Raw genomic sequence first — 115,343 nt, 5'->3', positions numbered from 1 at the left:
AGATGCGGCAGGCCTACGAGCTGCTCGCCGATGCCGCCGACTGGGCCCGCGACGACGCCGTGAACTCCGTTCTGGTGGCCAACCCGGCACTGCAGGAGTACATCGCCTACATGATCGGCGGTTCCTCCGGGTACTCCCCGTCAGCGCCCTACACCGCGGAGGCGGAGGGCTGGCGTCAGCTGGAGAACGGACTGGTCGGCCGCTTCAGCCGGTTCTGATCCCACCACGACGACGAAGGCCCCATCCCGGTACCGGGATGGGGCCTTCCCGCATCCGGGTGACGGTCCCGGTTCAGCCGCGGGGCCGCAGATCATCCGGATCGATGCCCAGCTCGGCGAGGAGCTGCGGGTCGATCCCGGCGAGATCCTCCTCCGGAAGTTCGAACGACGCACCCGGATCCCGGTCCCCGTCCACGGTCACTGGGCCGGTGGTTCCGCCGGTTCCGTTCTCCGCGAGTTCGTCCCAGCCCGGCACGATCAGCGTGGACATGATCTCCCTGCGCTCCGGCTCGGGGATGAACGCCCCACCGATCGCGGTCGCTGTGAGCTCGAACAACTCGCCGACCCCGTAGCCGAACGTGTCGACGAGCAGCATCATCTCGTCGGTCATCGTGGTCCCGGACATCAGACGGTTGTCGGTGTTCACGGTGCAGGCGAACCCGAGCTGCTGGAGCAGCGGCAGGGGATGGTCGACGAGGTCGTCCACCACGCCCGTCTGCAGGTTGGAGCTGGGGGCGAGTTCGAGAACGATCTGCCGGTCGCGAACGAAGGCCGACACCCGGCCGGGTTCGATGCCGGTGTCGAGGTCGGCGGTGAAGTCCTCGTACAGCCGCGCACCGTGACCGATCCGCCAGGTCCCCTCCCTCACGGCGCCCTCGAGCGAGTCGATACCGGCGGCTTCACCGGCGTGGATGGTGAATGGGACGAGTTCGCGGCGCAGTGTCTCGAACGCCCCCGTGCAGCAGCTCGGCGGGAATCCGTCCTCCGCCCCGGCGATGTCGAAACCGACGACGTACCCGCGGTGTTCCCGGTCCCCGTCGTTCCGGTATCCGACCAGCAGATCGGCGATCTCCTGCGCCCGGTCGGCGTGCCGCATCGCGCAGAGGATGACCCGCGCCCGGATGGTGCGGCCGGCCAGAGCCGCGGTCTTCTCCCCCTCGATGATCCCCTCGACGACGGCGTCCACGACGGCCCCGAGCTCCAGTCCCCGCTCCCGGTGCTGCTCCGGTGCGAAACGCAGCTCGGCGTACACGACCCCGTCCTCGGCGAGGTCCTCGACCGCCTCCCGCGCCACCCGGTGGAGCGCCGGGATGGTCTGCATGACCGCACAGGTGTGAGCGAAGGTCTCCAGGTACTTCTCGAGCGATCCCGAATCGGCGGCGTCGACGAACCATCCGCGCAGTGCATCGGGGCCCGTGGCGGGGAGCGCACCGTAGCCGCACTCGGTCGCCAGTTCGATCACCGTACGGGGACGGAGCCCGCCGTCGAGGTGGTCGTGGAGGACGACCTTCGGCAGGGTGGCCACGGTCTCCCGGGTGAGGCTCTTGTGTTCCGGGGTGTAGTTCGGTGTCTGCCTGCTGCTGATGTCCATGGCCCACAATCTACCTTCGGTTCCCCTCCGGGGAGATCGTGGTTCCGGTCTCCGGCCACGGTGGGTCACCGCGCCCGGACACCGCACCCGAAGTAGTCTGGGCAACCATGCGAAGACGTCTCCTAGGTGCAGTCACAGCGACGGCACTACTCTCAACCTCCCCGTTCACCGCGACCGCGGAACAACCGGACACCGCCACCCTGACGGTCACGACCACACCACCCCAGACCGCGCTCTCGGGGCGGCCCGCCGCCCCGCTGACCGACGGCTGCCCCTGGGCCACCACACCCGTGGAGCCGGTCGACGCCTCGGAGACACCGACCGACGGACGACCTGTGCCGCCACCGCTGCCCGTCGCGGCGAGGCCGGCTGGCGGTCCGGCGATGGCCGAATGCGGTGTGACCGCGGCACCCGGGTTCCTCGTTCCGGAGGAACAGACGGCGACCGCCTGGATCGTCTTCGACCTCGACGACGGCGACGTGATCGCAGCCAAGGATCCGCACGGCAGATACCGGCCCGCGTCGATCATCAAGGCTCTGCTCGCGCTGGTGACACTCGAGCATCTGCCCCTCGACAGGGCGGTCGTCGCGACACGCGACTCCGCGGACATGGAGGGCTCACGCGTCGGGCTGGTCGAGGACGGCCGCTACACGGTGGAACAGCTGCTGCAGGGCCTGCTCATGGCCTCGGGCAACGACGCCGCACACGCACTGGCACAGGAACTCGGTGGCGATCAGCGGACGCTGGAGCTGGTCAACGCGAAAGCGCGCGAACTGGGCACCCAGGACACCCGCGTCGCCGACTACACCGGCCTCGACGGCCCCGGGATGTCCACCTCACCCTTCGATCTCGCCCTGATCTACCGGGAGGCGTGGGCGAACCCGGTGTTCGCCCGCATCGTCGACACCGATTTCGTGGACTTCCCCGGAGGGCCGGAGCACGAGGGGTTCCAGGTCTGGAACGACAACCATCTGCTGCTCAACGATCCGGACGGCATCGGCGGGAAAACCGGTTTCACCGATGACGCCCGGCACACGTTCGTCGGCGCCAAGAATGTCGACGGGCGCCGCCTGGCGGCGATCATCCTGGACACGACCGTCGACAGGGGACGGCCGTGGGAGCAGGCGAGACGCCTCCTCGATGCGGCGTACGCGGTCCCGCGGGGCACCGGCATCGGGTCGGTGGAGAAGCTCCCGCCGGTCTCCGCCGTCCCGTCCCCGTCGGTGACGGCGGCCGGCTCCCCCGCCGCCGGCGCACCGACCGGAACCGGTGGGGACGACGCGTCCGGCGCCACCGGGAACAGGTCGCCCGCGTGGGGCCCCGCGGCGGCCACCACCGGGGTGCTGTTCCTCGTGGTTCTCATCGCCGGGATCGCCCTCAACCGCAGGCTGGCGGAGCGGCGCCGTACCCGGCAGCGACGTCGGTAGCCCGTGGAAAAGGGGCGTGGTGTGCCGGAAGACACACCACGCCCCGGGGCCCAGGAGACGGGGAAGGCCTGCGCCTACCTCCCGAACATCTTCCGGGCGACCGCGATTCCGGCCGCCCCGATCGCGGCACCGGTACCGACCAGCATCGCGGAGGCCTTCGGATCGGGAACCGGGTCGACGTCATTGCGGACCCGGATCACGGCGGGCTCGGGTACCGGTGTATGGGTCTGCTCGAGGGATTCCTCCGTCGTCGCCGCCCACGCGGAACTGTAGAGCAGGATCCGCCAGACGAAGTACAGCAGGACCATCACACCGATGATCGGCCCGAAGGTGGCACCCGCCGGATTGTCGAGCGCCTTGGAGAAGAAGACGGTACCGATCTGCTTGAAGATCTCGAAGGCGACGGCGCCCAGGATCGCACCCTTGACAGCAGCGGCCCTGGGAACGTGGGTCCGCGGAAGGTAGCGGAGCAGCCCCACGAACACGATGAAATTCACCAGCAGTCCGATGACGAGGGTCAGCGCGAACACGATGTACGTGATCCCCGGAATGTGGTCCAGGCTCAGTTTCTCCAGGAGAATAGCCGTCAGGCTCGAGGATCCCGCCGCCGTGACACCGAACGCGATGATCAGCGCGAACAGCAGCGCGATCAGCCCGATGAGATCCCGGAGTTTCCGGATGGCGAAGTTCCCCTCGGTCGGGTCGGCCTTCCACATCATGGACACGCCGTACCGGAGATGGTTCATCCAGTTCAGCCCCGACCACAGTGCGGTCAGACCACCGATACCGGCGACCGTCGAACGCTGTTCGATCGCGGTGTCGAGGACCTTGTTCACCGGCTCCGACAGGTCACCTGATATCGAGCTGTTGATCCGGTCCTGGACCTCGATCACGGCGGTGGGGTGGTTGGCGAGGACGAAACCGACCGCGGCGAACACGAGCATGAGGATGGGGAACATCGACAGCACCGAGAAGTACGTGATGCCTGCGGCGTACTGGTTTCCCCCCATCGAGCCGTACCGCTCCTGCATGCGCATGACGTGGTCGAACCACGGCCACTTCTCGCGGTACCTGTCCACCACGCCTGGATCGTCCTGGGTCACCCGCTCGATGCCGAACTCATCGGTTTTCTTCGGTGCGGTCTTCGTTGATGCCACAGTCGTGTCGGTCCTTCTGGGTCGGTGAAAAAGATCATCTGAGAAACAGCAGGTGCCTTCAGAGTAGGCATAGTAGGCGACAAGGCGGCAATCAGCACAGCCACATTCCCCGGGCGGTCCGGGTCGACCACCCGGCCCGGGCCGCCCCGCCGTCATCCGCCGCCACCGGACCCTCCTGAACGGCGATGACCCGGGGCCACCGCGCCCTCGCCGTCGATCGACCACCGCCGGAGGCCCGGCACATCTCCGCGTGGCTGCCGCGCCACTCCACGAAGGCCGCAACGGAAGACCCGACGATGCTTCGCCGAGGCTACATTTCCTCAGCGTTAACACTGCTCTCATGGAAGATGAAGATTCCGTGTAACTTCTCCGCGAACCGATTTTCCGGGAATGCGCTGAGCATACTGGTTCCGTAGCCTCTCCCAGGGCCATTCCCCGATCCCCCGTTCAAGGAACACTTTCATGTCAAGATTCTCCCGTATCGCCACCGCAACCACGGTGTGCCTGGTCGGCAGTCTCCTGCTCGTACCGGGTGCGGCCGCCGCGGAGCACACCGTATCGACGAACATCCCCCTGACCTGCAAGGCCACCCCCAGCAAGTTCGCGGATCCCCAGGATTTCTCCACCGGCGACGACGGGGTCTCGGTGGACATCACCGCCCCCGAGACCGTCGGTGTCGGCGAGCATTTCACGGTCGAGCTCGCGATCAAGCCCGTGCAGATCAACGTCGGAGGGCTCTCCTACGGAGCCAGGATCGAGAGCGTCTCACGCATCAAACTCGATCTCGCGATCCCGGCGGGCCTCACCTACGTGGACAGCAGCCTCGACAGCAACGGATCCAATCTCGCCGGTTTCGCCGTCAAGCGGATCAACGAGTCGGGAACCGAGGACCCGAACGGTGGCCTTCTGCGGATCACCAGCGCGGACAACGCGACCGTAGGCAACGGGCCGAACACCAGCGGCACCGCAGCCGGTGGTGTCACGCACATCGTGCAGAACGACAGGCTCAACATGAAGTTACCCGTCGTGGCACTGAAGTTCCGGTCCGAGACACCCGGGTCGGCTGATCTCGGTGTCCGGACCGGCGGCAACGCAGCGAACTACGGTGCCGACGAGAACTTCCTCACGATGCTCGCGAAGATCAAGGCTCCCTTCGTCGGCACGCTGTGGGCCCCGACGCGGTGCACCCCGAGGCAGGACAAGGACGCCGCCCTCGCCCCGCAGGCCTCCGCACTCGCGTCGGTGCAGGTGGTCGACAACGGGCCCGCCGCTGAAACGGGCCTCACGGTCTCCGCCCCGGACGCGACCGCGGGCGTTCCCTCCACCGTCACGGCCCGGGTCAATCCCCCGGACGCCGCCGGTACCGTCAGGTTCTCCTCCGGTGACACCACGGTCGAGGCAACCGTGAACGACGGTACGGCCACCGCGGAACTCACCTTCCCGTCCATCGGCGTCCACGAACTCCGCACGGCCTTCACCCCGGCGAAGGCCCATCTGTTCGCCCCCTCGACCTCCACCACGCAGGTCCAGGTGGCGGGTCGGGACTCGCAGTTCGCGGTCACCGCACCCGACACCGCCCGAGCCGACTCGACGGTTGCGGTGCGGGCGACGACGAACGCGACCGCGACCGGTACCGTCACCTTCCGCCTCGGCGACAGTGATCCCGTCACCGTCCCACTGAACAACGGGCGCACGAGCGCTTCGCTCCCCGTGCCGTCTACCCCGGGAGCCGCTGAACTCACCGCCACCTACGCACCGGCCGAGGGTTCACTGTTCGCCGGTGCGGAGAAGCGTACGGAGATCACGGTCTCCAGCACCTCCTACACCGTCCTCACGCTGGAAGGACCGCAGGACACGGTCCGCCCCGGCGAGGAGGTCACCGTCACGGCCGAGCTTCAACCGGTCGTGGACACGACCGCAGCCGACGGTACCGTGGTGTTCAACGCCGACGGGCGGACGGTGACCGTCCCCGTCACGGACAACACCGCGACCTTCACCTTCGTCCCGGACCGCGAGGGATCCTTCACCGTCTCCGCGCGATACATCCCCGCTGATGCGTCCCAGACACCCGCGACGGCCGACACCACCGTCACCGCCGGAGCCACCTCGACATCGCTCGCACTCACCCCTCCGGAGCGGGTCCGCCCCTTCGAGGAAGCCACCTTCGGGGTCACGGTGTCCCCCGCCGCGGACGGCACCCTCACCGCGACCCACGGTGGCCGTACCACGACGGTCCCCGTCACCGCCGGCACCGCGGCACTCCCGATGACCTTCGCCCGCGGCGGCACACAACAGGTCACACTGCGCTTCACCCCCGCCGAGGGCTCGTCCGCGCAGCCCGCGACCCGCCCCTTCGACGTCGAGGTCACCGCCTCGAGCTACGAGTCCGTCACGGTCGGGATCGAGGCGGCCGCGACGGTCGCCGCCGACACTCCCCTCCCCCTCGCGATCACGGTGACCCCGGACAACGGTGACATCCGCGAGGTGTCCGGTTCGCTCTCCTTCTCCGTTGACGGCGAGCCTCTCATCGACTCCGACGGCAAGGCCGTCACGATGCCGGTCTCCGGGGGAAGGGCCGCGGTCGACCTCACCTTCGCCCGCGGTGGGGACCGTACCGTCACGGTCACCTTCACCGGCGACAACGGTGTCACCGCAACCGGCACCCACACCGTCACCGTCACCGGCGGCGAGCAGGAGGCGGGCGGCAGCTCGGACACCAGCATCAGTTCAGGCACGCAGACCGGCACGGAGGAGAACAGCCCCTTCGCTGCGCTGCTGGCCCTCCTCGCCCCCCTGTGGACGTGGCTGATCAACCTCTTCACCGGGTTCTCCGGTGGATCGTCCTAGCCACCATCCACCGCACACAGACAACGCTCCACCAGACGCACACTCCCGAGGAGAACCGAGAACCATGAAAGCCACCACACGCACAGCCACGGCCGCAGGGGCCGCCCTGTGCCTCCTGCTGGGGACAGCCCCGTCAGCGGCCGTCGCGGCTGAAACCGCGGACACCACCCGGTTCACCGAGGTCAGGTACACCTGCAAACTCGACGGAGCCACCTGGGGCAACAAGAAGCAGGACGTCTCCCTGAGCCCCGAAACGGTCACCGCCACCTACCCGGAGACCGTTGAACCGGGCGGTACCTTCACGATCACCCTCACACCCGGTGTGTGGCGCACCACCGAGAACGTCGGCCGGATCCGCTACGACATCGCGCTGCCCACGAACGGCACCGTCACCGGGCTCGAGCTCGCTGATACCGGAATGAACGTCGCGGGCACCGACGCCGATGTCTCGGTGATCCGGGTCAACGACAAGGGTCTGGAGGATCCGGCCGGAGGATTCGCCCGGATCTCCGCGGGCAACCTCACCATAGACAACGGCCCCAGGGCCGACAACGGCAACAACGCCGCCACGGGGCTCACCGCCCAGAAGGGCACCAGCTTCCGGCTACCCGCCGTGACTGTCACGATGACCGCCCCCACGGAACTCGGTGCAGTTATCACCACCGGACTGCGCAACGCCGGCACCACCGGTCGGACGTCGACGCTCTCCCTGCTCGAGGTGCGTCCGGGCTCCTTCTGGGGTTTCAACAACGACGCCGTGAACTGCACCGCGGATGCCGCCGGTTCACGACTGAGCACCACCACCGTGAGCCAGGTGGACACAACCACCGCCTTCGCCACCACCGATCCGATCGAACTGTCCTACGCCGATCCCCGGGTTCCGGAGGGCGCGCTGCGGGTCAACGTCACCCGTGCCGACGGAACGGGCGTTCCCCGGGGTCAGGTGAGGTTCACCGTCGGTGACCAGACCCGGGACATCGAGGTCACCGACGGCGTCGCCGAACTCACGGACTTCACGTTCCCCGTCCCGGAGGGCCGCGAGCCCGTCGTGCACACCGTGTCCGCGGCGTACACCGGCGTCGACGGGATCTTCAGGCCGTCCGCTGCGGCTCAGCCGGTCACGGTCACGGTCGCGCCCAAGGACCTCGAGGAGGTCCGTGGCACGATCTCCCTCGACGCCGTGGCCGACTACACCCGTCTCGTCGACGATCAGCTGTCCGTGGCCCTCACCGCGAAGGTCGGGGCCGAGAACGGGGCCGCCCTGCCGGAGGGCCTCACCGTCCACTTCCGCGAAGGTGACGTTGATCTCGGTACCTCGGAGGTCGTCAACGGCACCGCCACCTTCTCCGCTCCGGTGCCCAACGAGAAGAAGGAGCACTCCTTCACCGCGACCCTCGCCGAGCACACCACCGACACGGTGCACGTCGCCGGCGCCACGGCGAACGCCCAGGTCACCGTCGTTCCGGTCGCCTTCCCCACCCTCGATGTGGAGATCGACCCCGCCCAGGCGTCGCTCGGTGACACCGTGACCCTGCGGGCACACTACCGGGTGACCGGAGGGGAGCCCTCGGGCAGCGAGATCATCTTCCGCAGCAACGGTGTCCGCATCGGTACCGCCACCACCGACGGGGACGGGACCGCCGTCCTGACCCATCAGCTCCGCGGATCGGGCGAGTTCGTATTCACGGCCTTCGCCCCCGAGCGCACCGGAGAAGACGGGCGCCGCTACAGTGCGGCAGATTCCGCGGCCGTCCGCATCTCGGTCGAGGCTGCCGGGGCGCACGCCTCCTCGACCACGCTCAGCCGCACCCTCCCCGCGGGGGGAGACACAGTCGTGGCCGGTGAAGAGGCGGAGTTCACCGCCGCCGTCGACACCGACGGTACCCGGGTCGACGGAACGGTTTCGTTCTACAGCGGCGATGTCCTCCTGGGCACCGCGGAACTCGACCCCGACACGAAGACCGCGATCCTCCGGCACACGTTCACCACGCCGGGCGAGGTCACCGTTCACGCGGTGTTCAGCGGCGGGGTGGTCCGTACCGGCGTCGTCACCACCGCGACCTACGCTCCGTCCGAGTCCGAGCCCCTGACCGTCACCGTCGGCTCCCGCGACATCGTGGTCCCCGGCCCCGGTGGAGGGGACGACGATTCCGAGGGATCGAGCCTGCCCGAAGGTTCCTCCACGGGCGGAATCGGAACGCTGCTGCAGAGCCTGTTCAGTTTCCTGGGAATCACCTCCTTCACCGACATCCTCAGCAAGATCGTCAGTGCGATCCGGGACTTCATCAGCGGTCCCGGACAGGGCTGATCCCTTCCACGCCCTGTGGGTGGGGCCCGGCACAGTACCGTGCCGGGCCCCACATCCATTCACGGTCGGATCCCGGGGCGCAACATATACTGCCCTCCATGAGGATCGCCGTGCTCTCCCCCGCGTTCGCCGTACCCGCCGTGTTCCCGGGGATACACGAGCAGGCCATGAGGCGGATGCGGGAGCTCGGTTGGGAACCCGTCGAGTACCCGACGACGAGACAGCCCCATGCGTCCCCCGCGGACCGGGCGGCCGACATCCACGCGGCATTCGCCGATCCCTCGGTCGACGCCGTCTTCGCCACCATCGGAGGCAACGACCAGATCACAGTGATCCCGCATCTCGACGCCGACCTGATTGCGGCGCACCCGAAGCAGTTCTTCGGCTACAGCGACAACACCAACCTGCACAACTTCCTCCACGAACTGGGTATCCCCAGCGTTTACGGCGGTTCCACGCAGGTGCACCTGGGATCGGGCAGCGGCATCGACGACGCCCATCTCCGCACCCTGCGCGCCGCTCTCGCCGGTGACAGCATAGAACTGACCGCCCCCTCGTGGGGCGCGAGCGTGGGGATCAGCTGGGAGGATCCCCGATCACTCACCGAAGACGGCCCCCGCCACGCCCCGATCCCGTGGCAGTGGTCCGGCCCGGCGGAACGCGTCAGCGGCCGCACCTGGGGTGGATGCATCGAGGTGCTCAACCAGATCGCCATCGCCGGGCGACTGCCTGAACATATCGACGGCGCGGTGCTCCTGCTCGAGGCGTCCGAGGAGCTCACCCCGGCCGGGCGCATCAATGACATAGTGCGGGCGTTCGGCGAACGCGGCTTCCTCCGGCAGGCGGCGGGCATCCTCGTCGCCGCGCCGCCCACCACCAATGTCGAGGGACGCACCCTGGACCCGGACACCTGGCGCGACACCGTGCTGGGCACCATCAATCACTATGCCCCGCACGCGGTGTGCTGCTTCGGGGTTCCTTTCGGCCACACCCTGCCCCAACTGGTCGTACCCTACGGCGGGCGTGTCACCCTCGACGGGCGGCAACAGCGCATCCGGGCGCACTACGAGGTCGCCGGGCAGCACTGACCCCCGCAACGCGAACGACGGCCGCGAACCTCCGGGAGGCACGGCCGTCGATACGCTGATGCGCAGTGCTGCGCTAGGTGCGGCGCAGGAACCCGATGTTCTCGTACACGTCCGCGAGCGTGCGGGAGGCGATCTCGCGGGCACGGTCCGCGCCCTGGGCGAGCACGCGCTCCAGCTCCGCACGGTCCGACATGTACATGTCGTACTTCGCGCGCAGCGGGGTGACGAACGCCTCGAGGGCCTCGGCGGTGTCCTTCTTCAGGTCGCCGTAACCGCGGCCCTCGTAGCCAGTCACGAGATCATCGATGCCGGTTCCGGTGAGCCCCGACTGGATCACCAGGAGGTTGGACACGCCCGGCTTGTTGTCCTTGTCGAAGCGGATCTCACCGTCGTTGTCGGTGACGGCACTGCGGATGCGCTTGGCGGAGACCTTCGGGTCATCGAGCAGGTTGATCAGGCCCTTGGGGTTGTCCCCGGACTTGCTCATCTTCGATGTCGGGTCCTGCAGATCGTAGATCTTCGACGCACCGGTCGGGATGAATCCCTCCGGCACCGGGAACGTCTTCCTGAACCGGCCGTTGAACCGCTCCGCGAGGTTGCGGGTGAGCTCCAGGTGCTGCCGCTGGTCCTCTCCCACGGGCACGAACTGCGGACGGTAGAGCAGGATGTCCGCGGCCATGAGCATCGGGTAGGCGAACAGTCCGGCGGAGGTGCGGTCCGCGCCCCGCTTGGTGGACTTGTCCTTGAACTGGGTCATGCGGGAGGCCTCACCGAAGCCGGTCAGACAGGTGAGCACCCACGCGAGTTCCGCGTGTTCCGGAACATGGGACTGCACGAACAGGCTCGACTTCTCCGGGTCGATGCCGAGGGCGAGGAGCTGGGCGGCGCCGCCGACGGTGCGGGCGCGCAGCTCCTTCGGATCCTGGTCGACGGTGATGGCGTGGAGATCCGGGATGAAGTAGAACGCCTCGAACTCGTCCTGGAGGTTGATCCACTGCTTCAGCGCACCCAGGTAATTGCCCAGGTGGTAGGAGTCGGCGGTCGGCTGGATGCCGGACAGCACACGCTGTCTCGTGGTGGGTCGGTCCTGCCCGGAGGCGTTCTGTTCACTCATGGGAACCACTGTAGTCCGGGCCGGTTTCCGGGCTCAACGGAAGGTGCCGGTCGATGTTTCCCGAATTTCGACGCGCGCCGAATCCGGTCATCCCCGGATTCCCGTCCCGCCACCGCGGGGTCGGTACCGGCCGGGGTGGGTCGTCAGTCCGCCGTCACCCCGGGGCTGAGTCGACGACGCAGGGAGGTGGTGAACCTCTGGGAGAGCTTGAATGACTGGGTCGGCAGCTGTCCGCTGGCGGGGATGACGAGGAACATCATCTGCCGTACGTAGCTGTACTCCTCGACGGTGAAGGTCACGGTCGCGCGACCCGGGGAAGTGGCCGCGTAGTCGATCCGGTACCGGTCGAGCCCGGTCCCGACGATGTCGCTGAGCTCGTACCAGATGCTCTCGTCACTCTCACCGACCCGATCCAGTTTGATCCCCGACTTCCGGAGAACGTCAGCGGATTCCTCGGCCGCCTCGGACACCTCGTCGAACGTGAGGGACGTCTCCTCGTAGAACTCCACCAGCTCGTACTTCTTCGCCAGGGACATGAATGTGGTTCCCTCGAACCGGTCATCGACCCCTTCTGCAGGGATGGTCGCCTCATAGGCTGTTCTCGCCTTCAGGGCCATACCCCCGAAGATGGCGGCCACCAACAGTGCCATCACGATGTCGCCGTCCTTCAGACAGAGCAGGACGAAGATAGCCCCGATCCCGGAGACCCCGTAGAAAACCCACTTCAATACCTGATTGATGGCCTGATTCATGACGATCCTCAGCGGGGAATTCCCCTGTCTGCTGCTGCATGGATCCACGACAGGGCGGCGACACGCTCCCGGAGATCCCCCAGGGGGAACACCGGGAGACGGCGCGAAAAGCGCCCGACCGGCGGATTGTGGTTCATCACCGAGTCAACGCCGATTCCCCGGTACCGACAATCGGGTGGCCCCGATCAGGTTCACCTGTAGGAGATCTCGAGCCATTTCTCACCAGTACTTTTCCGACATCCGCCGGGCTGGTCCTTACTCATCGACGGTATCCAGCGGAACACCATCCACCGGCTCCCGCGGGATCCTGAACTGCAGCTCATGCCCGCGGCACCGGAGCGCTAGAGTGGGTACCGTCCTCCCGCCCCGACCTCGTCCCCGCCCACGGAGCCGCACCACACATGACCACCACCATCGTCGCCTGGGGTTTCACCGGCCCGGCGCTACTGACCATCGGACGCGCCGCCGACGAGCTGGACCGGGAGCACGACATCCGCCTGATCCGCGTGCCCCTCGACGAGGACCTGCCCCCGGAAGCGGACGTCGTGTGGGTGCAGGGCGCGATGAATCCGATGCTCGGCGAACGGATCCTCGCCGCGGTTGGTGGACGGCCCCTGTTCTCGTCCCCGCCCGTGGCGCAGTCCCTCCAGATCGCCACGGCACACGGCACCGGGATGGGGCGTCCGCCGAGAAATCCCTCACCGGAGGCCCGGATCGCACTCGCGCTGCGCCTGGTCACGCCGGGTCGTCTGGTGCACGCGGGTCGACTGTCGGCCCTGGTCGCGGGGCACACCGATGTCGACCCGGGGCCGATGCCCGACGACATCCCCCGGGGCATCTTCGACACCGGTCGCGGGCCCGAGCACCCGGTGGGTACCTGCGGGATCATCGGCACGGGTCTGAACGTCGCCGCGGGCGACGCCGACTATCTGCGCACCATCGCCCGCGTCCTCAACAGTCTGGACGTCGCCACCTGCACATGGCTCGGTTCCCCGGAGGACATGCCGGGCGACATGAAGAACCGGGTGGACGTGTGGCTGAATCTCACCGGCTTCACCGCCTGCGGCAACCACGGTGCCCCCGCCACGGACAAGGGCACCGCACTCGCGGAGGAGACGGACGCGCAGCTGCTCACCCCGGTCCCCCTGCAGCGCGGCACGCTGTCGGACTGGCGCGCGGACCCCGGGCCGGTGGGCCTGTGGCCCGCGGCGGTGAGCATGAACATCGCCGTGCCCGAGCTCGAGGGCGCAACGGTGCCCTGGGTGTTCATGGGCCGCGACGTGGACACGAACCACCTCACCCCGGACGACACGGCGATCGCGCGCCTGGCGGAACGGGTGCGGCGCACCATCGACCTACGCCGGGCACGACCCGCCGACCGGAAGGTCTCGGTGACGATCTTCGGCTACGACGGCGACGGCACCGTCGGCACCGCCGCCCAGCTCGACGTCTTCGCCTCCCTCCACGCGCTCCTGCGCCGACTGAAGGAGGAGGGCTACACCGTCGAGGTACCGGACACCGTCGAGGAACTGACGGACATCCTCGTCGGCGACGGCGCCGGCGGGGCACGCTCGCAGGCCAGCGAACTCGCCCGGTGGCGGGCAACCGATTACGCGAGGGTGCTGGGTGAGCACGCCGCGCGTATCGACGGCCCCTGGGGACGACTGCCCGGCACCGTGGACACCGACGGCCGCGACCTGATCATCCGGGGAGCCCGCTTCGGCAACGTCATCGTCGGCGTGCAACCGCAGTTCGGGGACGTGTCAGACCCGGCCGAACTGCTCATGGCGAACGACTCCACGCCGTCGCACAGTTTCGCCGCCTACTACCTGTGGCTGGAACACGTCTTCGGCCACGACGTGATGCTGCACTTCGGCACACACGGCGCACTCGAGTTCATGCCCGGTCGCCAGACCGGACTCGCCGCCGCCGACTGGCCGGTCCTGCTCACCGGCTCGGTACCGCACCACTACCTGTACGTGATGGCCAACCCCGGCGAGGGCACCATCGCGAAACGACGCTCAGCGGCGAGCCTCATCACCTACCTCACCCCACCGCTGGCGGACGCCGGTCTCTACGGCGCGCTGGACGAACTGGCCGAGCTTCTCGACGCCCATCTGTCCTCCGGCAGGGGAGCGGGACCGGTGCCGCGGGAGATCATCGACGCCGCTCTCCGCGCCGACTTCACCGTGGAGCAGGCGCAGGATCCGGCCGAGCTGCGGCGCGAACTGGAACGGGTGCGCCGCTCCCCCATCGCCCTCGGTCTGCACACCGTGGGCCGTCCGATGGAGCAGCGGCAGACGGCCCGCTCCCTGGAGCTCGCCGCCACCTACCTCGCGGACACCGGCGAGGCGGAGCGCACGGCGATCCTCGCCGACCTGGAGGAGAAGCTGCAGTCCAACACCGAACTGGACGCACTGGTCCGGGTCCTCGCCGGCGGATACACCCCACCGGTCGTCGGCGGCGACCCGGCGCGCCGCCCCGACGCCCTGCCGACGGGGCGGAACCTGCACGCCATCGACCCCGTCTCCGTCCCCTCCGCCTCCGCCATCGCGCGGGGCAGGAAGACCGCGGAGCAGCTCATCGCCGCACACGTCGACGCGCACGGGAGCTTTCCGGAGTCGGTGGCGATCGTGCTGTGGGGCATCGACAACATCAAGACCGGCGGCGAGGGCATCGCCCAAGCGTTCGCGCTGCTCGGCGTGGAACCGGTCGCCGGACCCCGGGGCCGCGTGGACACCTTCCGCATCCTCTCCCCCGAGGATCTGGGGCGCCCGCGGGTGGATGTGGTGTGCACCCTGTCCGGCGTGTGCCGCGACGTGCTGCCGCAGCCTGTGCAGCTCCTCGACGAAGCGGTGCGCGCCGTCGCGGCACTCGACGAACCCGACGAACTCAATCCCCTGGCGGCCCACACCCGCGCCCACGCCGAGGAGACGGACACCACCGCGGTGGAGGCCGCGACCCGGATCTTCTCCGCTGCGGCCGGGTCCTACGGCACCGGGGTGAACAAACTGGTGCAGGCCGGCGACTGGGACGGTGGGGAGGATCTCGCCGAGATGTACCTGACCCGCATGGGCCACGCCTGGGGCACCGGCGCCGACGGCGCGGATGCGGGCGCGGTCCTGCGGAAGGTGCTCGGCACCGTCGACGCGACCTTCCAGAATGTCGACTCGGCCGAGACCTCCATCGCCGGAATCGACCACTACTTCGAGTTCCTCGGCGGGGTGACCGGTGCGATCACCCAGCTCAGGGGCGACGCCCCGGCGTCCTTCGTCTCCCAGTCGTGGGCGGCCGACATCAACGTCGGCACGCTCCGCGACGCGATGCAGCTCGAATCACGCACCCGGTTGCTCAACCCGAAGTGGATCGAGGGGCAGCTCGCCCACGGCTACGCCGGAGTCGCGCAGGTTCGGACCCGGCTCGAGAACACCTTCGGTATGCAGGCCACCACCGGCACCGTCGACGGCTGGGTCTTCGACCGCGCCGCAGAGAATCTCCTCCTCGACGAGGACGTGCGCGGGCGCATGCAGCGGGCCAACCCCGCGGCGGTGAACTCCATGACCAACCGCCTGCTCGAGGCCGCCGACCGGGGACTGTGGGACGCCGACCGGGACACGCTCGACCGGTTGGAGGACATCGCCGACCAGCTGGACGGGGTGCTGGAGGGTATCGAGGAGGTGTGAGCGGGGACGACGCCGGGAGACCGTCATGGCTTGGCGTCAAGTATCTCCCGCACCCTGGAGCGGTAACTGAGGAACGTGTGCAGGTCCCGGTCGAGCATCGCAGCCAGATGCATGGTGTCCTCGTGTACCTCCCTCGCGGTCACCCGCACCCGCTGCCCCGGTAGGGGAAACCCGTTGATCAACGGCTCGTGGTGGGCGACCCTGTTACGGAGTTCGTTGCCCCTGCTGACAACGGCGAAGGCGTACTCCCGGTTCCGGTGTTGATTCTCGGCCCTCGCCAGGGCACGACCTCCGGGAAAAGCCTTGTCGAGAACACCACGCCACAGCACCTCGTAATCGCATCTGATCCGCCGTGGTTTCTTTCCCGTGTAGCTCCCTGCGTCGAGCAATCCACGCCAGAAACCGCACATTCACTGTGCGACGAGCCTGTCCGCGGTCTTCTCTCCCGTGATTCTCCGCCAGGCTGTGCTGAGGGTGTTCGGGGACCGGTCATCGAGTGGCATGTCTGTGTTCCTGTACCACTCACAGCCCCATTCATCCTTCAGTCGGGCGGACATCGCGTTGCGCAACGCCACCTCGAGAATCGCGAGGTCCGCGAAGAAGGCCGCCGTCAGCTCACGGTCCCACAGGTACAGTGCCCGTGCCCGATCACTGTCCCCCTCGGCGGCAACCACGTAGGTTCCCATCCGCACCGGTCCGATCGACCGGTCCAGTGCGACCCTGTGTTCAGGCAGCATGTCCACTTGACTCAACCTCCAGAATCGGAGTAGCCTTTCTGACGCAGTCCCCAGCGCACGCCTCTGCCGAACCCGAGTCGGTATGCAGCTGGGGTTTCTTTTTGTCCAGTGCAGATCAGCAGGTCTGAAGCGTCTCCCACCTCCATGGAGACCGCGAGGGGGACGGCGTGGTACCCCGGCTGCCCGGTGACCGCCTGTGATCACACTTCACGCAGCTCACGGCAACGGGCGTTCCCAGGGGATGCCGGTGCACATGGCAGCGTGACGACCGGAGCCACGATTCCCCCGGCGAGGTACCCTGATTCCGTACATCGCCGTCCGCCGACAAGGAGCCCGACCAGTGCCCACCTACCCGTTCACCGGAATCGTCGGCCAGGACGAGATGAAGACCGCCCTGCTGCTGTGTGCCGTGGATCCACTGATCGGGGGCGTGCTCGCGCTCGGCGACCGGGGCACCGGGAAGACCACCACGGTGCGTGCCCTCGGAGCCCTTCTGGAACGGGCGGGGCTGGACACCCCGGTGGTGGACATGCCACTGGGTGTGACGGAGGACCGGGTGATCGGGTCCCTCGACATCGACGCCGCCCTCGCCCGCGGGGAGACGAGGTTCCGCCCGGGACTGCTGGCTGACGCACACGGCGGGTTCCTCTACATCGACGAGATCAACCTGCTCGACGACCACCTGGTGGACGTGCTCCTCGATGTCGCGGCGTCCGGGGTGAACATCGTGGAGCGTGAGGGCGTGTCACACACCCATCCGGCGCGCTTCGTGCTCGTGGGATCGGGAAATCCGGAGGAGGGGGATCTGCGGCCGCAGCTGCAGGACCGGTTCGGGTTGGCGACGTGGGTCACCACCATCACCGATCCCGCGGTCCGTCTGGAGATCGTGCGCAACCGCCTGGCGTTCGACCGTGACCCGGATTCCTTCCTGGAGTCCGTGTCCGCCCGGCAGGGTGAGCTGGGTGGGCGGGTGGTGGCCGCCCGCGGCCTGCTGCCCGATGTGACGCTCGATGACGGGCTGCTGGCACGGATCATCGAGGTCTGTGCCGCCGCGGGCACCGTCGGGCACCGGGCTGAACTCGTGGTCAGCCGGACGGCCGCGGCGCACGCCGCGCTCGAGTCCAGGGCCTCGGTCGAGGAGCGGGACGTGCGCGCCGTCGCGAGGCTGTGTCTGCGGCACCGTGTCGCCCGCGAGGCCTTCGAGACGCCCGCGGACGTGGAGGAACGGCTGGATTCGGTGCTGGCGTGATCTCCTCCGATCTGTGCCGTTGGCTGGATGCCTGGGCCCGTGCACCGCGGGTGGGGCTGGTGGTCACCGGGGACCCGGCTCTCGTCGACGCCGCCTGGCCGACGCTCCGGGAACTCGCCGGTGGCGTGTCGGTCACGCCCGGGATGGAGCTGCCCGAGATCAACCGGACCACCCGGACCGCACGGACCGCGGTGGTGGCCCACGGTGACGTGCTCTCCACGGAGCAGGCCGCCGCGATCATGAGCCCCCGGGTGCTCGTGCGTGCGGCGGATCTGACCGAGGTTCCGGGTGCGCTGATGGACCGTTGCCACCTGATCCTCCCGTTGACGGACGACGGTGGCGGTGACCCGGTCGCGGTGCTCCGTTCGCTGCTCGACGGCGCCGACGTATTCGGGGAAATGACCGCAGGTGGTTCTCCCCGTGTCGAGGTGCCGGTCGAGCGGATCGTGGGCCTTCTCACCGCGGCCGGGCTGGCGGCCCACTGCCTCGACGTCCCGACCACGCGTTTCGCCGCGGCGCTCGCCCGGACCGGAGTGGATGAGGAGGAGATCCTGTCCGCGGTCCACGCGCTGATCATCACACCCCGGGTGCCGGACTCCCCGCCGCCGCAGCAGCCGCCCCCGCCGGACCGGCAACCGGACAAGCCCACAGAGGAACCGGAGCCTCCGGAAGACACGGAGCCGGATCAGGAACCGGAGGAGAAACCGGAACCGCCGCGTCCCCGGAACCGGGAGGAACCGCCACAGGACGCCGACGGGGAGGAGTCCCCGCCCCCACCACCGCGACTCGGCCGGGGGCGGGCCCGCGGACCGCGCTGGCCGGGCGGTGGGGGCGCGCTCGAGCCCTCCCGGACTCGCGGGCGCTCGCGCCGCTCCGTGGCGATGCGGAACCCGGGTGAGTCCCTGGCACTGTTGCCGACGCTCGCGACCGCGGCCCCCTGGCAGCCTGTCCGGCGACGCGCGAACCCGGACGATCCCCGCGGTGTACTCCTGGAACGGGACGATCTGCGCACCCAGGTGCGCCTGTCCCGGGGCGGCGAGCTGGTCGTCATCGTCGTCGACGCGTCGGGGTCGATGGGCGTCGGGGCGATCCGCACGGCGAAGGCGGTGGCACTGGGTGTGCTGGAACAGGGCTACCGGCAGCGGAACCGGGTGGCGATTGTCATCGCCCGCGGCCGGGATGCCTACGTCGGGCTTCCTCCGACGAAGTCCGTGTCCCGCGCCCGCGACTGCGTGCGTTCACTTCCGACCGGTGGCGGCACACCGTTGGCGTCGGCCCTGCTGCTGGCGGCCCGGATCGCCGGAAGGCAGGATCCCGAACGGATCCGCGCGCTGATCCTCACGGACGGTGCCGCGAACGTCGGTCTCCACACGACGGGAAAGGAGGCCGCCCGCGCGGATGCCGTGCGGGCCATACGGTTGCTCGCAGCCGCGGTCAGCGCCGTCGACGTCGTTCCGCTGAACGCGGGTCGGGGACGGCGGCGCCGCCGGCGGCCCGGCGCCGGGGACATCGGGTGGCTGCGGGCGGCCGTGGGAACATGAGCCAGCGGTGCCGGTCACGGATCTGGCGGGGAATACCCCGCTCCCCTCAGTGGCCGCGCTCGATCCACTCCCGCAGATGCGGCTTCTCCGCACCGATGCTCGTCTCGTCGCCGTGTCCGGTCTTGACCACGGTCTCGTCGGGCAGAGTGAACAGCCGCGTGCGAATGGACTCGATGATGGTGTCGAAGTCGGAGTAGCTGCGTCCGGTGGCCCCCGGTCCGCCGTTGAACAGGGTGTCCCCGGAGAACACGACGCCGAGGGACTCCGCGTGGAAGCAGGTGGAACCCGGGGAATGCCCGGGGGTGTGGAGTGCGGTGAGGGTCGTTCCCGCGATGTCGAAGGTGTCGCCGTCCATGATCCGGTGATCGGGGGCCGTGCCGGGGAACACCTTCTCCCAGAGCACCTGGTCCTCCGGGTTCATGTGGACCGGCGCATCGACGAGCCCGGCGAACTCACGGGCGTAGCGGATGTGATCGTCGTGCCCGTGGGTGAGCAGGATCCTCGTGACCTTCCGGTCACCCACCGCCTCCCGGATGGCGGCGGGGTCGTGGGCGGGGTCGATGACGATGACCTCTGTGTCATTCCCGATGATCCAGACGTTGTTGTCCACCTCCCACGTTCCCCCGTCGAGTGAGAAGGTGCCGGAGGTGACGATGTTCTCGATGCGCGCGGCCATCACAGCTCCACCACCGAACGCAGTACCGTGCCGCCACCCATTTTGTCGAAGGCCTCCTCGATGTCGTCGATGCCGATGCGCTCGCTGACGAACGCATCCAGATCCAGTCTGCCCAGTTTGTACTGTTCCACCAGCATCGGGAAGTCCCGCGACGGCAGGCAGTCGCCGTACCAGGACGACTTCAGCGAGCCTCCGCGCGCGAAGACGTCCAGGAGGGGCAGTTCCAGTTTCATGCCCGGATCGGGCACCCCGACCAGGACGACACGACCCGCGAGATCGCGGGAGTAGAAGGCCTGCTCGTAGGTCTCCGGGATCCCCACGGCGTCGATGACGACATCGGCGCCGAATCCACCGGTGGCCTCACGGATGGCCGCCACGGGATCGGTGTCACCGGAGTTGACGGTGTGGGTCGCCCCGAGTTCCCGGGCCGTGGCCAGTTTCCCGTCATCGAGGTCCACGGCGATGATGGTCGTCGCACCGGCGAGCTGCGCTCCCGCGATGGCCGCGGTACCGACCCCGCCGCAGCCGATGACGGCGACGGATTCTCCGCGTCTGATCTCACCGGTGTTGATGGCCGCGCCGATACCGGCCATGACGCCGCAGCCCAGGAGCCCGACGGCGGCGGCGTCGGCGTCCGCGTCGACCCGGGTGCACTGGCCTGCCGCGACGAGGGTCTTCTCGGCGAAGGCGCCGATCCCGAGGGCCGGGGACAATTCCGTTCCGTCCTCGAGGGTCATCTTCCGGGTCGCGTTCGCGGTGTTGAAGCAGTACTGCGGTTGCCTCTTGGCGCAGGCGCGGCACTGCCCGCAGACGGCCCGCCAGTTGAGGATCACCCGGTCGCCGACGACGACATTGGTCACACCCTCCCCGATCTCCGCGACGACCGCGGTGGCCTCGTGCCCGAGGAGATAGGGGTACTCGTCCCCAATCCCGCCGAGCTTGTAGTGCAGGTCGGTGTGGCAGACCCCGCAGGTGAGCACGTCCACCACCACCTCCCCCGGCCCCGGGTCGGGGACATTGATGGTGACGGTTTCCACGGGAGCATCCTTGGCCCTGGATACGACCGCTCTCACCTTGTACGGCACGACAACCACTCCAGACTTCCGGGACTCGGCGCTACGGACGTCGGCCACCCTACCAAGGGTGCACCGGTCGGCAACGGGGGAACCGACTCCGGGAATGCCGGTGCCGCTGACGGAGTCGACCGAGCATCTCCCGCATGGCGGGGTTCCGCTGGGGTGCCTAACCTCGTGGCATGACCGACAAGAAAAAGATCATCATTGTTTCCACCGACTTCGGCACCGAGCAGGCGGAGATCGTGCAACCCGCCGACAAGCTCAGGGCTCTCGGCCACGACGTCACCGTCGCGACCCCCACCGGCGAGGACGTCCAGACGCTCGAGGGCGACAGGGAACCGGCATCCGTCGTCCCGACCGATGTCCGGCTCAGCGAGGCCGTCGGCCCGTTCGACGTCGTCGTGCTGCCCGGAGGCACCCTCAACTCCGATGCCGCCCGCATGGATCAGGACGTCCGCGACCTCGTCAGGCGACAGGCTGACGAGGGACGGGCCATTGCCGCGATCTGCCACGCTCCGTGGGTTCTGATCGAGAGCGGGGTGGCGGCCGGCAAGACGATGACCGGCTACGACTCGGTACGTACGGACCTGCGCAACGCCGGTGCCACCGTCGTGGACGAATCGGCGACGGTCTGCACGGCGAACGGCTGGACGCTGATCACCTCCCGTACCCCTCGGGACCTCGACAACTTCATCGATGCGATCGACCGACTCTGATCCTTCGCGGGCGCCGGAGAACCGTCGACCGGCGGGGACAATCTCATCCCCTTCCGCTCCCCGGTTCCCCGCCGCCCCGGACCGGCCCGCCGCCCGACTGGGGAAGATCTTTCCCTGCTGTCGGGTGCCGCCTCCACGGCGGATACCTCAGGTGACACGAAGCTCGCCCACTGGGAACGGTCACATTCACTCCGCAGGCGTATAGTCGTTATCGCGTCCGGTTGCTCTGAAGGACTTGTTTCCAGCGTGTGGTTGAGACAGGTCCGATCATCTCCGGACGGCCGCCCGGGACCCCGGTCGGCGAACGGACCTGACCCGGGCCACCCCCGTGGCCCAGAAAGTCGAAACCCATGACGCACAGAATGATCTTCAACCAGACCTCCTACTTCGGTCGCGGTGCGATCTCCAACCTCGTCCCCGAGCTGCGCTCCCGCAACCTGAACAAGGTACTGCTCATCACCGATGCGATCCTCCTGGAGACCGGGGTGACCGCGAAGATCACCGATCTGCTCGACGACGCCGGATTCCCCTACGAGATCTTCAGCGACGTCCGCCCCAATCCCCCCGTGGAGAACGTCAAGGCCGCGGTCGAGGTGTTCAGGGAGTGCGGCGCTGACGCCCTGATCGGACTCGGAGGCGGCTCGCCGCAGGACACCGCGAAGGCGGTGGGCATCATCGCCGCCAACCCCGAGTTCGCGGACGTCATCTCCCTGGAGGGTGTCGCGGACACGAAGAACCCCTCGGTGCCGATCATCGGCATCCCGACCACCGCCGGAACCGCCTCGGAGACGACGATCAACTACGTCATCACCGACACGGACAACCAGCGGAAGTTCGTGTGCGTCGATCCGCACGACATCCCCGTCCTCGCGATCGTGGACCCCGACCTGACCGATTCGATGCCCCGTGGACTCAAGGCCGCGACCGGACTCGACGCACTGACTCACGCGATCGAGGGGTACATCACAAAGGGAGCCTGGGAGCTGTCGGACTCGGTCCACATGACCGCGATCCGGATGGCCGCGGAGAACCTCGAGAAGTCCCTCGAGGGCGACGCGGAGGCCGGCGAGAAGATGGCCTACGCCAGCTACATCGCAGGTATGGGCTACTCCAATGTCGGCCTGGGACTGGTTCACGGCATGGCCCACCCGCTGGGCGGCCGCTACGGCGCGCCCCACGGTGTCGCCAACGGCATTCTCCTCGCCCCGGTCATGCGCTACAACGCCGAGTACTCCGGGGAGAAGTACCGCGACATCGCCGACGCATTCGGTGTCAAGGGAGCCTACGACATGCCGCTCGAGGAGGCCCGCAAGGCGGCGTGCGACGCGGTCGCCGATCTGACCGTGCGCGTCGGCAACCCGACCAAGGTCTCCGAGGTCGGGGTCGACGAGTCCGGCCTGGACGCCCTCGCCGACGACGCGTTCGCCGACGTCTGCACCCCGGGCAACCCGCGTGAGGCCACCCGCGACGAAATCCGCGAGATCTACGCCTCGCTGCTCTGATTCAGGTACGGGTACCACCCCCTCCCTCGTCCAGGGGTGAGACGGTACCTGCCGTAACCGGCCGCCCACCCGGCCCCGATCCGCTGCGCCCGCCCAAGGCGGGCGTGCGGTGATCCACTCCACGGACACCGGGTCGGCGACCGGTTCGCGACTCCCACGACCGCGGCCGGGCCGCCGGCCCGGTCACAACACGGGACGAGCGATTCCGTACACCACCGGCGCGGTGGATCCGGACCCCTCCGGTGGTCTTTCTTTTCTTGCTACTGTTTCCGTCATGAAGCGGCGCAACGGCATAACCAGAGCTGAACTGACAATCTCCAGCATCGCATTCGCGCTGCTGATGGCGTGGACGGCCGGGTACATCGACGCTGATCGACCCCTTGCGTCGATCGGCATCGTCGCGTTCATCTTCGTTCTGTGCCTCATCGTCTTCGGCCTGGCCGCCAAGGCCTACAGCCATTTCTTCCGCAACTAGCCGACTCCCCCGGCGACACCACTCCCTCCCACATCTCCCCGCCCCGCACTCCGCAAGCCTGCGCCCGGAGGCGGGGCCCTCGTGCATTCACCGGCTCTGGCCCTGTCGGCGTCTCTCCGGGGCCGCGGTCCGCCAGGAAAAGCCCATATGTGAACGCTCCCAATTTCCTCAAGTAGTGATTGCGAACACTGGGAAACCTATATAAAGGGGCATTCAACAGGCATTATGTGACAGTGATGTGGATCACCCTTGACTTTAATGCGGCCCCTCCGTCACACTCAGGTAAGAACGTTCACATCAGTGGACGAACACAGGCTGGAGTGCTTGAAGTTGCTGTTGATAGCGCACCAACCACATGGGATCGTTCACACAACCTGGAAAGGATCCATCATGACCAACCATCCGGCAATCGGTATCCGCCCCCTCATCGACGGTCGTCTCGGCGGCGTTCGGGAGTCCCTGGAGGACCAGACCATGGAGCTCGCGCACAATGTCGCGAAGCTTCTGCGCGAGAACGTCCGCTACACCGACGGCGAGCCGGTCGAGGTCGTCATCGCCGACACCACGATCGGTGGCGCCGCAGAGGCCGCCGCCTGCAAGAAGAAGTTCGACGCCCACAACGTCGGCGCCGATCTGACCGTCACCTCCTCCTGGAACTACGTCACCGAGGTCATGGACCTCGATCCCTCCATCCCCCACGCCATCTGGGGCTTCAACGGCACCGAGCGCCCGGGCGCGGTCACCCTCGCCGCCGCACTGGCGGCCTACACGCAGCTGGGTATCCCGGCCTTCGGCATCTACGGCCACGACGTCCAGGACGCCTCCGACGACGGACTGACCGACGATGTCGTCGCGCAGATCCTCAAGTTCGCACGCGCCGCCATCGCCGTCGGCCAGATGAAGGGCCGCAGCTACCTCGCGATGGGCACCGTGTCCATGGGTATCGCCGGCTGCCGAGTCCCCGAGGTCGACATCCTCAAGTACCTGGGGCTGAAGTCCGAGTACATCGACATGATCGAGTTCGACCGCCGCATCAACCAGGGCATCTACGACAAGGACGAGTACGAGATCGCCCGCAAGTGGGTGCGGGAGAACTTCGTCGAGGGTGAGAACCCCAACCCGGAGGACAAGCGACTCTCCGACGCCGAGTACGAGGAGCAGTGGGACTACATCACCAAGATGACCCTCGTCGCCAACGACCTCATGAACGGCAACCCGAAGCTCGCCGAGATGGGCTTCGCCGAGGAGGCCCACGGCCACGACGCCATCGCGGCAGGCTTCCAGGGTCAGCGCCAGTGGACGGACTACAAGCCCAACGGCGACCTGCTGGAGACCATCCTCAACACCAGCTTCGACTGGAACGGCAAGCGTCAGCCCTCCATCCTCGCCACCGAGGGTGACGTCCTCAACGGACTGGCCATGCTGCTCAACAACCTGCTCACGAACCGCGCCCAGCTGTTCAGCGACGTGCGCACCTACTGGTCGCCGGAGGCCGTCAAGCGGGTCACCGGCTACGAGCTCAGCGGACACGCGGCCAACGGTTTCGTGGATCTCCGCAACTCGGGTGCGACCACTCTGGACGGCGCCTGCGGCGCCAAGGACGCTGACGGCAACCCCACGATCAAGCCCTGGTGGGAGATGACCGACGAGGACATCGAGGCCGACATCAAGGCCAGCACGTTCCACGCGGCCATCAAGGAATACTTCCCGGGCGGCGGATTCTCCACCCACTTCAACACCCCGGGTGACCTCCCGGTCACGGCTTCCCGACTGGTGATGGTGGATGGCCTGGGTCTCGCGCTCCAGGTCTCCGAGGGCTGGACGGTCATGGTGCCCGATGAGGTTCGCGACGCCATCGCCGACCGCACCAACCCCACCTGGCCGACCACCTTCTTCGCCCCGCGTCTCACGGGCGAGGGCGCACACCGCAGCGTCTACGACTGGATGGACAACTGGGGCGCCAACCACACGGCGACCGGCTACGGCCACTTCGGCGACGAACTGCTGACCCTGGCATCGATGCTCCGCATCCCGGTGTTCATGCACAACATCGAACCCGAGCGCATCTTCCGCCCGCGGGCATGGTCCAGCTTCGGCACCACCGATCTGGAGAGCGCGGACTTCCGGGCCTGCGCGAACTTCGGGCCCCTGTACCGCTGATCCCCCGCCCATCCCCTCACTGAAGTAAGGAAGACTGTCATGTCCCCGAGCCAGTACGCCGCCGTAGCTCTCGATCTCGGTTCGTCAAACGGCCGCGCGATCGTCGGAGTCCTCAACGGCGGAACCCTGAAAATGCAGGAGGCCCATCGTTTCCCGCACAAGGTGGACACCGTTGACGGCGCGCTGGCCTGGGACATCGACCGTCTCCTGGACGGTGCGATCGCCGGAATCACCATCGCCCGTACCCGGGTCCCGATCGCGATCGACTCCATCGGTGTCGACAGCTGGGGCGTCGACTACGCGCTCGTCAAGAAGGACGGGCAGGTCGCGCTCCCGGTGCGGTCATACCGTGACACCCGGATGGCGGAACACCGGGAGAAGTTCGCCGAGGCCCTGCCCGCGGACCGGGCCTTCGCCCTCACCGGTATCCAGCCCGCAGACATCAACACGGCGAACCAGTTGTTCGCTGACCTCCAGCAGCACCCGGAGCTCGTCGACTCCGTCGAACGGGTCCAGCTGCTCCCCGACTACTTCGCGTCCCTGCTGTGCGGGGAACAGGCCCACGGCCGCGCGATCTCATCGACCACCGGTCTGGCCACTCCGGGGGCCACCACGTGGTCGGATGAGGTTCTGGACGCCCTGGGAATCCCCCGGAGGTGGTTCTCCGAGATCTCCCGGGACTCGATGGTCCTCTGCCCGGAGACCATCACCGGGATCCCGATGGTCCGCCCCGGCGGACACGACACCGCCTGCGCCGTCCACGCCATCCCGCACGACGAGGTGTCCGCCGAGGAGTCGGTGTTCATCTCCTGCGGATCCTGGACCCTGGTCGGCGCCTGCACCGACGAACCCGTACTCAGCGACGCCTGCTTCACCAGCGGCTTCACCAACGAGGTCCGAATCGACGGCGGCATCCGCCTCCTCAAGAACATCACCGGACTGTGGATCCTGCAGGACTGCATGCGCGCCTGGCAGCAGGCGGGGAAGAGCACCGACCTCCCGGCGCTCCTGGTCTCCGCGGAATCCGCCCCGAGCATGAAAATGGTCTTCGACCCGAACGACGAGGTGTTCACCACCCCCGGTGACATGCCCGAGAAGATCCACGCCCGGATGCGGGAACTGTACGGACGGGAGCCGGAGAGCACCGGCCAGCTCATCCGCCTCATCCTCGAGTCGCTGGCCATCGCGCACGCCACCGCGATCTCCGAGGTCACGGAGCTGACCGGGGCCCGCCCCAAGGTGGTCAACATCGTCGGCGGTGGCTCCCGGAACGGTCTGCTCTGCCAGATGACCGCCTCCGCGACGGGCCTTCCGGTCTTGAGCGGGCCCGCGGAAGCCTCAGCGGCGGGCAACCTGCTCAGCCAGTTCGAGGCGATCGGCGCGATCGAGCCGGGTGAACGCGACGGGATCATACAGCGTTCGTTCACCCCCCTCCGATTCGAGCCACGTGACCCGACCCGCTGGAACGACATGCGCAGGCGTCTCGCAGAGGTCCAATGACGCACCCCGGTGCCGCCCCGTGCGGCACCGCCCCATCACTCTCATCCGATGAAAGGAACACCCAGAATGTCCCACACCGAGTACTCCCACCAGGAACTGCGTGAAGCCATCTGCAAGGTGGGTTACATGCTGTGGTCGCGGACCATGGTCGCCGCCAACGACGGCAACATCACCGCCAAGGTCGATGACAACCACATCCTCTCCACCCCGACCGGCGTCTCCAAGGGACAGCTCACCCCGGACAAACTCATCCTCATGAACCTGGACGGCGACATCGTCGAACCCGCTCCCAGCGGGATCCACAAGCCGACCAGCGAAGTGAAGATGCACCTGCGGATGTACCGCGTGAACCCCGACATCAAGGCCTGCGTGCACGCCCATCCGCTGCACGGCACCGCCTTCGCCATCAAGGGCGAGGCGCTGACCAAGAAGATGATGCCCGAATCGGTCATCGCCATGCCGGAGATCCCGCTGGCGCCGTACGGCACCCCCTCGACCGAGGCGGTCCCGGATTCGGTGGAGCCCTTCGCCTTCACCCACAAGGTCGCCCTCCTGGAGCAGCACGGTGCACTGAGCTGGGGCTCCGATGTCTGGGACGCCTACTTCCAGATGGAGCGTCTCGAGTACACGGCGCAACTCACCTTCCTCACCCGCCTGATCGACGGCGAACGTGAACTGCCCGCAGATGAGATCGAGAAGCTCATCGGCATGCGTGCCCAGTACGGACTCTAAAGGTCCACCCACCCCCTTCCCCTCCGGACGTTGAAGGACAAAGACCATGACCCACTCATCTCCACCCAGTGCACCCGCCGCGAGCACGAAGCCCCCGCGAACCAAACCGATCGTCTACGTGTTCGCCGTTCTCGGTGGCCTCGCAGGCCTGCTCTACGGCTACGACTCGGGCGCCATCTCACTGGCGTTGCCGGACATCTCCCGGCAGTTCGGTCTGAACCCCACCGCGGAAGGTCTGATCGTGTCCTTCCTGCTGTTCGGTGCACTTCCCTCCATCGCCGTCGCGACCGCCTTCGAGAAGAAGATCGAACGGCGTAATCTCCTGGTCGTCGGCGCCATCATCTTCGGTGTCGGCTCACTGGGCTGCGCCCTCGCCCCGAACCCCGAGACGCTGATGGCTTTCCGGTTCATGCTCGGCATGGCCGCCGGTATCGCCAACATGTTCGGCCTCATCTATCTCTCTGAGATCGCCCCGGCACACCTCCGCGGCATGATGGCGTCGCTGTACCAGCTCTCCGTGAACTTCGGCATCCTGATCTCCTACGGGGTCGGCCACTACTTCTCGCTCACGGACAGGTGGCAGTGGACCCTCGGCCTCGGACTGGTGCCCGCACTCATCTTCGGCATCGGAATGGCACTGTCCCCGCAGTCCCCGAGGTGGCTGATCCGTGACGGACAGATCGAGAAGGCCCGCAAGACCCTCAGCCGTGTCCGGGAGACCAAGGAAGAGGTGGACCGTGAGGTCTCCGACATCCAGAAGTCCCTGGAGCAGCAGAGTGCCGGAATGAAGGAGCTGTTCGGCACCTTCCGCCCCGTCGTCATCCTCGCTTTCGTGCTGGTCATCTTCCAGGTCTTCACCGGTATCAACGCGGCCGTCTACTACGCCCCGAAGATCTTCGAGCACCTGGACATGGGGGTCAACGCCGGTATCATCGCCAACTACGGCGTCGGCGTCGCACTCGTGATCTCGACGCTGGTCTCCCTGCCCTTCATCGACCGGTGGGGACGGAAGAAGCTGCTGACGGTCTCACTGGCCGGACAGATCCCTCCGCTGCTGATCCTCACGTTCTTCGCGGAGTCGAACGCGACGCTCGCCATCATCGCGGTCTTCCTCTTCGTCTTCTCCTTCGGTTTCGGACTCGGTCCGGTGTTCTGGACCTACGTCCCCGAGATCTTCCCCCTGCGTGCCCGCGCCCTGGGTGTCGGCATCATCACCTTCGCGCAGTACACCATGAACGCGCTGCTGTCGCTGATCTTCCCCGACCTCATCGCCGCCATCGGCACCTGGGTGTTCCTGCTCTTCGCGGTCATGAGCGGCCTGGCCGTCTGGTTCATCCTGACCCAGGTGATCGAGACCAAGGGCAAGTCCCTGGAGGAGATCGAGGAGTACTGGCAGGAGCGGGCGGACATCCCCGCCGAAGCACTGGCCACCAAGTGATCCGCTGATCCGACCGATACCGAACAGGAGTATCCACCATGCTGAACAGAATCCCGAAGATCCTGAGTCCGGACCTCGTCCATGTACTCATGGACATGGGTCACGGTGAGGAGATCGTCATCGCCGACGCCAACTTCCCGGGAGCCGAATTCAACGACCACGTCCTCCGGGCCGACGGCCACGGTATCCCCGAGATCCTCGAGGCGATCCTCGAGCTCATGCCGCTCGACCCCTACAACGACTGGCAGTTCGCGTTGATGAACACGCTCGGCGATGATCCCACCCCGGAGATCTGGCCGACCTACCGGAAGATCATCGAGAACGCCGAACCCGAGCACCACACCGAGGGACATTTCGACCGCTTCGATTTCTACGACCAGGCGCGTAAGGCCCGGGCCGTACTCATCACCGGCGAAACCGCCCTCTACGGCAACATCATCCTGAAGAAGGGTGTCGTCCTCTGACCCGACGGGACCGATGACCCACGGCGCCCCACGAATCCTGAACGGGTTCTGTGGGGCGCCGTACATTCTTTTCCGTGTCCCGATTACACTGAAGGCGCCAAAACCGCAGCACCACGGAGACGATCACTGTGAAACCCGCACCGAACCGCGCGACCATGCGCGACGTCGCCGCGCTCGCCGGGGTGAGCGTCCAGACGGTGTCCCGCGTGCTCAACAACTCGGGTCCGGCTTCCGAGGCCACGAGGCGTCAGGTCGAGGACGCCGCCGCGATGCTCAAGTACGAGGTGAACCTCGCCGCACGGGCGCTCGCCTCGAAGCAGTCGAAGACGACGGGGCTCCTCGTGACGGGGGAGATCCGGCACGGCGTGGCCCGGTTGTTCTCCGCCCTCGAATCCGAACTGGCCTCCCGCGGCCGGCACATCGTGATCGCCACTTCCCCGACCGACAGCCCCAGCTCACTGCGACGGGCGATCTCCTATCTGCACGGGACGAATCCGGACGGCATGGTGGTGCTCGCCCGCACCTCCGACGTGCTCCCGGTCATCGCGGCGAAGGCACAGGTCCCCTGCACGGTCATCATCGCCGGGCGACACGAGACCAACCGGGTCTCCACGGTGTCCATCGACCAGTACGACGGAGCGATCGCCGCGAGTCAGTACATCTTCGACATCGGGTGCACGTCGCCCGTCTACCTGACCGGTGATCTCCGCTGGCAGGATGCACAGGTGCGACTCAACGGTTTCCGGACGGTGTGCGCCGTTAACGACACCGAGCCCGACTGGCTGATCGGCGACAGCTGGTCGAGTGCCAGCGGCTACGCGATGGGGCAGCAGCTCCTCTCGAGGGGCCTGCCCGACGCGATCGTCGCCGGCAACGACGACATCGCCATCGGTGCGATGCACGCACTGTACAAGGCGGGGATCTCGGTTCCCGACGACGTCTCGGTCGTGGGTTTCGACGACATCCCGCAGGCCAAATTCCAGAATCCCTCCCTCACCACGGTGCGGCAGGACTTCACGACCCTGGGGAGAACCGCGCTGGAGGAACTCGACAGGATCATCGCCGGGGAACCACGCAGGCACCGGCAACTGCCCGCCGAACTCGTCATCCGGAAATCGACCCGCCCGCTCAGCGATACGTGACGTTCAGCGGCGAGTGGTCGGACCAGCGCAGCGCGTAGTCGCTGGCCTTGTCCACCCAGGTCTTCTCCGCCCGCTCCAGCATGGCACTGGTCGCCGCCTGGTAGTCGATGCGCCACCCGGCGTCCGTGTCGAAGGCCTTTCCACGGTAGGTCCACCAGGTGTAGGGTCCCTCCCCTTCCGGCTGCAGACGCCGTGCGACGTCGAACCACCTGGGCTCCTCCGGGATCACACGTTCGGGCAGATCTTCGCCACGGACGTAGTCGACGGCGCCGGCGAACGCCCCGGCGCCCTCCACCTGGGTGGAGTCATCGGGAAACGTGCCGAACACGGAGTCCATGAACGCGCGTTCGTCGGGCAGGAAGCCGGACTTCTTCCTGTTGGTCCGCCAGTTCTTCAGGTCCTCACGGCGGTGGCAGATGTTCCAGTCCCCGCCGATGACCATGTTCTCGTGGGCGTCGGCCTGTGCCGTGAGGACATCGGTGAACTCGTCGAGGAAGAGGTACTTCTCGTCCTGCTTGGCGGTGTCCGCGGAACCGGAGGGCAGATACAGTGACGCCACCCGGACACCGTGCGCGGCGAGGTCCGCTGCTATCCACCTGCCTGCGTCGGTGAAGGAGCCGAAGCCGATCTCGATGTCCGTCAACGGCGTCCGGGACAGGATACCGACACCGGCCCGCCCCTTGGCCACCGATTCCGCACCGGCCCAGTGCCAGCCGGCGTCCAGCGCCGGCGCGAGGGCCTCCCGCGCCTGTCTGTCGCTGGCCCGGACCTCCTGCATGAGCACGACGTCGGCGGTGGATCGCTCCAGCCAGGCGTGCAGCCCGAGGTTCTCCTCGCTCCGCTTCTTCACGGCGGCCCGGATTCCGTTGACGTTGACGGTGGTGACGGTGAAAGACATGCCCACAACGATAGTCAGCCTCCACGGCACGGACATGCCCGCCCCGGATCAGGACCCGGTGCACGGTGGCAGGCGGTTTCCCGGTCATGTTCCGCAGCTGCCGTGATCAGGACAATCGCCGGTGGCGGCGCAGTGCACGCCGTCGCAGCAGGTAGGTCGGTACCCAGATACCGAGGGCGGTGACCGCGAGCGCCGCCCCGGCGAGCGCCGGCGCCGAGTAACCGAAGCCGTGGGCGATGACCGCGCCGCCGATCGCGGCACCGGACGCGTTCGCCGCGTTCAGCGCCGAGTGGTTGAGTGCCGCGGCGAGCGTCTGTGCGCGTCCGGCGACGTCCATCAGTCGGATCTGCAGGGCGGGAACGAGCGTGGAACCGCAGAACCCGATGATCCCGAAGTTCAGGGTGCCCAACCAGGGGCCGGACGAGGTGGCGGAGAATCCGACGAGAGCGACCGCGATGGCGACGAGGGAGGCGGCGATCCCGATCTCCAGGTTCCGGTCCGCCATCCGACCACCGACGACGTTGCCCAGGACCATGCCGATGCCGTAGGCGGCGAGCACCACCCACATCAGGTCCGGGCGCATCCCCGCGTGCTCCGTCATGGTCCAGGTGATGTAGGTGTAGACGGCGAACATGCCGCCGAAACCGACGGTACCTATGGCCAGCGTCAGCCACACCTGTGATCTGGCCAGCGCCCCGAGCTCCGTCGCGGGGCGGGTCGCAGGCATCCGGGTCATGTGCGGCATCAGGCGCCACAGGGCGACGAGTGTGCCGGTGCCGATGGCGGCCACGAGTGCGTAGGCGGCCTGCCAGCCCAGCCATTCCCCGAGGGCCTGGGCCGCGGGGACACCGATCACCGTCGCGACCGACAGTCCCATACCGACGAAGGCCACGGCCCTCCCGCGCTGCCCCTCGGGAGCGAGGGAGGCCGCGGCCAGCCCGGCGATGGAGAAGTACGCTCCGTGCGGCAGCCCGGCGATGAATCTCGCGGCGAGCAGCAGATGGTAGTTCTCCCCCAGCATCGACAGCCCGTTGCCCACGGTGAAGGCGAACATGAGGATGAGGAGCAGGCGTCGCCGCGGGATCATCCCGGTCACCGCGGTGATCAGGGGCGCGCCGACCACGACGCCCAGAGCGTACGCGGAGATGATCCGCCCGGCGGCATCCTCCCCGATGGAGAAGTCGGATGCGATGAGATTCAGCAGACCCATCGACACGAACTCGGTGGTGCCGATCCCGAAGGCCCCGGCGGCGAGGGCGAGCATCGTCCACCGCCGCCGGATGTCCGAGATCTCGGTCTGGTCGGGAAGCGGGCGGCGTCTGGGTTCGGTGATTTCACGGATTCTTCGCAACTGCACGAGGGAACCGTACTCTCAACTAACGGTGTCAGCCTCACCACGCGGAGCGATCGTGGCGGAGTCGATGGGTGGGTGGTCGCTGTGAGCTGGATCCGGATCGCCCCCGAACCGGGTTGTCCCTCTGTCTCCCGGATAGCGGGACCCGCTGCCCCGGGCGTGCCCCGAACACCATTTCCACCCTTTTCATGGGTGAGAACGCCACCGGCCGAACGTTGAACAGGTATTCTGAGGAGTCGAACCATATCCGATAATCCTGGGAGTCCCTCTTGGCTAAGATCATCTACACCCGCACCGACGAAGCACCGCTGCTCGCGACCTATTCGCTGAAGCCGATCATCGAGGCCTTCGCCTCCACCGCGGGAATCGATGTCGAGACCCGCGACATCTCCCTCGCCGGCCGGATCCTGGCCCAGTTCCCGGACCGCCTGTCCGAGGACCAGCGCGTCGACGACGCCCTCGCGGAGCTCGGTGAGCTGGCGAAGACGCCCGAGGCGAACATCATTAAACTCCCGAACATCTCCGCCTCCGTGCCGCAGCTGAAGGCCGCGATCGCCGAACTGCAGTCCCAGGGCTACGATCTGCCAGATTACCCGGACAAGGTCGAGACCGACGAGGACGCCGACGTCCGTGCCCGCTACGACGCCGTGAAGGGCTCCGCGGTCAACCCGGTCCTGCGTGAGGGCAACTCCGACCGCCGCGCGCCCGAGGCCGTCAAGAACTTCGTCCGCAAGTTCCCGCACCGCATGGGTGCCTGGACCGCCGACTCCAGGACGAACGTCGCCACGATGGACGACGGCGACTTCCGTCACAACGAGAAGTCGGTCATCATGCCCGCCGCCGACACCCTCACCATCACGCACGTCGCGGCCGACGGCAGCGAGACGGTACTGAAGGACAACCTCAAGGTCCTCGAGGGCGAGGTCATCGACGGCACCGTGATGCGCGCCGCCGCACTGCAGGAGTTCCTCGCCGCGCAGGTCGCCCGCGCCAAGGAGGAGAACGTCCTGTTCTCCGTGCACCTCAAGGCCACGATGATGAAGGTCTCCGACCCGATCATCTTCGGTTACGTCGTACGCACCTTCTTCGCCGACGTCTACGCGGCCTACGGTGACCAGCTGATGGCGGCGGGGCTCGACGGCGAGTCCGGCCTGGCCGCGATCTACTCCGGCCTGGAGAACCTGGACAACGGCGCCGAGATCAGGGCCGCCTTCGACAAGGCACTGGCCGAGGGCCCGGCGCTCGCGATGGTCAACAGCCACAAGGGGATCACCAACCTGCACGTCCCGTCCGACGTCATCGTCGACGCCTCCATGCCGGCCATGATCCGCACCTCCGGCCACATGTGGAACGCGGACGACCAGGAGGAGGACACCCTCGCGGTGCTGCCCGACTCCTCCTACGCCGGTGTCTACCAGGCCGTCATCGAGGACTGCCGCGCCAACGGCGCCTTCGACCCGACCACCATGGGTACCGTCCCGAACGTCGGCCTGATGGCGCAGAAGGCCGAGGAGTACGGCTCCCACGACAAGACCTTCAAGATCGCCGCCGACGGCGTCGTCAAGGTCACCAACTCCGCGGGCGAGACCCTCATCGAGCACGAGGTCGCCTCCGGTGACATCTGGCGTGCCTGCCAGGCCAAGGACGCCCCGATCCGTGACTGGGTCAAGCTCGCCGTGGATCGTGCCCGTCAGTCCGGCATGCCCGCCGTGTTCTGGCTCGACCCGGAGCGCGCCCACGACCGCAACCTCACCGAACTCGTCGAGAAGTACCTCGGCGAGCACGACACCGAGGGCCTGGACATCCGCATCATGAGCCCGGTGGAGGCCACGAAGTTCTCCATCGAGCGCATCCGCCGTGGCGAGGACACCATCTCCGTCACCGGCAACGTCCTGCGTGACTACCTCACCGACCTCTTCCCGATCCTCGAGCTCGGCACCTCCGCCAAGATGCTCTCCGTCGTGCCGCTCATGGCCGGGGGTGGACTGTTCGAGACCGGTGCCGGTGGCTCCGCCCCGAAGCACGTCCAGCAGCTCGAGGCCGAGAACCACCTCCGCTGGGACTCCCTCGGTGAGTTCCTCGCCCTGGCCGAGTCACTGCGCCACTTCGCCCGCAGCGGCTACGAGCGCGCCAACGTGCTCGCCGGCGCCCTGGACCGAGCCACCGAGCGTGTCCTGAACGACGGCAAGTCCCCGTCACGCAAGGTCAACGAGATCGACAACCGTGGCTCGCACTTCTACCTCGCCACCTACTGGGCGGACGAGCTGGCCAAGCAGACCGAGGACACCGAGCTCGCCGAGCTGTTCACCAAGGTCGCCGGCGAACTGAAGGACGCGGTCGACGAGATCGACGCCACCCTCATCGAGGTTCAGGGCGCGCCCGTCGACCTCGGCGGCTACTACCAGCCGGACGATGCCAAGACCTCCGGCGTCATGCGCCCGAGCGAGAAGTTCAACAGCATCATCGACGGTCTGAAGAAGTAGTTCTCCCGGACAGTAACCCGACGGGCCCCACCATTCCATCCGGAGTGGCGGGGCCCGTCGTCGCGTGCGGGGAACCGCTCCCCTCCCCGATCCGGGGTCAGGGGGCGGTGTCGGCGGTTTTGCCCGAGCGCTCCAGAATCTCGATCAGTTCTTCGTTGACGAGCTTCCTGCCGTCAGCGGTCTCGATGTAGTTGTTGGTGTCGTTGAGCAACTCCAGCCAGAAGAGCTGCTGCCAGCCCCACACCATGACGGCGACCACGACCACCGACGCCGCCAGTGCCGTCGAGATCTGTACCCACCGGGCCGCACCACGCTGCCGGAGTTCTGCCTGTTCGATGCTCCGGGCCTCCTCCTGTTGCAGGGCCTGGCTCATGTCGGTGCCGGAGGCTGCGGGAGCCCACGAAGGCGCCGGGTTCGGGCCGGTGCTCCAGCCGGGTGCCGGAGCCGAGGGGTCGTACGGGCCGGGATTCCAGCCTTCCTGGGGTGAATTCGGTGTGTTCACGGTTACTGTCCGATCGGTGGGAGGTGGGAGTGGGTGCTCTGTCGGGGCGGTTGCGGGAGGGGAGGTTGGAACGGGACTCAGCGATTCCCGAACGGAAAGTGTCTTCGGCCGGTCTTCTTCGTCTGTGCCCCGTCCCGCCCGAGGCCCGGACGCGACTCCCCGGGCTGATGCTGTGGCCGGAGACGGGGATCAGCTGTCCGTTCCTCCGGTGGATGTCCCGTGGTCCGGGGAGGTTGCGCGGGGAACTGCCGCGGGGATGACCCGTGGTCGGGCGCCCGGGCGACGTCGGCCAGCGCATCGTCGAACCAGAACCCTCCCCCACTCATCCCAACGCCCCCGGATCCGTCCGATCACCGTTGAGCAGACCCCACTGCGCCAGGACGTAACGGAAGGGATCGAGGCAGCGGAAGGGTGCGATCCCCGACCGTGACACCGACGAACCGGTCTCCGGAGGGGTACCCAACGCGGACACCGCGAAACACCGGTACCGCAGGCGGCGTCCGGGTTCATTGAGCCGATTCAGGAAGGCCATGGCGTCGAGGCACCGCAGAAGACTCAGGACCTCATGGTGGAGCAGTTCCCCGTTGGGGAGACTGTAGGGCTGGGTGACGTCGCCGGACTCCCGGCGGAACCCCGCACCGAAGTTGTTCATCACCCGTTGCCAGTTCACCTTGTCCTCGGCCCCGTAGTACATGTCCACCTGATCGACCTTCGCCAGTTCCTGCATCGTGTCGAACTTCGCCAGCATCAGGGCGATGAGCGGGTCGTCCTCCGGCTCAATGAGGCTGAGCAGGTTCGACAGGACGGTGGCCGGGTCTTCGGTGTCGTGGGTGTCCAGCTTGGGGAGGGACGGGATCGATCCCTCGAGGAGGTTGTTGATCTCCGGTACGCGCACGGGATCGAACATGAAGATGATCTCATCGGCGAACCGGAAGAACCGCATGCGCTCGCGCATGTTGGGGAAGTGGTCCTGCGCGAAGTCCTCGCCCGCGACGTCCCTGATGACGACGTGGATCGGCTGGTGGACCCGCTGCCCGTTCGCGTCTGTTCTCAGGTGGGTACCGATGCGGAAGATCAGCGGCTGGTTCTGGTAGGCCCCCTCGTTCTCACCGGTACTCGTCGGTGCGGGCAGACCCATCTGTTCGAAGAGGGGCTCCTCGAACTGCTCGCGGTAGATCTCACGGGTCGGATCGTCTGCGGGTTCGAACACGAACCCGTTGTTCTCGACGAGCTGTTCCAGCAGCTTCACGACGACGGCGATGTAGAGGGATTTGCCCGACGCACGGGCACCGGCCATCGCGAAGGTCAACGTACCGCTCCCCGCCCAGCCGTCAGGGAGCGGGTAGCGCTCCGGGTTGGTCTGGCACGGGAGATTCGTTCCCTCCCCCATGATCTGGAACGTGTACGGGCAACGCGTCGGGAGCAGAGCCGTCCTCCGGTCTCCGGTGGGTGTGTTCGTCATGTCGTTTCCCCTAGAGTCTTCCGCCGACCAGGGTGCGGGCCATGGCGTGCACGTCTTCGGCGATCATGGAGGTGTCCCCGGCGGCCAGCGCCGCACAGACCTCCGGGGTGAACAGTGTGTGGGAGCAGTCGCCGGCACCGACCGGGGGCCGGGTCGTCAGCAGGTGAACGGGGCCGTTGTGCCGCGCCAACGGGGCGGGAAGGTCGTCGGAGACGACGAGCACCGCCTCACCGTCGCGGAGTTGCCGACCCATCCGGAATCCGACCTCGTTGTACGGCAGTTCCAGCTGCGCCAGGCCGGCGATCTCGGTGGGACTCCCGAGTGAACGCTGCGGTTCCCCCGCGGAGCTGGAGACCATGATCCGCTTCCCCTGGGAGACGACGGACAGCACTCCGCAGGCGACGGTGTACATGGCCGCCAGCGCCTCCGGGGATGTCGTCCGCGCCATGGAGGCTGAGGCGTCGATCACCAGGGACACGTCGCGGCGGAGGTCTGCGGGGAGCGTGTCCGCGCCCACCGCGGTACACAGCGTTCCACGGACGCGGCTCGACAGATCATCGAGCTCCACGCCGACGATCTGCTGGTTGACCTCGATGACGACGGTCCCCGACTCGCCGGAGAGGGTGCACAGCGGAAACGAACCGAGTCCACCGACGTTGTACCGCGGGAACTGCAGGCTGGTGTTCTGTGCGGCGGTCTCACCGTGCAGGAGGTACGACACCTGGGCGCTGGCGTCGTGGGGAAATGATGTACCTCCCTGTCCCGGTGTCAGCAGAACTCTGACGGATCCCGTGAGGTTGCGCATCCGGAGCCTGTCCCCACGGAACCGGAACTCCACCGAGCCGCGCTCCGGGGGGCTGGTGATGTCCGGCCCCCGGAGCTGCAGCTCGATGGGCAGCACGGTCTTCTGCTTCGTCAACACCTCGCAGGTCAGTTCACCGAAAGCGGATGCGGGTTGACCGGTGTCATGGCGGTCGCCGGGTTGCAGCTGGATGGTGGGCATTGCGTTCTACTGCCTTTCCTCGGCGGCAGGCGTGCTGCCGCCGGACAAGTGGAGTTCGATGATCTGACGGCGGACCGCCCAGTACCGTGAGTCCGGGTTCCGGGCGATGGCTTCCGGGTGCCCCAGTCTCTCGTGTTCAGCTTCGAGCAGCTTCCGGTGCCTCTCCCGGAATTCCCTGTGGGCGGTGGCCGTTGCGAGGTCGTTCCTGAGACACCCGATGTAGAGGTCTCTCACCGTGGAGGCCACCGTGTCGTGCGTGGTCTGCTCCAACGCGTTCCAGTCGACGACATCGATGAGCATGTGGTCGAGGGCATCACGGAACTTTCCGTCGGCCGTGCCGTCGGTGCTCAGCAGCGGTGTGATCCGACTGAAGTCGGCGACGGTGAAGCGCAACCGCAGCAACGCAAGGACGGCGTCTGTGTCACGGGACAGCGGCCAGTCGTTCTGCCCTGGGGGAACGAGGAAATGGGGGTGCCCCGCCCGCAATCTGGTGATGATCCGGCCGATGTCGACCTCGGGTCCGAATGACGCGGTGAAATTGAGGGCGGAGTACCCCGAGTCGTTCGCGGCCGTGATGATCCTGTCGATCCGTTCCCGGTTCTCCCACTGGCTGAACCACTCGTCCCACTGCGCCGCAAGGCGGCCTCCGACGGGCACGGTCCCGGGATGCAGCTGGAGTTGCCGGGTGAGTTTCTCCGCCACGAGTCCGTACAGTTCGGCGGCGTCACGGTCCGGGAGGGACCCGGAATCGTGCAGCACGCGGTGCCCGAGGACCTCTATCCTGCGCAGGCCGCTCGACGTCCCGGGGAACCCGAGGGCTTCGCGTTTGTCGCTGCTCGTCAACGAACCGGGATTCCCCAGAAGTCTGCCCATCGTGTGGACATCCGATTCGACGATGCTGTTCCACCATCCCGAGACAATTGCCTGCGTGCCCCGATCGAGTGACGGGCATCCCTCGGCGGTGAACCAGCCCATGACCGCTTCCCTGTGCGCCGTGACCGCCGCCCAGATCTCCCCCGGAGGATCGTCGGGATCCACCAGGCCCCTCCGCACGGCGACGTCGAGCATCTCCACCGTGGCGTCCACGCAGGCGGTGGAACGGGAGGATCCGTACGTCCCGGCGGCGGCCAGGGAACCGGAGACACCCGCGTACAGCATCCCCAGTGTCCGGTCTGCCGGGTACTCCGTTTCGCGGCGCCCGAACTCCGGGATGCGCCGCCGCTCACCTGTCGGCTGTTCCCAGCCGTCGCCGGTGCACCCGAGGCTCCGTAGTTCGTCCATCATCCGGGTCTCCCACACGACCCCGGGATCCGCGGGATCCGGGTCCCCGGCCCCGGCGGCGCCCCACGCCTCCGCACCATCCGGGTCACCGGCACCGGAGCCGCCCCAGCCGGTGTCCCCGAACTCCTGCGGACCTCCGGGAGCGGGCGTCCGCGGGCCACGGCCTGCGGGATCTCCACCGTGCACCGACTCCCCGAACCCGTCGAGATCTACCGTGGCGGAGAGGACTCCCCCGCGGTCCGTGGTTCCACCGGCGATACGGGGGTCCGGTTGACCATCGCCCCAGGAGAAGGCCCCGTCCCCGGACCAGGAGATGTCCCCGGGGTCTCCGACGGGGTCCCCCGGGACGTCGCGGAGTGCCGCCAGTCCGGCGCCGAACCGGGGTACTTCATGCCGGTCCCTCAGCGGCTCGGTCTCCTCCCGGAACGCGTCGATGATGTCGTCCATGCGGCTGCGGGGGCCGCGGCCCCCGCGGATCAGGAGCTCGGCGGTGTCCGCCGACCAACCGGTCCCCGGGTCTGCTCCCCCGTCGTCGGGGGAGATGACCGCGATCCCCGGGCGGACCGGAACCAGGTGCACGTCCACGTCGGGGACGCAGACCAGCGCCGGTGCGCCACCGTGATCCGCACCGGACACGGTGTTGCCACGCATGAAGGTGGTGAAACGCAGGAGCCGTTGTGCCTCGAGGGGCGACATCGTCACCGACACCGCCTTGAGCCACGAGGCCGCGGTCGCGCGATCCGGGACGGGGAGCACCACAGTGGCGACCTGCGACTGCAGCGCGTCCTGTATCCGGTAGAGCGACGCGGCCCGCCGCTCATCACGGAGGATGAACTCGATGGCTTCCTCGGCGGTGGGAACGCACTCCCAGCCGGGCCGGGGGCCACCGTCCGGAGTCCGGGCGAGTTGGACGTTGTCGACCATCCTGATCGTGAACGGTCGGAGGAAATCGGGTGACCCGAAGCAGTCGACCGGGTACCACGGACCACCGTCAGCCCAGGGCTGCGAGTCCACGAAGGCGTGCGTGAAGATGTTTCCCTGCCGGTTGGTGGAATCCCGTCCCGCGGGAACCGCCTGGAGATACACGCTCGCCGCCGTACCACCGATGTGCGCCTCCGGGAGGTAGGTGAAGCTCCTCGGCAGCGCATCCACCTGCGCATCGCTGATGTAGTCGCTGATCGGCTCCAGCGGCGACAGCTGGGTCACCGCATTCTGTTTTATCCACTCCCGCTGTTCCGGTGAGGCGTCGAGAGACGGGCCGGCCTGCCAACCACCGGTCCGGCGGCCCGCGGACGCGCCGAAGGACGCGAACGTCACCTGTGCCCAGCGCCCGTCAGGGACGGGGGAGTTCATCCGTGTCATGCGGTCGTCACCCCTGCGCCCGGAGGTGCCGGCCGGCGGCCGCCGCCTGCTGCCGCAGGTAGCCGACGTTGAGCCACGCGATGTACGGATCATCCAACGCGATACTCTGCCCTGTCTCGTCCCGTAGCTCGTCGGGGAACACCCGGAGGAACGCACCATCGGGGTAGTCCTTCAGCGAGTCGAGGGTGAACGTCCAGTAGACCGGCGGCCGCTCCCCGCGCCCGGCGAACTCCCTGGCGAACAGCCCCTGTTGACCGGTCCAGGACTGGTCCTGGTGGATGCAGTCCACCGCGACCCGCACACCGTCGGCCTTCTCCAGTGGCAGCCGGTCTCTCTGGACGACCAGGGTGAAGGACCGCTCCCGACCGGTCATGGGTCGTTCGCCGAAGATCCCGATCGCGAACAGACCGGGACGCTGACTGACCGGATGGATCTCGTAGCTCATCCGCACGCATCCGCGGTAGGCGACGGCACCACGCTCGCCGAGAATGGATTTGCGCTGGTAGACCGTGGAGGGCTCGAGTATCACCGTGCCCCGGCTCGGCAACGGTGGGTGGAGCATCATTCCACCGCGTTTCGTGTACTCCTTCCGGTCGATCGTGCCGATGGCGACAGGCTCGCCGACTTCTCCGCCGCAGTCGTCGGGGTGTTCCTGGTGGTACGCCGTCACCCGCGATGCACCGTGCGGCCATCCGAAGGTGAGCAGCTGGTGGGTGACCCGTTCGTGCAACTCGATGTTGGTTGCACCACCGACCCGCTTGAAGGGCCGGGGATTCCCGACCCGGCACACCTGCCCGTCGACGTGCACGGGGGTGAGGACGATCGAGTACCAGTCCCGCGGCCACCCCACCGTGCATCCGTGGTCGGTCCCCTCGATGCTGTTCTGCCAGTCCTGGTCGTCGAAGGTTCTCCGCAGTCCGGAGAGCTCGAGGGAATCGAGCCCCGTGATCTCCGGGGGTGGCTCCTCCTGCGTCCGGTAGATCCGGACCTCGCCGGAGGGAGGGGGGGACCAGGACACCTCGAACTCGGTGCCGTCGAACCCCTCCCTCTCCGTCACGGAGATGTCGACCGCCTGCACCTCCGCGTCCACCAGGACGCTCTTCTCCTCCGACGCGTCGGACATGATGGAGTCGTCGCGGATCCGCACGACCCGCGCGACGACGAACCTGTGCCGTACACCGCCCTGCGCTGTCTGCCACTTGAACCCCTTCCGGTTCGGGAGATCCGCGCAGATCTCGTTGCGCCGGTGGAACACCTGACCGTCATCGGCGCAGCTGAAGACGGCCACCCGCTCGGTGGGCGCGACGTCCTCCCACTGTCCGGTGATCTCCTGACCGACGGCACTGAGACTGAAGTTCGTGACGGGACGGATGACGTAGGTCTCGCCGACGAGCTCGGGCTCGGCACGAAGTGCCCTCTGCTCGTCCTCACCGCTGTTGACCCACACCTGGTACATGACGACGGCGCCGTGCTGTGGCTCGGTCTCGGCCCAGGCGTTGCCGACGGTGACGCACTGCAGGTAGCCGTCCTCCGGATCCCGCTCGAGTACACGGTTGTCGCTGACGACACGGTACAACCGGACGGCGTCGTCCCCGGCCTCCGGATCGTCGGCGGGCACGCTCCAGTCGAGCCGCACCGTCCCGTCCTCGTTGATCGTGCGCTGCAGCGATGCGCCGACGATCGGCTGAGGTTCGTCCATCGCCGTCATCGACCGGAAGTTGTTGAAACCGTAGCCACGGATGTCCTCCGGACGTGGCACGGTCTCATCGACGGCGCCGGTCGCCCCATCTCCGGGCACGGGTTCCTCCCGGGAATCCGCCGACTCCGTCGAGCCGGTCTGATCACCGTCGGCCACCGGGAGTTCCGCACCGGAGTCCCCGGCGAGGTGCCCGGGACCACCTGCCGGATCCGGTGCCGCGGATGCGCGCTGCCGCGGCTCGTCGGTCGTTCCCGCTGCGACCGCATCCCGTTCCCCGGTCGTCCGCCCCGGGTTCTCCACCGCGCCACCCGTCCCGGGTGCATCCGCCTGCGGGTCTGGATCCACGGGGAGGGAGGGGCGCGACGGTTTCCGTTCGTGCCGGCTCCGGATGACTCCGGCGCCGTCTCCCCGCTTCAGGGGCCCGTTGCCGTTGAAGGAGATCAGGGGAACACCCGAGGTGCCGTACGGTAGCTGCGACCGGGCGGATCCGGGGTCATGATCCGCGGAACGGTCGCCTCCACCCTCCTGACCGCCGGGGCCCCGTAGCGTCAGGAACCGGTCCATCGAACGGTTGATCTCCCCGGTTTTGTGTGCCTCTCGGAGATCGAGCATCTCCTTCAGCTGCGGCACCCAGTCCTCGACCTGCCGGGGTCGTCCCCGGACGCCCGGTCTCAGGGCGACGGGGAAGTCGTGGGCGATCTTCCTCAGGTGGGAGTCGGTGGGGAGCATGGACTCGTCGTAGCGTTTCAGCGCGAGGTTCCGCCACCGTTTCAGGATCCCGTAGCGCGACACGATCGGGCCGCAGAACTCCGTCGGGTCGTCATCGAACTCCGCCTCCCTGCCGTCGTCCGCCAGGGTCACCAGCTGGTTGAGCTCGCCACGCCAGGCCCTTACCGGTTCCGGTGCGTTGTTGAATTCGATGGCTCCGGTCATTTCCGCGATCCGCTCGAGGTGGGCAGGAGCCGGTAACGCGGTGGCCGGATAGAAGGTCAGCGCGTAGTTGTACCACCGGCGCAGGAGCTCGATGCGGGTCTGGCGGGGGTTGATGTTCGACATATCTGATGCTGCCACCGTTTCAGAGTTGGAGGTTCATTCCGTGGACCGATCGCCACCGCGAAACTACAGGTCCTTCGTCAGATCACTGTCCAGGAAACTGAAGCCGTCGTCGGCCGCGTGACGTCCCGTGGCCCCGGGGCCACCCGTCGGGAACTGTCCCTGACCGAAGCCGGTCCCCGTCGCGGAGCCGTCCTGTTCGGTGGAGAGCGCGTCGAGGTCGAAGTCCAACGCCGTCAGTCCGACCCCGGTTTCCTCCCGGGGGTCCGAATCCCGGAGGGCCAGGTAGCTGCGGTTCCCGGAACCCGACAGTTGGACCAGCACCTGGCTGCTCCCGAGACAATCCAGTGGCGAGGTACCGGACACGATGGTGCCGGAATACACTCCGTGGAAATTCGCCACCCGCCCCTGGTGGGTGATGAACGTGCCGTTGAAACGGCCGCTGTCCTTCACCACCGGGAAGTCCACGAGGCGGTCCTCCCCGAGGACCTTCCCGTCGGTCGTCGCCAGCGGCCTCAGGAGCTGCTGGCGGCGTGCGTCCGTCTGGAGGGCGGCGGATATCCGCTCCCACCGATCCTGACTGCGGTCGACACCGAAGAAACCGGGGTCTGACATGTGGTGGGACACGACATCGAGCAGGCTGCCCGAGCCGCGGCCCAGCTGGGACAGGAGAGCGTCGGTGTTGACGTCGTTGTCTATCCGGCCCTCACTCTCGTCGATCTCCGCGACGACCCGCTGCTCAGCCTTCCGGAAACACTCGTCGAGCCATCCGGTCTGGTAGATGCCGACGCGGTACCGCTGTGCGACCGCCTGGATGACACTCTCGTCCGGGCGCGCCTCGGCCAGCAGTACCGAGTCCGGCAGTCGCGTGGCGGGGCACACGGTGTCGACCGCGGCCGCCCGAACCGTACCGAAGGGGTACTGGACGACAGATCCGACGATGTCCGACACGGCGAGAAACTGGTTGTAGGCCACCTCGCAGCGGCGGATCCCGAGCTCACAGGCCTCCAGGTTCATTTCCGCGGCCCTCAGGTCACTCAGGTACTGGTCGCGACGGTTGAGCAGGCGGATCTCCTCACCGGTGAGCGCGACGATCTGGAGTGAGAAGAACACCAGCCACATCACGAGCCAGCCACCGAAGTACCGGGCCAGAGTCGATCCGCTGGCTGAGTTCAGCGCGGCGAGCCACAACGGATCAGGCTGCGTCTCATCGCCACCGAACATCTGGTTTCCGCCCCACCAGGCGAGCAGGAATCCGATGAGCGACAGTACCGTCACCCAACCCAGCCAGCGCATCGCCGAGGCGAAGGTCGAGTGCTCGACGTCGGTACGCCTCTGCGCCCGGAGCTCCGCGAGTCTCCGTTCCCGGTCCTCGTGCTCTCTGCGGAGGTCGGTTCCGGTACCGAGGATCGAGCGGCCGACGAGATTGGCGAAACTGTCGGAGTGCTCGTCACGCCAGGTGTGGAAGCTGTTGATGATCTTCGGGATGTTCCGGCCCTGACCGATTGTCGGATCGCCCAGTGACTTCTGGAACCGGTCCGCCGCCGCGATGTCGTAGGGAGCGACCGACGACATGTTGATGCGGTTGAGCAGATGGTGCGGAAGATCGCGACCGAAGTGACAGCCGGGGCCCGGAACAACGTCGTTTGCTGAGTGCGCCACGCGCGCCTCATCCGGGGCGGAGGGAACCTGCACGGCGACGGGCAATCTGGGCCGTGGGTCCTGTCCGATGCTCCTCGGCTTACCGTCGATCATCGTCAACGACATGTTGACGTAGGTGCGCCACATGCCGCGCAGTTCCCTGGCGAGTTCGTCATCCCGGACGGCACGGGCCCGGGGGGCGGAGCCCCGGGAACCGGGGTTCACGCCGCGGGGATCACCGCCGACCTGGATGCGGCTTCCGGACATGCCGTAGAGCTTCTCCTGCAGTTTCAGCTCAGCGCTGCGTCTGCCCTCTGCGGTCAAGGTCCCGAAGACACGAACGGGGTGGCTGACGAAGTTGACCGCGAACGTCTTCATGAACGTCCCGAGCGCCTTCCCGGCCGTGATCCTCTGGGTACCCTCCACCTTCGGATTGACCCTCGGCCCGCGCAGCTGGTCCCGGTGGTGGTGCATGAACTCGTCAGTGGCGGTCTTCGTGAATTTCTCCTTGTCTGGAGCATAATCCCCGTAGACGAGGCGTCCCCCGACGCTGGACGCCGGGCGCGGATTCGTCCCGGTGTCCAGGATCCCGAACTTGAGCTGCTGCTGCACCGCCTGGGCGTCGATGCGGCGATAGTAGCTGCGGACGAGATGGAAGTTGCCGTCCCGTGAGCGCGGGAAGTCGTGCGTCGGGTTACCCTCGATTCCGAACCACGCCCCGAACACGCTGGTGACCCCGGCCGCACAGTGCAGCATGAAGTCCTCAGCGGAACTGTCGACGTCGAAGGTCACCGCGTTGTTGTTGGGCCCCAGGGAATCCTCGGGCGCCAGCAGGAGATTGACGCAGTCCTCGAAGACGGGAAGTTCATCGTCCGTGCGGCCGCCCACACGGGTGATCATCAGGTTGGTCCGCGTGATGCCCTCGTCGAGTCCGGCGTTGAAGAACGGATCGGTCAACCTGCGGAACATCCGCCGGTTGACGGTCCCGTCCTCCTCGTCCACGACGTTGACACAGCCGAAGCTGATCGTGTCGGGGTGAAAGCGCTGCAGAGCATGCTGCAACGTCTCCCGTTCGACGAACGGCGTCTCGCCCACCCCCATCGAGGTGACCGTGGAGTGCTGGTCCTCGAAGGTGTCGACGTCGATCCAGACGATGTCCTTGACGAGGCCCAGCAGCGCGAAATCCTCGAGGATCTGGCGGACACCGTTGGCGAAGGTACCCCGGGAAATGAGAACCGTCAGTTCCATCACAGGTCATCGGCTCCATCCAGGAAATCGGCGGTCGGGTTGTCGAATTCGGTCTCCCGGGGGGCCGCACGGAAGGAACTGCCGAACAGGTCACTCTCGGAGGCCTCCGGTTCCGGTGGCCCCATCTTGTACGCCTCATCGAGCATGAGGCTGATCTGCTTCGTCACCTCCGTGATGTCGAAGGCGATGTCCCGGAGGAAGGGGAACCGCACCGCATCGTCACGTTTGCTGATGTCCCCCGGGTTCTTGGCGCCGTAGTTGATCCGCTGTCCCCGCGCGGCCAGATCGCCGGGCATGATCTTCCGCGCGAACTCGAAGTTCCTGCCGAGCCAGGCCTTCGCCGCCTGCACGCGCTCTTCCGGGCTGACGTCCGGCCCGGTTCCCGGGATCCGGTCCTCGGGCCGCACCGATGACGCGACACCGGGCAGCGTGCTGGTGGTCTCGTCCGGGTAGAGTCCGTCGAACACCCATTGGTTGAGCAACCGCACGCCCGACAGCACGCGGGCGCCCCGGGTCGGAGTGGTCCCGTCGTCGTAGAGGCCACGCATCACGGTGTACGGCCGTACCGATTCCATCAGGGGATAGCTTCCGGCCCGCATCCACGCGAGGGTCGCGGACTCCAGCAGAGCCGGCAGCCAGTCGATCTTGTGCCGGAACCTGCTCGGGGGAGTCAGCATCGGGGCTTCGAACGCGATCCACGCCTGGCTGGTTCCGTCGTAGACCTGAACCGGGTTGTCGTCGTCCGTGTCGAGGGTGTTGGGGAATCCGATACGGCCGGTGAGTCGGCCGATGTACCATCCGCCGATCAACGCGTAACGCTCCGCATCGGACATCGGCATCGCACCCGTCATCGGCCGGGCACGACGCCACTTCCAGAACGCCGGATCCTGACCGTGGGTCGAGTCCCACTGGGCGCGGATCGGTTCCATGACGGAGTCGAACACGATCGGCGCGTAGTTCGGGTAGGAACCGAAGATGTCGATGGAGCGTTCGATGCCCTGTGTCGAGAGACTCTCCCGCAGAGGTTCAGCCCTGTTCTCGGGCTTGTAGTGGTCGTAGCCACCGGCGACGTCGTTGAGCGCCTTCTCGAGGGCGGCGTCACCGGCGAGCGGGATCTTCGAGAAGTTGAAGTGGTAGCTCACGGACTCCCCGTAGAGGCGCTGCACGAGCTCGTTGTTGACCTGTGCGAGCGGCAGAGCCGCGGTCATCGTCCGCTTGAAGCAGTCCGCCAGACGCAGGATTCGCTCGTTGCGCTCCGCGTCGGTCTGCGCGTTGTAGATGTAGTCCCGCAGCGACACCGAGATGAACCGTTCGAAGGAGTAGTCGCGGCGAAGCACGTAGCTGCGTGCCCGCGACAGCACCTGCCTCGGGCTGGCGTGCAGTTCCAGCCGTGCCGGCTGGGGGTCCCGGTTGTCGTCACCTGAGCCGGGTGTCCGGACGAGTTCGCTGGGCACCCAGGGCTCGATGAGAACCAGAAGGTCGTTCGGCGCCTTGTCGGATCCTGCCGCGGATTCCCAGTCGCCCGCGACGATGGTGCGCGCCGCCTCCTGCAACGCGGCACTGTAGTCCACCGCGTCGCGGACACAGGCGAGGACGTCACCCTGGAACTGTTGCGGGAATGAGCCCACGTCGGTGAGGAACACCTCATTCGCGGCCTGGTAGAACCGCTCCGGGACGCGATCCATGGACTCATCCGGCCACAGGTTCGGAACATCGGTCTTCACCTGTGCCGCGCCGAGATTGTCGTCCTTGGTGATCTTCATCGCGGCCTCGAGATTGCGGTGCCCGGCCCCGAAGATCTGCGCGAGCGGGACGAGGAAGGACTTGTCGAAGTCCTCGGCGATGGGCACCATCCGGCGTGCGATGTTGATGATCGCACTGTGCCGCAGTTGCGGGACACAGCTTTCGATGATGCGTTCCTCGAAGCCCTGACCGTCCTGGATCCGGTTCTTGTTGCCCTGCAACTGACCGCGGAGTTCATCAGACACCCGGAATCCCGGGCTCGTGGATGCGATGGCACGCAGCGCGTTGAGTGTGTTCTCCCGGAAGTCGTTGCGCAGCTTCTCCAGTAGAGCCGCGGCGTAGGGTACGCCGTACCGCGAGATCTCGGCCCTGAGGATGTCGAGGAACTTCTCCTGGAGATCATCGGTCTGCGCCCAGTTCCAGAGCCCCTGGTAGAGAATCCCTCCGAGGTCGTTGCCCACCTCACCGTTGAGCTGGGCGACGGCACCGTCGATGTCGTGGATCCACTGGTTGCCCGGTCGTCCGTTGGGGGCCGGTATCCGCTCCCGCAGCCGCGCGGCCATTCCCTGGGTCCACCGGTTCACCTCCGGGTTGAAACGCCAGTCGAGCCATGCCGGGACCCGGTCCGACGGAGGCAGGAGACGGTTGAGCTTGTCCCGGATGATGCCTGAACGCTTCTCGATGAGCTCGTTGATCTGGGTGTCACCGTCCTCGGCGCTCGTCTCGTCCAGGTGCCCCTCGAGGAGGCGCTGCACCGACTCGGAGGCGAGCCGCTGCGCGGAGTATTCGCCGTACCTGTCCCGCCCCATCGACAGCTGCGCGTAGCCGAAGGACGCCCACGGGATGACGTCCCGGTTGTTCACCCCCCAGCCGTATTCCGCCGACTTCATGGAGGTTCCGCCGGTGTTGGTGATGTTGTAGTTGATGAGATCATCCAACGCGGACTGGTCCATCATGAGCGCCGCCAGGCCACGCCCGAGTGCACGGTAGACGGTTCTCGGCTTGCCGTCACCGAGCAGCGTGCCCTCGACGCCCGCTTTCACGCCTACGGGGAAGATCCGCTGCAGCGGCATCGGGTTGTGGTTCGCGAGGGGCACGCCGAGCGCCCTGAACAGGGTCGCGTCGTCACGGAAGGCGGCCCCGAACTGCGCGGCGGTGAACTCCGCGAAGACGGAGAGCGCGTTCGGGTTGGTGCCCGGGCGGGCCGCGGGATCGAACGACGAGAAGATGTCGGGTGTCACGGCGAACATCGCGATGCGCTGCGGTGGTATCAGGTCCGCGAGGATCCGGCAGACGTCCAGGGCCATGGATGCTCCTGCGCCACCGGCCATCGAGGAGACGACGAACACGATCGGCTGGTTCGGCGCATCTCCCTGATGGAGCTTCTTGTGCAGCAGGCTGACGTCATTCGCGCGGGTCAGTTCATCGACCGCCCGCCCGAGCTGCTTACGGATCTCCTGCGCCTTGGAGAGGAACAGCATGCGACCGATCCGTCGGTACTGACCCGCTCCCGACGAGATGGCGACACTGACGTCGTCGGGTTCGTCGACGAGCCACGATGACACGGTGCCCAGCTGTGCCTGACTTCCGATCGTGGCCGTGACCGTCGTGTCGATCGAGTTGTACTGCGCGTGCGCACCGCACGAGATGTAGGAGCCGCCCGCCTGGGAGACATTGGGCAACTTGTTGATCGTCTCGCAGTCGAGGGGGACATCGATGTTGATGAACTGCCAGCCCTTGGGCAGAGTCACCGACGCCGGGGTCGGGTAGTCGTCGGGCAGACGTTCCGCGAGCATGGACTTGAGCTGGTCCATCATGAATGCCAGGGTCTTTGCGCCCGAGCCTCCGCAACCGACGATGAGTGCCTTATGCATAGCGCGTTCCTAATCTGATTGTGTTTGTCTGGATCTCGAGAGGTTGACCGGTGATCAGGGGTGACGCCATTGTGTGGTGTCATCGTCGTCGCTGGGCGGGACCTGTTCCCCGAAGTACCGCCCGTCCCCGAACTCCCCGGGGCCACCCGCCGCGGGGCTCTCACCGAAGTCTCCGTGGTACCCACCGAAACCACCGGTGCGGTCACCGGAGTCACCGAATGAAGGGGGATCGCCGAAACCACCGGAGTCGCCGAAGGACGGAGAGTCGCCGGCCTGAGGGCTCCCGTCGAAGCCACTCCGGTAGCCACCGGAGTCGCCGAAGGACGGAGAAGCGCCGAATTCACCGGGTGTCCGGCCGAAGGAGTCCGGTCCCGCCGGAGCCGCGTACGGTGCAGTGCCCTCCATGTGGTCCCGACCTCCCGGCGCGTTCCGGGGCGTGGTCTCCTCGTACTGGCGGTTGAGCAGCTCCACCCGCTGAGGAAGGTTGTTCGCGATGTTCCCGCAGAGCTTGTCCAGTTCCGCCGCGGACGTGATCGGGAGGCGGGGAAGGATGACCAGGTCGTGGTGACCGGGCTGATCGGGGCGTGCGACGAGGAAGGATGAACCTTGCACGGCCAGGGGCAACTTCGCCCGCAGGTTCTTCTGGTCGCCGTTGGTGTTGACTGACGGTGTCTGCTCGACCTCCACATAGGCCGGCGCGATCGGGTTGGGGTGGAAATGCCTGACCGTGAGCGTGTACGGGCCGGCGGTGACCGTCGTGCCGTCGTGGCCGGGGACCTGTTTACGGGACGCGTCGTCGATGTCGATGTGCGGGGCCGCCTGGCCGTCGTATGTGGGGTAGCCGCTGGTGGTGTCGACGTCGATGATGACGACGGAGAAGGGTGTGTCCGGGATCTTCGCCGCGAGCCTGCGCACGAGATAGAGCAGTCCGAGCGGAATGAGCAGTGCCAGCAGGAGTGCACCGATGAGGGCGGCGACGAAGGTGGTCTTGTTCAACGGCACGGTCACGTTGCCGCTGGCTGGGACGTGGACGATGGCCTCGTTCGTCCCGTCCAGCTTCGACACCTGGATGGGAATGGTTCCCCTGACAAGTCCATCTTTCACCTCGGCGACGGTCAGGGTGACGGGAAGAACCGTCTCCTGCCCCTTCTCCAGGGTCAACGCGTCACCGGACCCGGTGTGGGCTCCGCCGACCCGGATGTCACCGAAACCGTCCGGTTCCGAGGTGGCATCGACGATCGCCCCCTCGTCCACCCAGACTTTTCCGGGTCCGGTGACGGGAATGTCGACCGTGACCGTCGGCTCGGTCATGGTGAACACCACCGTGTCGGATATCTGCGGCATGTCGACGGGAGTCACCGAGAGTGGCTGGCTGACCGATACCGGTGCGAGCTTGGTGCCGGGGATGTCACCGGTACTTCTGGTGGTGATGGAGAGGGTGGCATCGATCACGCCATTGGCGGGGATCCGGTCGATGGCGTCGATGGGGACATCCACCGGTCTGCCACCCGCCACGTCGATGTTCCGGGCGAGGATGACCGGTTCTGTGGCGTCACCCGGGGTGAATGCGATGTCCGCCACGGCACTGCCGTCGAGTGCGTGTGGTTTGCCGTCGGAGCCCACGACGGACAGTGTCAGCGACTGATCCTCACGGACGGCGAGGGACCCCCTGGAATCGGTGTCTCCGGCGGACGAGGCGAAGCTGAGGCGCAGGTCGGGTTGGATCCGCACCGAGTTGAATACTCGACCGTCACCCGATGCCCCCTTGAAACGCAGTTTCCATGCACCGGCCCAATCTGCACCGGTCCGGTGCATCTCCCCCACAGCCTCCTGAACCGGTGCGGTCGAGGCGTTCCAGGTCACCTCCGCGCCGGACAGGGAACCGGAGTCGGCGTCGTCGAAGATGAGTTCATCTCCGCCGGGACTGACCAGGGCGAGCTGCGCACCCTGCCCGAGATCATCGAGCCCGAGGCCGACGAACCGTACGGAATCGATGGAATTGTCGAGGACGAAGGTGAAGTCCTCGCTGACTCCGGTGACCCCACTGAGATCGCCGCCCGTGGACAGTGCCCGGTGGAAAGCGGCGAACAGCGATCCCACGCTGTCCGCGGGGAAGAACGCTCCCCGCCCCGGTAGTGAGCCACAGTCACCACCGGCGGTCATCGCCTCCAGAAGACTGAAGTCCGAGCGGTTGTCGGGTGTGTCGAGACCGATGCCGACATGGTAGACACCGGCCCTCCGGAGTCTGTCCGCGATCCCGTCGGCGGTGCAGAGCTGTTGCCTGGCCCGGACATCCGCTTCAGCGGGTCCTTCGGCGGTGAGCGCGCCATCGGTGAAGGTGACCAGAAGCTTGCAGCTGTCGGGGGATCCCGAGCGGGAGAAGTCCGCGTATGCGCCGTCGATCGCGTTCGCGTAGTTCGTGTACTGCTCACCGGTGCGTTCACGGGCTCCGTCGATGATCTTCGTGACGTCACCGATGCTCTTCGCGTTCAGCGGCGTCCAGGTGCCGTAGATACCGGCGGTGTCCGACGAGGCGTTGTAGTTCTGGCCGAATCCGGCTATCCGGATGTTCGTGGTGAAGCCCTGGTCCCGCTGCCGTTCCAGCAACTGCTCGACGAATGACCGGGCCGCGGGGATACGGTTGTGTTCGGCATCCGCACCCGGCTGACCTGGATTGATGCTCCCTTCCCTGACTTCATGGATGAGGGATTCCGTCTCATCCATGAGCAGGAGCACATCGAGCGTCCCCTTGGACGAGACGCACGCTCCGAGCTCAGTCAGTGACTCACCCGGGGAACCGGGTGCCGTCTGTGCCGGGGCACCGACGGCACCGGAGTACAGAATGCACGCGGCGGCGGAACCGACGGCTGCTGCCCGACGGAGGATGCGGCGGTTTTCATTCATGTGACTGCGTGATCCTTCGGAGGTACGTGCGGCGTGTTCTTGACGGGGACGGAAACCTGCGGGCGTCACAGTTTGCCCACCCAGAGACCGATTTCCACGGCTGACCAGACCACCGCCACGAAGAGGAGTGCCACGGTCGCGAAGTACACGGCCTGCTTCCAGCTGACGATCTGGTAGAAACCGAGGGCCCGGCGCTTCGTGTCGGCGATGAAGTACAGGGACATCGCGGTGATACCGATGACACCTGCCGCAGCCCAGGCGACGAGGGACATCACGCGATAGGAGGAGTCGGTGGGCCCCATGGAACTGAAGGTGATGACGCTGGAGAGAACCAGACTGATGACAGCGAGAACAAGACTCGGGACGAGACTCACGACGGGGGCCGAATTCTCGCTGATGGTTCCGGACGACGCCCCCGTCGGTACCGGTTCCTGGAAACTCGCTGAGCCCGACGTGCCGTAGTCCCGGTAGGAGTCACCACTTCCGTGGTCCGCCCCGTAGGGTGACACCGCGCCACTGTAATCCTGCGGTTGAAATTCGGAGCTCCACTCCGAGGCTCCTGAATCCCCGGGGAAGTACTGTCCACCGGCGGAATTCTGGCCGAATCCAGGTGTGTAGCCGTACGGGGGCCGGGTTCCGTTCATCGGTGCATCCTTCAGCTTCTGTCGGTGGCGTGTGCAAACGCAGTACTGAACCGTCCACGTCTGGCGGCCGGGGAAGCCACCGCGGTCTTTGACCCGGGTAGTTCTCCCCAACTATTTTCTGCATACAGGTACATAAATATCTTATTCCCCTTGTAGCGGTACCGCAGTGGCCAATCAGACATGGGGGTAAAACCCGCCAAATTTCATTCCCGAAATATCTGCACCCGCGGCACCTCACCTGGGTTTAACCGCGGCAACAGCGTGGAGAATCTGAGCGGTCGAAAGTAACCCGAAAACCGCACTCACTCTCTCCCGCCCCGAATTCCGCCCCTGGACCGTCTGCCACCGACGCGACAAGGTCCACGCCTGTCAACTCTCTGCCACGGCCGGGATCCCGGGGCCCGGAACCCCCTCCGGACGGCTCGGGAAAATCGGGAAAGGGTGGCTCCGTTTCGCCGGCCACTCCCCGCCTTTTCGTACCCCCGACAGAGACACCACCCGCTTCTCCCCGGAACCCGGCCGTCAGACCGCGATCCCGGAGGTGTCGACTGTCGCGCCGTGGATCACACTGCTCCGCAGCGCGGGCTGAAGTCCGGGAGCCACCGGGCTCCGCTGGTTCCGGACCATCCCGGGACAGCACCGCTCGCGGGTCGGACATGACAGGGCGTCAACGACGCAAACGGGTGGGTGCGGGTCATCCGATCGACCCGCACCCACCCGTCTTAAATCTCCAGCCGACTAGCTGAAGATCATCGGCAGCACGAGAACCGTCCCAGACGCGACGAGTGCGGCACAGGGAAGGGTGATCACCCATGCGAGGGCGATGGGCTTCATGAGGCCCCAGTTCGCGGCCTTGTTGACGACACCGACTCCGAGGACTGCGCCGATGAGGATGTGGGTGGAGGACACCGGCAGTCCCAGAACAGACGCCCCCATGACGACGCCGGCTGCCGCGAGCTCCGCGGAGAATCCGGATGCCGGGTGCATCTTCGTCAGATCCGAACCGACGGTCTTGATCACGTAGCGCCCGATGAACCACAGGCCCGCGATCAGCGCGATACCGAGTGCGAGCATCGCCTGCGCCGGAACCGCCGCCTTCGGGTTGATCGCCTCGGTCTTCAGTACGTCGAGCACCGCCGCGAACGGTCCGATGGCGTTCGCGATGTCATTGGAGCCGTGGGAGAAGGCGAACGCGGAAGCGGTGAACACCTGCATCCAGGAGAACAACAGGAACGTCGATCGTGAGAGGTTCGTCTTCTGGAGTGTCTTCGCGAAGATGAAAACCGCCATCCAGACAGCAGCTGCGATCATTCCGAGAATGAGGTAGTTCCCTACCGCCGAAACCCCGAGGTGCAGATTCTTCAGTCCCTTGAAGAGGAGCATCGAACCGATGACGATTGACCCGAGGGCGGCCAGGACAGGCACCCAGGTGACCAGCGCCTTGTGCGCCTCGACGTCGTCGGCCTGTGAGTTGATCCGGTGCAGCTCACGGTAGTACTCGGATTCGAGCTCATCCGGATCGTACTCACCCTGATCCACGAGAACGGAGTCGCGGACCATGGCATTGGTGTAGGAGATCTGCTGGAGTTCGCCCAGACGCTGGAACGCCGACTTGTGCTCCTCGCGGAGCTCCGCGCGTTCCTTCTTGATCTTCCGGAGCTGCTCGTCGGCACGCTCGTTGTAGGAGAGGATGTGCCGCTTGACGAGCCAGAAGAGACCGTAGGCGACGATGCCGCCGAGCAGCGGCGACAGTACCCAGGACAGTGCGATGAGCCCGATCTGCGACCACTGGACCATCTCCCAGCCACCGGTGCCGGTGGTGAAGCCGAGGGTGAGGGAAGCGCCGACGATACCGCCGATGATGGAGTGGGTCGTGGACACCGGCCAGCCCATCCGGGTTGCGATGAGCAGCCAGATCGCCGCTCCGAGCAGCGCCGACATCATGATCCACACGAACTGCATCGGCTGCAGGTCGATGCCCTCCAGGTTGACGATGCCCTTACGCACCGTGTCGGTGACCTCTCCACCGGCGATGACCGCACCGCCGACCTCGAAGACCGCCGCGACGATGAGCGCCTGTTTGATGGTCAGGGTGCCCGCTCCGACCGACGTACCGAAAGAGTTGGCGACATCGTTGCCACCGATATTGAACGCCATGAACATGGCGAACAGGATCGTGGTGACGAGGACCACCTTGTTCGCGCCGTCACCGACGAATCCGTGGGACCACAGGGTGAAGCTGACCAGAGCAATGGCGAGCATTGACCCGAAACAGAGATGCCACCACTTGTCCGTCCGAGTATCGGTCTCGACGACCTTCTGGACGGCTTCTAACGTGCCTGTCGACATATGGTTGTTCTCTTTCGCTTTCACTTGGCTGGATGAAGAGTGCCAGGCAGACGTTAGAGAGTTCTCATGAACCGATGGTGAACGGACCCGATACCGTGGGTGTCCCGGTGGCGAATAGTTGGGCGATCCGCAGACCCCTCCACCGAGACGACCAACGGACGGACACGGCCCGGCCGCGTGGATCTGAAGGATAATGAACCCATGGACACAAACCTCCCCTCCGCCCTCCGCCCCCTGCCGTATCGCCGACGACTGTGTGGAATCACCGCGGCGCTCGTGTGCGCGTTCACGTTGTCCGGGCCGATGACACCCTGGGCGGTGGCGTACACCATCACGGCGGACACCGATCGGATGGTGTGCGTAATCGACCCGGAGGAACCGGGGTCGGATGTCGTGCAGTTCTGGACCTCACTGGAGGACGATGCCCGGGACCTGAGGTTGGCCGAACTCGACGAGGCGGATCCGGGATTACGGGCCGCGATCGAGGCTTACGATTCCGGTGCAACCGGTCCGGATGCACCGGCCCCCGTCGATCTTCAGCGTCGAATCAGCGACGCCGGTGGAACCGAAGGGCTCGGAATGCTGACGACACTGACCGCAGAGGAGGCCGGCGTGGTCAGTGAGCCCGATGAACACAAGACCGAGTACACCGAGCAGGAGGCCAGGGAGGCCGCGACCGCCATCGGAGCTGATCCAGGAGCACAGGTCGCGGAGGCACTGTGGGGACAGGCGGCAGCGGGTCCACGCCTCGACGAAATCAAGGCAGAACTGTTCACGACGAGAGCCGAGGAGTACAACCGCACCCAGGAACACCTGCGTCGGAGCCTGGTGGACTGCGCGGACGAACTGGAGGACACCGGACCGCTCCCCACCTGGATCTGGGCACTCGGTGGCGCCGCGGCGGCCGCCCTCCTCGCGATCATCGCCGCCGCGATACGGAACTCCCGCCGACCCAACAGGCACGCAGCCTGACCCCGATTTCTCAAACACCCCCGAATGAGAACCAAGCTGTCTATTTTTTTTCAATGCCCTGACCTCTATGTTTACTAATTTATAGACAGAGCTGTTTACTTTTTTTCCGGTTCTCCACTACGGTGATCCCCAGCGCAGAACAATGCACCCGACACTGACGAAGGACACTGATCACCATGACCCAGTACGACAACAGCATCGCAGACTCCTGGGGTTTCGAGACCCGCTCCGTGCACGCGGGACAGCCGGTCGACTCGGAGACCGGGGCCCGGAACCTGCCGATCTACCAGACCTCCTCCTACGTGTTCCGCTCCGCCGAGCACGCCAAGCAGCGGTTCGCGCTCGAGGATCTCGGGCCCGTCTACACCCGACTCACCAACCCCACCGTTGAGGCGGTCGAGAACCGCCTGAATTCACTCGAGGGCGGTGTACACGCGGTCCTGTTCGCATCCGGCCAGGCTGCGGAGACCGCGGCGATCCTGAACATCGCTCGTTCCGGTTCGCACATCGTGGCATCTCCCCGACTCTACGGCGGTACCCTCACCCTGTTGAGCGTTACCCTGCCGCGTCTCGGCATCGAGACCACCTTCGTGGAGGACCCCGACGATCCCGCTTCCTGGCAGGCGGCGGTCAAGGACAACACCGTGGCCTTCTACGGCGAGACCTTCGCCAATCCCCAGGCCGATGTCCTGGACATCCCGGCCATCGCGGAGGTGGCCCACGCCAACCAGGTCCCGCTGATCATCGACAACACCCTCGCAACCGCGGCGCTCGTTCGCCCTCTCGATCTCGGCGCAGACATCGTCGTGGCTTCGACCACGAAGTTCTACACCGGCAACGGATCCGCTCTCGGGGGAATCCTGGTCGACGGAGGTAAGTTCGACTGGACCGTCGAGCGCAATGGTGAGCCGGTCTTCCCCGACTTCGTCACCCCGGATCCGGCCTACCACGGACTGAAGTACGCCGACCTCGGTGCCGCGGCGTTCGGTCTCAAGGCACGGGTCGGACTTCTCCGCGACACTGGTGCGGCCCCCTCCCCCTTCAACGCCTGGGTCACCGCCCAGGGACTGGACACCCTTTCCCTGCGGGTCGAGCGCCACAATGAGAATGCCCGGAAGGTCGCGGAGTTCCTCGCCGGAAACGACAAGGTCGCCACGGTCAACTACGCCGGTCTGCCGGACTCCCCGTGGAACAAGGTCAAGGAGAAGCTGGGACTCCGGTACACCGGCGCCGTCCTCTCCTTCACCATCAACGGTGGCCGCGAGGAGGCATGGGCTTTCATCGACGCCCTGAAGCTCCACTCGAACGTGGCCAACGTCGGTGACGTACGCTCCCTCGTCGTCCACCCGGCGTCGACCACCCACTCGCAGTCCGATGAGGCGGAGCTGCTCCGCGCCGGCATCACCGAAGGCACCATCCGTCTGTCCGTCGGAATCGAGGACATCGACGACATCATCGCCGACCTACAGCGTGGTTTCGAGGCAATCAACTGAATGCTGAGGAAGTAGCACGACACAGCCTCACTTCGCTGATACAGCCGAGGTGGGGCTTCGTCGTGCCACCATCCTGATCAGGGGACACGGGCAGCTTCACCAGACACAGTCCTTTGTCGGCCTTCTTCCTCACGTGTGCGCTCGACGGTGGGTCATCCGGACAATCTGCCCCACCGTGCGAGCTCGCAATCACCTTCCTCATTCGTCTACGCGGAGGTTCAGGGGGAGAACCAACAGATGAGTTCGAAGTTTCCGGATGAGGCCCCGGACGGTGGCGGGCGCATCCTCTGTACCTGAAGCGGCGGGTTGTCGACGACACACGATCCGGAGCTGTGGACCCCGAGGTTCCAGAGGGCCGGAGGACAACCGGGACAATTCGCTACGCGCTTGCTCCGGGCGACATCTGGGCTTCCCTGAGATCAGGGTGCCCGGGGCCATCGACAGCCCCTTTCATTCGAAGACTGTCCCGGTCGGATGGACTACCGGAGACGACGAAAGCGACCCCGGGATTCCCGGGGTCGCTTTCACTGAACTGTCATCCGCTCAATCGAGCGGTCAGCAGAATCAGCGGAACAGAACCATCTTGAAGAAGTACGGGATACCCGCGAGCATCGCCAGTGCGTTGCCGATACCGAAGCCTCCGAAGAAGACGTTGGAGTTATACAGCCTGTTGAGCAGGCTCTTCAGACCGTTCCAGATGCGATTCACATAATCGGCACCGTCGTTGGATCCGTCCGGCTTCGTCGTGGTCGTCGGTGCGGGCTGCTCGGTCGTGGTGGTCGACGGGGTCACGGAAGTCGTGGTCGCCTCCGTTGACATCGTCGTCGATTCCGGAGCCTCAGTGGTCGTCGACGGCATCGTGGTTGTCGTGGTCGGAGCCGGCGCCTCGGTCGTCGTCGGTGCGGGCGACTCGGTCGTGGTGGTCGACGGGGTCACGGAAGTCGTGGTCGCCTCCGTTGACATCGTCGTCGATTCCGGAGCCTCAGTGGTCGTCGGATCCGGTACCTCGGTCGTCGTCGGATCCGGCGACTCACACTGCTCAACCAACTTCGCCGAAACACTCAGCGGCGCCAACGCCTGGCCCGTCTCGTAGAACTTGGCGAACAGCTCCGAAGCCCCCACCTCAGTCAACTTCACATCAGCCCCGGACAGACTGAGATCACCGGCAGTCAGATTCGGCGCAGAATCCCACGTCACATTCGCGATGACCGCATCATCACCGGAATAGGGCGGAAGATTGTCCGGGTTGGGGTAACGCGCCGAGGAGAAGTCCATGATGATCTGACCCTCGGTACCGTCCACCGCAATCTTCACATCCGACAGGGTCTGATCAAGCTCCCACTTGTCACCGGACTTATGCCCGTGAATGTCGATCGTCCCCTTCAACCCGAAGACACCCTTCGACTCGGACTCGATCGTCGAACGATCAGCATCGACCTCGAACACGAACGGACCCGTCTTCGGGTTATCGATGGTCACGCCATCAGAGACGATCACCTCACCCCTGGTGATCGGAAGCGTCAGGTAATTCAGGTAACTCTTCTTGATCGACCACGACGCAGAACCCTGATCCACCGACGTGACACACCCCACTCCTTCCTCCTCCGCGAACGCGGTGGGAACCAGAACGGAACCGGCGACCATGGTCAGAGTGAAGATCCCGGCGGTGTAATAAGTTGTTTTTTTCAAAGGAAAACTCCTGGAATAGTGTCTCGACCAAGACGGTCGAATTGGGGTGGGGCTGGGAAATATGGTCGCTGCTCGGATTTCCACGCCTCGTTGGGCAGCGAAACAGGCCCGAGCTCACCTGCCGACCGGAACGAAGAGCAGGGTGGCTGATCCGTGCCGAGCGCAGAGGCACACTTGCCGCATGGCAGCAGCGGGAACGCGCACGGGAATCAACACCCTGCATCAACAGCTATCGCCGGAAAAGCACCGCGAGATGCTGGAGGATGACGCCGAAGATCGTCGCTGCGCCGAGCATCGCGAAAATGCTCATGATCCCGTCGATGGGATTCCTTATCAGTGTCTTGATCAGATCTGAACCGATCGTCGATCCCTGAACTTCACCACCGTCACCCGGCTCTTCGGTCGTGCTCGTGGGGTTGGGCGATGTCGTGGTCGTCGGTGCCGGCGCCTCGGTCGTCGTCGACGGCATCGTGGTTGTCGTGGTCGGAGCCGGCGCCTCGGTCGTCGTCGGATCCGGCGACTCACACTGCTCAACCAACTTCGCCGAAACACTCAGCGGCGCCAACGCCTGGCCCGTCTCGTAGAACTTGGCGAACAGCTCCGAAGCCCCCACCTCAGTCAACTTCACATCAGCCCCGGACAGACTGAGATCACCGGCAGTCAGATTCGGCGCAGAATCCCACGTCACATTCGCGATGACCGCATCATCACCGGAATAGGGCGGAAGATTGTCCGGGTTGGGGTAACGCGCCGAGGAGAAGTCCATGATGATCTGACCCTCGGTACCGTCCACCGCAATCTTCACATCCGACAGGGTCTGATCAAGCTCCCACTTGTCACCGGACTTATGCCCGTGAATGTCGATCGTCCCCTTCAACCCGAAGACACCCTTCGACTCGGACTCGATCGTCGAACGATCAGCATCGACCTCGAACACGAACGGACCCGTCTTCGGGTTATCGATGGTCACGCCATCAGAGACGATCACCTCACCCCTGGTGATCGGAAGCGTCAGGTAATTCAGGTAACTCTTCTTGATCGACCACGACGCAGAACCCTGATCCACCGACGTGACACACCCCACTCCTTCCTCCTCCGCGAACGCGGTGGGAACCAGAACGGAACCGGCGACCATGGTCAGAGTGAAGATCCCGGCGGTGTAATAAGTTGTTTTTTTCAAAGGAAAACTCCTGGAATAGTGTCTCGACCAAGACGGTCGGGTTAGATAAGGCTAAGCTCAACCTACTAAGGTTAGGCAATATAGTCAATCCTCAGCTTTTAGCTGCTCAGCCGCCGACGAAGTCGGCCCGAGCTCACCTGCCGACCGGAACGAAGAGCAGGGTGACTGATCCGTGCCGAGCGCGGAGGCGCGCCCCGACACGTGGAGGAAGCCGGAGCACACGCCGGGATCAACGACCCTCACCAGTTGGGGATTTCAGGTATGTATGAGGTCGAGGAGCTCGCTGGCTGCGGCACTGATTCTCCTGCCCATTCCCCTTTCAGGGACGACCTGGATCTGGTCGGGGTGCGGATGCAACACCTCGATGGGCCAACCGTAGACGTCACTGAGAATCTCCTTGGTGTAGACCTCTTCGACGGTGCCCTGAGCCGCAACCCCACCCCCGGCGAGGCATGCGATCCGGTCGCAGTAGGCGCCCGCGGCGTTGAGGTCGTGGAGAACGACCACCACGGCGGCGCCGGCGCGGGCCATTCCCCGCGCGAGACCGAGTGCCTGTTCCTGGTGTCCGATGTCCAGCGCGGCGGTGGGTTCGTCGAGCAGCACGACGGGTGTCTGCTGGGCCAGCACCCTGGAGAGCGCCACACGGGCACGTTCTCCACCGGAGAGGGTCATGATGTCCCGCTCCGCGAGGTGGTCGACCTCCGTGGCTCTCAGTGCGGCGTCGATGAGCGCCTCGTCTTTCTGCGCCCGTGGTGTGCGGGCCCACGGACGCCGTCCCATCGCGACGACATCGCGGACGAGGAAGGAGAAGGACACGGAGACGTCCTGGAGCATCACCGAACGGGCTCTCGCGAGCTCGAGAGGCGTCGCCGTGGTCGGGTCCAGGCCGTTGACCGAGATACTGCCGCTGCGTACCGGAAGGTCGCCGCTGATGGCGGAGAGAAGTGTCGACTTTCCGGCACCGTTCGGGCCGATCAGTCCGAGCACTTCTCCGGCGTTGGCGTTTATCGAGACATCGCTCAGCAGGATCCGGTCGCCGAAAGCTATGCTCACATCGCGCGTTTCGAGGATACTCACGTCAGCCCCTCCCCCGCCGCATCATCCGACGCAGCAGAATGAAGAATGTCGGGCCGCCGACTATGGCGGTGAAGATTCCGATGGGCAGATCGGCGAACGCGATGAGCGTCCGGGCGGCGATGTCCGAGAGACCGATGAGTACGGCCCCGGCGAGAGCGGAAGCCGGCATGAGGATCCTGTTCGACGGTCCGGTGATTCCCCTGAGGAGATGCGGGATGATCAGTCCGACGAATCCGATGAGCCCTGCGTAGGCCACCGCTCCGGCGGTCAGCAGGGTCGACGCCCCGATTGCTGCGATCCGCACGGTCTGCACGTTGACCCCGATGTGCCCCGCGGCCTTGTCCCCGAGAGCGAGAATGTCGAGGGCGCTTCCGAGGAGCAGGGAAATGATCACTCCGACGACGATGATCGGCAGCACGACCGTGACGTACTTCCACTGGGCACCGTTCAGGGAGCCCATCTGCCAGAAGATGATCTGCTCCCTCGAGGTGGCGGGTGCTATGTAGACCAAGAGTGAGATGGCGGCACCGCACACCGCGTTGACGGCGATTCCGGTCAGGATCAGATTGAGGACGTGGACCTGTCCGTCGTGTCGCGCCAACTGATAGACAACCACCGTGGTGATGACGGCCGTCACGAACGCTGCCGCGGGAACCGTGGACGTGCCCAACCAGTTCCAGTTGAAGACGATCACGACCGCTGCGCCGACTCCGGCACCTGACGTGACTCCGATGACACTCGGTTCTGCGAGGGGGTTGGCGAAGACGGCCTGCAGCAGCGCGCCGGCCACGCCCAGAGCGGCGCCGACGACGATGCCGAGAACCATCCGGGGTAGCCGGATGCTCCACAGGACGGACTGCTGGATCGAGTCCTGACCGGGACCTGCCATGAGGAGCGCCGGTAGTTCGGATGCGTTCAGTGTGTACTGACCGACGATGACCGAGAACACCGTCGTACCGACGAGCAGCAGCACGAGAACGATGAACAGGAGGACCCGGTTCCGCCGTCTGATCTGGAAGGCATTCCGGTCGCGGATCGAATCGGCGCCCTCCCTCGGAAGTGATGTTGTCGGGGCCGGCACCTACTTCTTCTCCGGGGCGTAGAGCTCGATGGCGAGACGTTCGAGGAGGTCTCCGGTCTGCGGCCCGAAGGCGAGCGCCTGGCCGTCGGGAACCGTGACGATCCGCCGGTTCTGTCCGGCGATGGTCTGGGCGACACCGGGGCGTTCCAGCAGACCGTCGATTCCGTTGGTGGACTCGAGCCCCTTCTCCATCATGATGAATACATCTGGGTTGAGTTTGGCCAGGGATTCGGCGTTGGCGGGGGACGCGGTACGTATTCCGTTCTCCGTGGCGACGTCGATACCGCCGACACCCTTGATCAGTTCATTCACTCCGTCCTCTTCGCCGAGGATGAAGAAGACACCACCGGTGCCCCGCGCGTACAGGAACGCCATGCGCAGGGGATCCTCCGGGGTGATGGTGCGGATGTCCTCGACCGCCCGCTCATATTCCTTGACGGAGCGCTCGGCGAGCACTTCCGCGTCCTCGGGCAATCCGACGACGCCGCCGAGGGTGATGATGTCCTCGCTGATCCCGTCGACGGTGTGCAGGGGTTCCATGACCACAACGGGAACGCCCACGTCCCGAATCTGGTCGATGGCCTCGCGCGGCCCGATCGAGTGATCGATGATGACGAGACTGGGATCGAGTTCGAGAATCGCCTCGACATTGATGTTGTGGCCACCCTGGGTCACCACCGGGAGATCGGCGAGGGAGGGTTCATCGGAGCTGACGGTCCGCCCGATGATCGACTCCCGCATACCCAGGCCGATGAGGGTCTTGGTGTAGGCGCCGTAGAGATCGAGTGCGAGTACCCGGGAGACGTCATCCACTACCACGTCGTACCCGTCCGCATCGGTCAGTTCGACGGGCAACATGGGCTGGGGATCGTCGGTGACGGGCACAGGTTCCCCGACCCCGGTCACAGCGTTTACACCGGTGATCGTGCGGGGATCAGGTAGATCCGCGGGATCGGGCAGTTCCGGCAGTTCAGCGCCGACCGCGGCCGCCGCGGGCGCCCGGTCCGGTTCTGCACCGCCGTCGGTTCCGGAACAACCGGCCAGCACGGTGGCCGTGCACGTCAGGGAGACGACTGTGGCGAGCGCTTTTCGGGTGAGCCGCGATCGGAGGGTGTGGCGGGTGTTGAACAACGTGGAGGACCTTTCGCAGGGGGATCGTGAATCAGTGTGGAGCGTTCCGGTTGTCCGGCTAGCCCATTGGGTTCCGGGACACGAATGAGGTCAGGGTGGCGCCAGCGACGACGAAGGCCGCGAGGATCAGCAGGAGCGGTGTGGTCAAAGTCCCGGTCTGGCTGCTGACCGCCACATTCTCGGTGTCCTGGGGTTCGGAGGAGGGACCGGTCGACTTGATCTTGAACTTCCCCGAGCCACCCTTCTCCGCTTTGAAGCCGCCATCGGTTTTTCCTGCGGCGCCGGGCATACCGGGCTTGCCGGAGGTTCCGCCCGCTTTCGCACCGAGCCGCTCGGCGGCACCGCCACCACCGCCCGTTCCGCCGGACGCTGACGCATTTCCGCCCTGTCCTGCGGCGCAGCTGGCGGATCCGCCGAGTACCGCCGCGAAACTCAGCGGAGCCATCTCCTGCCCTTCAGGGTAGAAGTCGGCGAAGGCGGACGCCCCGGCCTGCGTCAGGGTGACCGAACTGGTCTGCCCGGTCACCGAATCCGATGAGACGTCCAGCTGGCTGAACGCCAGGTTGGCGACGGCGACACGGCCGTAGCTGTTCGAGACACCCTCCATGTCGTTGGAGGTGATGTCCGCTATGAGAACTCCGGAGTTTCCGTTCCACTGGACCTCGAGATCGGCGATGGTGAGATCGAGGATTCCACCGTGGCCGGTGAACCGGACCGATCCGGGCATGAGCAGGGAACCGGTCCCCGTGGACGGGTTGACCGCACCGGAATTGCCGGAGAAGAGGAACTCACCGTTACTGTGACCGACTCCGTTGAGCTCCCAACCACCGTTGGCGATCGTCCCGGAGATGTAGGTCTGGAACGAGGTCTTCACCCCCCAGGCGGCCTGGGCTTCGACCACCCCGAGTGAACCATCGTCGGTACAGACGTCGCCCCCCGCGGCTCCGGCTCCGGCGGAAGCTCCACCACCGGCGTTCCCACGATTCCCCGCGGCGCCGACGGCGACGCCACCGGTCTTTCCGGCACCGGCGGTTCCCCCGGCTCCGGCAGTGCCTCCGGCTGCGGCACCGGCGGCTTTGGCACCACCCGCGGTGGCGCCCTTGGTGCCGGTGTTACCGGGCTTCTTCGATCCCCCGGATGCGTTCCCCTGTGCGGCTCCGCCACCGTTGAGCTCGTCTCTGTCCTCGGCGAACCGTTTTTGCAGCTTGTCGGTGTTGTCGAGGAACTTGTCGGTGGTCCCCATCAGGTTATTCAGGGAATCGAGGTGATCATTGACGGAGTTGACCGCATCGATGCCGACCGATTTGGTTCCGGTGTTCTTTCCGCCGCTGGCGCCTCCACCGGTTCCGCCGCCGGTGGAGGGCTGCTTACCGCAGACCTTCTCGAGCGTGGCGCTCAACGCGATGTCGTCGAATTCCTGACCTGCCTGGTAGAAACCGGCGAAGATCGCCGCACCGGCGGAGGACAGGTTGACACTGCCGGTGAAGTCGAGGGATCCGGAGGTGAAGTCGGGGGCGTTCGAGAGTCGGATGTCCATGAACTCCGCGTCATCGGCCGTGATCTCACCGGCGACGTTCGTCGTGCCCGGTTCGAGTTCCAGACCCTTGTAATCGACGACGAGCTTGGCATTCGTGCCATCAACAACGAGTTTCATGTCGGAGAGCGTGAAATCGAGGGCGTATTCGCCGGGCCCCTGTCCACCCTCACCTTCATGCCCGAAGAAACGCAGGGATCCCTGGAGCGGAATCGTCCCGGTGTCTTCGTCGACCACCTTCATCGCGTCTGGGTCTGCGGTGAATATGAACTGTTCGGGTCCGCTGTCGAAGCTCACTCCGTCCAGATCCCAGCCACCCCGGGTGCCTCCGGAACGGATGTACGACATGAAGGATTTCTTGAAGCCCCACCGCATGGCACCGTCGATCCTGGTGTAGGAGTCCGAGCAGTCCTCGGCGACAGCGGGGAGGACGGGCAGGACCATGAACCCCATGGCGGCGGTGGCGGCGACGGTGGCGGTGATGCGGCGTACCGGTCGAATGAATGGCGAACGCAAGGTCATGCGTCGTCCTTTCTGGAGTGCTGTTGTTCTTGGGTTGTGGAAACGGGGTTTCCACGAAATGCTCCCGGGATTCTCACCCGGCGCCGAGATCGGTGGGTGTGCCTGTACACCGCTCACCGCGGACGACTGGGTCACGAATCTATCACTGTGTTTTTCACCAGGCTAGACTAACCTAATGAATTCGTCGCTAGCTAAAACCCCGAACCCCACCCCCTGCACCGAGGACAGCCACACCAACCATGAACGAGAACACATTCGAACACCTCTACCCCGACATCGACCCGGACACCCCTCTCCCCCCGAACAGGGGGGAGAGGTTGGGAATGACCGTTTCTGTCGCGGTATTCGCGTTCGGAGCGGCTGCGGGGGAACTCATCATCGCCGGAGTCGGTTTCGGACTGCTGATGTTCTGCCTCGTCGCCAACAGCCTCAAGATGCGGCGGAAGATCCGAAACGAGGCCCGCTCGCGGTTCCCTGGTGAGGACTGGGCCGAGTACGGGGTGGTCAGGAGCCTTCGACTCGACATTCTCGTTCCACTCCTCTGGCTGATAGCGACCGTGGCGTGCGCTCTCGTGTTCTTCTTCACCCCGGCCAGTTGGTATCCGTGGGCGCCTACGGGCGCGGCACTGCTGTGCGCGGCGATCATGTGGTTCATGCCGGGAATGTCTCCCGTATGGTCGAGCCGGGAGCCGGGCCCGGATGACGGGCTTCCGGACCTCGCGATGCCCCCATACCCGGAGGAGAGCGAGACACAGACCGCATAGTCCGACACCCCCGGTTCCGGGCACGCCGGGCGGGTTTTCATCTGCATTGAACTAGACAGAGCGGTCCGTCTACGATGGTTGCACAGTGCGCCGACCAACGGAGACCCCCATGAACAGCCAACCATCAGAGCAACCAGTATCTTCTCCGCGATCAGCACCCTTCCCGGAATACGGAAAGGTGGCGGTACTCCCCGTGGGTGACGTCCACACCGAAGCAGGCGGGGTGGTTCATGACGCGAGAATCGCCGTCCAACGGTGGGGTGAGCTGCGCAGTGAGCCCGACGGATCGACGAACATCATCCTCATCGAACATGCCCTCACCGGCGATTCCGATGCCGTGAACTGGTGGAACGGGCTGATAGGGCCCGGCCTGCCCCTCGACACGGATCTGTTCTGCATGGTGTGCACCAATGCCCTGGGCGGATGTGCCGGCTCCACCGGGCCTGCGTCCCCGCACCCCGACGGCGGGCCCTGGGGATCACGGTTCCCCGCACTGTCCATCCGGGATCTGGTCACCGCCGAGCGTCAGCTTCTCGATGCCCTGGGTATAGGCAGAGTCGCTGCCGTGGTCGGTGGTTCGATGGGCGGGGCGCGGGCACTGGAGTGGACCCTCATGCATCCGGAGCGGGTGGGGGCGGCCGCGGTGCTGGCAGTTTCCGCGCGTGCCAGCGCCTGGCAGATAGGTATCCAATCGGCGCAGATATCGGCGATAACGAATGACCCGGAATGGCTGAAGGGTGACTATCATTCATCCGACGGACACCCCCGACAGGGGCTGGCCGCCGCCCGGCGGATAGCACACCTGACGTACCGCGGGGAGCAGGAGATCGACGAGCGCTTCGGCACCGACGCCCAGGACGGAGAAAACCCGCTCGGGATTTTCCGGGATCCCGGCCAGCGATTCGCGGTGCAGAGCTACCTCGACTATCAGGCCAGGAAACTGGTCGAGCGCTTCGATGCGGGATCCTATGTCGCACTGACCGAGGCACTCAACCGCCACGACATCGGACGCGGACGCGGCGGACTGAACAAGGCCCTGTCGGAGATACGCGTTCCGACTCTGGTCGCCGGAGTGGACACGGATATCCTCTACCCGTACCACCAGCAGGAGCACATCTCACGCAACATCGGGAATCTGCTGGGGATGGCGAAGATCGTCTCTCCGGTCGGACACGACGCATTCCTCACGGAGACCCGACAGGTCGCCCGGATACTGAGGCGATTCCTGGCGCTGGCGGTCGGCGGGGATCAGGAATGACGCCTAGGACTACACTCCACCGCTAGCTGCCGAGCGGATCGACCGACATCGCCAGGAACGCCATCGATCCCCCCATGAGGAGTGTGAACGGGGTGTCGAACTTGCGGGAGCGGACGGCGAACACCCCGAGTGTGCGGGAGTCGCAGGTGACGCGGATGACACTGAGCCAGATCAACGCACATCCGAGCAGGAATGTGGCCCTCCGCCAGTGTTCGGTCAGCGCGAAGCCGATTACCACGAGAAACGCGGCGACGAGAAGAGCCATGAACGCCCGTTGGATGACGTGGGGAACCCGGGAAGGTGGCAGACCGACATCGTGCGGGTTGTCGATCCCCGGGATGTAGGAGGAACCCATGGGTCGTTTCCCGGTCACTCCATCCCGGCCAGTAGCTCCGCGCGCTCCACGACGTTGCGTACGAGAAAAGCTCTGGTGAGCGGACCGACACCACCGGGATTCGGGGACACCGCACCGGCTACCTCCCACACATCCGGGTGAACATCCCCGGCGAGCTTGCCGTCCTTGCGGGACACCCCGACGTCGAGGACCGCGGCGCCCGACTTCACCATGTCCGGCGTGATCATGTGCGGGACACCGGCTGCGGCGACGATGACATCGGCGGCGCGGGTCTCGGCTGCCAGATCCTTCGTACCGGTGTGACATAGCGTCGTGGTCGCGTTCTCGCTGCGCCGGGTGAGCATCAGACCGATGGGACGGCCGACCGTCACTCCGCGCCCGATCACGACAACCTTCGCACCGTTGAGATCGATTCCGAATCGCCGGAGGAGGTGAATGGCGCCGTTCGGGGTGCACGGCAGCGGAGCCGGCTCGTTGAGCACCAGTTTGCCCAGATTGACGGGGTGCAGGCCGTCGGCATCCTTGTCTGGATCGATACGCTCGAGGACGGCGTTCTCGTCGAGGTGCTTGGGCAGCGGCAACTGGACGATGTAACCCGTGCAGGCGTCATCCGCGTTCAGTTCGTCGATGACACCGTTGAGTCCCTCCTGGCTGACGTCGGCGGGGAGGTGCCTGCGAATCGAGTTCACACCGATCTGCTCGCAGTCGCGGTGCTTCATCTTGACGTAGCTGTGGCTCGCCGGGTCGTCGCCGACCAGGACGGTGGCGAGTCCGGGGACCACCCCACGCTCGGCGAGCCGGTCCACTCTCCTCTTCAGGTCCTCGAAGATCTCGTCGCGATAGAGCTTGCCGTCAAGTTTCTGTGCAGTCACGCGGACCATTATTCCACGGCCCGGGGTGTGACCGCAGGCCCCGACCCGGATCGGGGAGAAAGAAGACCCCCACTAGGATCGGGACCTATGAGTGAGACCGGTGATCACGCAGTTCTGCATGTCGTCTTCGACCGTCCGTGCATACCGCCGAACACGGGCAACGCCATCCGCATGTGTGCGGGCACCGGAGCACATCTCCATCTGGCCGGCCCCCTGGGCTTCAATCTCGAGGAGAAGAACCTCCGCCGGGCCGGCCTCGATTACCATGATCTCGCGGAGGTGAGCGTCCACGAGAACCTTGTCGCGGCACTCGACTCGATCCGCGGAGCCCGGGTGTTCGCATTCACCACCTCCGCCACGCGGTGGCACGGTGACATCAGCTACCGGCCCGGCGACGTCCTGCTGTTCGGCACGGAGCCCGACGGCCTGGACGACGGAGCTCTGGCGAACCCGAGGATCACGGAACGGGTACGCGTCCCGATGCTCCCGGAGAGACGGTCGATGAACCTGTCCAACTGCGCGGCGGTGGCGACCTATGAAGCGTGGCGCCAGCTGGGGTACCCGGGGGCGGTGTAGCCGGAAAACCTCAGTCACGGGTGACGTAGATGGCCGCCATGCCGGCCGCCGTCATCGGTACATCGGTTGAGGCGTGTTCCCCGTGGGGTCCCTCCGGCCGTTCGACCCGGACGACGGACATCCCCGGGAACAGTGGGGGGAGCACAGTGAGTCCGGCGCCGGGCCGGATTCCGTGGTCCGCGAGGTAGCGCAGGAGTTCCGGATCACGGTCGCTGACCCTGCCCACCGTCACCTCTACTCCCTCTTCAACGCCGGTGAGAACTTCTGCGGGGATGTCGACCATCTCCCCGTCGACATCGGGGATCGGATCTCCGTGGGGGTCACGGACCGGGTGTCCGAGATGGGTGTCGATGCGTTCGATGAGTTTATCGGAGACGGAATGCTCCAGTACCTCCGCCTCCTCGTGGACCTCGTCCCAGGTGTAGCCGAGGGTCGTGCAGAGGAACATCTCGAGAAGCCGGTGCCTGCGCATCATCCCCAGCGCCAGGCGACTCCCCTCCCCGGTGAGGGCCACCCCCGAGTACGGTCGATGACTGACCAGACCCCGGTCGGTCAATCTCCGTACCGCCTCTGAGGCGGTCGATGTCTTCTGGCCGGTCTGCGCCGCCACGTCCTTCAGCGCGGCCGGTTCACCGGTGCGCTCGCAGATGTCCCAGATGACCTTGAGGTAGTCCTGGGATCTGTCGGGCAGATCCGAGAGGCTTGTTCCCACTGTCTCTCCCTTCCCCGTGTTCCTTCTATCTCCGGCTTGCGATCAGACGTCCGGCCGCGAGGCATCCCACGTAGAAGACACCGGCCGTCAGCGCGATCATGCCGCCCGCGGAGAGATCCGCCTTCACCGCGAAGGCGAGCCCGACCGCTCCGATGGCCACACCTGCCAAAGGTGCCGCGATGAATAGACCCCTGGTTGATTTCATCAGGGGCTGCAGTCCTGCGGCGGGCGCGGCCACGAGCGCGATGGAGAGAATCGTACCGACCGCGGGAATGATCACGACGATGGCGGCGCAGATCAGGCCGAGGATGATGCCCTCGGCGATGGTTGCACTGTGCCCCGCGGCGCGGTACCCACCCCCGTCGAAGGCGTAGAAGATCAGCTGCCGTCCGAAGGTGACGAGTACGACCAGAGTGATCACGAGGACCACGGCTGCCGCGAGGATGTCGGTCCGGTTGACGCTCAGCACGGAACCGGTGAGGAACGACTCGATCTTCAGCGGCAGGGGCTGGAACCATTTGCTGAGGAAATAGCCCAGTGCGAACCCGAGGGTGAGCACGATGCCCGCCGAGGCCTGGGACGACTGCCCGGCGATCCGGGTGAGCCGGTGCATCAGCCAGGACAGGGGTACGCACGCCAGAAGAGCCCCCGCGAAGAGGAAGAGTGAGAGCACCGCGTGTTGTGTGTCATTGTCGAGATTCCAGCCTTCAGCAAGCCCTTTTCCGAGCACGACGCCCAGGATGGCCCCGGGGAATGTGCCGTGGGAGACGGACTCGACGAAGAAGACGCGCTGATGGAGGACCGCGAGAACGCCGACGAGTCCGGCGAGGACGCCGACGATGATGATCTCCAGGATGGGTAGCTGGAGAATTGTCCACAGGGTGGAGTCGAAGAAACTCATGCCACACCTCCGGTGGGTATGTTGCCGTATGCCGTGGAGCCTTCAGGGTCGACGACTCCGACCCCGGAGAACTTCGTCCGCAGCCACCGGACAGGCAGGGCCAGGAAGAACAGGGCTATGACGGACAGTGCGACCGACGCCTGGGGGGAGACGGGGTGCGGGGTGTCCAGAGTCATGATGATCATGCCCGCGTATCCGCCGATGACGCCGACCGCGATGGCCACCGGGATCATGAGTGACACGCGTTCCACCAGCAACCGCGCGGTGGCACCGGGAACGACGAGATAACCGATGACCAGGAGGACACCGACGGCGGAAGCCGAGGACACGACGACGGCGGCGATGGCGCCGTTGACCATGAGGTCCACAGCGAACCCGGAGATCCCGGCGGCACGGGCGCCATCCCGGTCGAACGCGGTGAATATCTGTTCCTTCCAGGACACCGTGATGATGGTGAGAGCGACCAGACAGACGAGGACCGATTCGACGAATCTGTCCGGGGTGACCTCCAGCAGACGTCCGAACATCAGGGCCTCGAGCTGGCCGGAGCGGTCACCCTTGTAGAGGGATAGCACGATACCGGCGGAGAAGAACGAGGTGAGCACGACGGCGGTACCGGACTCGGAGACCTTCGTGGTGCGCCTTCCGACGGCGGTGAGTGCGATGACGATGAACACGGCGCAGATGGCGGCACCGGGGATGATCATGTCGAGTCCGCCGTAGACGGCGCCCGCGACGATCCCGGGGAACACGGAGTGCACCATGGCCTCGGCGTTGAACTCCAGGCACCGGAGGTTGATGATGACCCCGACGAGTCCGGCGACGACACCGAGGAACATCAGCATGAGGAAGGGACGGAAGAGGTAGGGGGCTGCGGCGATCGTCTGCAGACCAGGGACATCCATGACGACGAGTCTGAGCGACTCGACGGCGTCGGTGACACCGGCGATGAGGCTATCCCACATGAAGTGCCTCCTCGAGTCCTGATCCGACGAATTCGTCCGTGCTGCGACTGCCGTAGGCCTTCTGGAGGTTGTCCGGCGTGAGGACGCTGTCGATGGGCCCGAACGCGATCTGCCGCCCTGCCAGGAGGGCGACATCCTCGCAGCATTCGTAGGCGAGTTTGAGGTCGTGTGTGGACACGACCACCGCCACCCCCTCCTGTTTGACGGAGTGGATGATCTCCAGCAGGGCCTCCCGGTTGGGCTCGTCGAGTCCATTGAACGGTTCGTCGAGGAGGATCATCCTGGGTGACGCGACGATGGAACGGGCGAGGAGGACCCGCTGGCGCTGTCCACCGGAGAGTTCACCGAAACGGAGGTTGGCGCGATCGGTCAGTCCGACCCGGTCGAGTACGGCGTCAACACGTCCACGGTGTGACGCCCCGGGGCGCCGGAGCCAGCCGAGCTCCGCGTAGAGCCCCATCATCACGACCTGCCGCACGGTGACCGGGAACGTGGCATCGAGATCCGCGACCTGGGGTACGTAGCCGATGGCCCCTTTGGGGACCTTTCCATCGCCACGCCCGAGGATCTCCATCGTGCCGGAGACCCGGACCGTACCGAGGATGCCGCGGAGCAGTGTGGTTTTCCCGGCCCCGTTGGGGCCGATGAGTGCGAGGGCCTTTCCCGGCTGGACTTCACCGGTGACCCCGGTCAGCGTCGGGGAGCCGCCGTAACTGAAGCTCGCGTCAACGTAGCGCAGCGCCGGGACAGACTGTGATGTGGCCATTGATTTCTCCCTTGATGGAACCGGTATCTGTTATTGGTGAAAGTGAATGCGGTTAAGGTCCCTAACGCACGAGAGCCGCATCCCGGCGGACGGGACGCGGCGAACTCGCTTCAACGTGAGGTCGAGGGGAAAAGCCCTGTCTCACAGATCTTTCGGGGTGTAGGGTTCGAGGATCTCCGGAACGGGAGCCACGGTGCCGCCCCATGCACGGACGAGGTTGGTGACGTTGTGCATGATGGATCCGATGTAGGTCTCACCGTCGGTGCCGACCGGCCCGAGCGAATCTCCGTAGAGTGCGTCGTCACCGATGACGGCTTTCACTCCGGCGGCACTCGCGATCGCCTCGATCGACTTGGAGTTGTTGGAGTTCTCCGCGAACAGGGCCTTCGCGCCGGACTCACGGACCTTGTCGGCCTCGGAGGCGATGTGGTCCGCGGTGGCGTCGGCCTGGTCGTTGAAGTCGGTCAGCGCCGTACCGATGAAGTCGATGTTGAACTCATTGGAGAGGTAACCGAAGGCGTCATGCGACGTGAACAGAACCCGGTTCTGGTCCGGGACGGAGGCGAAGGACTCGGCGGCCCACTCATCGAGGGCCTCAAGCTCCTTCTCGAAGCGGCTGACATGCTCCTTGAACAGGTCGGCGTTCTCGGGGGACGCCTCTTCGAGCGCGGCTCCGATGTTCTGCACCTGGACCATCGCATTGTGGGGCGAGGTCCACACGTGCGGGTCGAAGATGAACTCGGGTTCCTCACCCGCGGCGGTGGCGAACGGCCACTCGCTGATGTCGACCTGTTCCACACCACGGTAGATCTTGTACGGCAGATCCTTCTCGGCGGCGAGGACCTTCTCCTTGTCCGACTTCTCGTCCGAGGTCAGGACGCCGCTGGTCACCACCATGGTGCCGTGGAATCCGGAGGACTCGACGGCGTTGTCCAGGAAGTGCTCGAGATCCACGCCGTTGACCATGAACAGGTCCGCATCGGTCATCGCCGCCATCTGCTGAGGCGTCATCTCGTGGTCATGGGCGGAGGCGTTGGGCGCCAGGATGCAGGTGAGGTCCAGTTCCGACTCGGCGGCACCGGGATCGGCACCGAAATGGGTGGTGTTCCCGTCTGATCCGGTCTTGTTGAAGGACAGCTCCGCATCAGCCGACTTGTCGGTGGCGATCTGGGTGACATAGTCGCAGATCTGGGTGGTGGTGGCCACCACCTTCACGGATTCACCGGAGACCTTCTCAACTTCTCCGGTTCCGGCGTCGCCGGATCCGGAATCGGATCCGCACGCGGTCATAACGAGCGAGGCAGCGGTGCAGGCGGCGAGAGCCGCAACTTTTCCGAGCTTCATGGTTCGCAGTCTCTTTTCAGCAGTTTCCGGGTCGCCCTCCACCGGATCGGGGAGAATCCGGGGGCACCCACCAGTAAGTACATGGTAACCATACCCAGAAACAGCGGCGCCACAAACCTGAATCTTCAACGCATTGAACTTTATTGCGTCGAACGAACTTTAATTGCACATGAATCCCATTATCCTCCCAGCACACGCACACGGACCCCCTCACGGCAGCTCTGCCACTCCCCCTCATTCAGGGGTGTTCACCCCTTTCCCCACCGACGGTGGATCGGGCAGCCGACGGCGTCGCAGCAGCTCGAGCAGCCACTGGGCATCGGTGTTCCGGAGATCAGCCGCCACCATCTGCACCGGCCCCTCCACCAGGTGCAGCTGCACGGAGGCGAGGTCCAGCAAGCGCCCGATCGGTCCCGTTTCCAGGGTGATCTCCTGGATGTGCGGTAGTGCAACCATCGACACCCGACGGGAGAAGCGACCTCCGTGAAGAATCACGGCATACGGAAGATCCCGGTCATCTGCCCCCGCCCCACCTGCAAACGTGACCGCCCGGCGACCCCAGCAGATCGGCGACACCCATCGGGCCCGGCGCGGGCTCCGCAGGTCCGGACGGGTCCACCCCTCCGGTTGCGCTGATTCCTCGACCTCCGGAGCCGTCAGCGGGCTGAGCAGTGCCGCAACCCGGATCGCCTCCTCGCGGGTCCCCACCGGGAGAATCTTCGTCGTCCCCCCTCCCTCGGACATCCCGTAGCCAGCCACACAGACTTGTACCGACCACCACCCGGCGAGCCTCCACAAGGCCCACTGACGGATCTCCACGGAGTGCACCCGGGACATCTTCAGCGTCTGCCTGCGGCGATCGGCGAGTCCGTAGGCGATGTCCAGATCCTCACCGCCTTCTTGCCGGACAGTGAACCGCCAGGAGTTGTCGATGAGATTCCACATGGCGGGGATCGCACCGATGAACAACGGCCACAGCATCCCCAGAAATCCCGGTTGGATGATGACGATGATGAAGGCCGGTGCGGCGAGCAGGAACCACCCGGAGAGAAATGTCGCAACGAGAGACCTGACCACGGGGATCGGGGCCACGATGACCTCTCCGGCATCCGCCCCCGGATCCGGTTCCGTATCCGGGTCCCCAGCGGACGGGATATCCCGCACTCGGGTTCCGGTGCCCCCCTTCCCCAGGAGCTCGAGGATCTCCATGCGGAGCCGCTCGGCCGTCCTCCTGTTCAGATAGGAGATCTCGATGACGGAGTCGTCCCCACCTGCGGTCTCGATACGGACCGCCGCGAGTCCGAAGATCCGGGCGATGACCGATTCCACGAGGTCGACCGCCTGGATGCGGTCATAGCGGGCGGTCCGGACCCGGACCCCCACCACCCCCTGCCGGTGTACGACCTCTTCCCCGGTGAGCCGGTATCCGGCGGCCCGCCACCAGATGCCGGAAACCAGCCAGACCAGTGCGCACACCGCGGCGAACCCACCGATCACGATCAGCAGCGGGCGGACGTCCACGTGGATCTTCCCGGAGACCAGGCCCCGCAGGGCCTCGAACACCGACTCCACCGTGTTTCCCACCACGACGGCGACGAGGGCGAGCAGAACCGTCCAGAACCTCAGCAGTGGACTGATCCGGTGCACACGTCGGTATCCATCGGTCCCGGAGTCACGGACAGCAGCTTCCGGGGAAGTGCTCACAGCCCGCTCATCCTCTCCCGGGCCTTGACCGCCAGGCGGTCCCTCAGAGCTTCGGCGGTGGCCATGTCCAGCCCCGGGATCTCACTGTCGGAGGTCGAGGATGCGGTGTGCAGGGTGAGGGTCCTGAGCCCGAAGCGGCGCTGGACGGGCCCCGAGGTGAGGTCGACGAACTGCACCCGGCCATAGGGAACGACGGTGAATGTGTACCAGACCCGTCCCTTGGTGATGAGCAGCTCATCCGTGGTCTCGGCCCATCCCAGCAGCCGGACCTGCGCGGGGATCAGCCATGCGAGATACACGGTGGTGAGGAGCATGAGCACGACACCGATCCAGAACCAGGGGGTCCACCGCCAGACCGCCGCCGCGCATCCCAGCGCAAGGAGTACCGGTACCGGGAGCACGGTGATCAGCCGGGCCTTCGCGAGCGCAGGGGACACAGGATTGAGCGGAATCGAATCAACAGGGGCTGCCATGGGATCCATTGTGCCGAACCTCGCGGTGACCGTACACGGTCACCGGAAGTCCCGGGAACCGGTGGAGAGCAGCTCCGCCGCGGGGAAGGGTTCCAACAGGTCCGCCAGGATCGCCGCGGAGCCTGACGCGTTCTGGACGATGCCCCGGATGACCAGGGCGTGGGCGGTCCTGGCGAGCAGTCGCTGCCTGGCCCAGAGACCCGGGGGGACGATGATGTTCATCAGTCCCGTCTCATCCTCCATCCCGAGGAAGGTCACGCCGCTGGCGGTCCGGGGCCGTTGCCGGTGGGTGATGATGCCCGCGACCCTGATCCGGGCACCGTCGCGTTGGCTGAGCAGACGGTCGGCCGACACGATCCCCCGGGCATCGAGCGCGGCGCGCAGGAGCGCGACCGGCTGCCGGTCGTGGGTGACTCCAGTCGCGGCGATGTCGGCCGCCAGCAGTTCGAAGGATGTCATCCCGGGGAGTACTGGGGCCTGGATCCCGGAAACCCCGGGCAGCATCCCGTCCTTCTCCGTCGCGGCGACACCTGCCTCCCACCGGCCCCGACGACGCCCCACCCCGAGGCAGTCCGTCGCCCCGGCCCCGGCCAGCGCCTCCGTCTGCGCGACACTCAGGCCCGCCCGCCGGGCGAGGTCCGCGATCCCGGTGAACGGACCACCGGTGGCCCGCGCCGCGAGGATCCGTTGCACCGCCTTCTCCCCCACTCCCCGGACGAGATCCAGCCCGAGCCGTATGCGGCCGTCAGGGCAGTCCGCGACGGCAGCCGAGTCGTTGACGGAGACCGGGTCCACCGGTACTCCGTGGCGTCGCGCATCGGCGATGAGGGACTGCGGCGAGTAGAAGCCCATCGGTTGCGCCCGCAGGAGACCGGTGCAGAACTCCGCCGGGTAGTGGTACTTGAACCACGCGGAGAAGTAGACCAGCGACGCGAAGGACTGGGAGTGGGATTCGGGGAACCCGTAGGCGGCGAAGGCGACCATCTTGTTCCACAGGTTCTCGGCGACATCGCCGGTGATGCCGTTGTTCTCCTCGAGTCCGGTGAAGAACCGGTCGCGGATGCGAGCCATGCGTTCCGGGGAGCGTTTGGACCCCATGGCCCGCCTCAGCGCGTCAGCCTCGGCACCGGTGAAGCCCGCGGCGTCACGGGCCATCTGCATGAGCTGTTCCTGGAACAGGGGCACCCCGAGGGTCTTGGCCAAGGCGGGTTCCAGGCAGGGGTGGTCGTAGGTGACCGGCTCCTCGCCGTTGCGCCGCCGGATGTAGGGGTGCACACTGCCGCCCTGGATGGGACCAGGACGGATCAGCGCGACCTCGACGACAAGGTCGAAGAACTCCCGGGGCTTCAGCCGCGGCAGGGTGGACATCTGGGCCCGGGACTCGACCTGGAACACGCCGACGGCGTCGGCGCGCGCGAGCATGGCGTACACCTCCGGTTCCGCGAGATCCAGCTCCCAGAGGTTCACCGTCCTGCCACGGTGTTCAGCGACGAGATCGATCATGTGGTGCAGCGCCTCCAGCATGCCGAGGCCGAGGAGATCGAACTTGACCAGCCCGGCCACGGCGCAGTCGTCCTTGTCCCACTGCACGATGCTGCGTCCGGCCTTGCGGGCCCACTCCACGGGCACGACATCGGCGATGGGGCGGTCACAGATGACCATGCCCCCGGAGTGGATGCCCAGGTGCCGGGGTTGTCCGATGAACCGTTCCGCGAGTGCGACGACCTCCGCAGGTGGCTCGGCCGTCCCCTTCGACCACGCGTCGCAGGCACCTTGCGGGTGTCCGAGCGCCCTACCCGCGTCACGGACGGCCCCGCGGCGACGGTAGGTGATGACGTTCGCGACCTGGGCGGCGTTGCCCCTGCCGTAGCGGGAGTAGGCGTACTGGATGACCTCCTCGCGACGGGTGGACTCGATGTCGATGTCAATGTCCGGCGGGCCGTCCCGCTCCGGGGAGAGGAAGCGTTCGAAGAGCAGGCCCGCTCCGACGGGTTCGACGTTGGTGATGCCGAGCGCGAAACAGACCGCGGAGTTCGCCGCCGAGCCACGCCCCTGGCAGAGGATGTCGTGTTCCCGGCAGAAGTCGACCAGATCACAGATGATGAGGAAGTAGCCGGGGAAGTCCAACTGTTCGATGATGTCCAGCTCATGTTCCAGTTGTGCGTGGACGAGGGATCTGAGGTCTTCCCCCCTGTGGACGTACCTCTTCCGTGCACGCCGCTCCGTGAGCTCCCGGAGCCAGCTCATCTCGGTGTATCCGTCGGGGGTGTCGAAGCGGGGAAGCTCCGGGGCGATCAGGTCGAGGGTAAAGGCGCATTCGGTGGCGATCTCGATCGTGGTCCTGCGTAGCCGGTCGCTGCCGGGAAGAGCCCGGGCGATGTCTCCACCACTCCGGAGCCAGGTGCCGCCCATCGGGTGAAGGCGAGGTTCCGCCTGCTCCAGCCCGGACCGGAGGCGGAGAGCATGCTTCGCTCCCGCGACACGGGCATCGTGACGGGTGGCCGCCCGGGGAATCGAGCTGACCACGGCCCGCAGCCCGAGCCGTTCGGCTTCTGCGAGCAGGTGTTCGTTTCCGTCCACGTCACCGGGACACATCGTCCAGGAGAGCTGAACCGCGACGCATCCGGCACCGAATGCGTCGATCAGTTCGGGCAGACGTTCCGTCCAGGTGGAGTCGGCGAGAATCTGCCAGGTACCGGCAGCCCGCTCACCGAGGACCGGGAGCGGTGGATACACGGGTGCGCCCTTGGCGCCGGCGGCCATGTGCGCGTCGGTCACGGCGTGGCTGAGTCGCCGGTAGCCGTTCGCACCGCGGCAGAGCACACAGAGGATCGCATCTTCGCCGAGGGTGAGCTCCGCGCCGAAGACGGTGGCGAGCCCGGTGCCCGCGGCGGCCTCGGCGAAGCGGACCGCCGAGTAGAAGCCGTCGCGATCCGTGATCCCGAGCGCGGTGAGCCCGATCTCGACAGCCCGTTCGACGAGACTGTCGGGGTCCGAGGCACCGGAGAGAAAACTGTAGGAGCTCCGGGCGCGCAGTTCCGCGAAGGGGAACCCACCTCCCGGAGCAATGGGGGTTTCGGGAACTGATCCCAGTTCAGGAAGGGTAGAAGCCGGAAAAATCCGCCCTTTCACCCCTCCGGAGAGAATCCTCTCCAGCATCCTCCAGTCCATCGGGCGACCATTGAATCCGAGACCACCACCCCATTCCATATAGAACATATTAGCGATTTGACCGTCGTCACGACATCCCGCCCACATGCGACGTCCTTACCCGCCCGGCCGATCACGACCCTGCTCCCCATGCCCCGACACTAGACCGAGCTGTACACGAACAGGACACACTGCTACGGTAATACGAGCGGAATGGCAGAATGCTCTGTCTAGCCCCCACCGGGACACCCGCTTACCCCTCCACCGCGTCAGCCGGGTGGAACAGATAGACAACAGTCAGACCCCGACAGAAAGCTTGAACCCATGAACCTCCGCCGTTTCACCACCATCGCCGCCGCCGGCATCTTCGCCGCGAGTTCCCTCGTCGCATGCGGTAACGACTCCGCAGACTCCACCGGCGCCTCCGGTGAAGAGAGCACGAAGATCACCATCGGCACCACAGACGCCGGCGGCAAGGCATGGGAGGTCTTCGAGGAAGAGGCCGACAAGGCCGGCATCGACCTGGACATCGTCAACTACTCGGACTACAACACCCCGAACAAGGCACTGTCCGAGGGACAGCTCGACGTCAACCTCTTCCAGCACCTGAAGTTCCTCTCCGAGTACAACGTCGGCACCGGCGACAACCTCACCCCCATCGGCTCCACCGAGATCGTCCCGCTGGCGCTGTTCTGGAAGGGCCACGATTCCCTCGACGGGATCGAGGGCGAATCCGTCGCCATCCCGAACGACTCCTCCAACCAGGGCCGCGCCATCAACGTGCTGGTTCAGGCCGGTCTGGTCACCCTCAAGGAATCGGGCCTCATCACGCCGACCCCCGCGGACATCGACGCGGACAAGTCCAAGGTCTCCGTGACCCCGGTCGCCGCCCCGCAGACCACCACCGTCTACCACGAGGGCAAGCCCGCGATCATCAACAACACCTTCCTGGACCGGGCGAACATCGACCCGAAGTCCTCGGTGTTCCAGGATGATCCGACCTCCGAGGAAGCCGAGCCCTACATCAACGCCTTCGTCGTCCGCGCCGAGGACGTCGACAACGAGGGTATCCGGGAGCTCGTCGAGATCTGGCAGAGTGACGCCGTCACCGAGGCCGTCGCAGAGGAGTCCAAGGGAACCTCCGTCCCCGTCAAGCGCTCCGCCGCAGACCTGAAGGAGATCCTGGACCGCCTTGAGGAAAAGCTCAGGGACCAGAAGTAGCACTGAACCAGCTTTCAGCCGGTCATTCCCGCCTCGAGCTGCGAAAATGACCGGCCATCGGCCCCGGCGGAGTACCGTCGGGGCCGATGGCACGCCGTGACGGCGGTATCCATCCAGCAGACACCTGCTCCTCCCCACAGAATCGAGCACACACCGTGGCAGACACCGACACCTCACAGCCGGGAACCAGGGTCGAGTTCCGGAACATCAGCAAGGTGTTCACCAACAAGAGAACCTCGACCACCGCTCTCGATGACGTCTCCCTGACCGTCGAGCCGGGCGAGATCATCGGAATCATCGGATACTCCGGTGCCGGTAAATCGACGCTGGTCCGGATGATCAACGGCCTGGACACCCCCACCTCCGGGGAACTGCTCCTCGACGGCGTCGATGTCGTCGGCATGCCGGAGAAGAAGCTGCGTCAGCTACGCCGCCGGATCGGCATGATCTTCCAGCAGTTCAACCTGTTCAGCTCCCGTACGGCGGCGGGCAACATCGCCTACCCGCTGAAGCTCGCGGGGGTCGGCGCGGCGGAGCGTAAACGCCGGGTGCAGGAGCTCCTGGAGTTCGTCGGCCTGGGAGACAAGGGTGACAGCTACCCCGAGCAGCTGTCCGGTGGGCAGAAGCAGCGTGTCGGCATCGCCCGCGCGCTGGCGACGAACCCGTCACTCCTGCTCGCCGACGAGGCGACCAGCGCCCTCGATCCCGAGACCACCCACGATGTGCTGGACCTGCTCCGGAAGGTCAACCGGGAGCTGGGGATCACGATCGTCGTGATCACGCACGAGATGGACGTGGTGCGCAAGATCGCCAACAAGGTGGCCGTGATGGAGAACGGCCGCGTCGTCGAGTGGGGCAGCGTGTACGAGGTGTTCTCGGATCCGCAGACCGAGGTCGCCAGGAAGTTCGTCGCCACGACCCTGCGCAACACCCCGGACCAGGTGGAGGCCGACGATCTCCTCGCCGGCGAGGGGAGACTGTTCACCATCAACCTCACCGAGAACTCGGGCTTCTTCACCGCCGCCGCCCACGCACGTTCCGCCGGTGTGAGCATCAACATCGTCCACGGCGGCATCACCACCCTGGAGCACCACTCCTTCGGCAAGGTCACCGTCAGACTCACCGGTGATGACGCCCCCATCGAGACGTTCCGTGACGCCCTGGACCGCACCACCGACATCGAGGAGATCCTCAGATGACCATCACCACCCAAGCACTGGACTTCGACTGGGACCGTTTCGGCGGCACATTCATCGACGCGATCGGCGACACGCTGCTCATGGTCATCGTGACCATGATCGTCGGAGGATTCCTCGGGCTGATCATCGGCGTCCTGCTCTACAGCACACGGGACCAGGGGGTGCTGCGGAACAAGTTCGTCTACACCGTGCTCAACCTGCTGGTGAACTTCATCCGCCCGATCCCCTTCATCATTCTCATCGCGGCGATCGGTCCGCTGACCCTGAAGGTCATCGGCACGACCGTCGGCACGAACGCGGTCATGTTCGTCATGTCGATCGCCGCGACCTTCGGCGTGGCCCGGATCGTGGAGCAGAACCTGGTGTCCATCGATCCCGGTGTCGTCGAGGCCGCCCGAGCGATGGGGGCCTCTCCCCTGAAGATCATCACCTCGGTGATCATCCCCGAGGCACTCGGGCCCCTGATCCTCGGTTACACCTTCCTGTTCATCGCCGTGGTCGACATGTCCGCGATGGCCGGAATCATCGGCGGCGGCGGGCTCGGTGATTTCGCCATCACCTACGGCTACCAGTCCTTCAACTGGTCGGTCACCCTGGTCGCCACACTGGCGATCATCGTGATCGTGCAGATCGCACAGCTCCTGGGCAACTGGTTGTCCAGGAAGGTCATGCGCCGCTAGTTCTCCCCCGCGCCGTTCACCTCGGTCGATCCCGGTGACAACAGGAAACCCACGAGTGAGCGAACCCCCGGTACAGGGCCCGATGTCGGGGCCCTGTACCGGGGGTTCGCTGTCCGTCCCGGGACGGTAGCGACGGGAGGGAACACCGTCAGTCAGCGTCCCAGTACACGGAGCACGGCCCTTCCCGCGGCGCGGGCGGTCGCTCCACCGGCGTCCCGGACTCCTCCCGTGACCTTCTCCACGCAGTTGCGTATCGCGGCGGAGCGCTGGGCACCGGCCCGCATCCGCCTGCCCCGGTCCTGTTTCCGGCCCCGCAGCCAGCGGCGTTTCGGGTAATCGCGCCTCAGTTCGGCGACACTCGTGGAACTGACGATGTCCTCCGAACCCCGTCCGAGGTCGGCCGTGCGGTTTCGGACGACCTCGGGGCTCCCGGCCCCGAGTCGCCGGTAGATCGCGTTGTAGCGGGCCATCACGGTCGGCATGAGGAATGTTCCCCGGAGCCGGGCCAACGCATTGAGGTGCCAGGTCTTGTACAGCTCACCGGACTCGACGACCGATGCGATGCCACGGGCGAGCGCCTCGGTGTCCCCGGGACTCACCAGAACACCACAGGGACCGACCACTTCACCGTCCGGGCCGGGGAGCGGCAGGCACACGAGTTCATCCATGCCCCCCACGTTGGTGCCCACGATCGGCAGACCGCAGGCCATGGACTCGAGGACGACGATCGGCTGCCCCTCATTGAAGCTCGCGAGGACCAGACCGTCATAGGTGTGCAGAAGTTCCCGGACGTTGACCGTCCCCTCGAAGTTGACGTAGTCCTCGATGCCCAGTTCGCGGGCGTAGTCGAGACACTCCTCGTAGTACTCGGGCAGGTGGTTCGTCGGACCCAGGACATCGATGATGATGTCCTCGTGGCCCCCCCGCACGAGCGTCGAGATGGAGCTCAACAACTCGTGGATGCCCTTGATGGGGACGACCCGGGCGATGCAGGCGAAGCGCCATTGTTTCCTGACCCCTGCGGCGATCTCGGCCAGCGCTTCTTCGCGGATGGCGCGCCCCTCGGCGAAGTCCTCCCAGCGCATTCCGTTGGGCAGGACCTCGGACTTGGTGGGATCGCCGCCGAGAGCCGCGGCTTCCTCGATGGCGGTGGGGTACAGATAGGTGATGTGGTCGGTCGACGGATACAGAATCGCGCCCATCTCGATCCACCACCGGGTCCACAGGTAATCCGGGGTGTTCGTGGGCAGCTCCAGGTGGCTTTCCCTGGTGACCGGAAGGCTCATCGTGCGGCCGAGGAGGGTGTTCACCGTGTCACGGACGTACAGGTTGTGCTCCGTGAGCAGGAAGGCCCCGTCATGTTGCCTGGCCGCCACGGCCGCGACGAGACTCGCGTAGCCCGTCGTGTGGGCGTGGTAGACCTTGGCGGGCGGGTGGACGCGGTCGGTGAGGGCGTAGGCGAGTGAGAAGAAGTCCCGGACCGTCCAGAACAGGTCCCCCACCGTGGTGTCGTCGTGGTTCGGCATCGCCTCTATCGCGGCCTCCATCATCGCCCGGGTACGGATCACCGGCCAGAGCCGCCAGGTCCGGGTGACGGGGTTGACGGATTCCTCCCACAACCGCCACAAGCTGTCGGGATCCCCCTCGATCCCCGACCTGAGGGCGGACACGAAACGTCGGGTCACCTCCTCATCGGATCTCTTCCCCCACCCGGTACGGTCGTGGACCGCGGCACTGAAAGCGTCGTGGTTCTCCTCGAGGGAGAGATACACGACGTCAATCCACGCCACGTTGTCCGGCACTCCGTAGAGATCTTCCCTGGGGCGCTGTGAGTCCCAGGCGATGTGGATGATTCCGTACGTGAATTCCGGGTTGTGGGTGATGATGTCGTGGACCACGGCGGAAACCCCACCCCTGAGGAAGGGGTAGGTCGATTCCATGACTATGGCGACATCGACCGCTTCGAGTTCTCTGTCGTCTCCCGGGAAACGGATCTTCGGGTTCGGGTTCACCACTCCACCGCCTGCTTCCAGAACAGTTCGAATGAGGCGTCGGAGACGACTCTCCGGCACTCCCGGGTCCCCCACATCGCCGCGGCGACATCGACGACGGCCAGGATGAGCAGCGCCGGCGCCAGCGGGGCGAGACTGATGAGGAGGACCGCGGCGACGAGATGCGCCGCACAGAGCCCTGCGGCGGACCAGCGACTCTGCAACTGGGCCATCTGGAATGTGACCAGCATGAGTGTCAGCATCGCCAGGGGGCTGACGGTCAGGGCGAGCAGCTCGGGCGAGTACACGAAACCGAACCACCGGAAGGCGAACATCATGCCGAGACCGACCGCTGTCGCCACCCCCACGGTGACGATGACCGTGTTCTCGACGCGGCGGGCGACCTGCCGCAGGCTCTCCTGCAGGTGACGGGCGGGAACAATGTCGACCAGGTTCCGCATGTCGTCCAGGGCCCTGCGGAGTACCTCGTACTGGCCGGCGAAGTAGACACCGGTGGCGACCACCATCGGTACGAGTGCGACGTAGACGACGTAGATGTCGACGCCTCCGGGATAGAGGTGCCCGACGATCAGGAACTTGTCGGACCACAGGACACAGGCGTAGAGCAGACCGAGAACCAGTGCCCTTCCGGCGGTCCCGGCGGGAAGCACGGTGGGGTTGAACAGTCGGAACAGCCCGCGCCCGAGGACGAGGGCCGTGGGAAGGATCCCGACGACCGGAGCGAGCCACCACAGCCCCGGGGCGATGAACAGAAAACCGGCGTAGCAGCTCCAGGCAGCGATCATCGTCCGGAATCGGCGGGTCTCCTGCAGCGGGATGAGGGACTGTGCGAACAGCATGTTGGTGAAGACGCCGAGGGCGTAGAACGCGGTTTCCGGCGCCCCCCACCCGAAGAACAGGTTGATCACGAGGGTCGCGGCCGCGAGTGGCGGCAGGATCCACGCCACGAGGCTCGGCCACACCGAGCAGAATTCACCGTAGAACCGGGTCCGTTCCTCGGAGCGGATCCCCACCGGCCCACGGTCGACGCCGGAGAGCGGCTCGTAGACGGGCATGCAGACACCTCCGGAGAGCCACGGAACGGTGACCGAGACCGCAAGTACCACGGTCATCGTGGTCGTCTGCCCGATGGATGTCCGGAGAAGGGTGTCGGTGATCGTGGGAAAGACCGTCATGAGCAGAATGGTCGGGGAGAGCACCGAAGCCAGCTGGACCAGGCTCGTCCGGCTCCCCCCTCCGCGTCCGGTGATCCAGACGGCACCGACACCCGCGGCGACGAGGATGCCCACAGCGAGGACGGCGGACATGGCGGGCGGGATGTGCTGTCCGGCGAGCAGGAACCATGCGCCGACCGTGAGGACTGCCAGTCCGGCGAGCACGAACCACCTGCCCCAGGTCGTGACAAATCCGTTGCGGGATACGGAGTCCTCCGGGCTATCCGATGGCGCGGAGGTGTCGGCCCTACCGGTGATGTGACTATCTGGGATGGTTCTGTGCATAGCTGGCCGCTCCTCGGGCAATCGTGTCGGACGGGGCGTCGGGTGGAACCTCAGAAGACGCACCCTGGGGAGCATCACTGAGACGTCAGGGATACCTGCAGATCGGGCACCGTACGGCACCGGGACTGTGGCTGATCGTTGGAGATGGATGGGAGCCGATGCCGGAAACAGCGGACGCACGCACCGTTCGCCGTCTCCGACAGCAGAACGTCGTCCGCCGGATGATCGGAATCGCTGCCCTGTTCCACCATCTATGCCGATAGATTCCGGTCACGCAATGTCCGACCCATGGGTAGCACCCCCGGGACACATCAGCTGAATTCTCCTATTGTCCATGAACGTTTGTGGGCAATACCCATACGCATAAAGCTTGCGACCTGCGGTTAGCTCCCCGAAACGAACATGCCGAAATTGACCGTTTTCCAGCCGGAAGGAAGCCCCTCCCCCATAGCTAACGCAATTAGCCATAGGGGTATTATTTTACATATAAGATATCAAAAAGGTCACGATTGTGTATTCAACGCCCCCGAACCGATGAAATCACCAAAATCAACCCTTAAATGAATTACCAATGCACGCACCGAGAGCGTCCCACACGCCGAAATTGAGTTTCAGCTTTATTTTCCTGCCGATCAATGATCGGAACAAATGACGCCGCGCCACGAATCGAGGGGTCCTCCTCCCCATCGGGAGTCCAGATGCACCCGTTCAGAACACAGGTTGATAACAGCACGGCCACGGGTCAGTCGTCTCCCGTATACGCCCTCCCCCAGCTGGACCACCCCCTCCGGACACGGGTCACCCAGATCCAGGTCCACCAGTTCCGTCCACGGGGCCGCATCGTATCCGTCGTGGTCCGTCGCGGTGACCGCGACGTCCGACGTCGGGGCGAACACCCATGCGGCCGCCAGTGCAAGGATCAGGTTCGGATCTCCGGGGTGTCCCGTCCCCGGGGTCCGGGCGATCGTGAGTCCCGGTGCCGTGAGGCTCTCCACCTGTGCGAGAACGGCGGCCATGTCCAGCCGTTGCCCGGTGGTCATCCCCCAGGCCATCCAGCATTCCTCCAGCCCGCCTCCGTACCTGCTGTGCCTCCGCCACCGCCCCTCCTCCCTCCGGGATTCGGCGATGTTGGGGACGAGGACCTTGTCCACGTCGTTGAGCGCCCGGCCCGCGGCGGACACCAACCGGTCGAGTGCATCGCGGATCTCCGGCAGGCCAGTCCCACCCTCCAACGGTGGACACAGGTCGTAGTAGTCGTCGAACACGTCGTTGTCGGCCATCACCCCGTCGAACGGGGAGTCCCGGAAGTTCGCCACCACCGCTTCGACCCAGGCGGCGCGGTAACGGGGATCCCAGACCCGCTGCTGGAGATGACCCTGATACCGGGCCCACTCGATGAGTGAACCGTCGAGTCGCCGGGCACAGGTGTCGAGGGCCCGGGCCTCGGCCGGTGGCAGCCCGGAACTGTAGACGGGCCCCGGCTCATAGGTGCGTATCGACGACAGACACTGGTAGGCCAGCACCGTCACATCGCCGTTGCGTGCCTTGAGCTGTTCCGCGAAGCGGGTCTCCCAGGGCTGGAGGATCACCGCGCGGTAGCGCTGCGCCGCCAGCGCGACCTGTTCCTCGGCGAGCGGACCGCCGTAGCGGATCCAGGCGAGTCTGGGACGTGGTTTCACTGGTGCTCTCCTCGGTGGGGACGGTTGTAGCCGGTGCCGAACATGTGTCGTGCGGTCGGTGTCCCGGGTGTCCGGGCCGCCCCCCGGTCCGCGGGGCGGCCGGGGGGCGTCTTCCCCGGAACCACCGGTCCATGACGTGGCGCCTCATCCGGTGAAGGTACGCGAGTTTCCGGGATCTCGAGGCCGATCTCCCGCCACACAGCGCGATAGCCGGTCACTGTCCGGGTTGCCGGGCGCGCGGCACCCCGCCGCCGGGCACCCCGCACCCAGCCGCGGTACCGGGGGCCGCCCGCGGTCAGCGTCTCCAGCGCCTCCACCAGATCCGTCACGGACCCGGGAGGTACAACGGGCCCGGCGGGCTGGTCTCCGGGACCCGCGACCAGGTCGGCCACGTCACCGACGGCGGTGGCGACGACAGGTACACCACATGCCATGGCCTCGAGAACCGCCAACGGCTGCCCCTCCGTCAGACTCGGCAGGACGAGTGCGTCATACCTGGTGATCACGGACCGCAACCGGCGGGGGGCGACGGTGCCCTCGAACCTGACCAGGCCCCCGACCCCGGCCCGCTCCGCACGTTCCCGGCACCGCGCCACGAGTTCCGGATCATCCAACGGGCCGATGAAGTCGACGGCGATCTCCCTCCCCCCGGCGGCCGACCGGGCGACCGCGTCCACGAGAATCTCGATCCCCTTGTCCGGCACCAGCCGGGCGAGGCACAGCAACCTGTTCCGGCACGCGGGAATGAAGGCCCTGGACAGATAGCGCACGAACGACGTTATCCGGGCTAACCCCTCCGCCCCGTGTGCACCGTTGGGCACGATCCTGGTCAGTCGTGGCCGGCAACCGAACCCCCTGGCCCGTTCCGCCGCCCGCCCGGACAGAAATACCGAAGCATCAGCGGCGCCGTGGACCGCCACCGCCAGCCCGCGGTACCAGTGCAACCACACCGGATCCGCGGAGTCCACCCCATCGAGATCCCGCGCAGCGTCATCGACCGTCAGGGAGTGCTCACTGACCACGAGTGGTGCTCCGGTCCGGGACGCGACCAGCATTCCGAGGGCACCCGCCCACCGCGCGGACTGTGCGTGGACGACACCGGTCTCCGGATAACTCCGCGCGGAAAGCCCCAGGACGACCTCCACGAGCTCCCCGACCGCCACCCTGGCCGACCCCGTCGTGCGCCAGTGTGAGGCCAGCGCATCGACAACCTCCCGGACGGACGAGCCGGGTGCACCGCCGGTCAGGTACCCGAGCAATCGGTCCAGTGCGACCGCGTCGCCGTGTCCGGCGGCCTCCAGCAGTGCGGGGATCCGTTCCACCGGTCCGGGAACGGGACGACGAGGGGTGGCGGTTCCGACCAGCGGCACCACATCGATCCAGCGCACCGATTCCGGCACCCCGTAGCGGTCCGACCGGGGTTCGGTCAGACACAGGTGGACGATCCCGAAGCTCAGCCCCGGGTTCCCCGCCAGCAGCTGGTCGACAACCGTCCCGACACCACCGATGTGGAACGGGTAACCGGAATCGACGATGAGCAGCACATCGACCGGGGACAGTTCAGTCGTCCCGTCATCCGCCCTGCGGATGATCAGCTGATTCACTCCCCCGGATCCAGACGCCGGGACCCGGTCACTTCCCAGGTGTCGGCCGCCGCGGGTTCCTTGCCGCATGACTTGAGGACCGGAGGAAGGTACCGGTGCCGGAGCTCCACCGCCCAGCGGCCTCCATCGGGCCGGGTGACCGTGCGCCGCACGGTGTCCGCGGTGGCTCCCCCGTCCCCGGACACGGCGAGTTCCCCCGGCGCCACGGGGCATCCCCCCGCGGACAGCTCCGCGGCCACGTGCACCTCGGCGGCCTGACCGGGCCCGTCGTAGCAACCCCTGCCGCGCAGACCCGGCAACGGCAGCTCACCACGCGCCAGGGTCGACAGCATCGCCATCCCCTGGTCCGTGCTGATCCGGCCGTAGGAGTAGCCCCAGGGGAGGAGGATCATCGACGGTGCGAAACGGTGCCCTCCTGTGTGCGAGGATTCCCACACCACATCAGGTGGCTCGTCGACCCCGGACGCGCTCCCGGCGCCGTCGACGGAACAGGGGCCCGTGCTTCCACCGCGGAGGAGAGCCTCCATCGAGGAGGCTGCGGCGCGCATGGCGCTCGCCATCGGGCGCCCCTTCACCGCGCAGCACAGATCCCGCTTGCCGTGCGTGCAGACGAGTACCAGGGGGTGGGGGACCGGGCGCATCCCCAGTACGGTGTTGCGTCCAGGTCCGCTCAGGTCGAGGTCGAACACGTCCTCAATCCCACCGGGCAGGTCACATGCCTCGATCGACGGGGCCGGGGCGTCCGGGGCCGGAGACGAAGTGAAGATCAGGTAGGCCCGGATCGGCGATCCCTCGCGGGATCGGCGCCCCGGCCGGCGGATCAGGTGGAACGCGGCTCCGGCCGCATCCACGAATTCCCGGATCCGGGCCGCGAGTTCCGCACCGAGAGCCTCACCGTCGAGCACGTCCCGTCCCCACCCGTGGGAATGCTCGACGATGAGATAGGTGGTGCCCTTCTTTGCGGTTCCCGGCAACGGCTCACCGTGGGTGTCGGAGCATCTCGGGGAGCGGCCGGAATCCGTTCTGGAACTCATGTGCCAAGAATAACCACGATCGGCCCGGACGCCTCCGGATGGGCGGCCGTGGGCTGACGCGACGGAAGGTGCATTTCACAACAATTCTCTCACGATCCCACACAACTCGACCGAGAACTTTCCCTGATGCCCCGGCGACAGTTACCGTGAAGCCATGACTCTCCCGCCTGTGAACTTCTCGCCGCGACGCACTGTCGGGGTGATCGGGGTGGCCAGCGCACTCGCACTGTCCGCCTGCGGCACCACCGACGGCGGCGACCGCTCGGTCGACCCCGTCACCGCGGTGGGTACCGTCACCTCCACCATGACGAGGACATCCTCCCCGAGCAGTCGGGAGGAGTCGGGGACCACCGGGGCCACACGTGCCGACGCCGGGCTCACCCCGCTGGGGGACGCCGACACCACGATGAAGACGCTGCGCCCTGAGCCGGGCGCACAACTCGTGGTCACCGGGGTCCGGCTGGGAACGCACGAGGGCTTCGACCGTGTCGTCTTCGACCTCACCGGCGACGGATCACCCGGCTGGTTCATCGACTACAACGACCGCCCGGCGGAGCAGGGCAGCGGGTTCCCGATCGAGTTCCCGGGGGACTCCGCGATCGAGGTCAACATCGACGGCACCACCTACCCCTTCAACCTCGGCATGGAGGCCCCTCAGATCGGGACGACCACAGGTCCCGGCCCCATCGTGGCGGGTGTGACCTCCGGGATCAGCTTCGAGGGTCGGACCCAGTTCGTCATCGGGGTCAACGGCGGCAGGCACCCCTACTCCGTCCAGACACTGGAGAACCCCTCCCGGCTGGTCATCGACATCCTGCGGGGCTAGGACCGACCCGGTCAGCGGTAGCTGGCCTCGATGAGCCACCGTTCCTTCAACCACATCAGCAGCCACGCCTGGCACCCGGTACTCTCCCGATCCGACGTGTCTTCGGCGATGATCTGCACCCGCGCGCACCTGAACCGGGCATCCGGGTCCCACCACCGTTCGTCCACGGGCCACGGCCCGGCCCATCCGGTCACCCGGTACCGGGCCGTACCCCAGTGCACCGTGTGCGGTGGACGGTCGAGCAGGACCTCGGCCGTTACCTTCACCGGGTGATCCCCGGCATCGAGGAGCCGCACCCGGGACGTCGGGTGCGCGACTCCCCCTCCGCGCCTGGCCGGATGCGGACCGGGCAGCGCACCGGGCCATGCGGGATCATCACGGACCGGGCCGCGGTCCTCCCCCACCGGGACGAACTCGATGCGTTCCACCGGGCTCCGCCCTCCGGTGGGCCGGGGACGGAGAACCGCATCCGTCCCCAACACCGACTGCACCCGGGTGATCACCCGCCCCGCGGCACCATCGGCCGCGGTACCGGTGTCCCACAGTCCCGTCCCCTCCGGGGTGGTGACCTCCACCGGGTCGAGTGTCAGCCGGACGATCCCGGAATCCGGGGCCCCGTCGTCCGGAACTCCGGCACCGGGGGTCTCCGCCATGCGGGACGTGAGCCATCCGTCGAGCTGCCACCGCACCCTCTCCGCCGTCGACTGCTCGGTGAGCGGTTCCCGTGTGCGCCAGATCCGTTCGAGCACACTCTCCCGCCCGTCCACGAGGATCGTGGCCTGCACCTTCAGGCGTCGACAGCACAGGCCGGCATCAGCCAGCCGCCGGTGCAGTCTCGTGGCCAGCGCGCGGGCCAGGAACGCGGCCTCGTCGACCCTGGCGACGGGGCTGTCCGGTTCATGACTCACCGCCAGTGGGGTCGCCGGGAGTGCGGGTGCGATCTCCCTGGAGGTCTCCGCCCGGGCCAGTCGGTGCAGGGCGGCCCCGGATTCCCCGAACCGGGTCATCACCGCCGGCCGGGAGAGGGCCGCGAGGTCACCGAAGGTCCGCACCCCGAGCTCCAAGAAGGTCTCGACGGTGCCCGGAGCACAACCGAGCGCCTCCTCCGCGACAGCGAGCCGGAGGTCCCCGGGCGCGAGGAACTCGGCGGACCCGCCCTCCGGAACCACCGCCCCCACACGGGCGGCGATGAGTGCGGTGGCGATCTCGTCGGCGATCCCGGCGAAACAGTCCACACCGGCGAGCGCCGCCGCGTCGATGAGCCGCTGCGCCGCGGTGTCCTCCCCTCCGTGGTATCTCGCCGCCGTTGCCGCGTCGACGACGAGCAGCCCGGGGCGCAGCACCTCGACGGACGCGGCGACATCATCCACCCCGGCCAGCACCTGCTCGAACATGCGGGCGTCGCGCTCCGGGACGTCGTCGATCAGTGTCAGTGCCGGACAGACCTCGCGGGCCCGCCGCAACCTCATCCCACGACGCACACCGGCCTTCCTGGCCTGAGCCCCGCAGACCTTCACCACGCCCCGCACCGGGTCCGATCCCGCGACGGCGACCGGGACATCGCCATCGGGCACATCACCGGCGAGCACAGCCGCCTGGATCGGCCAGTCGGGAAACCACAGTGCCAGAATCCGGGTGTCACTCATCCCGCCCGGACCACCTGCAGACCGGGGATCCGGGGTGTCCGTCGGACGACCCCCGTCGCATCAGTCCCCGGACCCCGCCCCACCCGCAGGAGGACCTCCCGCGGCGGAGCCCCTTTCGTCACGACCTCCACGGAGAGATCGAAGCCTCTGATCCGACCCGAACCGGCACCGACGCCGTGATAGGCCGTGATGTCCGCGCCGATCCGCACCGCGGATGCCGGGAACCGGGCGCCGACGACGAGAAGAGCGGCGGTCCCCCGCCGCACCCTGGCGAGCAATGGCCTGGCCTGCGTGGCACTGACCCGGTCACTCCCGGCGCTGCGGTGGACGACCAGGTCCATCCCCTCGACGAGCATGCCTACGACGGAGAAGGGCCTGTCCCCCGGGTCCGGGACGACCACGATCGAGTCGAGGATCCCACCGGCGTCGGCAACGCCGGTGAGCAGGAGATCCGGCCACCCGACCACGGCCACGTGGGAGCCGCGCCCTGTCGCGGCGGCGAGGAGCTCGATGATGAACGCCGGGCAGTCCGCCACCGTGGTGATCGCGCGACGCGGGAGCCCGCCCCCGGGCAGACAGTCGGCGAGCGCACGGGGAACCGGGACCACGGAATGCCCGGGGTCGCCGGTTTCCCCGGTGGTCTGCGGGGAACGGCGTTTCCCCCCGGTCGATGCACCGGGCACCGCTTCGGAACGGAGGTCGGCCGCGGTCATGGGGGACACCCCGCCGTCCAGCGTCGCGAGAGCGGCCTTCAGGGCACGGACACGTTCCGGGCGGTCCATCCCGGAAAGGTCCGGCGCACGGACCACACCACCACCGGTTCGAACATGTGTTCCATTCACGCCCTCAGTCAACTCGACCCGGAAGGCGATTTCAAGCCGGACCCGGACAATCCCCGATCAACGCAGGTGGAAGGAGGGGCGTCAGTCCAGCTTGTGGGACTGCGCCCATCGGGTCAGTGCGTGCCGGTTGGACTGCTGGGTCTTGCGCAGGATGTTCGAGGCGTGGGTCTCCACCGTCTTGACCGAGATGAACAGCTCCGCGCCGATCTCCCGGTAGGTGTAGCCGCGGGCGAGCAGACGCAGGACCTCGAGTTCCCGCCGGGTGAGCGCGTCGACGAGCGGATCCACCTGCGGTACCGACTGCTGCCTCTCGACGGCGGCGTCCGCCTCAGGCGCATCCACCACACCGGCACCGGCTCCGGCGTCCGGCGCGCAGAATGCGTCGAGGACGAATCCGGCGAGTCTCGGGGAGAACACCGCGTCACCGTCCCGGACCCGGCGCACCGCGTCAGCGAGCTCCTCTCCGGAGATCGTCTTGGTCACGTAGCCCCGCGCCCCCTCACGGATCACGGCGATCACATCCTCCGCCGCGTCGGACACGGACAACGCGAGGAACACCGTGTCCGGACACCGGTTGCGGACCTCCCGGATCACCGCGCATCCACCACCGTCCGGCATGTGGACGTCGAGGAGCACGACGTCAGGTGCCGTCGAGATGATCCCCTCGACCGCCTCGGCCACGGTGCCCGCCTCCCCGACGATGTCCACCACCCCGGCCAGTTCCGCCCGCACCCCCGCGCGGAACACCGAGTGGTCATCCACCAGAAACACCGTGATCATGTCCGCTCCGTTCACCTCACCCGTCGCATCTGCACACCCCTGAGATTACCCGTCGACGGGCACACGGAGGATGACCTCGGTGCCGTCCCCGGGGGCGGATCTGATCTGCGCGGTGCCCCCGGCACGGGTGACCCGGCCCCGCACCGATTCCGCCAACCCGTGGTGCCCGTCCGGGATCTTCTCCGGGTCGAATCCGCAGCCCCGGTCCCGGACGTAGACGGACAGTTCCCCGGCGAGGTTCTCGGCGTAGACGTCGATGTCCCGCACCCCGGAGTGCCGGGCGGCGTTGACCATGGCTTCCCGGGCGGCGAGGGCGACCGCCCGGGTGGTCTCGGTGAGGGGACCGTCCGCGCCGACGGTGACCGGTGCGATCCGGACGGAGTAGGTGTCCTCGACCTCCCCGCACGCGAGTTTCAGCGCGGCGAACACGGTGGTGGCGGCACCTGCAGCAGCGTTCTCCTGCTGGCCGAACAGCCACTGCCGGAGCTCGCGTTCCTGACTGCGCGCGAGTGCGGCGATCTCCGTGTCCTCCCCGGCGCGCTTCTGGATCAGCGCGAGTGTCTGCAGGACCGAGTCGTGCAGTCGGGAGGCGATCTCGGCGCGTTCGGCGGCCGCGAGACGTTCCGCGCGTTCCAGGGTGAGTTCCTCCCACATCTTCAATCCGAGCGGCACGCCGAGAACCGCGACCCCCGCGAGGGTGAGCAGCACCGCCATGAGGGTCGTCCCGAAGGCCTGCCGGTTCTCCCAGTTCACCAGCACGAGAACGATCCCGGTGAGCACGAGCGTCCCGCCGGCCAGGAGCGTGGGCACCCCACCGCGCAGCTCCGAGAAATCCATGCCGCGGTCATAGGTGCGCCAGACGATGACGGCTCCCATGCCGATGATCAGCAGCGGCCACCATCTCACCGCCGTCGACCCGGCGACCAGGGCGAAGGCCGTCAGTGCCCCGACGACGGCGAGCGCGACCAGGAGATGATCCGTCCGTGACGCCTCCGGCGCCCCGGACGGTGCTCCGGGGGCCGGAGCACCGTCGACCTGACTGAACAGCACCCAGATCAGCGCGTAGCAGAGCACCCCCGCACCGCTGAGCAGGCAGCTGAGGGCGAGCAGCAGCCGCACGACCCGCACATCGACCCCGAGGTGCCGGGACAGCCCTGTGGCCACTCCCCCGATGACGCGCCCCTGACGGATCCGGGTGAAGCGGGGATAGGGGCGTCGCGGGGTCGGGGTCGTTGCCATGCCGTCAATGATCGCACCGATCCCCCGCAGGGGGCATCGGGGACCACCCTGATTTCCTGATATTCAGGGTGGTCCCCGATGTGTCACCACCGTCACGGGGATCAGAATGAAGACATGGACAACACGCCTCCCCCCACGCCCCCCGGTACCCGCGACATCAGCGACACGCTGCGTCAGATGTGGATGACCCGTCCGCCCCGTATCCCCTCCGACCAGGGTGGAAACGGAAAGATCGCCGGTGTCTGCGAGGGGATCGGCACCCGTTACAACGTCGATCCCACTCTCATCCGTGTCGCCTTCACCGTCGCGGCCCTGTGCGATGGTGGAGTGCTGCTCTACCTTGTGGCGTGGCTCATCATGCCGCGCTGGTCCGTCCCGGTGTCCCCGGTGGAGGCGATCAGCCGGGCGGGCTCCGATCCCAGGTTGAAGAGCGAACGTTCACTCGGCTACACGCTGATCGTCGTCATGCTGCTGGTCGCCTGGCCCGCCAGTTCCTCCGACGTGTTGTCCTCGTCGACACTGCTCACGGCACTCGCAGGCTTCGCCGCATGGTGGCTGCTGCACAACCGGCAGCCGGACCCCCCGGAGGGACTGCTCGTCATCTCCCCCGACACCACCGGTAACGGAGCAGACGGCACCACCGGCCCCCGGTCACAGGAACCCGGAGACAACGGGATGAGGGTCTCACCGAACCCGGGTCTCGTGCATCTGAAGCCTGCAGAGGGCTACGACATTCCGGACGCACAGCCGGTGCCGCCCGACTGGGATCCGCTGGGCACGGTACCCGAGCTGTGGAACCTCCCGGAGCCTGGCCCCGCCCCGGCTCAGCCGCCAGCCGGGAGCCGGTGGATCACCGCGGGCGGGATCATCGCACTCGTGATCGGAGCGGCGGGCGGGATCGGACTGATCTCGCTCGGCGTCGGTACGGCGTTCTTCGCCCTCACCGTTCCCTCTGTGGCCTGGACGTTCTGCGTCGGGGCACTCCTCGGGGGAACTGGGATCGGCGTGGGGATGCTCTCCCGGGGAGATCTGCGCAAATCCGCGCTGACCCTGGGAATAGGTACCGTCGTGGCCCTGAGCGTCACGGCGGGCGGTACCCCCAGGATCAACTTCAGGGTCGGGGGTGACACCGCATCGACCCGCATCGCCCCGACGTCCGGGGACACTCTCCCGTCCGACGTGGACAACGGTGTCGGGAAAACCGAACTGGATCTGCGTGGACTGCAGCCGCTGACCGAGAACCGGAAGGTGGACGTGTCCAACGGCGTGGGCAAGACCGTCGTGTGGTTGCCGACCGATGTGCCGGTCACACTGAACTGCTCGAACGGCGTCGGCAAGTTGGTGTGCACACCGGGTGACTACAATCCCGGCGCCGAGGGCGGACGACTCACCCTCGACGTGTCGAACGGCGTGGGCAAGGTCGTGGTCTACACCGGGTGACCGGCGGGTTCACTCCCGCCCGCGGAGGACGGCCCGGAACCGTTCCCGCAGACCGTCGGACCAGGTGCCGCGGTCCCGGTCGGCGCGGCCGGCATCCGGGTCGCCGTCCTCCGCATGGAGCAGCTCCCTGACCCGCACGAATCCCGGGGACCCGACCAGCAGATGGGCGACGAGCACAGCGACCCACACTCCCGCGAGCTGCGCACCGTACAGCGTGGGGGCGGGATCACCGCCCGCGATCTGCCGGTAGGCCACCAGGAAACCGGCGGCGACGGGAACCGTGATGAGCACGGCGGTGAACGACTGACGACGCAGGTGCAGCACGAAACCACTGACCCCCGCGTCCCGGTCCGCCGCGTAGTCGGCACGACGGTGTTCCCACATCCGGGCACCGGCGGTGAGCGTCAGCAGGTAGAACACGGAGAGGGCCACCGCGAACAGCAGCGCGGTCAACAGGGCCGCCGTGGCCGAGGACCTCTGGACATCGGTGTACACACCGTCACGCGCGATGGGGTAGACACGATCACCCGATTCCCGATCCCCCACCAGGTCGGTCAGGACAACCGCCGTCCCGATGAGTTCATCCGGTTCGCAGAGGCACGTGACGGATTCGGCGAGTTCGCGTGTCCCCGGGAGCAGATCGGGGGCGAGAACCGAGAAGTCCCGCGGGGTGAGGGCCACGATGGGCCGGTTGTCCGGACGGTTCGGTGCACCGGTGCCGTCCAGCATCGACACCGCCGCGGGATCGTTCCCCTCCCGGATGACGGTGAGGCCGTCGGTGACACCGGAATCGGTGACGGTCTCCGTGTCCCCCCACACCACGGCGACCCCCTGTCGGAGCTGGTCGGTGGCCGGGATCGACTCCGGCAGCCCGACGATGAGCAGGGCCCTGTCATCGGCGACGGGAATCTGCGCGGTGAGACCCGGATGCTCCTCCATCTCCCCGGCGAGCACCAGCAGATCGGGGCGTACCTCGAACGCCTTCGAAATCTCCTCCATCCGGGACTGGAATTCGGGATCGACGTCGGACGTCCGCAGCACGCTGACGGGCCCGTCCGGTTCATTCGCCGCGACGCCCAGCTCCCGCATCTCCCCGCCACTGCGCGCTGTCGCGAAGGTGAGCGCCATACCGAGGACGAGACCACCGACGACACAGAGCACCGCCCATCCCGGAACAGACGCCAGGTCCCCGGGCAGACCGCCCCTCCGGCCCACCACAGCTCTCCCCTTCCCGAGGTCGCCGAGGGAGATCTTCGCGGGGATGATCAGGACGGCGCCGATGATCACCGCCCAGATCACGGCACACAACAGCAGAGACAGCAGCCCGATGGTGAACACCGTCCCGAAACCGACGAGCGTCGTCGTACTGAGCCTGACGAGGTACACCAGCCACACCGCGAGCACCCCGGACCCGGCACCGGCGGCGAGCACGGAAGCGAACCGGATCAGCCCTGACCGGCCGTCGACACGACGTAGCTGAGTCACACTGAGAGCGACGCCCACGGCGAGCAGGAGCAGCATTGTCGCGACACTGAACTTCCCGAACGTGGAACCGGCGAAGTCACTGCCGGACCGGGGCAGCGCCACGGTCGTCTCCACGTCATCGAGACCGGCCGACCGGAGAACATCCCCGACGGCGCCGGCGAGCTCGGGCGACCCGTCACCGGCGAACAGCCACGTGTCCCGGGGGCCCGGGACCTCGAAGCCCTGCAGCGCCACGACCGGGGTCTTGCCCACCAGGGCACCGGCGGGGAATGTTCCCGTGATCGGGTAATCCAGTGGCGTGCTGAACACCACCTCATGGAGGAATCTCCGCTCCTGCGACGCCGACAGCACCGGTGTGCGCGCCGACTCCCCCGGGGTCTCCGGCAGGGCGGTGGAGATCAGGGTGCGGTCCCTTCCCAGTTCCGCATCCAGCTCGTCCAGGCCCGCGACGTGGAAGCGACCGTCCGGATCGTGCACCGCGAACGCCCCGGTACCGCCGCTGGAGGAGGCCAGCACCGACATGCCCCGGGAATCCGCCAGATCGGCGATCTCCCGCTGCAGCTCCACCTGCTCCTCCGGATCGAGGTCACCGGCACCGGCGGCCGTCGCCTGGAGCGTCGGCCCGGAATACCCCAGCCGCATCGCGGTGGCGATCGAGCCACCTTCGACCACCAGGAGCATGAAGATCATCACGACGACCGCGATCAGAGCACTGATCACACCGGGGAGGACGATACGTGCGGGATTCCTGTCCACGTTGACTGCCACCTGTTCTTTGACGGGTACCGTCCGGGCCATGACCGGTCATCCGGTGCCCGGGAGCAGAGCTGGCCACCTCGGACGGTGGCGTTTCCCCCACAGTAACCCAGACCGGATTCCTCCGTCCGCGGGGTCGTTCCGCGGTGCCCGGACCGGAAGCGGCGGATCCTGTACCTCCGGATGCAGTGCATGACCGGAATACGGCGGATCACCCGGTCAGCATCACCTACCGTGGGAACTGAGAGTTTCTCCGGGCGTTCCCGGGACCCCCACCGCACCGTTCAGCCACCCGAATCGAGGAAAACCATGCCACCCCAGCACAGGTCCGGACCCGTACGTGTCGCGCAGATCACGTCACTGACTCTCGGAACCGTCCTGTCGCTGGGTCTGCTCACCGCCTGCGATGACCCGGACGAACCGGCCGGAGACGACACGGGCGGCCGGGTGACGGTCACGGACATCACCATGGAGGTCCGGACCGGGACAAGCACGGAGACCGAGACCGCCGCCGGGACGACGAGCACACAGACACCGGAACCGGCGCCAGCGCCTGAGCCGGAGGAAGACACCCGGATGCAGGGCTTTCTCGCCCCCGCCCCCGCTCCCGCTCCGACACCCGCCCGCCCCGCGTCCACGCACTTCTCGAACTGCCGGGAGGCCCGTGCGGCAGGTGCCGCACCACTCTACGAAGGCAGCACCGGGTACAGCCGGAAGCTCGACCGGGATGGCGACGGCGTCGCCTGCGAGTGATCTCCGGCCGGAGACAGCAGGAAGGCCCCGCACCCGGTGTGCGGGGCCTTCCTCACGGAACGGGAGCGGAGTCTACTCCCACTCGATCGTTCCCGGGGGCTTCGAGGTGCAGTCGAGCACGACGCGGTTGACGTCGGCGACCTCGTTGGTGATGCGCGTGGAGATGCGCTCCAGGACGTCGTAGGGGATGCGGGTCCAGTCGGCGGTCATCGCGTCCTCGGAGGACACGGGGCGCAGCACGATCGGATGCCCGTAGGTGCGCCCGTCACCCTGGACGCCGACGGAACGGACATCGGCGAGCAGCACCACGGGGCACTGCCAGATCTCCTCGTCCAGACCCGCGGCGGTGAGCTCGGTGCGGGCGATGAGGTCCGCGGCGCGCAATGTCTCCAGCCGCTCGGCGGTGACCTCACCGATGATGCGGATGCCCAGGCCGGGGCCGGGGAACGGTTGACGGCTGACGATCTCCTGCGGCAGGCCGAGCTGACGGCCGACCGCACGGACCTCATCCTTGAACAGCAGGCGGAGCGGCTCGACGAGTTCGAACTCGACGTCGTCGGGCAGACCACCGACGTTGTGGTGGCTCTTGATGTTCGCGGTACCGGAGCCGCCACCGGACTCGACGACGTCCGGGTAGAGGGTGCCCTGCACCAGGAAGTCCACCGAGGATCCCTCGGGCGCGGACTCGAGGACACCGGCGACGGCGCGCTCGAAGGAACGGATGAACTCCGCGCCGATGGCCTTGCGCTTCGCCTCGGGATCGGTGACACCGGCCAGTTTCGACAGGAAGGCGTCCTGCTCGTGGACGGTGACCAGCTTCGCGCCGGTCGCGGCGACGAAGTCCCGCTCGACCTGTTCCCGCTCCCCCGCGCGCAGCAGACCGTGGTCCACGAACACGCACGTCAGCCGGTCACCGATGGCGCGCTGCACCAGGGCCGCGGCGACGGCGGAGTCGACGCCACCGGACAGCCCGCAGATCGCACGCCCCTCCGGCCCGATCTGCGCGCGGACCGCCTCGACGAACTCGTCGGCGATGTTCGCCGCGGTCCAGTTCTGCTCGATACCGGCGATCTCGGTGAGGAACCGGGTCAGCACCTCCTGGCCGTGCGGGGAGTGCAGGACCTCGGGGTGGTACTGGACACCGGCCATGGACCGTTCCGCGCACTCGAAGGCGGCGACCGGTGCACCCGCGGAGGACGCGGTGACGGTGAAACCCTCCGGTGCGGCGTGCACGGCGTCGCCGTGACTCATCCACACCTTGTGGGTCGCCTCGAGGCCGTCGTGCAGGACGCCACCGTTGACGTTGAGGTCGGTGCGCCCGTACTCGCGGTCCCCGGTGTTGGCCACGGTGCCCCCGAGGGCGTGGGTCATGGCCTGGAAGCCGTAGCAGATACCGAACACCGGGATCCCCAGGTCGAGCAGCTCGGGGCGCAGCTCCGGCGCGCCCTCCGCATAGACCGAGGACGGCCCACCGGAGAGCACCAGTGCGGCGGGATTCTTGGCCCTGATCTCCTCGACGGTGGCGGTGTGCGGGACGACCTCGGAGTAGATCCGTGCCTCCCGCACCCGGCGGGCGATCAGCTGCGCGTACTGGGCGCCGAAATCGACGACGAGCACCGGGCGGTGATTCGTTGCGGTAGCTTGCTTTGAGTCAGTCACGGGACGTACTTTACCGCACCCACCGCCCCGTCCCCCTGCCCGGAGCAACCCGCCCGGGCAGGGGGACCCGGGGAACTCAGAAACCGAAGCCGGCGGAGACGCTGAGCTGCACCCGCTGGAAGCTCTTCAGGTCGGTGTAGCCGCATTTGGCCATCGCCCGACGCAGTCCACCGACGTAGTTGAGCATGCCGTGCGGATCGGTGGACGGACCGTGGAGCACGGTCTCCAGTGTGGGGGCGTTCTCCGTGGTGTCGACGCCGTCGGAGTCATGTCCGTTCAGCTCCGCGGCGAGCGTGGCATCCACCCAGGACGGCTCGACGATGCCCCGGGGGAACCGCGGGTGTGCCGCGGAATGGGGCCAGTAGCAGCCCTTCGCCGCGGCCTCGCGTGCCTTCGCCAGCGGATGCCCGAGGATGACGCCGTCCGCGCCGCAGGCGATGGCGGTCGCCGCGTCCCCGGAGGTCTCGATCTCCCCGTCGGCGATGATGTGCACGTAACGCCCGCCCGTCTCGTCGAGGTAGTCGCGGCGGGCTGCGGCGGCGTCGGCGATGGCCGTGGCCATCGGGCAACCGATGCCCAGTGCCATGTCGTTGGTGCTCGCGCCGCCGCCGACGATGACACCGGCCGCGCCGGTCCGCATGAGGTGCAGCGCGGTGGTGTAGTCCGCGACACCGCCGGCGATGACGGGCACGTCGAGGGAACCGATGAATTCCTTGAGGTTCAGAGGCTCCCCACCGGTGGCCACGTGCTCGGCGGAGATCATCGTGCCCTGGATGAACAGGAGTTCGGCACCCGCCTTGATCACGACGGGGGCGAGCTCCCGGGCGTGCTGCGGGGTGACCCGGACGGCGACGGTGGTGCCGGAGGCGCGGACCTCGGCGATGCGGGCGGTGAGCAGATCCTCGTCGATGGGCGCGGCGTGCAGTTCCTGCAGGACACGGGTCGCCTCGGAACCGTAGAACTCGGGACCCGACATCTCGGCGTTGACGGCCTCGCGGACGCGCTCGACGGCACCCTCGAGGTCGGCCTGCCGGCCCCAGAGTCCCTCGGCGTTGATGACGCCGAGGCCGCCCTGCCGACCCATCTCGATGATGAACTCCGGGGTGGCCAGGGCATCGGTCGGGTGGGAGATGAACGGGTTGTCGAAGGTGTAGGCGTCGATGTGCCAGCTGGTGTCGACGTCCTTCGAGGACCGGGTGCGCCGGGAGGGGATGATCTGGATGTCCGACAGCCGGTAGCTGCGGCGGGCCTCGCGCCCGATTCCGATTTCGACGATGTCACGCATGGTGGTGGTGCTCCTTGGGTGGTGTGCCCGGCCGGGGCCGGGCGGCCGGGGTTCAGCGCTGGTAGTAGTTGGGTGCTTCGACCGTCATCTGGATGTCGTGCGGGTGGGATTCCCGCAGCCCGGCGGCCGTGATCTGGACGAACCGGGCACGCTGCAGGTCCTCGATGGACGCGGAGCCGGTGTAACCCATCGCGGCCCGGAGCCCGCCGACGAGCTGGTGGGTGATCGCGTCGATCGAGCCACGGAACGGGACACGCCCCTCGATCCCCTCGGGGACGAGCTTCTCCTCGCTCTTGACGTCGGCCTGGAAGTAGCGGTCCTTGGAGAAGGAACGCTTCTCGCCGCTCAGGCCACGGCCCTGCATCGCGCCGAGGGAACCCATACCGCGGTACATCTTGTACTGCTTGCCGTTGACGACGACCGTCTCACCGGGCGCCTCGGAGGTGCCGGCGAGCAGCGAACCGAGCATCACGGTGGATGCTCCGGCGGTCAGTGCCTTGGCGATGTCACCGGAGAACTGCATGCCACCGTCGGCGATGATCGGCACACCGGCGGCCTTCGCGGGCACGGCGGCCTCCATGATCGCGGTGATCTGGGGCGCCCCCACACCGGCGACGACGCGGGTGGTGCAGATGGAGCCGGGGCCGATGCCGACCTTGATGGCGTCCGCACCGGCGTCGATCATGGCCTGCGCCGCGGCCCGGGTGGCCAGGTTTCCGCCGATGACGTCGACCTTGTGGCCGAACTCCTTCTTCACCCGGGACACCATCTCCAGTACCCCACGGTTGTGGGCGTGGGCGGTGTCCACGACCAGCACGTCGACACCTGCGTCGACGAGTGCCGCGGCGCGAGCCCAGGAATCGTCACCGGTACCGATGCCAGCGCCCACGAGCAGACGCCCGGACGCATCCTTGGATGAGTCCGGGTACTTCTCCGTCTTCACGAAGTCCTTCACCGTGATCAGCCCGACCAGACGCCCCCCGTCGTCGACGATGGGGAGCTTCTCCACCTTGTTCGCGCTGAGCAGCTGGAGGGCATCCTCCTTCGCCACTCCCTCCTTCGCCACGACGAGCGGCATCGCCGTCATCACCTCGGCGACCTTCCGGGAGAAGTCCCGTTCGAAACGCATGTCCCGGTTCGTGCAGATGCCCACGAGCCTGCGGTCCCCGTCGATGACGGGGAGGCCGGAGATCCGGTAGCGGGCGCACAGGGCGTCCACCTCACCGATCGTCATGTCCGGGGTGCAGGTGACCGGATCGGTGACCATACCCGACTCGGAGCGCTTCACCATCTCGACCTGCTGGGCCTGGTCCTCGACCGACAGGTTGCGGTGCAGGACACCCATGCCGCCCTGCCGCGCCATCGCGATGGCCATCCTCGCTTCGGTGACCGTGTCCATGGCAGCCGAGATCAACGGGATGTTCAGTCGGATGTTCCGCGTGAGCTGCGAGGAGGTGTCCACCTCGCTGGGGATCACATCGGAGGAGTCCGGGATCAGCAGGACATCGTCGAAGGTGAGTCCAACGAGCGCGACCTTGTTCGGGTCGTCGCCCCCGGTGGAGACGCGGTTGTCAGTCAAGGTGGGTCATCCTTTTCTCGGGTGGTGGGGCTGAATCGGCACGGGGTTCCTCTCTCCGGAACGACGCCCGGTACCCGTTCTCACGGACAGCTCCGGAACACAGGTACGCACCGCGTCGCTTCGGAGAGGTGCCATGACATACAACAGTAGCGCGCAGGGTGGTCACGGGGGTCACCGACCACAGGTTCGTTTCGCCTGTCTTTGGTTGCCGTTTACGGGCCGCACCCTTAGGGTGGCCTGTGTGAACTTTGATTCTATGATGCCTCCGGACCCCTTCGCGGGCGACCCGAATGATCCCGCATCGTTCCTCGAGGCGGACGAACCGCTGCCGCCGCTCACCGATGAGGACCGGGAACGGGTCCGGGAGGACCTCGAGCTCGTCGGGGAGTTCCGGCGCGTACTGGAACCCCGCGGGGTTCTCGGGGTGTTCTTCATGTGTGAGGACTGCGACGAGCAGCACTACTACGACTGGGACATCATGGCCGCGAACATGCGCGCCACCCTCGCGGGGGAGCTGTCCCCGGTGCACGAACCGTCCGCCCGCCCCGACCCGGCGGCCTACGTGCCCTGGGACTACTGCCTCGGATTCCTCGACGGGATGGAGGCACGGTAGCCGGCACCGACCACGGCGAGCTCGGGTCCCGCCGACCCGGGACACGGAAAACCCCGGAATCCTCTCTGGAGGATCCGGGGTTTCGTCGTCCACGCGGGTCAGCTCACTGACCGGGGAACGGATCCGCTCCGCGCGTGGGCGTCCCGGCCGGGACGGGATCCACGACTTCGCCGACGTTGTCGGCGGTCGCTCCGGCACCACCGTCCGGTGACGGCGGTCGGGTGGTGTCGTCGACACCGTCCGGGACCGGCAGCGGGTAGGTTGACGGAGGTATCCCCGACGGCGGGGAGGGTATTCCGGGAACGGCACCAGGGAGGGTGTCGTCCGTCGTCGACGCGGACCCCTCGACGGTGGCGGTGACGGTGACCGTCGCGGGTTCCGGGGGAGCCTGCTGTTCGGGTGTGACCGTGACCGTCACGGTGAGGGGGACGGTCGTGTGCCTGGCGGGGTCCGCCTTGGCGGCGTTGCGCGTGTTGATCTCCTTCGCCATGACCTTGGCCTGTTCCAGCAGCTCCAGGGCACCGGCGACATCACCGTTGGCGTTGCGGTTGTCCGCCTCCTCCAGGGTGCTCGCGAGCTCCACGACGGAGGCGTGGTCACCGAACATGGCGGTGTTGACGTCCCAGAGCGCGCTACCGGGTTCCGCGTTGTACACCGCAGTGCCGCCGCCGGCGATGACGAGAGTCGCGGCTGCCGCACCGATCAGTCCGTGGACGAAACCGGGGACCGCCCGGCGACGACCGGTGAGACTGAGCACCCGCGCGCCGCCACCGACGGCGGTCTTCTCCGCCGCGGGCCCGGTGACGGGAGCGAACCGCGTCGTCGCGGGGGACGCATCCACCCGATCCAGCTGATCGAGCGAGGGAGCCGGCGGCATCGGGGCGTCGACCTCCGCCTTGAGGCCGAGCAACAGCCCGGCAAGTTCATCGTTTCCCCCGGAGGGGTCGACACCGTTGGCGAGGTCGTTCAGGAAGGCGTCGGTGCGGAACAGGTTGTCGTCCTGTCCCCCACCCACGCCCGCGTCCTCGGGTCGGCGGTCACTCATGCCTGGCGCTCCTGCTCATTCAGCTTCTTCCGCAATGCCGCGAGCGCCCTGTGCTGGGCAACTCTGACTGCTCCTGGGGTACTCCCCACGATTCGCGCGGTTTCCTCCGCGGACAGACCCACGAACACCCGGAGGGTGACGATTTCGCGTGCCTTGTCACTCAATGAATCGAGAAGTGCGCGCACTCTGTTACTACCGTCGTTGACCAGCGCGTAGTCTTCCGGGGTGTCCCCTTCCCGGATGTAGTCGGGAACTTCATCGGTGGGATTCGACAGGTCCCTCGACAGTGACCGGTGCGCATCGGCGACCTTGTTGGAGGCGATCCCGTAGACGAACGCCATGAATGGACGGCCCCGGTCGACGTAGTTGGCGACGGCGGTCGTGACCGCGAGACAGGTCTCCTGGGCGACGTCCTCGGGCGTGGGGTGCCGACCGCCCCCGATCCGCGCGCGGGCGTACCGCAGCACCATCGGGTGCACGATCTCCATGATCCGCTGGAGCGCGGACCGGTCACCGCCGGCCGCCAACGGCACGAGTGCCGCCAGTTCGCGCTCTGAATCATTCACCCTGTGGACCTCTGCATGTTCCGACTTTCCTGGTCACATTCACCCGGGATTCCCACCGGCGGCATGGTGCCGGAGGACGGAGCCACGGGATCACTGCCTCGACAGTCTAGTTGACGCACCCGACACGTGAGGAGCGGCACAGAGCTCGGACGGTACGGGGTCCCACCCAGCCCGGTTCAACCGGACCCCGACAGATCACCCCACCGGCCCCTCACACCGGCCGTGGGGTCGATCCCGGAAACGACCCGGATGACCCCCCCGGAACGCCGGGCCGCTTACCCGGCGGTGAGCCCGAACTCCGTGCAGAATCTGTCGATGGTGGGCAGCACACCTCTGAGCATCAGGTCGAGCTGCTTGTCCAGCTGCGCGTCCGTGAGACCGGCCTTGATGAAGATCCCGCCCTCGGCCTTGATGTGGATTCCGTCGGCGTCACGTTTCTTCAGTGCGGTGATGAGGTGGTTTCCGGCGTTGAACGCCGTCGTCCATCCGAGAACATCATCCTCCCGGTCGACGGGCAGGCGGGGGCGCATCTCGGCGCTGACGACGGCGAAGGCGTCGGATGCGAGGATGAACATGACCGGAATGCCGTTGAAGAAGCAGTAGTACACGGGCAATTCACCCTGCAGCTTCGACACCCCGAGATTCTGCCTGGCCAGGGACTCCTCCAGGCGTTGCGCGGTGACCGGCGTGGGGTCGTCCGCGACCTTCTTCGAACCGAACTTGAACCACGCCATCAGTTGCCTCCCTCTTCCACCGGCTGCACGAGGCCGGGAAATTCTTCGTCGATTCTGTCGGCCGCGCGAAAACTGACCTCGAACGCGACATCGATGAAGGTGCCGAGCTGCTCATCCGTGAGCCCGGCGGCGGTATCGACCACATTCTCGAAGACGATGTTGTCGCCGTCGCCCGAGATAACCGTTCTCGGCATCACCATTTCCGTGTTGAGGGCGTTGGCGGCGGCCGCTGCGCGCCCTTCATCGTGATTCAGCTTTCCACGCCGATACCCGGCGATCCGGAGCAGATCCTCTCCGATGGTGAAGAAGAAGAAGATCTCCTCGTAGCCGACGACGATGTCGTTGTCGTTGTCCCTGGAGAAACTGAGCCCTTTGCCGGTGAGATAGTCCTCCACCCGGACATCGGTGACTCTGGGTAAAGCCATGTGCTGTACTTCCTTTCACTTGTCTGCGCGGGGCCGCGGCCCCGCAGGTATCGGGGAGAGTCGACCGTGGGGTCAGTTGTCCTCACCCGGGGTGCCGGGTTCGAGATCGAACTCCTGGCAGAAGCTCCCCATGGTGCTCAGGGTGCCGACGAGCATCAGCTCGATCTGCTCGTCGAGCTGTTCCTCCGTGAGCCCGCCCTCGATGAAGAGCATCCCGTCGGCCGCGGCGTAGATGCCGTCGTCATCGACGTTCTTCACGGTGGTCACGAAGTGGGTTCCCGCGTTGACCGTCTTCGCCCATCCGAGGACCTCCTCCTCCCGTTCCACCGGCAGTCGCTCGAAGGTCGAGGCGCTGAACACCACGGCGAAGGGGAAGGAGGCGTCCACGATGACCGGGAAACCGTTGATGATGCAGTAGAACCGTGGGGCTCCGTCATCGGCACGGTCCACCGTGAGCTCCTGGCGGGCCAGTGCCTCCTCGATGCGTTCCGGGGTGACCGGCGTGGGGGCCTCGGCGGCCGTCTTCGATTTGAACCAGGCCATCAGTTCTCCTCCTCGTGGGATTCCTCTGCCGCGGGTGCGAGGTCGGGCAGATCGGCGGCGAGGCGTTCCCCCGCCATGAAACTCGTCCGGAAGGACATGACGATGAATGCTCCGAGCTGTTCGTCCGTGCGCCCCGAGGTCGTCTTCAGTGCATTCTCGAAGATGACGCTCGGTTGCGGGCCCGCGATGACCGTCTTCGGTGCCACCAGATCCTGGTTCAGGGCATTGGCTGCGGCGAGCGCCCGGCCCACCGCATCATCGTCCGTCAGCTCCGCGTGCCACCAGCCCGCGACCCGCAGGAGGTCCTCCTGAACGGTGATGAAGAACGTGAAACCATCGAAACCGACGACGATGTCGTCATCGTCGTCCCTCCCGAAGTTGAGTCCCTCACCGGTGAGGAAACTCTCCACCCGGGAGTGGGTGACCTTTGGTAATGCCATGTTCGGTGTATCCCTTCATGTCAGGGCCGTCCCCGGCCACGGCTGTACCGTCCGAGGTGTGCTGGAACACACGGCCCACTGTAGTTTCATGAGGCCATTCTCGCTATATGGGGATCGATTCAGTCGTCCCCCACTTCCCGGATCCGCTGTTCGGCCGCGCGACGTACGGGATGTCCGATGAACCGCTTCCCGGACAGGACCCCGAGTGCCTCACGGGCGGCCTCCGCGGAGGCCGCCCGCTCGTCGCCGTAGAACCGCGCGTCCGAGGCCATCATCAGGGCGCGGGCCCGGTCCACGGGCTCATCGAGCTGTTCGAACCCGGCCGCCGCTGCGGTGGCGTAGTCCACCGCGGCGAGGAACCGCATCGCGTAGAGGTACATGTACGCCTTGTCGACCAGCCAGTCGGCCTCCCGCCATTCGGGCGTCTTGGGCCCCGGATGCTCGGGGTCGTCGACCAGGGCGCGCAGGGTGTCGAGGAGATCATCGACCACGGCCATGTCGGCGTCACCGACGTATCCGGGCTGATTCACCGCCGCGGCACAGCACTTGTACAGGGCCATCGCATAGGCCTCGCGGTACTTGTCCACCTTCTCCCGCAGCTGCTGGTCCGGGCCGTCTCCCGCCGGGAGACGGCCGGCCGCGTCCCGCCACATGGAGCGGGACACCTCGATGATCCGGTGCCAGGTCGACACCGCGCGACGGGATTCCCCGGCGTGGTCGAAGGCGACGGCCGCCTGCTGCAGCGCCCCGAGCTCCCGCTCCCGGTCCTTCCGCCGGGCCATGTGCCCGGCGATCCTGAGCAGTTCCTCCCCCGCCTCGTCGTGGAACTCGAGCTTGGCGAATACCCGGACCAGCGACTCACGGAGATCCAGTTCGGCCCGCGATCCGGGGTACCCGGAGATCTTCATCAGTGCCGTCTCGAGTACCTCCGCGGCCTCGTGGTACCGGTGCGCGGAGATCAACAGTTCCCCGAGTGTCTGCGCCGCGATGAAGGTCAGACCGGGTAATTCAGCCGCGGCACAGAGATTGAGCATCTGCCGGGCGCAGTCGATGCCCTCATCGAGGTAGCCGGCGTCGCGGGCACCCCGGGCGAGGAAGAGCAGGGCCGTCAGTCGTACACCGACGGGTTCAGCCGAACCGGTCCGCATCGCGGTGTCCGCCGCCTGGCAGGCCTCCATGACCTGCCCCGATCGCAGGGCCGCCGCGGCCTCCTCGATCAACCGGTACGCGGGGTCCCCGGTCGTGCCGGGGAATTCCTCGGTCTCGGCGTCGAGATCGGCCCCGAGGAACCACTCCGCGTCGCCGACGGCACGCTGCCACGCACCTCGAAGCTCGTCGGGAACCCCGGCGGCCTCCGGGCTGGTGCGCAGCACGGGGTGGTCGAGCAGGAGGTGGACCGCATGGTGCCAGTGGACGGTCTCGATCTCGTCCCCCACCGCGGCATTCGCGGCGAGCGCCTCCGCGAGATCGTCGCCGCGCCACCAGCCGGTGACGTCGATGGGGACCACCGGTGGCTCATCGTCCCCCTCATCCGGAGTCGTCGTGGTCTGTGTGGCTGACCCGGTGGATGCCCCGGGGGAGGTGATGACCTGATAGTCGGCCTCGTCAGGGGTGAACATGCCGGACACGTCGGCGACGGTACCCTCCGTCGGTTCGGGCAGCGGGGTGACGGGCGCCGGGTCGATGAGCCGTTGCAGCGACGCGACGTGCACCGCGTGCTCCATCCCCGGGCGGGCGTCGAACTGTTCGGCGATCGTCGTGGCGAGGTTGAGGAACCAGGCACGCGCCTCGGCGAGGGTCGGGTGGGTCAGCGTCTCGATGCCGGTCACCCACGGCAGGTTCCCACCGGGCAGCGTGACATCCAGTGTGCGGTCCGTGGCACCGGGGATCCGATCGAGGAGCACGACCGCTGCTGCGGCGAGATTCAGCAGGTCCCGGTGGTCCTCGGCGCGTTCCCACCAGGGCAGGTGACGGATGAGGATGGCCTCGGCCCGCTCGAGTCGTTCCGGTCTGCCGGCTGCACCCGACAGCGCGAGGTAGCGGATGTGGTCCGCGTGCTGGGCGAGATCGGCCGGGTCGCGGCGGTAGCGGCGGTATCCGCGTACGTGGGCGGCCCAGGCCCTGGCGTCCTGCCCCGTCCGCAACCAGGGTTCGAGCATCTCGGTGAGCAGTCCCTCGGGCTGCGACGAGCAGCTGTTCTCCGTGTCGGGGAGCGCCGCCTCGCCGATCTCCCGGGCGGTCTCCCACTCGCCGCGGCTGGCGTGATACTCCACCCGCTGTTCGGGGCCGCAGCCGGCGCAGTCGGCGAGCTCGGAGTCGGGGAGATTCAGCCACTCGGCGTAGGTGTCCTCGACTCCGTCCCCACCGGTGTTCCGGAGGAATCCCAGGCGGCGCATCGCCACGGCACGTCCGGGGTCCCCCAGCTCCCGGTAGTAGTCGGTCATCAGATCGAGCAACGAGCGGTACTGCGCGACGGGCACGTCCGGGTTGTTGGCCACCGCGGAGAGCACGTACTTGAGGTTCCAGGCGTGCTTGTGGTGCAGGCCGGGACTGAACAGGTCGGGACGGCGCGAGCGCATCTCCTCGACGTAGGAGAAGGGCGCGATGCAGCGGTAGTTCCGCCCGTCCATGCAGTAGGCCGTGCAGAGCTCCGCGTGGCAGATCAGCGCCTCCTCCAGCCGGTCGGTGTCGACGGCGAGCTGAGCGGCCTCCGCCCAGAGTTCACTGCAGGTGCTCCCCCACGGTGTGCTGTCCGCACGGTGCATGAGGAGGCGGAGTTCGTCGTGCTGGTTTACGGGCTCGGTCATGGGCTGCTCCTGATCGTCCGGGTGGTGGTTGGTCATGCGGTGTCCCCGTCATCGAGGGACGCGCTGATCAGCGCGGTGAAGAGGTTGGAGGACCAGGCTCTCACCTGGGCGTCCATGCGGTGTCTGCCGCTGAGCAGGGCCTGGACGTAGAAGCCCCGGATCGCCGATTCCACGACCACCGGGCTACCGCCCCCGGTGGCGGCCCCGGCGAGCTGGTGGATGATGCCGGCGTTGGCGTTCAGAATCAGCTGCGGCGCATGGTCATCGGCCTTCTCCGGGTGCATGAGATCGACCAGCCCGGCGAACAGGCCCTCGTCGCGCCGCTGTCTCTCCTCGAGCGCCCGGCCCGCGGCATCCGGGTGGGGCAGGAACAGCACCGCCATCGTGGCGGGCAGGAACTTCCGCACGACGATGTTCAGCTTCTGCCCCTCGAGGGCGAGTTCGGCGGCGTCAACGAGGGGGATCAGCGCCGCCTCGGTACCGAGGTCGACGTTCTCGAGGACACCGAGAACGTCCCGGGGGTCGAGTTCGGCGATGTCCGCCTCCGGGCGATCGAGTCTGATCTGACCGATGAGCTCCTCGTCGTAGGAGAAACCGGCGTTCACGATGCACAGGCCGTTGGCCTCGGCCACGGGGCGCAGGGCACGGAAGCGGTCGTCGGTCGTCGCGTAGGCGATCCGTCCGTGTTTTCCGAGGATCTCGTCGAGGGTGAGCATCCCGAGTGAGGTGGAGAACGGGACGCTGGAGGCGACCAGCGCGCGGGTCTCAGCGTCGGTCACGGCGAGGGCCTTCAGCCCGGTGAGGTGGAGGGCGAGGAACTCGCGGAACCGGGCGGGTTCCCGCTCCGCGAGGTTGTTCATCCAGTTACGGATCGCGGCACCGATGCCCTGGCGGGTCTCCTCCAGCAGTTCGTCGTCGAACAGGCCCTCGCGGGAGGCGGTCGGCTTGAGGTGTTCCGCGTCGGCGACGACGCGGACGAAGTACGCCCACTCCGGCACGACGTCGTAGGCACGGTCGGACAGCAGCATCCGGCGCAGGTACACGCGGTGGTGCTGTTCCTGGCCGGGGTGTCCCGCGCGTGCGGACACGAACGCGATTCCGCGGAGACCGGCGACGGGAACGTCGAGGCGAACCTGGTCGAAGGGATCGAAACCGAACTCCTCGTCACACCAGCGGGCCGCCGCGTCATGGTCCATCTCCCAGGGCGCGGTGGTCTCGCTGAGGCACTCCGGTTCCGCCCCCTTCCGGGCGAGGTTCACCGTCACCGGGAGGTGACTGCCGTAGGACAGGATCCGGCGGCGCAGCACCTCGTGTTCGGCGTGCCGCTCCCCCGGCATCACCTCGAGGGTCACGGTGGTGCCCGGACCGGTGAGTTCCGGGGGCAGATCATCGTCGGTGACCACGGTCGCGGACCAGGTTCCGTCGTTGGACCCACGCCAGCACACCGGTTGTCCGGGGGTCATGGCGGAGCGACTGTGGACGGTGATCCGCGGGGAGACCATGAAGCAGGACAGCAGACCGATACCGAACTGCCCGATGAAGTCGCTGCGGGACATCCC

The 115,343-nt window shown here is 66.7% G+C and carries 87 protein-coding genes (2 of these 87 cut by a window edge); 30 read left to right on the top strand and 57 right to left on the bottom strand.

Annotation, left to right across the window (positions count from 1 at the left end; genetic code table 11):
* Nucleotides 1–218: the final stretch of a hypothetical protein gene (locus JIM95_RS06740; RefSeq protein WP_200255880.1), read on the top strand. 1,006 nt of this gene lie to the left of the window's left edge; 218 of the gene's 1,224 nt are visible here — the last part of the coding sequence; its start codon lies off the left edge, out of view; it ends in the stop codon at nt 216–218.
* A gap of 73 nt (nt 219–291) precedes the next feature.
* On the opposite strand, the gene JIM95_RS06735 is transcribed toward JIM95_RS06740, so the two are convergent.
* Nucleotides 292–1,590: an adenosine deaminase gene (locus JIM95_RS06735; protein WP_200255878.1), complete on the bottom strand. Its 1,299-nt coding sequence runs from the start codon at nt 1,588–1,590 to the stop codon at nt 292–294.
* Nucleotides 1,591–1,697: 107 nt separating this feature from the next.
* On the opposite strand from JIM95_RS06735, the gene JIM95_RS06730 reads away from it, so the two are divergent.
* Nucleotides 1,698–3,017 carry a D-alanyl-D-alanine carboxypeptidase family protein gene (locus tag JIM95_RS06730; protein ID WP_200255876.1) on the top strand — a complete coding sequence of 440 codons (1,320 nt, stop codon included), beginning with the start codon at nt 1,698–1,700 and terminating at the stop codon, nt 3,015–3,017.
* A 74-nt stretch (nt 3,018–3,091) separates the two neighbouring features.
* Here JIM95_RS06730 and JIM95_RS06725 read toward each other — a convergent pair whose 3' ends face one another.
* Nucleotides 3,092–4,174, bottom strand: a complete 1,083-nt coding sequence (locus tag JIM95_RS06725; RefSeq protein WP_248113264.1) for a YhjD/YihY/BrkB family envelope integrity protein — start codon at nt 4,172–4,174, stop codon at nt 3,092–3,094.
* A 462-nt stretch (nt 4,175–4,636) separates the two neighbouring features.
* On the opposite strand from JIM95_RS06725, the gene JIM95_RS06720 reads away from it, so the two are divergent.
* From JIM95_RS06720 to JIM95_RS06710, 3 genes are all read left to right on the top strand, one after another.
* Nucleotides 4,637–7,021 (top strand): Ig-like domain repeat protein, encoded by a 2,385-nt coding sequence (locus tag JIM95_RS06720; RefSeq protein WP_200255872.1) that lies wholly within the window; start codon nt 4,637–4,639, stop codon nt 7,019–7,021.
* A gap of 64 nt (nt 7,022–7,085) precedes the next feature.
* Entirely contained in the window at nt 7,086–9,329 is a 2,244-nt protein-coding gene (locus tag JIM95_RS06715) for an Ig-like domain-containing protein (RefSeq protein ID WP_200255870.1), read from the top strand.
* Nucleotides 9,330–9,427: 98 nt separating this feature from the next.
* Nucleotides 9,428–10,417: a S66 family peptidase gene (locus JIM95_RS06710; protein WP_200255868.1), complete on the top strand. Its 990-nt coding sequence runs from the start codon at nt 9,428–9,430 to the stop codon at nt 10,415–10,417.
* A 73-nt stretch (nt 10,418–10,490) separates the two neighbouring features.
* Here the strand turns inward: JIM95_RS06710 and trpS are convergent, their stop codons facing one another.
* Both trpS and JIM95_RS06700 read right to left on the bottom strand, forming a co-directional pair.
* Nucleotides 10,491–11,531: a tryptophan--tRNA ligase gene (trpS, locus tag JIM95_RS06705; RefSeq protein ID WP_200255866.1), complete on the bottom strand. Its 1,041-nt coding sequence runs from the start codon at nt 11,529–11,531 to the stop codon at nt 10,491–10,493.
* A 143-nt stretch (nt 11,532–11,674) separates the two neighbouring features.
* On the bottom strand, nt 11,675–12,283 hold the full coding sequence (locus tag JIM95_RS06700) for a hypothetical protein (protein ID WP_200255864.1): 609 nt from the start codon (nt 12,281–12,283) through the stop codon (nt 11,675–11,677).
* Nucleotides 12,284–12,684: 401 nt separating this feature from the next.
* Between JIM95_RS06700 and JIM95_RS06695 the strand changes: the two genes are divergently transcribed.
* Nucleotides 12,685–15,966, top strand: coding sequence for a cobaltochelatase subunit CobN (locus tag JIM95_RS06695; protein ID WP_200255862.1), 3,282 nt, complete (start codon nt 12,685–12,687; stop codon nt 15,964–15,966).
* Nucleotides 15,967–15,989: 23 nt separating this feature from the next.
* Here the strand turns inward: JIM95_RS06695 and JIM95_RS06690 are convergent, their stop codons facing one another.
* Together JIM95_RS06690 and JIM95_RS06685 are read right to left on the bottom strand one after the other, a co-directional pair.
* A complete protein-coding gene (locus tag JIM95_RS06690; RefSeq protein WP_234034349.1) occupies nt 15,990–16,355 on the bottom strand; it encodes a hypothetical protein in 366 nt (121 codons plus the stop codon).
* Between the two features lie 21 nt (nt 16,356–16,376).
* Nucleotides 16,377–16,703, bottom strand: coding sequence for an Abi family protein (locus JIM95_RS06685; RefSeq protein WP_234034348.1), 327 nt, complete (start codon nt 16,701–16,703; stop codon nt 16,377–16,379).
* 340 nt (nt 16,704–17,043) lie between these two features.
* On the opposite strand from JIM95_RS06685, the gene JIM95_RS06680 reads away from it, so the two are divergent.
* Entirely contained in the window at nt 17,044–17,952 is a 909-nt protein-coding gene (locus JIM95_RS06680) for a magnesium chelatase ATPase subunit I (protein WP_248113256.1), read from the top strand.
* Nucleotides 17,949–19,493 carry a VWA domain-containing protein gene (locus JIM95_RS11485; RefSeq protein WP_200255861.1) on the top strand — a complete coding sequence of 515 codons (1,545 nt, stop codon included), beginning with the start codon at nt 17,949–17,951 and terminating at the stop codon, nt 19,491–19,493. Before JIM95_RS06680 ends, JIM95_RS11485 begins: the two co-directional genes overlap by 4 nt.
* A gap of 46 nt (nt 19,494–19,539) precedes the next feature.
* Here the strand turns inward: JIM95_RS11485 and JIM95_RS06670 are convergent, their stop codons facing one another.
* Nucleotides 19,540–20,169, bottom strand: coding sequence for an MBL fold metallo-hydrolase (locus JIM95_RS06670; protein WP_200255860.1), 630 nt, complete (start codon nt 20,167–20,169; stop codon nt 19,540–19,542).
* Nucleotides 20,169–21,254: an S-(hydroxymethyl)mycothiol dehydrogenase gene (locus JIM95_RS06665; protein WP_200256099.1), complete on the bottom strand. Its 1,086-nt coding sequence runs from the start codon at nt 21,252–21,254 to the stop codon at nt 20,169–20,171. Before JIM95_RS06665 ends, JIM95_RS06670 begins: the two co-directional genes overlap by 1 nt.
* Before the next feature lie 170 nt (nt 21,255–21,424).
* On the opposite strand from JIM95_RS06665, the gene JIM95_RS06660 reads away from it, so the two are divergent.
* The 9 genes from JIM95_RS06660 (at nt 21,425) to JIM95_RS06615 (ending at nt 31,374) form a co-directional block, all read left to right on the top strand.
* Entirely contained in the window at nt 21,425–21,961 is a 537-nt protein-coding gene (locus JIM95_RS06660; RefSeq protein WP_200255859.1) for a DJ-1/PfpI family protein, read from the top strand.
* 350 nt (nt 21,962–22,311) lie between these two features.
* Nucleotides 22,312–23,463: a lactaldehyde reductase gene (gene fucO / locus JIM95_RS06655; protein ID WP_200255858.1), complete on the top strand. Its 1,152-nt coding sequence runs from the start codon at nt 22,312–22,314 to the stop codon at nt 23,461–23,463.
* A 274-nt stretch (nt 23,464–23,737) separates the two neighbouring features.
* Entirely contained in the window at nt 23,738–23,938 is a 201-nt protein-coding gene (locus JIM95_RS06650) for a hypothetical protein (protein WP_200255857.1), read from the top strand.
* A 390-nt stretch (nt 23,939–24,328) separates the two neighbouring features.
* Nucleotides 24,329–26,098 carry an L-fucose isomerase gene (locus JIM95_RS06645; protein WP_200255856.1) on the top strand — a complete coding sequence of 590 codons (1,770 nt, stop codon included), beginning with the start codon at nt 24,329–24,331 and terminating at the stop codon, nt 26,096–26,098.
* Nucleotides 26,099–26,137: 39 nt separating this feature from the next.
* On the top strand, nt 26,138–27,598 hold the full coding sequence (locus tag JIM95_RS11375) for a rhamnulokinase (RefSeq protein ID WP_200255855.1): 1,461 nt from the start codon (nt 26,138–26,140) through the stop codon (nt 27,596–27,598).
* Between the two features lie 66 nt (nt 27,599–27,664).
* A complete protein-coding gene (locus JIM95_RS06630) occupies nt 27,665–28,330 on the top strand; it encodes a class II aldolase/adducin family protein (protein WP_200255852.1) in 666 nt (221 codons plus the stop codon).
* Between the two features lie 46 nt (nt 28,331–28,376).
* Complete coding sequence (locus tag JIM95_RS06625) at nt 28,377–29,768, top strand: sugar porter family MFS transporter (protein ID WP_200255850.1); 1,392 nt, start codon at nt 28,377–28,379, stop codon at nt 29,766–29,768.
* A gap of 38 nt (nt 29,769–29,806) precedes the next feature.
* Nucleotides 29,807–30,232 (top strand): RbsD/FucU family protein, encoded by a 426-nt coding sequence (locus JIM95_RS06620; RefSeq protein WP_200255848.1) that lies wholly within the window; start codon nt 29,807–29,809, stop codon nt 30,230–30,232.
* A 128-nt stretch (nt 30,233–30,360) separates the two neighbouring features.
* Nucleotides 30,361–31,374: a LacI family DNA-binding transcriptional regulator gene (locus JIM95_RS06615; RefSeq protein WP_200255846.1), complete on the top strand. Its 1,014-nt coding sequence runs from the start codon at nt 30,361–30,363 to the stop codon at nt 31,372–31,374.
* Here JIM95_RS06615 and JIM95_RS06610 read toward each other — a convergent pair.
* Nucleotides 31,361–32,272, bottom strand: a complete 912-nt coding sequence (locus tag JIM95_RS06610; protein WP_200255842.1) for an exodeoxyribonuclease III — start codon at nt 32,270–32,272, stop codon at nt 31,361–31,363. The two genes, JIM95_RS06615 and JIM95_RS06610, sit on opposite strands and share 14 nt — an antisense overlap.
* 106 nt (nt 32,273–32,378) lie before the next feature.
* Complete coding sequence (locus JIM95_RS06605; RefSeq protein WP_248113357.1) at nt 32,379–33,605, bottom strand: MFS transporter; 1,227 nt, start codon at nt 33,603–33,605, stop codon at nt 32,379–32,381.
* Between the two features lie 290 nt (nt 33,606–33,895).
* Between JIM95_RS06605 and JIM95_RS06600 the strand changes: the two genes are divergently transcribed.
* Nucleotides 33,896–36,109 carry an NADP-dependent isocitrate dehydrogenase gene (locus JIM95_RS06600; RefSeq protein ID WP_200255841.1) on the top strand — a complete coding sequence of 738 codons (2,214 nt, stop codon included), beginning with the start codon at nt 33,896–33,898 and terminating at the stop codon, nt 36,107–36,109.
* Between the two features lie 97 nt (nt 36,110–36,206).
* Here JIM95_RS06600 and JIM95_RS06595 read toward each other — a convergent pair whose 3' ends face one another.
* The 10 genes from JIM95_RS06595 to JIM95_RS06550 form a co-directional block, all read right to left on the bottom strand.
* Entirely contained in the window at nt 36,207–36,611 is a 405-nt protein-coding gene (locus tag JIM95_RS06595; protein ID WP_200255840.1) for a hypothetical protein, read from the bottom strand.
* Between the two features lie 322 nt (nt 36,612–36,933).
* The gene (locus tag JIM95_RS06590) at nt 36,934–38,073 is read right to left on the bottom strand and encodes a hypothetical protein (protein ID WP_200255839.1); all 1,140 of its coding nucleotides are present in this window, start codon (nt 38,071–38,073) and stop codon (nt 36,934–36,936) included.
* 10 nt (nt 38,074–38,083) lie between these two features.
* Nucleotides 38,084–39,076: a hypothetical protein gene (locus JIM95_RS06585; RefSeq protein WP_200255838.1), complete on the bottom strand. Its 993-nt coding sequence runs from the start codon at nt 39,074–39,076 to the stop codon at nt 38,084–38,086.
* A gap of 6 nt (nt 39,077–39,082) precedes the next feature.
* On the bottom strand, nt 39,083–41,719 hold the full coding sequence (locus tag JIM95_RS06580; RefSeq protein WP_200255836.1) for a GAP1-N2 domain-containing protein: 2,637 nt from the start codon (nt 41,717–41,719) through the stop codon (nt 39,083–39,085).
* A gap of 7 nt (nt 41,720–41,726) precedes the next feature.
* Nucleotides 41,727–44,489, bottom strand: coding sequence for a SaeA-related protein (locus tag JIM95_RS06575; protein WP_200255834.1), 2,763 nt, complete (start codon nt 44,487–44,489; stop codon nt 41,727–41,729).
* Between the two features lie 48 nt (nt 44,490–44,537).
* The gene (locus JIM95_RS06570) at nt 44,538–47,360 is read right to left on the bottom strand and encodes a hypothetical protein (RefSeq protein ID WP_200255832.1); all 2,823 of its coding nucleotides are present in this window, start codon (nt 47,358–47,360) and stop codon (nt 44,538–44,540) included.
* Nucleotides 47,360–50,977 carry a tubulin-like doman-containing protein gene (locus tag JIM95_RS06565; RefSeq protein WP_200255830.1) on the bottom strand — a complete coding sequence of 1,206 codons (3,618 nt, stop codon included), beginning with the start codon at nt 50,975–50,977 and terminating at the stop codon, nt 47,360–47,362. Before JIM95_RS06565 ends, JIM95_RS06570 begins: the two co-directional genes overlap by 1 nt.
* Nucleotides 50,978–51,031: 54 nt before the next feature.
* On the bottom strand, nt 51,032–53,881 hold the full coding sequence (locus JIM95_RS06560; protein ID WP_200255828.1) for a vWA domain-containing protein: 2,850 nt from the start codon (nt 53,879–53,881) through the stop codon (nt 51,032–51,034).
* Nucleotides 53,882–53,946: 65 nt separating this feature from the next.
* Entirely contained in the window at nt 53,947–54,390 is a 444-nt protein-coding gene (locus JIM95_RS06555; protein WP_200255825.1) for a hypothetical protein, read from the bottom strand.
* Nucleotides 54,391–55,263: 873 nt separating this feature from the next.
* Nucleotides 55,264–56,874 (bottom strand): inorganic phosphate transporter, encoded by a 1,611-nt coding sequence (locus JIM95_RS06550; protein WP_200255823.1) that lies wholly within the window; start codon nt 56,872–56,874, stop codon nt 55,264–55,266.
* Nucleotides 56,875–57,075: 201 nt separating this feature from the next.
* On the opposite strand from JIM95_RS06550, the gene JIM95_RS06545 reads away from it, so the two are divergent.
* Both JIM95_RS06545 and JIM95_RS06540 read left to right on the top strand, forming a co-directional pair.
* Nucleotides 57,076–57,846 carry a hypothetical protein gene (locus JIM95_RS06545; protein WP_200255821.1) on the top strand — a complete coding sequence of 257 codons (771 nt, stop codon included), beginning with the start codon at nt 57,076–57,078 and terminating at the stop codon, nt 57,844–57,846.
* 176 nt (nt 57,847–58,022) lie between these two features.
* Nucleotides 58,023–59,339: an O-acetylhomoserine/O-acetylserine sulfhydrylase gene (locus tag JIM95_RS06540; protein ID WP_200255819.1), complete on the top strand. Its 1,317-nt coding sequence runs from the start codon at nt 58,023–58,025 to the stop codon at nt 59,337–59,339.
* Between the two features lie 564 nt (nt 59,340–59,903).
* Here the strand turns inward: JIM95_RS06540 and JIM95_RS06535 are convergent.
* The 6 genes from JIM95_RS06535 to JIM95_RS06510 form a co-directional block, all read right to left on the bottom strand.
* Entirely contained in the window at nt 59,904–61,028 is a 1,125-nt protein-coding gene (locus JIM95_RS06535; RefSeq protein WP_248232258.1) for an HtaA domain-containing protein, read from the bottom strand.
* Nucleotides 61,029–61,257: 229 nt separating this feature from the next.
* Nucleotides 61,258–62,208 (bottom strand): HtaA domain-containing protein, encoded by a 951-nt coding sequence (locus JIM95_RS06530; RefSeq protein WP_248232260.1) that lies wholly within the window; start codon nt 62,206–62,208, stop codon nt 61,258–61,260.
* A 255-nt stretch (nt 62,209–62,463) separates the two neighbouring features.
* Nucleotides 62,464–63,285, bottom strand: coding sequence for a heme ABC transporter ATP-binding protein (locus tag JIM95_RS06525; protein WP_200260182.1), 822 nt, complete (start codon nt 63,283–63,285; stop codon nt 62,464–62,466).
* A 1-nt stretch (nt 63,286) separates the two neighbouring features.
* The gene (locus JIM95_RS06520; protein WP_200260488.1) at nt 63,287–64,321 is read right to left on the bottom strand and encodes a FecCD family ABC transporter permease; all 1,035 of its coding nucleotides are present in this window, start codon (nt 64,319–64,321) and stop codon (nt 63,287–63,289) included.
* Between the two features lie 45 nt (nt 64,322–64,366).
* Nucleotides 64,367–65,497, bottom strand: a complete 1,131-nt coding sequence (locus tag JIM95_RS06515) for a heme/hemin ABC transporter substrate-binding protein (protein WP_234034722.1) — start codon at nt 65,495–65,497, stop codon at nt 64,367–64,369.
* Between the two features lie 58 nt (nt 65,498–65,555).
* Nucleotides 65,556–67,553 (bottom strand): HtaA domain-containing protein, encoded by a 1,998-nt coding sequence (locus JIM95_RS06510; protein ID WP_200260185.1) that lies wholly within the window; start codon nt 67,551–67,553, stop codon nt 65,556–65,558.
* A 239-nt stretch (nt 67,554–67,792) separates the two neighbouring features.
* Between JIM95_RS06510 and JIM95_RS06505 the strand changes: the two genes are divergently transcribed.
* Nucleotides 67,793–68,317 (top strand): hypothetical protein, encoded by a 525-nt coding sequence (locus JIM95_RS06505; protein WP_200260189.1) that lies wholly within the window; start codon nt 67,793–67,795, stop codon nt 68,315–68,317.
* A 109-nt stretch (nt 68,318–68,426) separates the two neighbouring features.
* Nucleotides 68,427–69,575, top strand: coding sequence for a homoserine O-acetyltransferase MetX (metX, locus tag JIM95_RS06500; RefSeq protein WP_200260192.1), 1,149 nt, complete (start codon nt 68,427–68,429; stop codon nt 69,573–69,575).
* Nucleotides 69,576–69,597: 22 nt separating this feature from the next.
* Here the strand turns inward: metX and JIM95_RS06495 are convergent, their stop codons facing one another.
* Both JIM95_RS06495 and JIM95_RS06490 read right to left on the bottom strand, forming a co-directional pair.
* Complete coding sequence (locus JIM95_RS06495; protein WP_200260195.1) at nt 69,598–69,930, bottom strand: DUF3017 domain-containing protein; 333 nt, start codon at nt 69,928–69,930, stop codon at nt 69,598–69,600.
* Between the two features lie 14 nt (nt 69,931–69,944).
* Nucleotides 69,945–70,802: a bifunctional methylenetetrahydrofolate dehydrogenase/methenyltetrahydrofolate cyclohydrolase gene (locus JIM95_RS06490; RefSeq protein ID WP_200260198.1), complete on the bottom strand. Its 858-nt coding sequence runs from the start codon at nt 70,800–70,802 to the stop codon at nt 69,945–69,947.
* 87 nt (nt 70,803–70,889) lie between these two features.
* Here JIM95_RS06490 and JIM95_RS06485 point away from each other — a divergent pair, with 87 nt between their 5' ends.
* Nucleotides 70,890–71,378: a tRNA (cytidine(34)-2'-O)-methyltransferase gene (locus JIM95_RS06485; protein ID WP_200260201.1), complete on the top strand. Its 489-nt coding sequence runs from the start codon at nt 70,890–70,892 to the stop codon at nt 71,376–71,378.
* Between the two features lie 10 nt (nt 71,379–71,388).
* On the opposite strand, the gene JIM95_RS06480 is transcribed toward JIM95_RS06485, so the two are convergent.
* The 8 genes from JIM95_RS06480 to JIM95_RS06445 all read right to left on the bottom strand — a co-directional run bounded on the left by JIM95_RS06480 (nt 71,389) and on the right by JIM95_RS06445 (nt 81,462).
* Complete coding sequence (locus tag JIM95_RS06480) at nt 71,389–72,090, bottom strand: metal-dependent transcriptional regulator (RefSeq protein ID WP_200260204.1); 702 nt, start codon at nt 72,088–72,090, stop codon at nt 71,389–71,391.
* A 25-nt stretch (nt 72,091–72,115) separates the two neighbouring features.
* Nucleotides 72,116–72,991 carry a metal ABC transporter permease gene (locus JIM95_RS06475; protein WP_234034723.1) on the bottom strand — a complete coding sequence of 292 codons (876 nt, stop codon included), beginning with the start codon at nt 72,989–72,991 and terminating at the stop codon, nt 72,116–72,118.
* Nucleotides 72,988–73,896, bottom strand: coding sequence for a metal ABC transporter permease (locus JIM95_RS06470; RefSeq protein ID WP_200260496.1), 909 nt, complete (start codon nt 73,894–73,896; stop codon nt 72,988–72,990). The genes JIM95_RS06475 and JIM95_RS06470 overlap by 4 nt, the downstream gene beginning before the upstream one ends.
* 49 nt (nt 73,897–73,945) lie before the next feature.
* A complete protein-coding gene (locus JIM95_RS06465) occupies nt 73,946–74,722 on the bottom strand; it encodes a metal ABC transporter ATP-binding protein (protein ID WP_200260207.1) in 777 nt (258 codons plus the stop codon).
* A gap of 141 nt (nt 74,723–74,863) precedes the next feature.
* Complete coding sequence (locus JIM95_RS06460; protein ID WP_200260210.1) at nt 74,864–76,066, bottom strand: metal ABC transporter substrate-binding protein; 1,203 nt, start codon at nt 76,064–76,066, stop codon at nt 74,864–74,866.
* Between the two features lie 234 nt (nt 76,067–76,300).
* A complete protein-coding gene (locus JIM95_RS06455; protein ID WP_200260213.1) occupies nt 76,301–77,770 on the bottom strand; it encodes a PH domain-containing protein in 1,470 nt (489 codons plus the stop codon).
* Nucleotides 77,767–78,243, bottom strand: coding sequence for a PH domain-containing protein (locus JIM95_RS06450; RefSeq protein ID WP_234034724.1), 477 nt, complete (start codon nt 78,241–78,243; stop codon nt 77,767–77,769). The genes JIM95_RS06455 and JIM95_RS06450 overlap by 4 nt, the downstream gene beginning before the upstream one ends.
* A 39-nt stretch (nt 78,244–78,282) precedes the next feature.
* Nucleotides 78,283–81,462, bottom strand: a complete 3,180-nt coding sequence (locus tag JIM95_RS06445; protein WP_200260219.1) for an error-prone DNA polymerase — start codon at nt 81,460–81,462, stop codon at nt 78,283–78,285.
* A gap of 255 nt (nt 81,463–81,717) precedes the next feature.
* On the opposite strand from JIM95_RS06445, the gene JIM95_RS06440 reads away from it, so the two are divergent.
* The 3 genes from JIM95_RS06440 (at nt 81,718) to JIM95_RS06430 (ending at nt 84,493) form a co-directional block, all read left to right on the top strand.
* Nucleotides 81,718–82,614, top strand: a complete 897-nt coding sequence (locus JIM95_RS06440; protein WP_200260222.1) for a MetQ/NlpA family ABC transporter substrate-binding protein — start codon at nt 81,718–81,720, stop codon at nt 82,612–82,614.
* Nucleotides 82,615–82,700: 86 nt separating this feature from the next.
* Nucleotides 82,701–83,813 carry a methionine ABC transporter ATP-binding protein gene (locus JIM95_RS06435; protein ID WP_200260225.1) on the top strand — a complete coding sequence of 371 codons (1,113 nt, stop codon included), beginning with the start codon at nt 82,701–82,703 and terminating at the stop codon, nt 83,811–83,813.
* Nucleotides 83,814–83,815: 2 nt separating this feature from the next.
* Entirely contained in the window at nt 83,816–84,493 is a 678-nt protein-coding gene (locus JIM95_RS06430) for a methionine ABC transporter permease (protein ID WP_200260499.1), read from the top strand.
* Between the two features lie 152 nt (nt 84,494–84,645).
* On the opposite strand, the gene pelF is transcribed toward JIM95_RS06430, so the two are convergent.
* The 5 genes from pelF to JIM95_RS06405 form a co-directional block, all read right to left on the bottom strand.
* Complete coding sequence (pelF, locus tag JIM95_RS06425) at nt 84,646–86,505, bottom strand: GT4 family glycosyltransferase PelF (protein WP_200260228.1); 1,860 nt, start codon at nt 86,503–86,505, stop codon at nt 84,646–84,648.
* Nucleotides 86,502–88,004 (bottom strand): hypothetical protein, encoded by a 1,503-nt coding sequence (locus tag JIM95_RS06420; protein WP_200260231.1) that lies wholly within the window; start codon nt 88,002–88,004, stop codon nt 86,502–86,504. The genes pelF and JIM95_RS06420 overlap by 4 nt, the downstream gene beginning before the upstream one ends.
* Nucleotides 88,005–88,636: 632 nt before the next feature.
* A complete protein-coding gene (locus tag JIM95_RS06415; protein ID WP_200260234.1) occupies nt 88,637–89,683 on the bottom strand; it encodes a putative glycoside hydrolase in 1,047 nt (348 codons plus the stop codon).
* Nucleotides 89,680–91,287 (bottom strand): glycosyltransferase, encoded by a 1,608-nt coding sequence (locus JIM95_RS06410; protein ID WP_200260237.1) that lies wholly within the window; start codon nt 91,285–91,287, stop codon nt 89,680–89,682. Before JIM95_RS06410 ends, JIM95_RS06415 begins: the two co-directional genes overlap by 4 nt.
* Nucleotides 91,284–92,321, bottom strand: a complete 1,038-nt coding sequence (locus tag JIM95_RS06405; protein ID WP_200260240.1) for a sucrase ferredoxin — start codon at nt 92,319–92,321, stop codon at nt 91,284–91,286. Before JIM95_RS06405 ends, JIM95_RS06410 begins: the two co-directional genes overlap by 4 nt.
* A 154-nt stretch (nt 92,322–92,475) precedes the next feature.
* Here JIM95_RS06405 and JIM95_RS06400 point away from each other — a divergent pair, with 154 nt between their 5' ends.
* Nucleotides 92,476–93,147, top strand: a complete 672-nt coding sequence (locus JIM95_RS06400) for an AMIN-like domain-containing (lipo)protein (RefSeq protein ID WP_200260243.1) — start codon at nt 92,476–92,478, stop codon at nt 93,145–93,147.
* 11 nt (nt 93,148–93,158) lie between these two features.
* On the opposite strand, the gene JIM95_RS06395 is transcribed toward JIM95_RS06400, so the two are convergent.
* The 4 genes from JIM95_RS06395 to JIM95_RS06380 all read right to left on the bottom strand — a co-directional run bounded on the left by JIM95_RS06395 (nt 93,159) and on the right by JIM95_RS06380 (nt 97,654).
* Nucleotides 93,159–94,793, bottom strand: a complete 1,635-nt coding sequence (locus JIM95_RS06395; protein ID WP_200260246.1) for a DNA polymerase Y family protein — start codon at nt 94,791–94,793, stop codon at nt 93,159–93,161.
* Nucleotides 94,790–95,575, bottom strand: coding sequence for a hypothetical protein (locus JIM95_RS06390; RefSeq protein WP_200260250.1), 786 nt, complete (start codon nt 95,573–95,575; stop codon nt 94,790–94,792). Before JIM95_RS06390 ends, JIM95_RS06395 begins: the two co-directional genes overlap by 4 nt.
* A 141-nt stretch (nt 95,576–95,716) precedes the next feature.
* Nucleotides 95,717–96,412: a response regulator gene (locus tag JIM95_RS06385; protein ID WP_200260502.1), complete on the bottom strand. Its 696-nt coding sequence runs from the start codon at nt 96,410–96,412 to the stop codon at nt 95,717–95,719.
* Between the two features lie 48 nt (nt 96,413–96,460).
* Nucleotides 96,461–97,654, bottom strand: a complete 1,194-nt coding sequence (locus JIM95_RS06380; RefSeq protein WP_200260253.1) for an ATP-binding protein — start codon at nt 97,652–97,654, stop codon at nt 96,461–96,463.
* A gap of 114 nt (nt 97,655–97,768) precedes the next feature.
* Here JIM95_RS06380 and JIM95_RS06375 point away from each other — a divergent pair, with 114 nt between their 5' ends.
* Nucleotides 97,769–99,094: a PspC domain-containing protein gene (locus JIM95_RS06375; protein ID WP_200260256.1), complete on the top strand. Its 1,326-nt coding sequence runs from the start codon at nt 97,769–97,771 to the stop codon at nt 99,092–99,094.
* Between the two features lie 9 nt (nt 99,095–99,103).
* On the opposite strand, the gene JIM95_RS06370 is transcribed toward JIM95_RS06375, so the two are convergent.
* Nucleotides 99,104–101,347 carry a hypothetical protein gene (locus JIM95_RS06370; RefSeq protein WP_200260259.1) on the bottom strand — a complete coding sequence of 748 codons (2,244 nt, stop codon included), beginning with the start codon at nt 101,345–101,347 and terminating at the stop codon, nt 99,104–99,106.
* 297 nt (nt 101,348–101,644) lie between these two features.
* Between JIM95_RS06370 and JIM95_RS06365 the strand changes: the two genes are divergently transcribed.
* The gene (locus JIM95_RS06365; RefSeq protein WP_234034727.1) at nt 101,645–102,088 is read left to right on the top strand and encodes an excalibur calcium-binding domain-containing protein; all 444 of its coding nucleotides are present in this window, start codon (nt 101,645–101,647) and stop codon (nt 102,086–102,088) included.
* A 72-nt stretch (nt 102,089–102,160) separates the two neighbouring features.
* Here JIM95_RS06365 and guaA read toward each other — a convergent pair whose 3' ends face one another.
* The 3 genes from guaA to guaB form a co-directional block, all read right to left on the bottom strand.
* Nucleotides 102,161–103,747 carry a glutamine-hydrolyzing GMP synthase gene (gene guaA, locus JIM95_RS06360; RefSeq protein WP_200260262.1) on the bottom strand — a complete coding sequence of 529 codons (1,587 nt, stop codon included), beginning with the start codon at nt 103,745–103,747 and terminating at the stop codon, nt 102,161–102,163.
* A gap of 76 nt (nt 103,748–103,823) precedes the next feature.
* A complete protein-coding gene (locus JIM95_RS06355) occupies nt 103,824–105,032 on the bottom strand; it encodes a GuaB3 family IMP dehydrogenase-related protein (RefSeq protein WP_200260265.1) in 1,209 nt (402 codons plus the stop codon).
* Between the two features lie 52 nt (nt 105,033–105,084).
* Nucleotides 105,085–106,611 carry an IMP dehydrogenase gene (gene guaB, locus JIM95_RS06350; protein ID WP_200260267.1) on the bottom strand — a complete coding sequence of 509 codons (1,527 nt, stop codon included), beginning with the start codon at nt 106,609–106,611 and terminating at the stop codon, nt 105,085–105,087.
* Between the two features lie 241 nt (nt 106,612–106,852).
* On the opposite strand from guaB, the gene JIM95_RS06345 reads away from it, so the two are divergent.
* Complete coding sequence (locus tag JIM95_RS06345) at nt 106,853–107,224, top strand: DUF5319 family protein (protein WP_200260271.1); 372 nt, start codon at nt 106,853–106,855, stop codon at nt 107,222–107,224.
* Nucleotides 107,225–107,327: 103 nt separating this feature from the next.
* On the opposite strand, the gene JIM95_RS06340 is transcribed toward JIM95_RS06345, so the two are convergent.
* The 8 genes from JIM95_RS06340 to JIM95_RS06305 all read right to left on the bottom strand — a co-directional run.
* Nucleotides 107,328–108,269 carry a hypothetical protein gene (locus tag JIM95_RS06340; RefSeq protein WP_200260274.1) on the bottom strand — a complete coding sequence of 314 codons (942 nt, stop codon included), beginning with the start codon at nt 108,267–108,269 and terminating at the stop codon, nt 107,328–107,330.
* Entirely contained in the window at nt 108,266–108,835 is a 570-nt protein-coding gene (locus JIM95_RS06335) for a sigma-70 family RNA polymerase sigma factor (RefSeq protein WP_200260277.1), read from the bottom strand. Before JIM95_RS06335 ends, JIM95_RS06340 begins: the two co-directional genes overlap by 4 nt.
* Before the next feature lie 275 nt (nt 108,836–109,110).
* The gene (locus JIM95_RS06330; protein ID WP_200260280.1) at nt 109,111–109,569 is read right to left on the bottom strand and encodes a hypothetical protein; all 459 of its coding nucleotides are present in this window, start codon (nt 109,567–109,569) and stop codon (nt 109,111–109,113) included.
* The gene (locus JIM95_RS06325; RefSeq protein ID WP_200260283.1) at nt 109,569–109,994 is read right to left on the bottom strand and encodes a type III secretion system chaperone family protein; all 426 of its coding nucleotides are present in this window, start codon (nt 109,992–109,994) and stop codon (nt 109,569–109,571) included. The genes JIM95_RS06330 and JIM95_RS06325 overlap by 1 nt, the downstream gene beginning before the upstream one ends.
* Before the next feature lie 72 nt (nt 109,995–110,066).
* Entirely contained in the window at nt 110,067–110,537 is a 471-nt protein-coding gene (locus JIM95_RS06320) for a YbjN domain-containing protein (protein WP_200260286.1), read from the bottom strand.
* The gene (locus tag JIM95_RS06315; RefSeq protein ID WP_200260288.1) at nt 110,537–110,977 is read right to left on the bottom strand and encodes a YbjN domain-containing protein; all 441 of its coding nucleotides are present in this window, start codon (nt 110,975–110,977) and stop codon (nt 110,537–110,539) included. The genes JIM95_RS06320 and JIM95_RS06315 overlap by 1 nt, the downstream gene beginning before the upstream one ends.
* Nucleotides 110,978–111,096: 119 nt before the next feature.
* Entirely contained in the window at nt 111,097–113,784 is a 2,688-nt protein-coding gene (locus JIM95_RS06310) for a tetratricopeptide repeat protein (protein ID WP_200260291.1), read from the bottom strand.
* 32 nt (nt 113,785–113,816) lie between these two features.
* Nucleotides 113,817–115,343 carry the 3' portion of an HSP90 family protein gene (locus JIM95_RS06305; RefSeq protein ID WP_200260294.1) on the bottom strand. The gene runs 303 nt beyond the window's last position, so the window shows 1,527 of its 1,830 coding nt (coding positions 304–1,830); its start codon lies beyond the right edge, outside the window — the gene reads right to left on this strand; it ends in the stop codon at nt 113,817–113,819.

Source organism: Corynebacterium antarcticum (assembly GCF_016595285.2).
In the GTDB taxonomy this organism is placed as follows: domain Bacteria; phylum Actinomycetota; class Actinomycetes; order Mycobacteriales; family Mycobacteriaceae; genus Corynebacterium; species Corynebacterium antarcticum.
This window is presented reverse-complemented; position numbering and strand designations above follow the sequence as displayed.

Coding starts and splice junctions, on each gene's coding strand:
- JIM95_RS06330 (WP_200260280.1), bottom strand. CDS start 109,569: ATGGCGTGGTTCAAGTTCGGTTCGAAGAAGGTCGCGGACGACCCCACG.
- JIM95_RS06620 (WP_200255848.1), top strand. CDS start 29,807: ATGCTGAACAGAATCCCGAAGATCCTGAGTCCGGACCTCGTCCATGTA.
- JIM95_RS11375 (WP_200255855.1), top strand. CDS start 26,138: ATGTCCCCGAGCCAGTACGCCGCCGTAGCTCTCGATCTCGGTTCGTCA.
- JIM95_RS06470 (WP_200260496.1), bottom strand. CDS start 73,896: ATGGATGTCCCTGGTCTGCAGACGATCGCCGCAGCCCCCTACCTCTTC.
- JIM95_RS06310 (WP_200260291.1), bottom strand. CDS start 113,784: ATGACCGAGCCCGTAAACCAGCACGACGAACTCCGCCTCCTCATGCAC.
- JIM95_RS06395 (WP_200260246.1), bottom strand. CDS start 94,793: ATGAGTGACACCCGGATTCTGGCACTGTGGTTTCCCGACTGGCCGATC.
- JIM95_RS06625 (WP_200255850.1), top strand. CDS start 28,377: ATGACCCACTCATCTCCACCCAGTGCACCCGCCGCGAGCACGAAGCCC.
- JIM95_RS06390 (WP_200260250.1), bottom strand. CDS start 95,575: ATGGACCGCCCGGAACGTGTCCGTGCCCTGAAGGCCGCTCTCGCGACG.
- JIM95_RS06715 (WP_200255870.1), top strand. CDS start 7,086: ATGAAAGCCACCACACGCACAGCCACGGCCGCAGGGGCCGCCCTGTGC.
- JIM95_RS06365 (WP_234034727.1), top strand. CDS start 101,645: ATGCCACCCCAGCACAGGTCCGGACCCGTACGTGTCGCGCAGATCACG.
- JIM95_RS06475 (WP_234034723.1), bottom strand. CDS start 72,991: ATGAGTTTCTTCGACTCCACCCTGTGGACAATTCTCCAGCTACCCATC.
- JIM95_RS06685 (WP_234034348.1), bottom strand. CDS start 16,703: ATGCTGCCTGAACACAGGGTCGCACTGGACCGGTCGATCGGACCGGTG.
- JIM95_RS06450 (WP_234034724.1), bottom strand. CDS start 78,243: ATGGCAGCCCCTGTTGATTCGATTCCGCTCAATCCTGTGTCCCCTGCG.
- JIM95_RS06730 (WP_200255876.1), top strand. CDS start 1,698: ATGCGAAGACGTCTCCTAGGTGCAGTCACAGCGACGGCACTACTCTCA.
- trpS (WP_200255866.1), bottom strand. CDS start 11,531: ATGAGTGAACAGAACGCCTCCGGGCAGGACCGACCCACCACGAGACAG.
- JIM95_RS06570 (WP_200255832.1), bottom strand. CDS start 47,360: ATGGAACTGACGGTTCTCATTTCCCGGGGTACCTTCGCCAACGGTGTC.
- JIM95_RS06560 (WP_200255828.1), bottom strand. CDS start 53,881: ATGAATGAAAACCGCCGCATCCTCCGTCGGGCAGCAGCCGTCGGTTCC.
- JIM95_RS06735 (WP_200255878.1), bottom strand. CDS start 1,590: ATGGACATCAGCAGCAGGCAGACACCGAACTACACCCCGGAACACAAG.
- JIM95_RS06315 (WP_200260288.1), bottom strand. CDS start 110,977: ATGGCATTACCAAAGGTCACCCACTCCCGGGTGGAGAGTTTCCTCACC.
- JIM95_RS06545 (WP_200255821.1), top strand. CDS start 57,076: ATGGACACAAACCTCCCCTCCGCCCTCCGCCCCCTGCCGTATCGCCGA.
- JIM95_RS06700 (WP_200255864.1), bottom strand. CDS start 12,283: ATGAATCAGGCCATCAATCAGGTATTGAAGTGGGTTTTCTACGGGGTC.
- JIM95_RS06510 (WP_200260185.1), bottom strand. CDS start 67,553: ATGACCTTGCGTTCGCCATTCATTCGACCGGTACGCCGCATCACCGCC.
- JIM95_RS06590 (WP_200255839.1), bottom strand. CDS start 38,073: ATGACGAACACACCCACCGGAGACCGGAGGACGGCTCTGCTCCCGACG.
- JIM95_RS06660 (WP_200255859.1), top strand. CDS start 21,425: ATGACCGACAAGAAAAAGATCATCATTGTTTCCACCGACTTCGGCACC.
- JIM95_RS06540 (WP_200255819.1), top strand. CDS start 58,023: ATGACCCAGTACGACAACAGCATCGCAGACTCCTGGGGTTTCGAGACC.
- JIM95_RS06405 (WP_200260240.1), bottom strand. CDS start 92,321: ATGAGTTCCAGAACGGATTCCGGCCGCTCCCCGAGATGCTCCGACACC.
- JIM95_RS06630 (WP_200255852.1), top strand. CDS start 27,665: ATGTCCCACACCGAGTACTCCCACCAGGAACTGCGTGAAGCCATCTGC.
- JIM95_RS06445 (WP_200260219.1), bottom strand. CDS start 81,462: ATGTTCTATATGGAATGGGGTGGTGGTCTCGGATTCAATGGTCGCCCG.
- JIM95_RS06465 (WP_200260207.1), bottom strand. CDS start 74,722: ATGGCCACATCACAGTCTGTCCCGGCGCTGCGCTACGTTGACGCGAGC.
- JIM95_RS06485 (WP_200260201.1), top strand. CDS start 70,890: ATGAGTGAGACCGGTGATCACGCAGTTCTGCATGTCGTCTTCGACCGT.
- JIM95_RS06495 (WP_200260195.1), bottom strand. CDS start 69,930: ATGGGTTCCTCCTACATCCCGGGGATCGACAACCCGCACGATGTCGGT.
- JIM95_RS06650 (WP_200255857.1), top strand. CDS start 23,738: ATGAAGCGGCGCAACGGCATAACCAGAGCTGAACTGACAATCTCCAGC.
- JIM95_RS06320 (WP_200260286.1), bottom strand. CDS start 110,537: ATGGCCTGGTTCAAATCGAAGACGGCCGCCGAGGCCCCCACGCCGGTC.
- JIM95_RS06375 (WP_200260256.1), top strand. CDS start 97,769: ATGGACAACACGCCTCCCCCCACGCCCCCCGGTACCCGCGACATCAGC.
- JIM95_RS06355 (WP_200260265.1), bottom strand. CDS start 105,032: ATGCGTGACATCGTCGAAATCGGAATCGGGCGCGAGGCCCGCCGCAGC.
- metX (WP_200260192.1), top strand. CDS start 68,427: ATGAACAGCCAACCATCAGAGCAACCAGTATCTTCTCCGCGATCAGCA.
- JIM95_RS06505 (WP_200260189.1), top strand. CDS start 67,793: ATGAACGAGAACACATTCGAACACCTCTACCCCGACATCGACCCGGAC.
- JIM95_RS06460 (WP_200260210.1), bottom strand. CDS start 76,066: ATGAAGCTCGGAAAAGTTGCGGCTCTCGCCGCCTGCACCGCTGCCTCG.
- JIM95_RS06580 (WP_200255836.1), bottom strand. CDS start 41,719: ATGACACGGATGAACTCCCCCGTCCCTGACGGGCGCTGGGCACAGGTG.
- JIM95_RS06440 (WP_200260222.1), top strand. CDS start 81,718: ATGAACCTCCGCCGTTTCACCACCATCGCCGCCGCCGGCATCTTCGCC.
- JIM95_RS06550 (WP_200255823.1), bottom strand. CDS start 56,874: ATGTCGACAGGCACGTTAGAAGCCGTCCAGAAGGTCGTCGAGACCGAT.
- JIM95_RS06420 (WP_200260231.1), bottom strand. CDS start 88,004: ATGCACAGAACCATCCCAGATAGTCACATCACCGGTAGGGCCGACACC.
- JIM95_RS06720 (WP_200255872.1), top strand. CDS start 4,637: ATGTCAAGATTCTCCCGTATCGCCACCGCAACCACGGTGTGCCTGGTC.
- JIM95_RS06435 (WP_200260225.1), top strand. CDS start 82,701: ATGGCACGCCGTGACGGCGGTATCCATCCAGCAGACACCTGCTCCTCC.
- JIM95_RS06325 (WP_200260283.1), bottom strand. CDS start 109,994: ATGGCTTTACCCAGAGTCACCGATGTCCGGGTGGAGGACTATCTCACC.
- JIM95_RS06400 (WP_200260243.1), top strand. CDS start 92,476: ATGACTCTCCCGCCTGTGAACTTCTCGCCGCGACGCACTGTCGGGGTG.
- JIM95_RS06380 (WP_200260253.1), bottom strand. CDS start 97,654: ATGGCAACGACCCCGACCCCGCGACGCCCCTATCCCCGCTTCACCCGG.
- JIM95_RS06670 (WP_200255860.1), bottom strand. CDS start 20,169: ATGGCCGCGCGCATCGAGAACATCGTCACCTCCGGCACCTTCTCACTC.
- JIM95_RS06340 (WP_200260274.1), bottom strand. CDS start 108,269: ATGAGTGACCGCCGACCCGAGGACGCGGGCGTGGGTGGGGGACAGGAC.
- JIM95_RS06585 (WP_200255838.1), bottom strand. CDS start 39,076: ATGCCCACCATCCAGCTGCAACCCGGCGACCGCCATGACACCGGTCAA.
- JIM95_RS06645 (WP_200255856.1), top strand. CDS start 24,329: ATGACCAACCATCCGGCAATCGGTATCCGCCCCCTCATCGACGGTCGT.
- JIM95_RS06695 (WP_200255862.1), top strand. CDS start 12,685: ATGACCACCACCATCGTCGCCTGGGGTTTCACCGGCCCGGCGCTACTG.
- fucO (WP_200255858.1), top strand. CDS start 22,312: ATGACGCACAGAATGATCTTCAACCAGACCTCCTACTTCGGTCGCGGT.
- JIM95_RS06610 (WP_200255842.1), bottom strand. CDS start 32,272: ATGTCTTTCACCGTCACCACCGTCAACGTCAACGGAATCCGGGCCGCC.
- JIM95_RS06710 (WP_200255868.1), top strand. CDS start 9,428: ATGAGGATCGCCGTGCTCTCCCCCGCGTTCGCCGTACCCGCCGTGTTC.
- JIM95_RS06565 (WP_200255830.1), bottom strand. CDS start 50,977: ATGCATAAGGCACTCATCGTCGGTTGCGGAGGCTCGGGCGCAAAGACC.